The 112,915-nt window shown below is 65.1% G+C and carries 105 protein-coding genes, 4 tRNA genes and 1 pseudogene (2 of these 110 only partly in view); 51 read left to right on the plus strand and 59 right to left on the minus strand.

All coding sequences use genetic code 11. The annotated features are described in order from the left end of the window. From AvAM_RS08550 to AvAM_RS25620, 10 genes are all read left to right on the plus strand, one after another. Window positions 1-221, plus strand: the final stretch of a protein-coding gene (locus tag AvAM_RS08550) for an amidohydrolase family protein (protein ID WP_137746664.1). Its footprint begins 1,099 nt before the window's first position; 221 of the gene's 1,320 nt are visible here — the last part of the coding sequence; its start codon lies beyond the left edge, outside the window; its stop codon occupies window positions 219-221. Beyond that, entirely contained in the window at window positions 218-682 is a 465-nt protein-coding gene (locus tag AvAM_RS08555; protein WP_137746665.1) for a RidA family protein, read from the plus strand. Before AvAM_RS08550 ends, AvAM_RS08555 begins: the two co-directional genes overlap by 4 nt. Window positions 683-713: 31 nt before the next feature. After that, window positions 714-1,577 (plus strand): creatininase family protein, encoded by an 864-nt coding sequence (locus tag AvAM_RS08560; RefSeq protein WP_137746666.1) that lies wholly within the window; start codon window positions 714-716, stop codon window positions 1,575-1,577. Between the two features lie 85 nt (window positions 1,578-1,662). Further along, the gene (locus tag AvAM_RS08565; RefSeq protein WP_137746667.1) at window positions 1,663-2,661 is read left to right on the plus strand and encodes an ABC transporter substrate-binding protein; all 999 of its coding nucleotides are present in this window, start codon (window positions 1,663-1,665) and stop codon (window positions 2,659-2,661) included. A 72-nt stretch (window positions 2,662-2,733) separates the two neighbouring features. Then, window positions 2,734-3,576, plus strand: coding sequence for an ABC transporter ATP-binding protein (locus tag AvAM_RS08570; protein WP_249368019.1), 843 nt, complete (start codon window positions 2,734-2,736; stop codon window positions 3,574-3,576). A gap of 131 nt (window positions 3,577-3,707) precedes the next feature. Next, complete coding sequence (locus AvAM_RS08575; protein WP_121944136.1) at window positions 3,708-4,493, plus strand: ABC transporter permease; 786 nt, start codon at window positions 3,708-3,710, stop codon at window positions 4,491-4,493. Between the two features lie 101 nt (window positions 4,494-4,594). Beyond that, on the plus strand, window positions 4,595-5,980 hold the full coding sequence (locus AvAM_RS08580; RefSeq protein WP_137746668.1) for an FAD-binding oxidoreductase: 1,386 nt from the start codon (window positions 4,595-4,597) through the stop codon (window positions 5,978-5,980). A gap of 241 nt (window positions 5,981-6,221) precedes the next feature. After that, window positions 6,222-7,064 carry an urease accessory protein UreD gene (locus AvAM_RS08585; protein WP_137746669.1) on the plus strand — a complete coding sequence of 281 codons (843 nt, stop codon included), beginning with the start codon at window positions 6,222-6,224 and terminating at the stop codon, window positions 7,062-7,064. Window positions 7,065-7,106: 42 nt separating this feature from the next. Then, on the plus strand, window positions 7,107-7,982 hold the full coding sequence (locus AvAM_RS08590; protein ID WP_137746670.1) for a hypothetical protein: 876 nt from the start codon (window positions 7,107-7,109) through the stop codon (window positions 7,980-7,982). Window positions 7,983-7,986: 4 nt separating this feature from the next. Further along, window positions 7,987-8,154 (plus strand): hypothetical protein, encoded by a 168-nt coding sequence (locus AvAM_RS25620; protein WP_171012175.1) that lies wholly within the window; start codon window positions 7,987-7,989, stop codon window positions 8,152-8,154. 7 nt (window positions 8,155-8,161) lie between these two features. Here the strand turns inward: AvAM_RS25620 and alaC are convergent, their stop codons facing one another. From alaC to AvAM_RS08620, 6 genes are all read right to left on the minus strand, one after another. Continuing rightward, entirely contained in the window at window positions 8,162-9,388 is a 1,227-nt protein-coding gene (alaC, locus tag AvAM_RS08595; protein WP_137746671.1) for an alanine transaminase, read from the minus strand. Between the two features lie 134 nt (window positions 9,389-9,522). Continuing rightward, a complete protein-coding gene (locus AvAM_RS08600) occupies window positions 9,523-10,743 on the minus strand; it encodes an MFS transporter (RefSeq protein ID WP_137746672.1) in 1,221 nt (406 codons plus the stop codon). Between the two features lie 333 nt (window positions 10,744-11,076). Continuing rightward, a complete protein-coding gene (locus tag AvAM_RS08605; RefSeq protein ID WP_137746673.1) occupies window positions 11,077-12,159 on the minus strand; it encodes an adenylate/guanylate cyclase domain-containing protein in 1,083 nt (360 codons plus the stop codon). Between the two features lie 311 nt (window positions 12,160-12,470). Further along, window positions 12,471-13,514 carry a fumarylacetoacetate hydrolase family protein gene (locus tag AvAM_RS08610; protein WP_137746674.1) on the minus strand — a complete coding sequence of 348 codons (1,044 nt, stop codon included), beginning with the start codon at window positions 13,512-13,514 and terminating at the stop codon, window positions 12,471-12,473. Beyond that, window positions 13,511-14,344: a cyclase family protein gene (locus tag AvAM_RS08615; RefSeq protein ID WP_249368021.1), complete on the minus strand. Its 834-nt coding sequence runs from the start codon at window positions 14,342-14,344 to the stop codon at window positions 13,511-13,513. The genes AvAM_RS08610 and AvAM_RS08615 overlap by 4 nt, the downstream gene beginning before the upstream one ends. A 34-nt stretch (window positions 14,345-14,378) precedes the next feature. Next, a complete protein-coding gene (locus AvAM_RS08620; RefSeq protein WP_137746675.1) occupies window positions 14,379-15,371 on the minus strand; it encodes a tripartite tricarboxylate transporter substrate-binding protein in 993 nt (330 codons plus the stop codon). 169 nt (window positions 15,372-15,540) lie between these two features. On the opposite strand from AvAM_RS08620, the gene AvAM_RS08625 reads away from it, so the two are divergent. After that, complete coding sequence (locus tag AvAM_RS08625; RefSeq protein WP_249368023.1) at window positions 15,541-16,290, plus strand: TetR/AcrR family transcriptional regulator; 750 nt, start codon at window positions 15,541-15,543, stop codon at window positions 16,288-16,290. Between the two features lie 348 nt (window positions 16,291-16,638). Continuing rightward, window positions 16,639-17,823, plus strand: a pseudogene (locus AvAM_RS08630) (porin). An 80-nt stretch (window positions 17,824-17,903) separates the two neighbouring features. Here the strand turns inward: AvAM_RS08630 and AvAM_RS08635 are convergent. Next, window positions 17,904-18,698 (minus strand): metallophosphoesterase, encoded by a 795-nt coding sequence (locus AvAM_RS08635; protein ID WP_137746676.1) that lies wholly within the window; start codon window positions 18,696-18,698, stop codon window positions 17,904-17,906. A 12-nt stretch (window positions 18,699-18,710) separates the two neighbouring features. Further along, the gene (locus AvAM_RS08640) at window positions 18,711-19,778 is read right to left on the minus strand and encodes a diacylglycerol kinase family protein (RefSeq protein ID WP_137746677.1); all 1,068 of its coding nucleotides are present in this window, start codon (window positions 19,776-19,778) and stop codon (window positions 18,711-18,713) included. A 283-nt stretch (window positions 19,779-20,061) separates the two neighbouring features. Here AvAM_RS08640 and AvAM_RS08645 point away from each other — a divergent pair, with 283 nt between their 5' ends. Further along, the gene (locus tag AvAM_RS08645) at window positions 20,062-20,922 is read left to right on the plus strand and encodes a phosphatase PAP2 family protein (protein WP_137747077.1); all 861 of its coding nucleotides are present in this window, start codon (window positions 20,062-20,064) and stop codon (window positions 20,920-20,922) included. 16 nt (window positions 20,923-20,938) lie between these two features. Here the strand turns inward: AvAM_RS08645 and urtE are convergent, their stop codons facing one another. The 5 genes from urtE to urtA all read right to left on the minus strand — a co-directional run bounded on the left by urtE (window position 20,939) and on the right by urtA (window position 27,537). Further along, window positions 20,939-21,631, minus strand: coding sequence for an urea ABC transporter ATP-binding subunit UrtE (urtE, locus tag AvAM_RS08650; protein WP_137746678.1), 693 nt, complete (start codon window positions 21,629-21,631; stop codon window positions 20,939-20,941). A 945-nt stretch (window positions 21,632-22,576) separates the two neighbouring features. Then, window positions 22,577-23,452 (minus strand): urea ABC transporter ATP-binding protein UrtD, encoded by an 876-nt coding sequence (gene urtD / locus AvAM_RS08655; protein WP_137746679.1) that lies wholly within the window; start codon window positions 23,450-23,452, stop codon window positions 22,577-22,579. Further along, the gene (urtC, locus tag AvAM_RS08660; RefSeq protein ID WP_137746680.1) at window positions 23,449-24,585 is read right to left on the minus strand and encodes an urea ABC transporter permease subunit UrtC; all 1,137 of its coding nucleotides are present in this window, start codon (window positions 24,583-24,585) and stop codon (window positions 23,449-23,451) included. The genes urtD and urtC overlap by 4 nt, the downstream gene beginning before the upstream one ends. A gap of 20 nt (window positions 24,586-24,605) precedes the next feature. Then, entirely contained in the window at window positions 24,606-26,180 is a 1,575-nt protein-coding gene (gene urtB, locus AvAM_RS08665; protein WP_137746681.1) for an urea ABC transporter permease subunit UrtB, read from the minus strand. A gap of 94 nt (window positions 26,181-26,274) precedes the next feature. Then, complete coding sequence (urtA, locus tag AvAM_RS08670; protein ID WP_137746682.1) at window positions 26,275-27,537, minus strand: urea ABC transporter substrate-binding protein; 1,263 nt, start codon at window positions 27,535-27,537, stop codon at window positions 26,275-26,277. A gap of 362 nt (window positions 27,538-27,899) precedes the next feature. Here urtA and AvAM_RS08675 point away from each other — a divergent pair, with 362 nt between their 5' ends. Both AvAM_RS08675 and AvAM_RS08680 read left to right on the plus strand, forming a co-directional pair. After that, the gene (locus tag AvAM_RS08675) at window positions 27,900-30,170 is read left to right on the plus strand and encodes a xanthine dehydrogenase family protein molybdopterin-binding subunit (RefSeq protein ID WP_137746683.1); all 2,271 of its coding nucleotides are present in this window, start codon (window positions 27,900-27,902) and stop codon (window positions 30,168-30,170) included. Window positions 30,171-30,198: 28 nt separating this feature from the next. Next, window positions 30,199-30,663 carry a (2Fe-2S)-binding protein gene (locus tag AvAM_RS08680; RefSeq protein ID WP_137746684.1) on the plus strand — a complete coding sequence of 155 codons (465 nt, stop codon included), beginning with the start codon at window positions 30,199-30,201 and terminating at the stop codon, window positions 30,661-30,663. Between the two features lie 9 nt (window positions 30,664-30,672). On the opposite strand, the gene AvAM_RS08685 is transcribed toward AvAM_RS08680, so the two are convergent. Both AvAM_RS08685 and AvAM_RS08690 read right to left on the minus strand, forming a co-directional pair. Then, entirely contained in the window at window positions 30,673-31,713 is a 1,041-nt protein-coding gene (locus AvAM_RS08685) for a sensor domain-containing diguanylate cyclase (RefSeq protein ID WP_137746685.1), read from the minus strand. 77 nt (window positions 31,714-31,790) lie between these two features. Beyond that, window positions 31,791-32,975 (minus strand): DUF917 family protein, encoded by a 1,185-nt coding sequence (locus AvAM_RS08690; RefSeq protein ID WP_137746686.1) that lies wholly within the window; start codon window positions 32,973-32,975, stop codon window positions 31,791-31,793. Between the two features lie 193 nt (window positions 32,976-33,168). Here AvAM_RS08690 and AvAM_RS08695 point away from each other — a divergent pair, with 193 nt between their 5' ends. After that, window positions 33,169-33,855, plus strand: a complete 687-nt coding sequence (locus tag AvAM_RS08695; protein WP_137746687.1) for a DUF3334 family protein — start codon at window positions 33,169-33,171, stop codon at window positions 33,853-33,855. Between the two features lie 54 nt (window positions 33,856-33,909). Here the strand turns inward: AvAM_RS08695 and AvAM_RS08700 are convergent, their stop codons facing one another. The 3 genes from AvAM_RS08700 to AvAM_RS08710 are packed head-to-tail and all read right to left on the minus strand — an operon-like array spanning window position 33,910 to window position 38,801. After that, entirely contained in the window at window positions 33,910-34,104 is a 195-nt protein-coding gene (locus tag AvAM_RS08700; RefSeq protein ID WP_137746688.1) for a hypothetical protein, read from the minus strand. A gap of 6 nt (window positions 34,105-34,110) precedes the next feature. Then, window positions 34,111-35,178, minus strand: coding sequence for a response regulator (locus AvAM_RS08705; protein WP_137747078.1), 1,068 nt, complete (start codon window positions 35,176-35,178; stop codon window positions 34,111-34,113). Between the two features lie 14 nt (window positions 35,179-35,192). Beyond that, complete coding sequence (locus AvAM_RS08710) at window positions 35,193-38,801, minus strand: ATP-binding protein (RefSeq protein WP_137746689.1); 3,609 nt, start codon at window positions 38,799-38,801, stop codon at window positions 35,193-35,195. 147 nt (window positions 38,802-38,948) lie between these two features. On the opposite strand from AvAM_RS08710, the gene AvAM_RS08715 reads away from it, so the two are divergent. From AvAM_RS08715 to AvAM_RS08755, 9 genes are all read left to right on the plus strand, one after another. Further along, window positions 38,949-39,251 (plus strand): urease subunit gamma, encoded by a 303-nt coding sequence (locus AvAM_RS08715; RefSeq protein ID WP_044397060.1) that lies wholly within the window; start codon window positions 38,949-38,951, stop codon window positions 39,249-39,251. A 30-nt stretch (window positions 39,252-39,281) separates the two neighbouring features. Continuing rightward, window positions 39,282-39,899 carry a HupE/UreJ family protein gene (locus tag AvAM_RS08720; protein WP_137746690.1) on the plus strand — a complete coding sequence of 206 codons (618 nt, stop codon included), beginning with the start codon at window positions 39,282-39,284 and terminating at the stop codon, window positions 39,897-39,899. A gap of 100 nt (window positions 39,900-39,999) precedes the next feature. Continuing rightward, window positions 40,000-40,305 (plus strand): urease subunit beta, encoded by a 306-nt coding sequence (locus tag AvAM_RS08725; RefSeq protein ID WP_137746691.1) that lies wholly within the window; start codon window positions 40,000-40,002, stop codon window positions 40,303-40,305. Between the two features lie 98 nt (window positions 40,306-40,403). Beyond that, window positions 40,404-42,122, plus strand: a complete 1,719-nt coding sequence (gene ureC / locus AvAM_RS08730; RefSeq protein WP_137746692.1) for an urease subunit alpha — start codon at window positions 40,404-40,406, stop codon at window positions 42,120-42,122. Window positions 42,123-42,129: 7 nt separating this feature from the next. Beyond that, window positions 42,130-42,618, plus strand: coding sequence for a GNAT family N-acetyltransferase (locus tag AvAM_RS08735; RefSeq protein WP_137746693.1), 489 nt, complete (start codon window positions 42,130-42,132; stop codon window positions 42,616-42,618). 72 nt (window positions 42,619-42,690) lie between these two features. Then, window positions 42,691-43,359: an urease accessory protein UreE gene (gene ureE / locus AvAM_RS08740; RefSeq protein ID WP_137746694.1), complete on the plus strand. Its 669-nt coding sequence runs from the start codon at window positions 42,691-42,693 to the stop codon at window positions 43,357-43,359. Window positions 43,360-43,369: 10 nt separating this feature from the next. Next, entirely contained in the window at window positions 43,370-44,080 is a 711-nt protein-coding gene (locus AvAM_RS08745) for an urease accessory protein UreF (protein ID WP_137746695.1), read from the plus strand. After that, entirely contained in the window at window positions 44,077-44,757 is a 681-nt protein-coding gene (gene ureG / locus AvAM_RS08750; protein WP_137746696.1) for an urease accessory protein UreG, read from the plus strand. Before AvAM_RS08745 ends, ureG begins: the two co-directional genes overlap by 4 nt. Window positions 44,758-44,776: 19 nt before the next feature. Next, window positions 44,777-44,864 (plus strand) — tRNA-Ser (locus AvAM_RS08755). A gap of 114 nt (window positions 44,865-44,978) precedes the next feature. Here AvAM_RS08755 and AvAM_RS08760 read toward each other — a convergent pair. Continuing rightward, window positions 44,979-45,167, minus strand: a complete 189-nt coding sequence (locus AvAM_RS08760; RefSeq protein ID WP_137746697.1) for a hypothetical protein — start codon at window positions 45,165-45,167, stop codon at window positions 44,979-44,981. A 329-nt stretch (window positions 45,168-45,496) separates the two neighbouring features. Next, window positions 45,497-47,233, minus strand: coding sequence for a diguanylate cyclase domain-containing protein (locus tag AvAM_RS08765; RefSeq protein ID WP_137746698.1), 1,737 nt, complete (start codon window positions 47,231-47,233; stop codon window positions 45,497-45,499). A 282-nt stretch (window positions 47,234-47,515) separates the two neighbouring features. Between AvAM_RS08765 and AvAM_RS08770 the strand changes: the two genes are divergently transcribed. Beyond that, a complete protein-coding gene (locus tag AvAM_RS08770; RefSeq protein ID WP_137746699.1) occupies window positions 47,516-47,854 on the plus strand; it encodes an I78 family peptidase inhibitor in 339 nt (112 codons plus the stop codon). A 136-nt stretch (window positions 47,855-47,990) separates the two neighbouring features. Here the strand turns inward: AvAM_RS08770 and hemW are convergent, their stop codons facing one another. The 5 genes from hemW to AvAM_RS08795 form a co-directional block, all read right to left on the minus strand. Further along, entirely contained in the window at window positions 47,991-49,238 is a 1,248-nt protein-coding gene (gene hemW / locus AvAM_RS08775) for a radical SAM family heme chaperone HemW (protein ID WP_137746700.1), read from the minus strand. Between the two features lie 171 nt (window positions 49,239-49,409). Then, window positions 49,410-50,012, minus strand: a complete 603-nt coding sequence (rdgB, locus tag AvAM_RS08780; protein WP_137746701.1) for an RdgB/HAM1 family non-canonical purine NTP pyrophosphatase — start codon at window positions 50,010-50,012, stop codon at window positions 49,410-49,412. Between the two features lie 49 nt (window positions 50,013-50,061). After that, window positions 50,062-50,796, minus strand: a complete 735-nt coding sequence (gene rph / locus AvAM_RS08785) for a ribonuclease PH (protein ID WP_137746702.1) — start codon at window positions 50,794-50,796, stop codon at window positions 50,062-50,064. A gap of 125 nt (window positions 50,797-50,921) precedes the next feature. Continuing rightward, the gene (locus tag AvAM_RS08790) at window positions 50,922-51,824 is read right to left on the minus strand and encodes a PP2C family serine/threonine-protein phosphatase (protein ID WP_137746703.1); all 903 of its coding nucleotides are present in this window, start codon (window positions 51,822-51,824) and stop codon (window positions 50,922-50,924) included. A gap of 171 nt (window positions 51,825-51,995) precedes the next feature. After that, window positions 51,996-53,012, minus strand: coding sequence for a serine/threonine-protein kinase (locus AvAM_RS08795; RefSeq protein ID WP_063463038.1), 1,017 nt, complete (start codon window positions 53,010-53,012; stop codon window positions 51,996-51,998). Between the two features lie 90 nt (window positions 53,013-53,102). On the opposite strand from AvAM_RS08795, the gene AvAM_RS08800 reads away from it, so the two are divergent. The 4 genes from AvAM_RS08800 (at window position 53,103) to AvAM_RS08815 (ending at window position 57,258) form a co-directional block, all read left to right on the plus strand. Then, entirely contained in the window at window positions 53,103-54,005 is a 903-nt protein-coding gene (locus AvAM_RS08800; protein WP_283202038.1) for a YicC/YloC family endoribonuclease, read from the plus strand. Window positions 54,006-54,041: 36 nt separating this feature from the next. After that, complete coding sequence (gene gmk, locus AvAM_RS08805; protein ID WP_137746705.1) at window positions 54,042-54,662, plus strand: guanylate kinase; 621 nt, start codon at window positions 54,042-54,044, stop codon at window positions 54,660-54,662. 16 nt (window positions 54,663-54,678) lie between these two features. Further along, the gene (gene rpoZ, locus AvAM_RS08810) at window positions 54,679-54,882 is read left to right on the plus strand and encodes a DNA-directed RNA polymerase subunit omega (RefSeq protein ID WP_005794722.1); all 204 of its coding nucleotides are present in this window, start codon (window positions 54,679-54,681) and stop codon (window positions 54,880-54,882) included. Window positions 54,883-54,978: 96 nt separating this feature from the next. Beyond that, window positions 54,979-57,258, plus strand: a complete 2,280-nt coding sequence (locus AvAM_RS08815; RefSeq protein ID WP_137746706.1) for a bifunctional (p)ppGpp synthetase/guanosine-3',5'-bis(diphosphate) 3'-pyrophosphohydrolase — start codon at window positions 54,979-54,981, stop codon at window positions 57,256-57,258. A gap of 69 nt (window positions 57,259-57,327) precedes the next feature. On the opposite strand, the gene greB is transcribed toward AvAM_RS08815, so the two are convergent. The 4 genes from greB to hrcA all read right to left on the minus strand — a co-directional run bounded on the left by greB (window position 57,328) and on the right by hrcA (window position 59,381). Then, window positions 57,328-57,888 carry a transcription elongation factor GreB gene (gene greB, locus AvAM_RS08820; protein ID WP_171012176.1) on the minus strand — a complete coding sequence of 187 codons (561 nt, stop codon included), beginning with the start codon at window positions 57,886-57,888 and terminating at the stop codon, window positions 57,328-57,330. 79 nt (window positions 57,889-57,967) lie between these two features. Beyond that, window positions 57,968-58,044: transfer RNA gene (locus AvAM_RS08825), tRNA-Arg, on the minus strand. A gap of 205 nt (window positions 58,045-58,249) precedes the next feature. Next, window positions 58,250-58,326 (minus strand) — tRNA-Ile (locus AvAM_RS08830). 50 nt (window positions 58,327-58,376) lie between these two features. Beyond that, window positions 58,377-59,381 carry a heat-inducible transcriptional repressor HrcA gene (hrcA, locus tag AvAM_RS08835; protein WP_137746708.1) on the minus strand — a complete coding sequence of 335 codons (1,005 nt, stop codon included), beginning with the start codon at window positions 59,379-59,381 and terminating at the stop codon, window positions 58,377-58,379. A gap of 28 nt (window positions 59,382-59,409) precedes the next feature. Between hrcA and AvAM_RS08840 the strand changes: the two genes are divergently transcribed. Genes AvAM_RS08840 through rapZ form a run of 3 tightly spaced genes read left to right on the plus strand, consistent with a single transcriptional unit; the run spans window position 59,410 to window position 62,845 of the window. Beyond that, window positions 59,410-60,309 (plus strand): NAD kinase, encoded by a 900-nt coding sequence (locus tag AvAM_RS08840; RefSeq protein WP_137746709.1) that lies wholly within the window; start codon window positions 59,410-59,412, stop codon window positions 60,307-60,309. A 2-nt stretch (window positions 60,310-60,311) separates the two neighbouring features. Then, window positions 60,312-61,982: a DNA repair protein RecN gene (recN, locus tag AvAM_RS08845; protein ID WP_137746710.1), complete on the plus strand. Its 1,671-nt coding sequence runs from the start codon at window positions 60,312-60,314 to the stop codon at window positions 61,980-61,982. Then, complete coding sequence (gene rapZ / locus AvAM_RS08850; RefSeq protein WP_137746711.1) at window positions 61,982-62,845, plus strand: RNase adapter RapZ; 864 nt, start codon at window positions 61,982-61,984, stop codon at window positions 62,843-62,845. The genes recN and rapZ overlap by 1 nt, the downstream gene beginning before the upstream one ends. A gap of 30 nt (window positions 62,846-62,875) precedes the next feature. On the opposite strand, the gene mutY is transcribed toward rapZ, so the two are convergent. The 3 genes from mutY to mutM all read right to left on the minus strand — a co-directional run bounded on the left by mutY (window position 62,876) and on the right by mutM (window position 66,869). Continuing rightward, window positions 62,876-63,949, minus strand: a complete 1,074-nt coding sequence (gene mutY / locus AvAM_RS08855) for an A/G-specific adenine glycosylase (protein ID WP_137746712.1) — start codon at window positions 63,947-63,949, stop codon at window positions 62,876-62,878. Further along, window positions 63,946-65,907, minus strand: a complete 1,962-nt coding sequence (locus AvAM_RS08860; RefSeq protein ID WP_137746713.1) for a dynamin family protein — start codon at window positions 65,905-65,907, stop codon at window positions 63,946-63,948. The genes mutY and AvAM_RS08860 overlap by 4 nt, the downstream gene beginning before the upstream one ends. Before the next feature lie 146 nt (window positions 65,908-66,053). Next, window positions 66,054-66,869: a bifunctional DNA-formamidopyrimidine glycosylase/DNA-(apurinic or apyrimidinic site) lyase gene (gene mutM, locus AvAM_RS08865; protein WP_137746714.1), complete on the minus strand. Its 816-nt coding sequence runs from the start codon at window positions 66,867-66,869 to the stop codon at window positions 66,054-66,056. Between the two features lie 29 nt (window positions 66,870-66,898). Here mutM and AvAM_RS08870 point away from each other — a divergent pair, with 29 nt between their 5' ends. The 7 genes from AvAM_RS08870 to pth all read left to right on the plus strand — a co-directional run bounded on the left by AvAM_RS08870 (window position 66,899) and on the right by pth (window position 72,865). Further along, a complete protein-coding gene (locus AvAM_RS08870; RefSeq protein WP_137746715.1) occupies window positions 66,899-68,677 on the plus strand; it encodes a tetratricopeptide repeat protein in 1,779 nt (592 codons plus the stop codon). Window positions 68,678-68,715: 38 nt separating this feature from the next. Further along, window positions 68,716-69,207 (plus strand): lipoprotein insertase outer membrane protein LolB, encoded by a 492-nt coding sequence (locus tag AvAM_RS08875; protein WP_249368025.1) that lies wholly within the window; start codon window positions 68,716-68,718, stop codon window positions 69,205-69,207. 48 nt (window positions 69,208-69,255) lie between these two features. Then, on the plus strand, window positions 69,256-70,113 hold the full coding sequence (gene ispE / locus AvAM_RS08880) for a 4-(cytidine 5'-diphospho)-2-C-methyl-D-erythritol kinase (protein WP_137746716.1): 858 nt from the start codon (window positions 69,256-69,258) through the stop codon (window positions 70,111-70,113). A gap of 30 nt (window positions 70,114-70,143) precedes the next feature. Further along, window positions 70,144-70,220: transfer RNA gene (locus tag AvAM_RS08885), tRNA-Gln, on the plus strand. A gap of 47 nt (window positions 70,221-70,267) precedes the next feature. Continuing rightward, window positions 70,268-71,242 (plus strand): ribose-phosphate pyrophosphokinase, encoded by a 975-nt coding sequence (locus AvAM_RS08890; RefSeq protein WP_094286710.1) that lies wholly within the window; start codon window positions 70,268-70,270, stop codon window positions 71,240-71,242. A gap of 160 nt (window positions 71,243-71,402) precedes the next feature. Then, window positions 71,403-72,038, plus strand: a complete 636-nt coding sequence (locus tag AvAM_RS08895; protein ID WP_137746717.1) for a 50S ribosomal protein L25/general stress protein Ctc — start codon at window positions 71,403-71,405, stop codon at window positions 72,036-72,038. A 218-nt stretch (window positions 72,039-72,256) separates the two neighbouring features. After that, window positions 72,257-72,865 carry an aminoacyl-tRNA hydrolase gene (gene pth, locus AvAM_RS08900; protein WP_137746718.1) on the plus strand — a complete coding sequence of 203 codons (609 nt, stop codon included), beginning with the start codon at window positions 72,257-72,259 and terminating at the stop codon, window positions 72,863-72,865. A gap of 89 nt (window positions 72,866-72,954) precedes the next feature. Here the strand turns inward: pth and AvAM_RS08905 are convergent, their stop codons facing one another. After that, a complete protein-coding gene (locus AvAM_RS08905; protein ID WP_137746719.1) occupies window positions 72,955-73,212 on the minus strand; it encodes a YfhL family 4Fe-4S dicluster ferredoxin in 258 nt (85 codons plus the stop codon). 204 nt (window positions 73,213-73,416) lie between these two features. Between AvAM_RS08905 and AvAM_RS08910 the strand changes: the two genes are divergently transcribed. The 9 genes from AvAM_RS08910 (at window position 73,417) to AvAM_RS08950 (ending at window position 83,316) form a co-directional block, all read left to right on the plus strand. Then, window positions 73,417-74,379 carry an ABC transporter permease gene (locus tag AvAM_RS08910; RefSeq protein ID WP_137746720.1) on the plus strand — a complete coding sequence of 321 codons (963 nt, stop codon included), beginning with the start codon at window positions 73,417-73,419 and terminating at the stop codon, window positions 74,377-74,379. A gap of 5 nt (window positions 74,380-74,384) precedes the next feature. Then, window positions 74,385-75,257 carry an ABC transporter permease gene (locus AvAM_RS08915; RefSeq protein WP_137746721.1) on the plus strand — a complete coding sequence of 291 codons (873 nt, stop codon included), beginning with the start codon at window positions 74,385-74,387 and terminating at the stop codon, window positions 75,255-75,257. A 35-nt stretch (window positions 75,258-75,292) separates the two neighbouring features. Continuing rightward, on the plus strand, window positions 75,293-76,324 hold the full coding sequence (locus AvAM_RS08920; protein ID WP_137746722.1) for an ABC transporter ATP-binding protein: 1,032 nt from the start codon (window positions 75,293-75,295) through the stop codon (window positions 76,322-76,324). Next, window positions 76,321-77,223, plus strand: a complete 903-nt coding sequence (locus AvAM_RS08925; protein WP_137746723.1) for an ATP-binding cassette domain-containing protein — start codon at window positions 76,321-76,323, stop codon at window positions 77,221-77,223. The genes AvAM_RS08920 and AvAM_RS08925 overlap by 4 nt, the downstream gene beginning before the upstream one ends. A 105-nt stretch (window positions 77,224-77,328) precedes the next feature. Next, window positions 77,329-78,819 (plus strand): ABC transporter substrate-binding protein, encoded by a 1,491-nt coding sequence (locus tag AvAM_RS08930; RefSeq protein ID WP_137746724.1) that lies wholly within the window; start codon window positions 77,329-77,331, stop codon window positions 78,817-78,819. A 259-nt stretch (window positions 78,820-79,078) separates the two neighbouring features. Continuing rightward, window positions 79,079-80,482, plus strand: a complete 1,404-nt coding sequence (locus AvAM_RS08935; RefSeq protein ID WP_137746725.1) for an amidase — start codon at window positions 79,079-79,081, stop codon at window positions 80,480-80,482. Window positions 80,483-80,640: 158 nt separating this feature from the next. Beyond that, window positions 80,641-81,249: a hypothetical protein gene (locus AvAM_RS08940; RefSeq protein WP_137746726.1), complete on the plus strand. Its 609-nt coding sequence runs from the start codon at window positions 80,641-80,643 to the stop codon at window positions 81,247-81,249. A 20-nt stretch (window positions 81,250-81,269) separates the two neighbouring features. After that, a complete protein-coding gene (locus AvAM_RS08945) occupies window positions 81,270-82,637 on the plus strand; it encodes a tetratricopeptide repeat protein (RefSeq protein WP_137746727.1) in 1,368 nt (455 codons plus the stop codon). Continuing rightward, the gene (locus tag AvAM_RS08950; protein ID WP_137746728.1) at window positions 82,630-83,316 is read left to right on the plus strand and encodes a HEAT repeat domain-containing protein; all 687 of its coding nucleotides are present in this window, start codon (window positions 82,630-82,632) and stop codon (window positions 83,314-83,316) included. The genes AvAM_RS08945 and AvAM_RS08950 overlap by 8 nt, the downstream gene beginning before the upstream one ends. 81 nt (window positions 83,317-83,397) lie before the next feature. Here the strand turns inward: AvAM_RS08950 and AvAM_RS08955 are convergent, their stop codons facing one another. The 8 genes from AvAM_RS08955 to AvAM_RS08990 form a co-directional block, all read right to left on the minus strand. Further along, window positions 83,398-84,069 (minus strand): histidine phosphatase family protein, encoded by a 672-nt coding sequence (locus tag AvAM_RS08955; RefSeq protein ID WP_137746729.1) that lies wholly within the window; start codon window positions 84,067-84,069, stop codon window positions 83,398-83,400. 272 nt (window positions 84,070-84,341) lie between these two features. Then, entirely contained in the window at window positions 84,342-84,572 is a 231-nt protein-coding gene (locus AvAM_RS08960; RefSeq protein ID WP_137746730.1) for a hypothetical protein, read from the minus strand. 83 nt (window positions 84,573-84,655) lie between these two features. Further along, window positions 84,656-85,510: a DUF429 domain-containing protein gene (locus AvAM_RS08965; RefSeq protein WP_137746731.1), complete on the minus strand. Its 855-nt coding sequence runs from the start codon at window positions 85,508-85,510 to the stop codon at window positions 84,656-84,658. Beyond that, entirely contained in the window at window positions 85,507-86,388 is an 882-nt protein-coding gene (locus AvAM_RS08970; RefSeq protein ID WP_137746732.1) for a DMT family transporter, read from the minus strand. The genes AvAM_RS08965 and AvAM_RS08970 overlap by 4 nt, the downstream gene beginning before the upstream one ends. 206 nt (window positions 86,389-86,594) lie before the next feature. Further along, window positions 86,595-87,017 (minus strand): BLUF domain-containing protein, encoded by a 423-nt coding sequence (locus AvAM_RS08975; RefSeq protein ID WP_063459884.1) that lies wholly within the window; start codon window positions 87,015-87,017, stop codon window positions 86,595-86,597. A gap of 3 nt (window positions 87,018-87,020) precedes the next feature. Then, window positions 87,021-87,749 (minus strand): GTP cyclohydrolase I, encoded by a 729-nt coding sequence (gene folE / locus AvAM_RS08980; RefSeq protein WP_137746733.1) that lies wholly within the window; start codon window positions 87,747-87,749, stop codon window positions 87,021-87,023. 215 nt (window positions 87,750-87,964) lie between these two features. Then, window positions 87,965-89,203, minus strand: coding sequence for a cardiolipin synthase ClsB (gene clsB / locus AvAM_RS08985; RefSeq protein WP_171012178.1), 1,239 nt, complete (start codon window positions 89,201-89,203; stop codon window positions 87,965-87,967). Between the two features lie 4 nt (window positions 89,204-89,207). Next, window positions 89,208-89,945 carry an endonuclease/exonuclease/phosphatase family protein gene (locus AvAM_RS08990; RefSeq protein WP_137746734.1) on the minus strand — a complete coding sequence of 246 codons (738 nt, stop codon included), beginning with the start codon at window positions 89,943-89,945 and terminating at the stop codon, window positions 89,208-89,210. 354 nt (window positions 89,946-90,299) lie between these two features. Between AvAM_RS08990 and AvAM_RS08995 the strand changes: the two genes are divergently transcribed. After that, window positions 90,300-92,078 (plus strand): response regulator, encoded by a 1,779-nt coding sequence (locus AvAM_RS08995; RefSeq protein ID WP_137746735.1) that lies wholly within the window; start codon window positions 90,300-90,302, stop codon window positions 92,076-92,078. Window positions 92,079-92,121: 43 nt separating this feature from the next. Here the strand turns inward: AvAM_RS08995 and hpaH are convergent, their stop codons facing one another. The 5 genes from hpaH to AvAM_RS09020 all read right to left on the minus strand — a co-directional run bounded on the left by hpaH (window position 92,122) and on the right by AvAM_RS09020 (window position 97,466). Beyond that, on the minus strand, window positions 92,122-92,937 hold the full coding sequence (hpaH, locus tag AvAM_RS09000) for a 2-oxo-hept-4-ene-1,7-dioate hydratase (protein ID WP_137746736.1): 816 nt from the start codon (window positions 92,935-92,937) through the stop codon (window positions 92,122-92,124). 148 nt (window positions 92,938-93,085) lie between these two features. After that, the gene (locus tag AvAM_RS09005) at window positions 93,086-94,084 is read right to left on the minus strand and encodes a Bug family tripartite tricarboxylate transporter substrate binding protein (protein WP_137746737.1); all 999 of its coding nucleotides are present in this window, start codon (window positions 94,082-94,084) and stop codon (window positions 93,086-93,088) included. 32 nt (window positions 94,085-94,116) lie between these two features. Then, entirely contained in the window at window positions 94,117-95,064 is a 948-nt protein-coding gene (locus tag AvAM_RS09010; protein ID WP_137746738.1) for a fumarylacetoacetate hydrolase family protein, read from the minus strand. Further along, complete coding sequence (locus tag AvAM_RS09015; RefSeq protein WP_137746739.1) at window positions 95,061-95,960, minus strand: extradiol ring-cleavage dioxygenase; 900 nt, start codon at window positions 95,958-95,960, stop codon at window positions 95,061-95,063. The genes AvAM_RS09010 and AvAM_RS09015 overlap by 4 nt, the downstream gene beginning before the upstream one ends. Window positions 95,961-95,990: 30 nt before the next feature. Beyond that, complete coding sequence (locus AvAM_RS09020; protein WP_137746740.1) at window positions 95,991-97,466, minus strand: aldehyde dehydrogenase family protein; 1,476 nt, start codon at window positions 97,464-97,466, stop codon at window positions 95,991-95,993. A gap of 150 nt (window positions 97,467-97,616) precedes the next feature. Here AvAM_RS09020 and AvAM_RS09025 point away from each other — a divergent pair, with 150 nt between their 5' ends. Beyond that, window positions 97,617-98,522 carry a LysR family transcriptional regulator gene (locus tag AvAM_RS09025; RefSeq protein ID WP_137747081.1) on the plus strand — a complete coding sequence of 302 codons (906 nt, stop codon included), beginning with the start codon at window positions 97,617-97,619 and terminating at the stop codon, window positions 98,520-98,522. Between the two features lie 40 nt (window positions 98,523-98,562). On the opposite strand, the gene nudB is transcribed toward AvAM_RS09025, so the two are convergent. The 13 genes from nudB to AvAM_RS09090 all read right to left on the minus strand — a co-directional run. Continuing rightward, window positions 98,563-99,021 carry a dihydroneopterin triphosphate diphosphatase gene (gene nudB / locus AvAM_RS09030; protein WP_137746741.1) on the minus strand — a complete coding sequence of 153 codons (459 nt, stop codon included), beginning with the start codon at window positions 99,019-99,021 and terminating at the stop codon, window positions 98,563-98,565. Window positions 99,022-99,036: 15 nt separating this feature from the next. Next, entirely contained in the window at window positions 99,037-99,846 is an 810-nt protein-coding gene (locus AvAM_RS09035) for a CsgG/HfaB family protein (RefSeq protein WP_137746742.1), read from the minus strand. 134 nt (window positions 99,847-99,980) lie between these two features. Then, entirely contained in the window at window positions 99,981-101,783 is a 1,803-nt protein-coding gene (gene aspS, locus AvAM_RS09040) for an aspartate--tRNA ligase (RefSeq protein WP_137746743.1), read from the minus strand. A 41-nt stretch (window positions 101,784-101,824) separates the two neighbouring features. After that, window positions 101,825-102,448, minus strand: a complete 624-nt coding sequence (locus AvAM_RS09045) for a DUF502 domain-containing protein (RefSeq protein WP_137746744.1) — start codon at window positions 102,446-102,448, stop codon at window positions 101,825-101,827. An 8-nt stretch (window positions 102,449-102,456) separates the two neighbouring features. Further along, entirely contained in the window at window positions 102,457-102,795 is a 339-nt protein-coding gene (locus AvAM_RS09050) for an FmdB family zinc ribbon protein (RefSeq protein ID WP_137746745.1), read from the minus strand. A gap of 91 nt (window positions 102,796-102,886) precedes the next feature. After that, a complete protein-coding gene (locus tag AvAM_RS09055; protein WP_137746746.1) occupies window positions 102,887-104,338 on the minus strand; it encodes a sodium:solute symporter family protein in 1,452 nt (483 codons plus the stop codon). A gap of 158 nt (window positions 104,339-104,496) precedes the next feature. Beyond that, a complete protein-coding gene (gene ubiB, locus AvAM_RS09060; RefSeq protein ID WP_137746747.1) occupies window positions 104,497-106,062 on the minus strand; it encodes a ubiquinone biosynthesis regulatory protein kinase UbiB in 1,566 nt (521 codons plus the stop codon). After that, entirely contained in the window at window positions 106,059-106,670 is a 612-nt protein-coding gene (locus AvAM_RS09065; RefSeq protein WP_137746748.1) for a hypothetical protein, read from the minus strand. The genes ubiB and AvAM_RS09065 overlap by 4 nt, the downstream gene beginning before the upstream one ends. Before the next feature lie 57 nt (window positions 106,671-106,727). Beyond that, window positions 106,728-107,774, minus strand: coding sequence for a Tim44 domain-containing protein (locus tag AvAM_RS09070; protein ID WP_137746749.1), 1,047 nt, complete (start codon window positions 107,772-107,774; stop codon window positions 106,728-106,730). A 36-nt stretch (window positions 107,775-107,810) separates the two neighbouring features. Next, window positions 107,811-108,542: a bifunctional demethylmenaquinone methyltransferase/2-methoxy-6-polyprenyl-1,4-benzoquinol methylase UbiE gene (gene ubiE / locus AvAM_RS09075; RefSeq protein ID WP_137746750.1), complete on the minus strand. Its 732-nt coding sequence runs from the start codon at window positions 108,540-108,542 to the stop codon at window positions 107,811-107,813. A gap of 182 nt (window positions 108,543-108,724) precedes the next feature. Then, window positions 108,725-109,147 carry a gamma-butyrobetaine hydroxylase-like domain-containing protein gene (locus tag AvAM_RS09080; RefSeq protein ID WP_137746751.1) on the minus strand — a complete coding sequence of 141 codons (423 nt, stop codon included), beginning with the start codon at window positions 109,145-109,147 and terminating at the stop codon, window positions 108,725-108,727. 97 nt (window positions 109,148-109,244) lie between these two features. Further along, window positions 109,245-109,676, minus strand: coding sequence for an HIT family protein (locus AvAM_RS09085; protein WP_137746752.1), 432 nt, complete (start codon window positions 109,674-109,676; stop codon window positions 109,245-109,247). Window positions 109,677-109,684: 8 nt separating this feature from the next. Next, window positions 109,685-112,915, minus strand: partial view of an FAD/FMN-binding oxidoreductase gene (locus AvAM_RS09090; RefSeq protein WP_137746753.1) — the 3' portion only. It continues 687 nt past the right edge of the window; 3,231 of the gene's 3,918 nt are visible here — the last part of the coding sequence; its start codon lies off the right edge, out of view — the gene reads right to left on this strand; the stop codon is at window positions 109,685-109,687.

Consider the following 112,915-nt stretch of genomic DNA (forward strand, 5'->3'; position numbering starts at 1 on the left):
GCCGCGCCGACTGGCTGCACACCGGCCGCACTGGCACCACGGCGCTGCCCCTGCAGCCCGGTGCGGTGGCCGACCTGCTGGTCTTCACCCAGGCCGACCACTGGGGCTTTCCATCGCGCGCACAAAGCCGTGTGGTGCTGCGCCAGGGCCGCGTCGCCAGCGGCCATGCGCCCGCTGCCTGGCATGTGCCCACCACCCAATCCGCAAGGAGCCTCGCATGAGCCCCACATCTGCACCGGGTATCGCCCAGCCCCTGGCCCGCTACGCCGCATGGCGCCGCGCAGGCGACTTCATCTACCTGAGCGGGATCATCGCCGTGGACCCCGCCGCCAGCCGCATAGTTCGCGGCTATGCCGACATCCCTGATGAAGCGGCCACGCTGATTGGCCGCACGGGCGAGTTCAGCAGCGACATCAAGGAGGGTCCCATCCTCGCACAGAGCTGGTACGTGCTCGACCGCATCCGCCAGACCATCGAGGCCGCGGGCGGCCAGATGTCCGACGTGTTCAAGCTGGTGCAGTACTTCAAGAACCTGGACCACTTCCCGCAGTACAGCCGCGTGCGCAAGCTGTTCTTCCCCGGCGAGCCCCCCGCATCCACAGTGGTGGAAGTGAGCGGCATGTTGCCCACGCCCGACATCCTCATCGAGGTCGAAGCGACCGCCTACCTGCCCCAGCGCTGAGCCACCCCCAACACCCTCACGAAAGTCTTTCATGCTGCACGGCTACACCCCACCCCACCGCTACCTGCCCTACCTGAGCTGGACCGAGATCGCCGACCTGCCCGACAAGGAGAACACCGTCATCGTGCTGCCCACGGGCGCCACCGAGCAGCACGGCCCGCACCTGCCCTGTGCGGTGGACACCGTCATCAGCGCAGGCGTGGTGGGCCATGCGCTGGCGCGCCTGCCCGCTGAAGTGCCTGCGTTTGCGATGGCGCCCATCACCTACGGCAAGTCCGAAGAGCACCTGCACTTCCCAGGCACCGTCACGCTGAGCGGCGAGACCCTGCTGGCCACCATGAACGAGGTGGGCGAGTCGGTGTACCGCGCGGGCTTTCGCAAGCTGCTGTTTGTCAACGGCCACGGCGGCCAGCCGCAGGTGATGGAGATGTGCGCCCGCGAGCTGCGCCTGCGCCATGGCGACTTCATCGTGGTGCCCAGCTTCACCTGGCGGGTGCCGCATGTGGCGGGCAAGTTCCTCTCCGACAAGGAAAAACGCCTGGCCATGCATGCGGGCCACGGCGAAACCGCACTGATGCTGGCACTGGCCCCCGACACCGTGCACATGGAGCGCGCGGTGGTCAACTACCCGCCCGTTTTTGACTCGCCCCTGCTCTCGCCCGACGGCCGCCCTGCCTGCGCCTGGAGTGCGCGCGACTTCGGCCCCAGCGGAATCATTGGCGACCCGCTGCCCGCCACGGCCGAACAGGGCCACGCCATCCTCGACTCACTGGCCGTGAGTTGGGCCGCCGCCATTACCGAGCTGCATCGACTGCAGTGGGCACCGCGCACTGAGCCCACCTGGGGCCGCGCCCATCACACCGGGCACATCGAGCACCCGTCCGCACTGGCCTGAAACCTGCGAACGCAATCACCAATCCTTTTCGCTTTTCGCTTCGTTGTCCCTTCGTTCCACCTCCATCCCCTACCGGAGTACCACCATGATGAAAACCGCCTCCCGCCTTTCCAAACTTGGTGCAGCCGCGCTGCTCGCTGTTGGTGCCGTCGGCACCATGCAGGCCCACGCGCAGGAAAAGTTCACCTACCTGACCAACTGGTACGCGCAGGCCGAGCATGGCGGCTTCTACCAGGCGGTGGCCACGGGCCTGTACAAAAAGTACGGGCTGGATGTGACCATCAAGATGGGCGGCCCACAGGTCAACATCGTGCAGATGATGGCCGCTGGTCAGGCCGAATGCGTGATGGGATCGAGCGACCTGCAGATGATCCAGATGCGTGAAGGCGGCGTGCCGGTGGTCAACGTGGCAGCGGTGTTCCAGAAGGACCCGCAGGTGCTCATCGCACACGAGGACGTGAAGAAGTTCGAAGACCTCAAGGGCAAGACCATCCTGATTGCCTCGTCGGCCCAGCGCGGCTACTGGCCCTGGCTCAAGGCCAAGTACGGCTTCACCGATTCGCAGACCCGCCCCTACACCTTCAACATCCAGCCCTTCGTTGCCGACAAGAACACCGCCCAGCAGGGCTACCTGACCTCCGAGCCGTTTGCGATTGCCAAGGCAGGCGTCAAGGCGAATACGCTGATGTTCAGCGACCAGGGCTACCCCGCCTACGCCACCACCGTCTCGTGCATGGAAAAGACGGTGAAGGACCGCAGCGCCGCCGTGGCCTCGTTCGTGAAGGCGTCGATGGAAGGCTGGAAGAGCTACCTGGCCGACCCAGCCCCCGCCAATGCGCTCATCAAGAAGGACAACCCCAACATGACCGACGAGCAGCTCGCCTACAGCGTGGCCAAGCTCAAGGAAATGGGCATGGCCACCGGGGGCGATGCCACCACCATGGGCATCGGCATCATGACCGACGCGCGCGCCAAGGCCAGCTACGACTTCCTGGTGGACGCCAAGCTCATCGACCCCGCCAAGGTCAAGCTGACCGAGACCTACACCACCGCCTTCGTCAAAGACCTCAAGGTTCTGCCCTGAGCCCTGACAGCCCTGAAACAGCGGCCAGTGCGCAGCCCTCCCACGCCCGGCCGCATCCATCGAAAGGCGACCATGACATCCCCCGCTGAATCTCCACCGCTGGCACACGCCCAGGCACCGCTGCCCCATCCCACGCCCGCCGTGGAGGTGCTCTCCGCCGAAAAAACCTACCCCAACGGCACCCAGGCCCTGTTGCCGGTGGACCTGACCATTGAGGAAGGCGAATTCGTCACCCTGCTCGGCCCATCGGGCTGCGGCAAGAGCACGCTGCTGAAAATGGTGGCGGGCCTGCTGGAGCCTACCGACGGCCGCCTGCACCTGTGGCGCAAGCCCGTGGCGCAGCTGGAAGAAAGCGGCAAGAAGATGGCGTTTGTCTTTCAGTCGCCCACGCTCATGCCCTGGGCCAGTGTGCAGACCAACGTGCGCCTGCCGCTGGACCTGGCGGGCGTGCCGCGTGCCGAGGCCGATGCGCGCGTGACCGAAGCGCTGGCGCTGGTGGGCTTGTCCAAGTTTGCCAACGCCCTGCCCCGCGCGCTGTCGGGCGGCATGCAGATGCGCGTATCGATTGCGCGTGGCCTGGTCACCCAGCCCGACCTGCTGTTGATGGACGAGCCCTTTGGCGCGCTGGATGAAATCACGCGCCACAAGCTCGACGCTGACCTGCTCGACTTGTGGCGCAAGAAGAAGCTCACCGTGATCTTTGTGACGCACTCGATCCACGAGGCGGTGTTCCTCTCCAGCCGCGTGGTCATGATGGCCGCGCGCCCCGGTCGCGTGGTCGAAGAGTTCCGCATCGACGCGCCCTACCCGCGCACGGCGGACTTCATGGTGTCGCCCGAATTCAGCCGCTACGCCAAGCTGCTGCAGGACAGCCTGCTGCGCGCCAGCGTGGACACCGAGGAGACCGTGGCATGAGCACCCCTTTTCCTTCCGCACCGATGGCGTCGCCCGTGGTCACCGCCCATCCCGCAGCCGCCCAGCGCTCGACGCCTGCACTGATCGCTGCCAAACCTGCCACCAAGACAACGCCCAAACGCCCGCCACTCATGGCCCAGCCCCGTGTACAGCGCGTGGTGTACCCCGTGCTCGTCGGCCTGGTGCTGATCGCGCTATGGCAGGGGCTGGTCACAGCCATGGAGCTGCCGCCCTACCTGGTGCCTTCGCCCATCCTGATGATGAAGACGCTGTTCACCGACTGGGCGGCCCTGGGCGGCTCGCTGTGGGTCACCGTCAAGATCACGGTACTGGCTTTTGTGGTGGCCACGGTGGCGGGCGTGCTGATCTCGTTCCTTTTTGTGCAGAGCAAACGCATCGAGACCGCGCTCTTTCCCTACGCTGTGCTGTTGCAGGTCACGCCCATCGTGGCCGTGGCGCCGCTGATCATCATCTGGGTGAAGGACCCGATGGCATCGATGGTGATCTGCGCCGCATTGGTCGCCCTGTTCCCCATCATCAGCAACACGACGCTAGGCCTGCGCAGTGTGGAGCCTGACCTGCAAAGCTACTTCCAGCTCAACCGCGCCACGCGGCTGCAGACGCTGCTGCGCCTGCGTATCCCGAGCGCACTGCCCTACTTCTTTGGCGGGCTGCGCATCTCCAGCGGCCTCGCGCTCATCGGCGCTGTGGTGGCGGAGTTTGTAGCCGGAACCGGGGGCCAGGGTGCAGGGCTGGCGTACCAGATCCTGCAGGCAGGCTTTCAGCTCAACATCCCGCGCATGTTTGCTGCGCTGCTGCTGATCTCGCTCACCGGCGTCGCGCTCTTCGTGCTGATGGCATGGCTCACGCGCGTCGCCCTGGGCGGCTGGCACGCCAGCGAAACGTCGCACGACTAGACCTTTCAACCCCATCGCCAACACACCGCGCGCAGCCACTGGCGCGCGGCACGGGCTTCCTTTTGCCCCAAACGGCCAACAGCGGCCAAGGAGATACCGACATGACCACCACCGCCCAACAGCTCCCCGACCTGCTGCCCGACCTGGACTGGATCGCCGACCCGCTGCGCGTGGGCCGCCTCTCGCAGGACTTTGCCTGGTTCAGCCCCGTGCTCAAGCGCGACCTGGCGGGCAAGCGCGGCGACATCGCCGTGCGCCCGCGCACTGAAGCAGAAATCCGCCAGGTGGTAGCCGCATGCGCCAGCGCGGGCATCCCTCTCACCGTGCGCGGCAGCGGCACCGGCAACTATGGTCAGAGCACGCCACTGCACGGCGGCGTGATCCTGGACCTGTCGGGCTACAACGCCTTTGGCTGGGTGCGCGGCGGCGTGGGCCGCGCGCAGTCGGGCATCCGGCTGGCAGACTTTGACGCGCAGGCCAAGCCCCACGGGCAAGAACTGCGCTGGCTGCCCAGCACCTACCGCAGCGCCACGCTGGGCGGGCTGTTTGGCGGCGGCTTTGGCGGTGCGGGCTCCATCAACCACGGCCCGCTGGCCGCGCCCGGCAATGTGCTGGCCGTGCGCGCCATGACGGTAGAGCCGGAGCCCCAAGTCATCGAACTGCGCGGCCCCGAGGCCATGCTGCTGCACCACACCTACGGCACCAACGGCATCGTGCTGGAGCTGGAAGTGGCCCTGACCCCTGCCGTGGACTGGACCGAATGCATCGCCACCTTCGAACAGTTCGACGCCGCGCTGGAGTTTGCCGACCGCTTTGGCAGCGCACCCGGGCTGGAGAAAAAAGAGGTGTGTTTTGTGGCCGCCCCCATCCCGCAGTACTTCACCAGCCTGGCCGAGCACCTGCCCGCCAACCAGCACGCGGTGCTGCTGCTGGTGGCCCCGCACTCCGAGGCGGGCATGCGCGACATGGCGGCGCAGCACGGCGGCCAGGTCACCTACCGCAAGACCGCCGACGAAGTGGCCAGCAGCCACAAAACCTTGCTCGAATACACCTGGAACCACACCACCCTGCACGCCCTGAAGGTGGACAAAGGCCTGACCTACATCCAGAGTGGCTTCAACCCCATGCACCGCCTCAAGCAGGTGAAGGCGCTGGAGGCCGCGTTGAAGGGCGAGGTGATGATGCACCTGGAGTTCTTGCGCACCAAGGAAGGCGCCTTCAACTGCAGCGGCCTGCAGATCATCCGCTACACCACCGAAGAGCGCCTGAACCAGATCATGCAGATCTACCGCGACCACGGCGTGCAAATCAACAACCCGCACGTGTACATCGTGGAAGACGGCAAGCAGAACAACCTGGACCCCGCCGTGGTGGGCATGAAGCGCCGCTTTGACCCGCAAGGCCTGCTCAACCCCGGCAAGCTGCGCAGCTGGTATGCGGCCGAACCCCAGGTTGCAGCCCCTGCCCCCGCGCTCCAGACCGCCTGACCCGCCACAGCCACATCTCCACGCGCCCTCGGGTTTCCTCCCTCTCCCCTCGCGGGAGAGGGCCGGGGAGAGGGGGCAGCGCCCCCAAGTAGCGCACAACCCCCTCTCCCCCACCCTCTCCCACCAGGGGAGAGGGAGCCGCAAACCGGTCCCGCCCAGCGCAAACATCTGGTCAAAAATGCCCCTTGCGCTTATCCACAGGGCATAATCAGCTACTCATTTAATAGCAAAACTCCGCACCATGCCCTGGCACGCCCGCCTGCAGCTCGACTACACGGCCGAAAGCAACAACAACGCCCGCACCGTCGCCCGCTACGAGCACAACGGCCCGTTACGCATTCTGCAAAGCCTGTACCCCGAGGGCGACGCCATCTGCCACAACGTGCTGGTGCACCCCCCCGGCGGCCTGGTGGGCGGCGACACGCTGGACATCACCACCACCGTGGGCCCCGGCGCCCACGGCCTGGTCACCACGCCCGGCGCTACGCGCTTTTACCGCTCCACCGGCCCGCTGGCTCTGCAGCGCAGCCACCTCACCTTGGCCGGAGGCGCGCGCCTGGAATGGCTGCCGCTGGAAGCCCTGTGCTACAGCGCCTGCCACGCCGAAAACCACCTCACGCTGAACCTGGCCCCCGGCGCGGAATGCATCGCCTGGGACGTGACCGCGTTGGGCCTGCCGCACGCGGGCCAGCCATTCGAGCAAGGCCGCTTCACCCAGCATCTGGAAGTGCCTGGCCTGTGGCTGGAGCGCGGCGTCATCGACGCCGCCGATGACCGGCTGCTGAGCAGTCCCTTGGGTTTGGCAGGCCACCGCTGCATGGCCAGCATGTTTTTTGCCGCAGGCACGCCCCTGGACCGCACCCGCCGCGACGCCGCCTTGGACGCGGCCCGTGCGGTGATGGATCAACACCCCCAGGTCAAAGCCACCGCAGGCGCCACCAGCCCCAATGACCGCATGGTGGTGGTGCGCGTGCTGGCGCCGCAGGTGGAGCCAGCGATGAAACTGCTCAAAGCCGTGCGGGTGGCTTGGCGGGAGGTTCTGTGGGGGTTGGAGGGGGAAGCGCCTAGGATTTGGGCGATGTAGCTCCACCGGTGCACTCTCACAAAGTCAATTTACATTCCGAGAATGGACACTGGCAAAGCTTCAACGCACAGTTTTCGGGTCAATCACATTGCCATCATCGAATCCCTGCCGTCCCGAGAATTTCAAACTGGCAGAGAACTGGCGGGCTACCTCAACGGCCAGCTTGAAGATTTACAGACGCCAATTACCGTGTCGCATGTTGACATTGCGACGCCTTATGAATTCCGAGCTGTCATAGCAAATCTAGCGACACAGGCCGATCAGGAAGGCCTGCGCCCGATCGTCCACATTGAGGCTCACGGAGAAGACGATTTCGGGCTTCACTTCCGGGGCGGAAAAATCCACTGGCGGGAGATATGCGATGCTCTGATTCCGTTAAACCGAGCCAGCGGATTCAACCTGCTCCTATCTGTCTCTGCGTGCTTTGGTGTGAGCTGTATCTCAGGAGTTTCATTGCGCAGAGGAGCCCCTTGTTACGCATTGCTCGGCCCCTCAAAAGACCTATCACCGAGCGATCTACTGAACAGATTCAGGAGCTTTTATCGCGAAGTCATTCACTCGCAGGACTTGGACCTGGCCTTGGCCGCAATGAACAAAGACAAGCTTGAACGTGGACAAATGGTGTTCGTTTCTGCGGAAGGGTGGTTCGAGGAATTGATGTTGGAGTATTTGATAAACGCAGCGCATCCAAAGGAGCTGAAAGCAGCGGCTATGCGCATCTTCCGCAAGTCAAGAAGTGAGGGCGCAACATTGACCCTCGGGGAGACAAAAAGGCAGCTCGTTAAGAACCGGCCGCAGATTGCACAAGGCTATTTCGCTGAGTTTTTTATGGTTCACCACATTCCCGAGAATGCACAGCGTTTTGGGGCGTTGCTCAGGGCTATGGAGACCACAATCAAGCAAACCACTCCGAGCTAGCACGATGAACTCACAGGACAACCTAGCTGCAGAAACGTTGGCACAAAGCCGATTAGCCACTGAGACAAAGGCATCACAAAAGGCGGATCACCACTACAAACACCAGCAAGCCCCAACGAATTTCGCAGAGCTTTTTCTAGCAGCAATGATCCACCCGTGGCTCGATGTGTGATCCCCGTTCAGGAAGCGGCTGCTGCAGGCACCTTGAGTAGCCCATCCCCCTTAAACATCCCCCGAATCCCCCGCACCGCCTGCCGAATCCGCGCCTCATTCTCAATCAGCGCAAACCTCACATATTCATCCCCTTGGTCGCCAAAGCCGATGCCCGGCGACACGCACACCTTGGCTTTCTCCAGTAACTGCCGGGCAAATTCCAGCGAGCCCAGCGCGCGGTAGGGCTCGGGGATGCGGGCCCAGATGTACATGCTGGCCTTGGGGCAGTCCACGGCCCAGCCGGCTTCGGTGAGGCCCTTGTAGAGCACATCGCGGCGGCGCTGGTACTGGGCGGCGATGTCTTTCACGCACTGCTGGTCGCCCTCCAGCGCGGCAATGGCAGCCACCTGCAGGGGCGTGAAGGTGCCGTAGTCGTGGTAGCTCTTGATGCGGGCGAGCGCGGCCACCAGGTCGGGGTTGCCCACCATGAAGCCCACGCGCCAGCCGGCCATGTTGTAGCTTTTGCTCAGGGTGAAAAACTCCACCGCCACGTCCTTGGCGCCGGGCACTTCCATGATGCTGGGGGCGCGGTAGCCGTCGTACACGATGTCGGCATAGGCCAGGTCGTGCACCACCAAAATGTCGTGCTTCTTGGCCAGGGCGATCACGCGCTCGAAGAAACCCAGGTCCACGCACTGCGCGGTGGGGTTACTGGGAAAGCCGAAGATCATCATCTTGGGCTTGGGGTAGCTGCCGCGAATGGCCTTTTCGAGCTCGGCAAAAAAGTCCACGTCGGGCGCCACGGGCACGCTGCGGATATCCGCGCCCGCAATCACCGCGCCGTAGATGTGGATGGGGTAGCTCGGGTCGGGCACCAGCACGGTGTCGCCCCGGTCGAGCGTGGCTAGCATCAGGTGGGCCAGGCCTTCCTTGGAGCCGATGGTGACGATGGCCTCGGTGTCGGGGTTGATGTCCACCGCGTAGCGGTCTTTGTACCAATGGCTGATGGCGCGGCGCAGGCGCGGGATGCCTTTGCTGGCGCTGTAGCCGTGGGTGTCGGGCCGCTGGGCCACTTCGGTGAGCTTGGCGACGATGTGCGGTGGCGTGGCCCCGTCGGGGTTGCCCATGCTCATGTCGATGATGTCTTCGCCCCGGCGGCGGGCGGCCAACTTAAGTTCGGCCGTGATGTTGAAGACGTAGGGAGGGAGGCGATCGATGCGCGCAAAACGGCGCTTGCCCTGCGATGCAGACATGCGGTGTGACTTTCACGTAAGCGCCCGGAACCGTCCGAGCGACGTGGCTGGCAGAAAGGCCAGCCCGCGTTCAATGTAGCGCAGAACGCGGTGTTCTTTTCCCCCGCTGCGGCTGTGTCGCGCCGCCGCTACGGTCACACCATGGCGGGTTTCGTGCTCCGTTCGCTCGCCATGGACCACGCAAAGATCCCGACACCACCGAGGCCCAGCACCACCCCCACCCACCCGGTGGACGTCCAGCCCATGCCCGCCGAAATGGCCACGCCGCCCAGCCATGCGCCCAATGCGTTGGCGGCGTTGAAGGCCGAGTGGTTGAGTGCAGCGGCCAGGGTCTGCGCGTCGCCCGCCACGTCCATCAGGCGGATCTGCAGCGCGGGGCCGATGGCGACCACGGTGCCCAACAGGAACGTGGCCAGCGCGGCGCTGGCGGGGTGGTGCGCGGCGGGCACAAACAGCGCCATCACCACGATGGACCACAACAGCACCTTGCCGATGGCGGGCATGAGCGCCTTGTCGGCCATGCGCGAGCCCACCAGGTTGCCCGCCACCATGCCCAGGCCAAACAGCGACAGCACAAAGGGCATGAGCGCAGGCGGCATGCCTGCCACCTCCAGCAAGGTGGGCTTGATGTAGCTGAACACCGCAAACATGCCGCCAAACCCGATGGCGCCAATGCCCAGCGTGAACCACACCTGCTTGCGCGCCAGCGCGCCCAGCTCGCGCAGCGGGCTGGCGCCGTGCGATGCGGGCATGGCGGGCACCCACAGGCGCACCATGATGACAGCAGCCACGGCGATCAGGCCCACAAAAACAAACGCGGCGCGCCAGCCAAAGTGTTCTCCCAGGGCAGCCGCAATAGGCACCCCGACCAGCGTGGCCGTGGTCAGCCCCAGCATGACCCAGCCCACGGCGCGCGCGCGGCGGCCGGGCGGGGCCAGTGCAGCCGCCACCAACGCGGCCACGCCAAAGTAGGTGCCGTGGGGCAGGCCGGTGAACAGCCGCATGGCGGTGAGTGATCCATAGCCCGGCGCCAGTGCCGATGCGAAGTTGCCCAGCGCATACACCACCATCAGCGCCATCAGCAGCGCGCGCCGCCCCCAGTGGGCGCACAACACGGCCAGCACGGGCGCGCCCACCACCACGCCCAGGGCATAGGCGCTGATGACGTGGCCCGCCTGCGGAATGCTCACGCCAATGTCGCGCGCCACCTCGGGCAGCAAGCCCATGATGACGAACTCGCCCGTGCCGATGGAAAAACCGCCCACCCCCAGCGCCAGCACGGCGCGCACGAGGGTGCGGTCGTCGGTGGGGGTGATGTCGTTGGTGGGCAATGTGGAGGGCAAGGGCGCAGTCATGGCAACAACGGAGGGCGCAGCACCAGCAGGCGACGGTGCCGCAACCAAAGAGATCGGTGGGGTGGGGAAAGAGCTGCAACACAGCCGCCGGGCGGTTGCATTGTTACGCAGTTACGGGGGTAAACCCGAATTTTGTAACCATATCATGCCCGGCGGACCTCTGCTGGGCCGGGGGCATACCCCCGCCGGGGCGATGGCCCCAGCGGCGCCGCGCGGGTGCAAGCGCTGCCGGTATTCGCTACGTGCTAGTTGCTGCGCCTGATTGCTTGTGCCACCGCGCCATGGGCGTGCCCGACAGCTGGGCTATCTATCTGCAGCAGGATATGCGCAGGATCAGTGCGCCACCAACAGCTGCACAAACATCTGCACCTTGGCGTGGCATTCGGCGCTGATGGAGGTGAACTCCAGCCCGGCCACCCATTCGTCGCCCTCCTGCTTGAGGGTGATGACGCGCGCATACACATCGGCCACGCGGTAGTCCACCAGCGGCAGTTCAAACTCCAGCTTGATCTCGCTGTGCGGTTCCAGCGGCTCGATCAGCTCCACCAGCAGGCCGTGGTAGCCAATGTCGCGGATGGCGCCGTGCACGATGTGGGGTACGACGATCTTGTCCTGCATGCGCTGGCACAGGCAGGGCAGGCGCGCATCCACGCGGTGGCTGCGGCGGAACTCCTGGCGCGGCACCTTGAGTTTTTGCGAGGGGATGGCGATCAGCTCGCGCAGGCTGACGGGTTGCGTGCGGCCCTTGACATAGACCTGCATGGGCGCCGATGCCGACACCAGGCCCCAGCAGCGCTGGTAGGTCGTGTCGCTGATCAGCACCTGACCGCGCAGGCTCAGCGCCTCGATGCGCGAGGCCAGGTTGACCGCCTCGCCAATCACCGTGTATTCGGAATACACGTCCGAACCAAAGCGCCCGGCCATCACCGTGCCGGTGTTCACGCCAATTCCCAGAAACACCTCGGGCAGCCGCTCCCGCAGGTGCTCCAGGTTCAGCTCGCGCATGGCCATCTGCATCTCCACGGCGCAGAGCAGCGCGCGGTCCACATCGTCCTCGCGCGCCACGGGGGCGCCAAACAGCACCATGATCGAGTCGCCCATGAACTTGTCGATGCTGCCCTGGTACTTGAACACCACTTCAGACAGCCGCGCCAGGCAGCGGTTGAGCGCCGCAATCACCACCGACGCCGGTTGCGAGCCCGACAGCGCGGTGAACCCGCGCAGGTCGGCCAGCAAGATGGTGACCTCACGCGGCACCACGGCCAGGCCGTCGCTGGCGCCGCCATCGGGGCTCTGCATGCCATGCAGGATGGCGGCCATCTCGGTCTGCGCCGCTTCGGACAGGGGCGTGCCAGTCTCGCGCTCGATCAGCGCCTGCAGACGGCGCACGGCATCGTGGTGGAATTCTTTGTGCATGGGCGCGAGGGAAGTGGGGCGGTTTGTTGGTATGGGGGCATTGCCGGCCCCTGCCAGCCAGAATAGGCGCCGCCCAACGGCTGGTCAACCGGTGAAAACACTCCGGGCCGGGGGACAGCAGGCGGCGCCGGGCCCCAGAGCGACCGCCCCCTCTCCCCAACCCTCTCCCCAACCCTCTCCCCAACCCTCTCCCACAGGGGAGAGGGAGAAAGACGCAGCGCTGTGGGGCGTAGAAGCAGAGGCGGCCAACCCAAGGCCGGATGGACTGGAGTGAAAAATTCAAAGCTTTTTTGGCTACTACCGCGCGACCATCATGCCCTAACAGCTATCAAATTTGTAGCATCCACAGTATTCACCCGCTCCTGGCCCACCGCGCCGCCCTGCACCACCATCTGGTCAATCACGCCAAACGGCGCGGGCTGGCCCTGGTCGTCCAGCGCCACCATCTGCACGCGCTCGCCAAAACGCAAAAACGGCGTGCGCGGCGCACCGTCTGCCAGCGCCTCGACCATGCGGCGCTCGGCAATGCACGACGAACCCACGCCCGCATCCGCGTTCGACACGGTGCCCGAGCCAATGATGGTGCCCCCAGACAGCTTGCGCGTGCGCGCCGCGTGGGCGATCAGCTGGCCGAAGTGAAAGTGCATGGCACCGCCGTGCGGGTGGCCAAACCATTCGCCATTGCGCTGCGTCTGCAGCCGCAGGTGCACGCGCCCGCTATTCCACGCCGCGCCCAGTTCGTCGGGCGTGACGGCGATGGGGGCAAAAGCCGTGGAAGGCTTGGCCTGCAAAAAGCCGAAGCCGCTCTTGGCCTCGCGCGGGCCAAAGGCGCGCAGGCTCCAGTCGTTAATCAACACGACGAGACGCACGTACTGCAGCGCTTGCTCGGCGGTGACGCCCATGGGTGTTTCGCTGAGCACCACGCCAAACTCGCCCTCGAAGTCGATCTGGTCGTCCTCGGTCGGCAGCCGCACATCGTCGTGCGGTCCCAGAAAGTCGTCGGCTGCGCCCTGGTACATGAGCGGGATGGTGTCGAAGTCCGCCACAGGCGGCACCTTGAAGGCGCGCTCCATGAGGTGGCCGTGGTTCAAGAACGCCGAGCCATCGAGCCACTGCCAAGTGCGCGGCAGCGGGGCCAGGCACTGGCGCGCATCGAAGGGCATGGTGCCCAGGGCGGCGGGTGCATTCACGGTGCGGGACAGGTCTTGCAGTGCGGGCTCCACCACCTTCCAACGCTCCAACGCATCAAGCAGCGTGGGGGCCACGGGGCAGGCGTCGATGCAGCGGCGCGCATCGGCCGACACGACCACCAGGCGGCCATCGCGCTGGCCGTTGCGCAGGGTGGCGAGTTTCATGGCGCCACCCCGGCCGCAGGTTGCAGCGGCAGCACCGGGTCGAAGATCGCCACGGCCCGTGTCCAGCCTGCCGAGGCGCCGCGCACCTTGACGGGGAAGCACGAGATATAGAAGCCGCTGGCGGGCAGCGCCTCCAGGTTGTGCAGCTTCTCCAGGTGACAGTAACCGATGTCGCGCCCAGCCTTGTGCCCCTCCCAGATCAGCGATGCGTCTCCGCTCTCGGCATAGCGCTGCGCGGTGTAGGCAAAGGGCGCATCCCAGCTCCAGGCGTCGGTGCCCGTCAGGCGCACACCGCGCTCCAGCAGGTACATGGTGGCTTCGTAACCCATGCCGCAGCCCGCACGGGTGTAGCCGGGGGTGCCATAGGCGCTGCCAGCGCGGGTGTTGACCACCACGATTTGAAGCGGCTGCAGCGTGTGGCCGATGCGTGCCAGCTCAGCCTCCACGTCGGCAGCCTGCACCACATAACCGTCGGGCAGGTGACGAAAGTCCAGCTTCACGCCGGGCTGGAAGCACCAGTTCAGATCCACCTCGTCGATGGACAGCGCGCGCTGGCCGCCGTCCATGGTGGAGGCGAAGTGGTACGGCGCATCCAGGTGCGTGCCGTTGTGGGTGTTGAGCTGCACCTCCTCCACCGCCCACGACTCGCCGTCAGGCAGGTCTTCCTTCTGAAGGCCCGGGAAGAACTGCGCCAGGTCCGCAAAGCTCATCTGGTGGTCGATGTAGTTGATGCGCGGGCCCAGGCCTGGGGGGTCGGAGACAACATCGTTTTCAAGGTGCATCGAGATATCGACGATGCGGCGCGCAGGTGTGGCGGACGTGGCGGTCATGGGTGGGCTCAGGTGAAGGTTTGAAACGGGGCGATCAGGACTCGGCCGTGAAACCGGTCTGCTTGATGAGGCCGCGCCACTGGTCGGCATCGGACTTGAGCATCTGCCCCAGTTGCGCGGCAGTGGAGGGCTTGACCTCCAGGCCGTACTGCTTGCCGTACTCCACCACCTCGGGGTGGTGCAACGCAGCCTGCAGGGCATCGGATGCGCGCTTGATGGTCTCGGACGAGGCCTTCCCGGGCAGGAAGAAGCCGTACCACTCGCTGACCTTGAGCGGGTAGCCCAGCTCCGTCAGCGTGGGCACCTGCGGCAGGAAGGGCGAGCGCTTGGCTCCCGCAATGGCCAGCACGCGCAGCTTGCCGCCCTTGCCATGCTGCAGATAGTCGCCAATGGGTCCCCAGAACGCAGGGATCTGCCCGCCCAGCAGGTCTTGCATGCCCGGCACCGTGCCCCGGTAGGCAATATGGCGCATGTCGATCTTGCTGAATTGCCCCAGCAGCACCCCCACCATGTGTGGCATGGAGCCCGCACCGGGACTGCCGTAGTTGGCGCTGCCGGGGTTGGCGCGCAGCCACGCCAGAAAGTCGGCCAGCGTACGCACGCTGTCGGGCGTGCCCGGGCCCACGGCCAGGCCGTGGTCGAACATGGCGCCCAGCGACACGGGCGCCACGTCGTCGAGCGTGTAGCGCAGCTTGGGGTAGGTGTAGGGGTAGATGGACAACATGGACGACGGCGTGATGAGCAGGCTGGTGCCATCGGCCGGGCTGTCGCGCAGGTTGAGGATGCCGATTTGCCCGCCCGCACCCGGCTTGTTGTCCACCATGACGGCACCGGCGTACTGTCCGCGCATGCGGTCCCCCACACGGCGGGCCAGCGCGTCGGCCGTCCCCCCGGCAGGAAAGCCCGAGATGATGCGCGCCATGTCGGGCATGGCGTCCTTGCCGGCCTGCGCCCAGGCAGCGGGAGCAACGCCCAGGGTGGGCAACAGGGCGGCAGAGAGCTGGGTGAAGCGGCGGCGGGTGATCATGTTGTCTGTCTCCAGTAGGTGTGGGTGGGCATGCAGCACAAGCCCCACAAGCCCTGTGCGACAGGGCCTGCAGCGGGCGGCATGAAAAAATTATACGAACGTACAAATTCAAAATGACTGGGGTTTGTACGAGTGTTCAACAAATTTATACAACCGTATAAACCAGCCTATGCCCAAATCCACCCCCACCAAAAAAGCAGCGGCTGCAGCGCCCACAGCCTTGGCGGCCAAAGCCCCGGCACCGGCCCGCAAGCGCGCTATTGCTCGCAGCGCCACCAGCGAAGAAGAACTGGCCCCCAACCGCCAGGCCAACATCCTGCAGGCGGCCGAGCGGCTGTTTGCCACGCGCGGCTTTCACGGCGTGTCGATCCGCGACATTGCCGACGAGGCTGGCGTGCCGCTGGCACTGGTGGGCTATTACTACGGCCCCAAGCTGTCGCTGTACCACGCCATCTTCCGCGCGCATGCGGGCTACATCGACGTGCGGCTCAAGTCGCTGGCCGATGCCCAGCAGAAGGCACCGCCCGGCCAGTTGCTGGAAGAGATCGTGAAAGCCTTTGTGCTGCCCGTGCTGGAGGTGGCCAGCCAGCCCGCAGGCCACCACTTTCTGCGCCTGCTGTCGCGCGGCATGAACGACCACCTGGAAGAAGACGAGCCCATCATCCGCGAGCTGTTCGACCCGCTGGCCCATGCGTTCATCGACGCCATTGCTGCCGCCCTGCCCCAGGCCACGCGCAGCCAGGCCGCGTGGTGCTACCAGTTTGCGCTGGGCGCGCTGCTGCACCACGTGAACGACCAGCGCATCGAGCGCCTGTCGTACGGCCAGAACCAGCCCGGCGACGAGGCCACGGCCGGGCCGTTGCTGGTACGTTTTATTGCGCAAGGCATGCGCGGCGCCTGTGAAGGCGCGGTGCACTGATGCGCTACCGCTGACGCGCCCACCACCACTCGCACTCCCATCCACAGCACTGCCGCGCGAGCGCCGCATGCACAGCACAGCCACGTCCATTTTTCTCGCCCCCGCCCACCGTAATCCCCGGTGGCTGGGGCCCTGCGCCGCCGCTCCACCCAGGGCATTGGTGCGGCAGACCGGCGCACCCTGAGCGCCGCGCCCCCGGCGCCACCAGCGCTCTCAGCACGCACAACGCGCAAAACGCCCACGGCGCGCTGACAACCGCCCCCCGTTGAACTGGTTTTTCGGAACAGCCCTGGCTGCGCCGTGGGCCGGTTCGTCCCTAGCCCACCCTTCCATCCATTGAAAGACACCATGAAACACCGCACCTCCCAAGCCTCCCCATCCACCCCGACACGGGCGCGCCAGCGCTGGTCCCGCACCTGGGGCACTGCCGTCGCCCTGTCGGCCGCCACACTCGCCGCACAAGCCCAACCCACCGCAGGCCCCGGCCTGCAGCTGTACGGCCTGGTCGATGCCGCCGTGGGCCGCTTTGCCGCCCCCGCCACGGGCATCAACGCACAAGACCGCGCCATCACCAAGCTGGAGGGCGGCGGCATGTCCACCAGCCACTGGGGCGTGCGCGGCACCGAGGACCTGGGCGGTGGGCTGTCGGCGCAGTTCGAGCTGTCGTCCTTTGTGCGCAACGACTCCGGCGCCACCGGCCGCAGCGACGCGCTGCCCGCGCCGGTGAATGTGGCGGCCGACCCCGTGTTCTCGCGCGCCGCCTGAGTGGGGGTGTCGCACCGCGACTGGGGCCGCGTGCGGCTGGGCAATGTCACCTCGCTGCTGTTCCTGAACTCCATCACCTCCAACGCATTCGGCGACTCCACCGTGCTGGGGCCGCTGAACCTGGTCACCTTCATCGGCAGCCCACTCACGGGCGGTACCGGCTGGGCCAATTCGGTGGTGTATGACAGCCCCAACATCGCGGGCTTCAGCGCCTCGGTGGCGCATGCCATCTCCGAAGGCCAGGGCGGCGGCAACAGTGCTGCGCGACTGGCTTACGCCCAAGGCCCCTGGGCTGCATCTCTGGCCTGGCAAAGCGTGAAGAAAAACCCGAGCACCTTTGCCGACGGCACCTCCCCCAACGACACCCGCGCCTGGCAACTGGCGGCGTCGTACGACTTCGAGGTGGTCAAGCTGTTTGCCCACCTGGGCCGCATCGACAACCGGGGCACGGCCGCTGCGCCGCTCAACGTGGCATACCGCGTGTGGGATGTGAGCGCTTCGGTGCCCGTGGGCACAGGCCGGGTGCTGGCAGGCTACGCGGTGCGCCGCACCAACGACACCGTGGGCCCGGTGCCAGCCACGGTGGCAGGCGGCAATGTGGAACGCAAGGTGTTCACCCTGGGATACGACTATTTCCTGTCCAAACGCACCGACCTCTATGCCATGGTGATGCGCGACAGTACCCAGACCCGCACCCTGCCCGCGCCGCCCTCAGTGGTCAGCGCCCAAGGCACCAGCTTTGCAGTGGGGGTGCGCCACCGGTTCTAAGCCCGATCACAACGGTTGTCTCCAAGCTTCAGGGCGCCTTAGGGTGCCCTTTTTTGGGAACCACAGAACTGAAGACCGCTTCAACCGGACACCACAGGCTGGCGCAGCACACAGGCAAATTCACCACTGGCGCGGTCATAGTCCCAGCGCTCGGCCACCCGCATGCGCTGGCTGGTCGCAGCCCCCGAGGCTTCTTCGCGCAGCACGCCCAGGCTGTTGGGGCTGCCGTGCCGCAGGCGGTGCGACACCGCCGTGCCAGCGCGGCTGGCCCACAGGCCGGGCAGCGGCTGCAGCACACCGGGCTCGTGCACATGGCCCGACAGCAGCATCTGCGCACCAGCCGTGCGCCAGCGCTGCAAGGCTTCGTCGGCGCGGTGGGGGCGGTGGGCGCGGTCCGTCGCATCGCGCCCCACCAAGGGGTGGTGGCTGGCCACGATGCGCCAGGCGTCGGGCGGGGCCCGCGCCAGCAGCACGGCCACATGCTCGATCTGCGCAGACGACAGGCTCCCACGCTCGTGCCGCCAGGCGCGGGTGGTGTTCACGCCCACCACATAGAAGGGGCCCATCTGCCGCACAGGTTCCTGGTCCAACCCAAACTGCTCGGCAAACCGCTCGTACGCACGGCCCCAGCGCAGCCACCAGGCAAACAGGGGCAGATCGTGGTTGCCCGCCAGCACCAGGGTGCTGCGCGCATGCAGGCCCTGCACAAACCGCGCGGCCTGCGCAAACTGGCTGGCGGTGGCGCGCTGGGTGAGGTCGCCAGACACCACCGCCAGGGCCACGCCCAGGCGCTGTGCCAGGCGCTGGGCAGCGGCACACACCTCGGGGTCGTGCGCCCCAAAGTGCAGGTCGGACAGGTGCATCAAGGCGGGCATGGCGGCGGGTTGTCAGGCAGGTATCAGCCCAGGGGCGGGCGGTGCACCCGTCTCGGCCGCTGCTGCCGCCGGTGCAGGCTGCTGTGCCGCATCATCGCGCACCAGCGGCGACGGCGCCACCAGCCACAGCGGGCGTGTTCCGACGCGAAAGTGCAGCGGCGGGGCCATCCATTCGCGCTCGCCATCAAACGCCACCTTGACCTGCGGCGGGCGCCAGCTGGCCGGGGCCACGGTCAGCTCGGTGCAGGCAATGCTGGTCACGGCGCCGTCCTTGTCCAGCTGGCCGGTGGCGGCGTTCCACACGGTGCGGGCCGTGGCCCAGCGGCTCTGGGGCTTGAGCATGACCACCGCCAGGTGCCCGCCATCAGCCACCTGCTGCGCCTGCGGCAGCCCCATGCGGTCCAGCTGCAGCGGGTTGTTGCCCACAAACAGGGTGGTGACCAGGTGCTCCTCGTGCCGCACTTCGGCGCCATGGTGGGTGCTCATCACCACGCGCCAGCGCCTGCCAGCGGCGGGCCGGAACAGGCTCCACACCGCCGATGCCACGGCCACCCAGCGTTTGCGGCCAAACCGCTGGGAGGCCCGCTCGCGCTCGGCCAGCAGCTTGGGGTACAGGCCCACGCTGGCGTTGACGATGAACATGCGGCGGTTGACATGGCCCACCTGCACGGGGCGCATGTCCCCCGCGTGCAGGGCCTGCAGCAGGTCTTGCACGGCCTGCTCCGGGTCAAGCGCCAGGCCGTGCTCGCGGCTGAAGTAGTTGAAGGTGCCCATGGGCACCACCCCCATGGGCACGCCCGCATGCAGCGCGGCTGCCGCCACGGCGTTGATGGTGCCGTCGCCACCGGCGGCCACCACCAGGCCGCCATCGGTGCGCGCAGCTTCGGCGGCATCGCGCGCCAGTTGCACGATGTCGCCGCGCTGGTGGGGCACGTGCCACACCACGTCGTGCGCCTGCAGCGCCGCCACGCCTTCGAGCTTGGCGCGCAGCAGGTCCAGGTCGGCGCCCGGCCGCTTGGGCACCACCAAGTGGATGGGGCCACGGGGCGTTGGGGGGTGGGGGTGGTCGGAAGAGGTCATGCAAAAACTCTGCAACAAACAGGGGTAGCCCCACGCCATGGAGGGGAAGCGCAGGCAAGGCGCCATGGTGGCAGCCCCTGGCCACCCGAGCAGCCGGTCGCTGCGCTCTTGCCGTGTCAGCCGGCGCCGACACCGGCGGCCTGCACCCCCACCAATACACCCACCGCTGCGCGGGATGCTGGGAACTTCGGTACAACCCGTGGCTTCTGTCTGTTGACAGGTGCGGAGCCAATGGCTGCGCGCCCCCCCATCCACAAGGAAAGGCTCACTCCAGACCATGACAATGACCGCCCCTGCCACCCCATCCACTGCATCCGCCGCATCCGAGCTGGGCGCCCTGTTGGCGCAGCACCCCGTGGGCTGGTGGCTCGTTGGCATGGCCGCCCTGGCACTGCTGGGCGCCGCCGCACTGGCAGGTCTGCGTTCCCTGCGCCACCACGCAGGCCCGCCGCTGAACCGATTCTTCCCAGCGCAGGCCCCCACCCTCATGCTGGTGGCCATGGCTGCATCGGCCTGTGTGCTGGTGCTGGCGGGCGCCACGATGGCCGAACTGGCCGATAGCGGACGCACTCAGGGCCCCTGGGGCGTGCTGGATGACACGATCGCAGCGGGCCTGCGGGCCCAGGCCGACGCCGCCGTGCTGCAGGTGTTTGCCACCCTCACCCACCTGGGCGACACCTGGGTGCTGACGGCCCTGGCGCTGTGCGTGACGGCGGCACTGTGGCTGCGCCAGCAACGTCTGCTGGCCATCGGCTGGCTGGTGGCCATGGCGGGCAATGGCGCGCTGACCAAGGTGCTGAAGAACATTTTTGAGCGCGTGCGGCCCGAGCACACACACGGCATTGCCGAGGCCAGCGGCTACAGCTTTCCCAGCGGGCACAGCAGCGCATCGATGGTGGCCTACGCCATGCTGGCCTACCTGGCCACGCGGTTGCTGCCGCGTGTGTGGCACCTGCCAGCCGCGATGGTGGCGGGTGTGCTGATCTTCACCACCGGCTGGAGCCGCGTGGTGCTGCAGGTGCACTACGCCAGCGACGTGCTGGCGGGCTGGCTGCTGGGCGGCACCTGGTTGGTATGCACGGTGCTGATCATGGAAAGCGTGTCGCGCTGGCGCAGCCCGGCCCTCGCTACTGCGGCCCAGTGACCGCCTTTTTCAACATTCAGATCGCCACGAGGTTGCGAATGCCTTTGGCTTCCATCTCGCTGCCCGGTCCACGCGCGATGACCTCGCCGCGCTCCATCACCAGGTACTCGTCGGCCAGCTCCTGCGCAAAGTCGTAGTACTGCTCGCACAGCAGGATGGCCATCTCCCCTTTGTCGGCCAGCATGCGGATCACGCGGCCGATGTCTTTGATGATGCTGGGCTGGATGCCTTCGGTGGGCTCGTCCAGGATGAGCAAACGCGGGCCGGGGGCCAGCGCACGCGCGATGGCCAGCTGCTGCTGTTGACCTCCCGACAGGTCCCCCCCCCGGCGCTTGAGCATCTGCTTGAGCACGGGAAACAGCTCGTACAGGTGCGGGGGCACGGGCGTGGAGCCGCTTTTGTAGGCCAGGCCCATGCGCAGGTTTTCTTCCACGGTGAGGCGGCCGAAGATTTCGCGGCCTTGCGGCACGAAGCCAATGCCTGCGCGGGCGCGGTCGTAGGGGGTGGCTTTGTCGATGGGTTTGCCGTCGAAGCTGATGCTGCCGCTTTTGATGGGTACGAGGCCCATGAGGCTTTTGAGCAGCGTCGTTTTGCCCACGCCGTTGCGGCCGAGCAGGACGGTGACTTTGCCGGGGGTGGCGGTGAGGCTCACGTCGCGCAGGATGTGGGAGCCGCCGTAGTACTGGTTGATGTTTTGGACGGTGAGCATGGTGTTTTTTGAGTGTTTTGGCTGCTTGCGCCTGTTCAGAAAGCGCTTTTAGCTATTGTTTTTATAGTTTCTGTGTTGAGTCCAAACGGATGGGATGAGCTTGTTTGAGCCTGGGCTTGTGCGCTGGTTGGGGCGGTGTGCTTTTGCTGAGGGCGGAGGCCGGGGTGTGCGCCCGGCGGCGCAGTGGCTTTCTTTTGCTTCGCCAAAAGAAAGTCACCAAAGAAAAGGCGACCCTACAGGCTGCGTCCCTTCGCTTCGCTGCGGGCAACCTGCGGTGCTCGCGTCCAGCGGGGTCTCGCTCGAACTCGCTCCACTGCGTTGCGCTCAGACAATCGCGAGCCCTGATCCGCTGGCCGCTGCGCTCCTCGGCACATCCTGAAGGGAACCCAAAGGGATCGGACATCCACACGGGCCATTGCTCCGCTGCGCTGCGCTCGGCCCCCTCTTGCGGGCGCAAGCGCCACGCGCTGCGCAACCGGGGCCGAGCGAAGCGATGGCCCGTGTGGCTGTTCGGCTGCCCAACCCCCTGCTGGCTGCGCCTGCGGCGGGGCGGTTGTGGGGTGGCATGGGCGTCGAAGCGCCCATGCTTCGTGCTCTGACTCGTCGTGGCTGTCCGAGCGTCGCGCGCAGCGCAAAGCGAGTTCCACGGCGCACCCCGCAACCGACACGACGCAGGTTTACCCCGGAGCGAAGCGCAGGGGTCGCAGACTGGGGGTCGCCTTTTCTTTGGTGACTTTCTTTTGGCGAAGCAAAAGAAAGTTACTCGCACGCCGGGCGACTCCCGGCCTCCGACCCCAACACGAGCACGCCCTCCAAACCCGCAAGCAACAGCTTCGACAAGCTCAGCCCGAACGGCACTGATATAGCGCCCAGGCTTCGACAAGCCCAGCCCGAACGGATCGCTGACGCTCGCGATTTCATAAGAGCCAGGGCCAAAAACCACCATCACCGCCCCAGATAAACCTCAATCACCCGCTCATCCGCCTGCACCTGGTCGAGCGTGCCCTCCGCCAACACCGAGCCATCGCACAACACCGTCACCTTCTCAGAAATCGTGCGGATAAACCCCATGTCATGCTCCACCACCATCAGCGAATGCTTTCCCTTCAAAGTCAGGAACAGCTCCGCCGTACGGGCAGTTTCTTCATCCGTCATGCCCGCCACCGGCTCGTCCAGCAACAGCAGCTTCGGGTCCTGCATCAGCAACATCCCAATCTCCAGCCACTGCTTTTGCCCATGGCTCAGATTGCCGGATTGCCGCGTGACGCTGTCGGCCAAATGAATGGTGTGCAGGATCTCCGCCAGCCTGTCCGACTGCGCGGAGTCGAGCCGGAAGAACATGCTCGACTTCACGCCCTTGTGCGTCTTGAGGGCCAGCTCCAGGTTCTCGAACACGCTGAGCTGCTCGAACACCGTGGGCTTCTGGAACTTGCGGCCGATGCCCAAGCTCGCGATCTCGGGCTCGTTGTGGCGCAGCAGGTCAATCGTGGAGCCGAAGAACACCGTGCCTTTGTCGGGCCGCGTCTTGCCCGTGATGATGTCCATCATCGTCGTCTTGCCCGCGCCATTGGGGCCGATGATGCAGCGCAGCTCGCCGGGCGCGATATCCAGGCTCAGGCCGTTGATGGCCTTGAAGCCATCAAAACTCACATGCACGTCTTCCAGGTACAGGATGCGGCCGTGGGTCACATCCACCTCGCCGGGCACGGCGATGCGCGAAAAACCGGCAGCGCGTCCGCCCGATTCGGTCTGGCCCAGTGCGGCAGGCGCCAGCGTCTTCTGCAAACGCCGCGCGCCTTCTTCCATCAGGTCAGGCGTCATTGCGCGGCTCCCTTTTTGTTGTTGCCATCTTTCAACTTCTTGACCAATCCCACCACCCCGTTGGGCAAGAACAGCGTGACGGCGATGAACAGCGCACCGAGGAAGTACAGCCAGAACTCCGGCGCCGTCACCGTGAGCCAGCTCTTGGCCCCGTTGACGATGAACGCCCCCACGATGGGCCCGATGAGCGTGGCGCGCCCGCCCACCGCTGCCCACACGGCGATCTCGATGGAGTTGGCGGCACTCATCTCGCCCGGGTTGATGATGCCGACCTGCGGCACGTACAAAGCGCCCGCCACGCCGCACATCATGGCGCTGATGGTCCAGATGGTGAGCTTGTAAGGCAGCGGCGAGTAGCCCGAGAACATGACGCGGCTCTCGGCATCGCGCACGGCCTGCAGCACGCGGCCGAACTTGCTGCGCACCAGCCAGCGCGCGAGCAGGAAGAAGCCCAGCAGTGCCAGCCCCGTCAGCACAAAGAGCAGCATGCGCATGTTCTGTGTGGCAATCGGCGTACCCAGAATGCGCTTGAAGTCGGTGAACCCGTTGTTGCCGCCAAAACCGGTTTCGTTGCGGAAGAACAGCAGCATGGCTGCATAGGTCATGGCCTGCGTGATGATGGAGAAGTACACGCCCTTGATGCGTGAGCGGAAGGCAAAGTAGCCGAACACAAACGCAATCACGCCGGGCACCGCCACGATGAGGATCAGCGTGGCAACGAAGCTGTCGGACAGCGCCCAGTGCCAGGGCAGCTCCTTCCAGTCGAGGAACACCATGAAGTCCGGCAGGTCGCTTTTGTAGTTGCCGTCGCGGCCAATCTGGCGCATGAGGTACATGCCCATCACGTAGCCGCCCAGCGCAAAGAACAGGCCGTGGCCCAGGCTCAGGATGCCGGTGTAGCCCCAGATCAGGTCCATGGCCAGCGCGCAGATGGCGTAGCACATGATCTTGCCAAGCAGCGCCACGGCGTAGTCCGACAGGTGGAACACGCTGCCTGCTGGCACCCACAGGTTGAGCACGGGAGCGACGGCGCACACCACGATGAGCGCCACGATGAAGGCCGACCAACCGCCGCGCGTGAGCAGCGGCGCGGGTGCGGGCAGTTGGATGTTGGGAGAGGTTGGCGTAGTCATGATCTGTCGTCTCTGGTGCTTCAATCGGCCGTACGCCCTTTGACCGCGAAGATGCCCTGGGGCCGCTTCTGGATGAAGATGATGATGAACACCAGCACCGCAATCTTGGCCAGCACCGCGCCCGCCCAGCCTTCGAGGAACTTGTTCAAAATGCCCAGGCCCAGCGCGGCATACACCGTGCCCGCCAGCTGGCCCACGCCGCCCAGCACCACGACCATGAAGGCATCCACGATGTAGCTCTGGCCCAGGTCTGGCCCCACATTGCCCACCTGGCTCAGCGCGCAACCGGCCAGGCCCGCAATGCCCGAGCCCAGCGCAAACGCCATGGTGTCAATGCGCGCGGTGTTCACGCCCATGCAAGAGGCAATGGGGCGGTTTTGCGTCACGCCACGCACGAACAAGCCCAGGCGCGTGCGCGCAATCAGGTAGCCCATGCCCAGCAGCACCGCAATGGCAAAGCCGATGATGACAAGGCGGTTGTAGGGCAGCGTGAGGTTGGAGAGCACCTGAACACCACCGCTCATCCACGCAGGGTTTTCCACGCCCACGTTCTGCGCGCCAAATATCGTGCGCACCAGCTGCATCAGCACCAGGCTGATGCCCCAGGTGGCGAGCAGTGTCTCCAGCGGGCGGCCATACAAGAAGCGCAGCACGCCGCGCTCCAGCACCGCGCCCACGGCGGCCGATGCGCCAAACGCCAGCGGCAGCGCTGCGACCAAATACCAGTCGAACGCGCCCGGGAAATACTTTTGGAAGATGCCCTGCACCACATAGGTGGCGTAGGCGCCGATCATCATCAGCTCGCCGTGGGCCATGTTGATCACGCCCATCAGGCCGTAGGTGATGGCCAGGCCCAGGGCGACGAGCAGCAGGATGGAGCCCAGGCTGATGCCCGAGAACGCAGCCCCCAGGCGCTCGCCCCAGGCCAGTTGGCCTTCCATGGCGCGCAGGGCGGCCTGCAGCGCAGCCTTGACCTTGGGGTCTTCTTCGACCGTCACGCGTTCGTTGAGCAGCAGCCGCGTATCAGGTGTGGCGCTGAGCGACAGTGCCTGCGCCGCAGCAATGCGCTGCGCGGCATCATCGCTGCCCAGCAAGGTGGCGGCGCGCGCCAGCTGCAGCTGGGTCTTGATCTTGTCGCTGGTTTCCTGCGCCAAAGCCTTGTCGAGCAGGGGCAGACGGCCTGCATCGGGCTCCTTGGTCAGCGCCTTGGCAGCGGCCATGCGTTGGGCTTCGTCCTTGCCAAACAGCGCCAGGCCCGCCAGGGCCGTGTCGATCTCGCCGCGCATGCGGTTGTTGTTGATGATGTCTTCGGCATCCGCAGGCAGCGACACCTCGGTGCCGGTGACGGGGTCGATGCCCTTGTCGTCCCGCACGATCAGGGCCTTGCCCCCGGCGACCTTCACCGCGTCATCGGCCAGCGCCTGCAGGAAGGCGGCCGTGCGCTCGCTGGGCTCCACCACGGCTTGCTGCACAGCGGCCACACGGTCGTCGGTGTCGCCAGCGGCCATGGCCAGGGCCTGCTCGGCGGTGAGTGCATGGGCGCTACCGGCCATCAGCAGCAGGCTGGCACCCAAGGCCAGTAAACATCGCAACATAGAAGCATCCAATGGGCCCGCAGCGGTTTGCGGGCAGATCACACAAAGAAAAAGGAGGGCACGCGCCCTCCTTTCTCGGGCACTGCAAGAGTGCTTACTTCTTCTCGGGTTCGTCTTTTTTCTTGTCGTTGCCTTCGATGTACGGGCTCCATGGCTTGGCCTTCACAGGACCAGGGGTCTTCCACACCACGTTGAACTGGCCATCGGCCTTGATCTCGCCGATGAACACGCTCTTGTGCAGGTGGTGGTTCTTCTCGTCCATCTTGCTCACGATGCCCGAGGGCGCCTTGAAGGTCTGGCCGGCCATGGCGGCGATCACCTTGTCCACGTCGGTGCTCTTGGCCTTTTCAACCGCTTGCTTCCACATGTTGATGCCGATGTAGGTAGCTTCCATCGGGTCGTTGGTGAGCGGCTTGTCTTTGTGGCCGGCAATGCCCTTGGCCTTGGCGTAGTCGCTCCACTTCTTGATGAAGGCGGTGTTGTCGGGGCTCTTGATGGACTGGAAGTAGTTCCATGCGGCCAGGTGGCCCACCAGCGGCTTGGTGTCCACGCCGCGCAGTTCCTCTTCGCCCACGCTGAATGCGACCACGGGCACGTCCTTGGCCTTCAGGCCCGCGTTGCCCAGTTCCTTGTAGAAGGGCACGTTGGAGTCACCGTTGATGGTGGACACCACGGCCGTCTTGCCGCCCTGGCTGAACTTCTTGATGTCGGCCACGATGGTCTGGTAGTCAGAGTGACCAAACGGCGTGTACTTCTCGTCGATGTCGGAATCCTTCACGCCCTTGCTCTTGAGGTAGGCGCGCAGGATCTTGTTGGTGGTGCGGGGGTAGACGTAGTCGGTGCCCAGCAGCACCCAGCGCTTGGCGCTGCCGCCGTCCTTGCTCATCAGGTAGTCCACCGCAGGGATGGCTTGCTGGTTGGGCGCGGCGCCGGTGTAGAACACGTTCTTGGACAGCTCTTCACCTTCGTACTGCACGGGGTAGAACAGCAGGCCGTTCATTTCTTCCACGACGGGCAGCACCGACTTGCGGCTCACGCTGGTCCAGCAGCCGAAGATGACCGAGACCTTGTCCTGGCCCAGCAGCTGCTTGGTCTTTTCAGCGAACAGGGGCCAGTTGGAGGCCGGGTCCACCACCACGGGTTCGAGCTTCTTGCCCAGCACGCCGCCCTTGGCATTGATCTCGTCGATCGCCATGAGCACGGTGTCTTTCAGCACGGTCTCAGAGATGGCCATGGTGCCCGACAGGCTGTGCAGGATGCCGACCTTGATGGTCTCCTGCGCGTGGGCTGGCAGTGCAGACAGGCCAGCGAGCGTAGCGACGGCCGCGAGGGCCTTGAGGGAATAACGACGTTGCATGTGTGCTTCTCCGGTGGTGGTTTCAATCAGGGAATCAATCAAACCGCTTCGCCCGGCAGGCCCCGGTGTGGAGCCGCATTGGATCGGGCGATGGAATGGATTCTGGAGAGCGGGGCCCGTTGGCGAAATACGCCGGGTGGCGTACACGGGGGCAGCGCCGTTGCAGGGTGCGGGCCGCCGCGGCCGCCTGTGTCGGGTAGGCGAAACGCTATGCATTTAATAGCTATTAGGGCATACCCAATGCGCGGAAACGGCCAAAAATAGTCAAAATCTTCGGCAACCACAGAGCCCTGCGGGAAATGCCCGGCCCCTCTACGATGGCGACCACAGCCACCCCCGCTCAGCCACAAAGGATCGAACCCATGGTGAAACGACGCACAGTGCTGCTTGGCGGCGCCGCAACAGCCGGCGCGCTGGTCATTGGCTGGGGGGTGATGCCGCCACGCCAGCGCCTGCACCCCGCAGACCCCGTGCCCGCCGCGCCGGGCCAGGCCTCGCTCAATGGCTGGCTGAAGGTGGGCACCGACAACACCGTGACGGTGATGATGGCCAAGTCCGAAATGGGCCAGGGCACCCACACCGGCCTGGCCGCCATCCTGGCCGAAGAGCTGGACGCCGACTGGGCCCAGGTGCGGCTGGAGATGGCGCCCATCGACGACATCTACAACAACCTGGCCACCGTGGTGGACGGCCTGCCCTTCCACCCCGACAACGACGGATCGATGAAGGCCGTGGCGGGCTGGCTCACGGCCAAGACCATGCGCGAGGTGGGCGTGATGATGACGGGCGGATCGAGCAGCATCAAGGACCTGTGGCTGCCCATGCGCGAAGCCGGGGCCCATGCGCGCGCCATGTTGATCCGCGCCGCCGCCGCGCAGTGGAAGGTGCAGGCCGCAGAGTGCACGGCCAACGCAGGCTGGGTGGAGCATGCCGCAGGCCAGCGTGCCAAGTTTGGCGAACTGGCCGCGCTGGCGGCACAACAGCCCATGCCGGGCAAGGTGGCGCTGAAGGAGCCCGCGCAGTTCAAGCTGATCGGCAAACCCCTCACGCGCATCGAGGCAGCCAGCAAGCTCGACGGCAGCGCCGTGTTCGGCATCGACGCCAACCCGCCCGGCCTGCTGCACGCCAGTGTGGTGATGTGCCCCACGCGTGGCGGCAAGGTGGCCCGGTTTGATGCGGCTGCCGCGCAGAAGCTGCCTGGCGTGAAACACGTGCTGGCCGTGGCGCCCTACCACGGCGGCACCGGCGGTGTGGCCGTGATTGCCGACACGCCCTGGCACGCCAAGAAGGCAGCGGCCGCCGTCTCCGTGGAATGGGACCACGGCCCCGCCGCCACGCTGTCGAGCGAGGCCGTGATGACGCGGCTGGCCCAGGCGCTGGACGAAGCCAAGGGCTTTGGCTACCACAGCGCGGGCGATGTGGACCAGGCCATGCAGGGCGCGGCCAGCAACATCACTGCCGACTACCGCGCGCCCTATCTGGCGCACGCGGCGCTGGAGCCCATCAACTGCACAGTGCAGGTCAAGGACGGCGCAGCCCAGGTGTGGACATCGACCCAGGTGCCGGGCTTGGCGCGCATGGCGGCGGCCAAGGCGCTGGGCATCGATGAAGAAAAAGTGACCGTGCACCAGCTGTTGCTGGGGGGCGGCTTTGGGCGGCGGCTGGAGGTGGACTATGTGGCTCAGGCTGCTGCCATTGCCCAGGCCGCAGGCGGTGCGCCCGTGCAGACGCTGTGGAGCCGCGAGCAGGACACGCAGCACGACTTCTATCGCCCGGCCTGCATGGCGCGCTTCAAGGCGGGGTTTGACGCCCAGGGGCAGCTGCTGGCGTGGCACAACCTGTCGGTGGGCCAGGCCATCGTGCCGCAGGTGCTGGCCCGCACCTTCGGGCTACCCGGCGCGGGGCCGGACAAGACAGCATCGGAGGGCGCCTTCGACCAGCCCTATGAATGGCCCCATGCGCGCATCGCGCACGAGATCATCGACCTGCCGCTGCCCGTGGGCTTCTGGCGCTCGGTGGGGCATTCACACCAGGCGTTCTTCAAAGAGAGTTTTGTGGACGAAGCAGCGCATGCGGCCAAGAAGGACCCCGTGGCCTTCCGCGCCGCGCTGCTGCAAAAGCACCCGCGCCACCTCAAGGTGCTGCAAAAGGCAGCCGAGCTGGCGGGCTGGGGCCAGCCCTTGCAGCCTGATGCGTCGGGCATTCAACGGGCGCGCGGCGTAGCGCTGCACCAGTCATTTGGCTCCATCGTGGCGCAGGTGGCCGAGGTGTCGGTGGGGGCGGACAAGGCCATCCGCGTGCACCGCGTGGTGTGTGTGATCGACTGCGGCGCGGCCATCAACCCCAACCTGATCGTGCAGCAGATGGAAAGTGCGGTGGTGTTCGGCCTCACGGCGGCACTCTATGGCGAGGTCACGCTGAAAGACGGGCAGGTGCAGCAAAGCAATTTTCACGACCTGCCACTGCTGCGCATGGCCGACTGCCCGAAGGTGGAGGCCCACATCATCGACAGCGCCGAGCCCCCCGAAGGCGTGGGCGAGCCCGGCGTGCCGCCGATAGCCCCGGCGGTGGCCAATGCCCTGTTTGCCCTGACCGGCCAGCGCCTGCGCGCCCTGCCGCTGAAGCTGGCCTGAGAACCCGTTTGCGAATCAAGGAACGACGATGACCACCACCCTGCGCATCAACGGCAAAGCCGTCTCCGTCACCGCCGAGCCCGACACCCCGCTGCTGTGGGTGCTGCGTGGCGAGCTGCACATGAACGGCACCAAGTTTGGCTGCGGCATGGCGCTGTGCGGTGCCTGCACCGTGCACCTGAACGGCGAGCCCGTGCGCGCCTGCATCACGCCGCTGGCGGCTGTGGGCACTGCCGATGTGACCACCATCGAAGGCCTGCAGGGCCCCGAGGCCACGGCCCTGCGCGCCGCATGGACGGCGGTGGATGTGGCCCAGTGCGGCTACTGCCAGAGCGGGCAACTGATGTCGGCCTGCGCACTGCTCAAGAAAACCCCCAAGCCCAGCGATGCCGACATTGACGCGGCGATGGGTGGCAACGCGTGCCGCTGCGGCACGTACCCGCGCATCCGGGCGGCCATCCACCAGGCCGCCCAGGCACCGCGCCAGGGCTAGAAATCTGTCCTAGATTCCCTCGCCCAGGTCCAGCTGCGTAGGTACAGCCATGCTGCCGTCATCGGTCTGCGCATCAGCGACGTACACGGCGTTGCGCCCTGTGCCCTTGGCCTGGTAAAGGGCCTTGTCGGCACGGTTCACGAGTTCTTCAAAGTCGAGCCCCGAGCCCTTGTGCAGGGTGGCCACCCCGATGCTGACGGTGACTGCCACGTCCTGCCCCGCATCGCCTACCGCCACCCGCAGCGCCTCAACGTCCTGGCGCAGCGTTTCGGCCACGCGCAGCGCGCTCGGGCCGTCGGTTTCGGGCAGCACGATGACAAACTCCTCGCCGCCAAACCGCGCCACGATGTCCACACCACTGCGCTTGCGCGCCCCGCAGGCCTGGGCCACGGCGCAGATCACGCGGTCTCCCGCGAGGTGGCCGAAGGCGTCGTTGACGGACTTGAACAGGTCGATGTCCACCACCAGCAGCGACAGCGGGTGGCCAAAACGCTCGGTGCGCTTGTACTCCTTGGCGCCCAGCTCCATCAGCGTGCGGCGGTTCGACAGGCCGGTGAGCGAGTCGTTGGCGGCCAGCCGCTCCAGCGCGGTGTTGAGCTGCTGCAGCAGGCGGTTCTGTTCGGTGAGCTGCTGGTTGATGTGCGCGATCTCGGTCTCGCGGCACTTGCGGTCGTGAATGTTGAAGGTGACGCCGATCAAGCGCTTGCCCGGCGTGTCGCTGTGGCCATCCATGATGCGGCCGTAGTTGGCAAACCAGACCCACTCGCCGCTCTTGGAGCGCAGCCGGAACTCGCAGCGGTACTGCGGCGTGACACCCGTCAGGTGGTCGGCCACGGCCTGGCGCACGGTGTCGATGTCGTCGGGGTGGAACAGGCCATAGATGTCCTGCACGCCCGAGACGATTTCCTCCTCGGTGAACCCCAGCTCCTCGAAGGTCTTGGTGGCCTTGCGCGTGACGTTCCCGGTGATGAGATCGTTCTCCCACAGGTCCAGCCCGGCAGCCTCCAGGGCCAGTTCCAGCCGCTCCTTGTTCAGGTCTACTTCACCCATACCCGTGGCCATTTTTCACAGCGTTCCGTTTCTCTCAGGTGTCTTGCGCCAGGTGCCGGGCTTCCATCTTCCAACACTCAGGCCGGGGGCATGCCGCCCGCGTAGCCGATGTTGCGCAGCAGCGCGGCAAACGATGCCACCACGCCGGGGGTCTTGTAGAGCTGAGGCGCCGTCTGCACGGCAATCACGCTCACATGGTTGCCAGTGCTGCGGCCGGTGGCGGCATCGAAATACTGGGCCAGGTCGTCGCTCGCGTTCGAGAACCCGCGCCCGGTGCTCTCGGAGTAGTAGCAGATCGAGTCGGGCGCAATGATGTCGGGGGTGGTGCTCGCCGCCGAATACATGATCAGGTTCTCGTTGAGGTTGTAGAGGTAGTGCGTTTCGGTGCTCTGGGCGGGGTCCGGCGCATTGTCCAGCCGGATGATGCCCGAGTCCAGCGACGCACTCGACGTGGACTGGGTGACCGAGGTGATGTAGAAGTTGGTGAGCACGGCACGCGCGGCACGGCCGGTGATCTCCTGTATGGATGCTGCCACCGCCGAGGTGCCGAGCGGCGTGACGGCCTGCAGCATCTGCAGGCCCAGCTGGCGCGCCTGCTCCAGCGTGCCGGGGATGTAGCTGCCCGACAACGCGAACTGGTTGCTGGCGTTCGAGGGCCACATCGCAATGCCCGAATACCCGCCAAAACCGCCCACCACCCCGCCCGCCAGAGACTCGATGCCCGACGCCGTGGCGGAGCCCAGCACCGCATATTCCGCCGCCACGAGCGTGGGCGCATCGCTGGCCAGCGCGGCGGGGCTGGGCGCCGGCCCTGACGGGGCGGTGAAAGTGGTCTGGGGCAGCTCAGGCACGGCGCGGCCCGCGCCATCGCCGTTCACCACCCAGATGCTGCCGCCTGACATGGCGGCGCCGATCAGCGGCACCAGCGAATTGATGGGCCCGATCTCCACCGGAATGAAGGCGCCCGGCGCCATGCCCGTGTAAGCCTGCATCACGGCCACGGTGTTGCTGATGGAGTTCTGCACCGCCGTGAGGGTGAGGTTGTCAGCCGCGTCGGGCGAGCCCATGATGGCCAGCACACAGGCGTTGGTGGCACCGTCGTAGTCCTGCACCTGCACCGAGCCGGTGAAGCCTTGGTCTGCCAGCTGCTGCACGATGGCGCAGGCGTCGTGGTAGCTGCCGCCACCACCGCTGGCCAGCACGGCCGCCCCGGTGGCAATCGCCTGGAAATCAGTCAACCCATAGAAATAGACATTGCCCATGAGGCGCCCTCTCTCTTCATATTGTTGGTGGGAGCACGATACGCAAGCCGGGTCGAAAGTCAATTGGCGTTGTACTGGTCCACCGAACCGGGTGGCGGCGCACGCCACGGCAGGGCCAACACTCTGGTTTCCGGGGGCGTCATCGCCTATGCTGTGCACCAAGTCGTTTTCTGGCCGACAGCCACACCACACCATGAGCATTCCCGAAAAATCCTCCGTCTACGGCACCGAAGACCTCTTGATCAGCCTGTGCAACTCCGTCACCCGCGTGCTGGGCGTGGCCACCCACAGCCAGATCCACTACTCCGGCATGGTGCAGCGCATCAGCAAAACCTGCCTGCGGCCCGAAATCGGCTGTTTTGTGCTGTTCGATGGCGGTTTCTCGGGCCTGGTGATCATCAACTTCAGCGGCCAGGCGGCCATGGAGCTGTATGCCAACTACCTGCTGAACATGGGCATGTCCAAGGATGACCTGGTCAGTTCCTACACCTCGGACGAGGTCAGCAACGTGATGGGCGAGCTGATGAACCAGGTGGTGGGCGACTTCACCGGCAAGGTGCGGCGCGAGCTGCAGACCCACATCACCCAGAACCAGCCCAAGATGCTGGTGCTGAACAAGCAGGTGCAGCTGAGCGTGGATGCCAACCTCGACAAGCCCGAGGCCCGGCGCGTGACCTTCTACACCGCCAACAACAATATCTTCTACCTGGAGCTGGCGATTGACCGCACCGAATTCATCAAGCTCTACGACTTCGAGGCCCAGGAAGCACCAGACCCCGACGCCCTGATGGCCCAGTCGCAGGAAGGCCCTGCCGTGCCCGCTCCCCCACCCGCCGGGCAGGACGACACCGACGCGCTGTTGAAGTCGCTGGGGATGTAAGGGGGTGGCCGCGCCAGGGGCGCTGCCTATTCAAAAAAGATAGCTAAAAACCCTTTACCAGCGCGCGCAGACGGCCAAAAAGCCCTCAAAACCGCAGAAGGTGCGAATGAATTCGGCGTGCCCGAGCAGGCCGCCAAAATGCGCCCGATCTAGGCGCAAAGCGCAGCCATAGCGCGGGCTATGGCGAGCATTGGCAACGACGAGCAGGTGTGTTTTGGCGGGATGAGCGGGCATGGCGGGTTCGTTCACACCTTCTCAGCCCTCAAACTGCGGGTGCAGCTGGCGGATGCGGTTCATGGCCATGCCCGCCGCCGCCGTGCGTGTTTCCACGCCCAGCTTGGCGAAGACGCGCTCCAGATGTTTCTTCACCGTGGCAGGGCTGGCTCCCAGGATGTCGCCGATGTCGCGGTTGATCTTGCCCTTGACCACCCAGTACAGCACCTCAGCCTCGCGCGCGGTCAGCTTGAACGACAGGCTCATGGATTCGATGATCTTCGCGTCCGACACCTCGCGCATCACGATGAGCCAGTCGCCCCCGCCTGCGCTGTCACCCGCCTGCTGGTGCAGGCGGAAAGTGAGGCGGCGCGCGCCCTGCTCCACCGCCAGACGCGGTGGTTCAGCCAGCGACGCGGCCAGCAGTTCTGCGGCGTTGTCGGCCAGCACATGGCGGCGCAGCCAGGCCTGCACCGGCTCGGGTGCCCACTGGCCGAAGGCGGTGGGTGCGCCGTCCGGCCCCACCTCTCCAAAGTAGCTCTGCAGCAGCTCGCGCGCGAGCGGGGTCTGCCACACGATGCGGCCATCCACCGCGCGCACGGTGATGCTGGCATAGCCGAAGGCATCGAGCGCGTTGCGTGCCTCGCGGGCCTGGCGCGCGTCCTGCCGGGCCTTGCGGGCCGCGCCCAGGTGCACGCCCATGCGGGCCATCACCTCGCGCGGCTTGATGGGCTTGGTGACGTAGTCCACGCCGCCCGCCTCCAGCGCGGCCACCAGGTGTTCGGTCTCGGTCAGGCCCGTCATGAAGATGATGGGGATGTGCGCCGTGGCGGGCGACGCCTTGAGGCGCCGCGCGACCTCGAAGCCGTCCATGCCGGGCATCATGGCGTCGAGCAGCACGATGTCGGGCAGCGCCTGTGCGGCGCGCTGCAGCGCGGCTTCGCCGTGCATGGCGACCAGCACGGTGTAGCCTGATTCGTCGAGCGCGTCGTGCAGCACGGCCAGGTTGTCAGGCACGTCGTCCACGATCAGCACCACGTCGCTGTCGCTGCGGTCCAGTGCGGCCAGCGCGGGGGTTGCTGCGTTGGAGGGTGGCAAGGTCGCGGTCATGGGGTTGGTGGTCGTCACGAGGGGGCCCGCTCCAGGATCTGGCCCATGGCGTCGAACTGGAACTCACGCGCCATCTGCCGCATGGTGTGCACAAACGCCTGGTGGGCGGGCTGGCTGCGTTCAATCTCGTCCAGGGTGTTGAGGATGCCCCGGTAGTAGCCCAGCGCCACAGCCTGGGCCAGTGCGGCCAGGGCGGCGGCGTCGGGGTAGCTGAACGGGGCTGCTGCGGTGTTTGATGGTTTCGGGGGCGGTGGTGCCTCAGTCTGCGCCAACCCATCGCCTTCATACCACCACTGCAGCCCCAGGCGGCGTTCCAGCCAGTCCAGCAGCTCAGTGTGGCGCACGGGCTTGACGATGAAGTCGTCGGGGCGGATGTCCACATCGTTGTCCAGCGCCTTGTCAAAGGCATTGGCAGACACCACGGCACAACGCAGCCCCACAAGCTCCATCTGCCGCACCCGCCGCAAGGTCTCCCAGCCGTCGATGCCCGGCATGGCCAGGTCCATGAAGATCGCATGCGGGCGGTAGCCGGTGGCCAGCAGGTCCAGCGCGTCGTGGCCGCTGGCGGCCTGGCGTAGCTCGAAACCCAGGGGTTCCAGCAGCTGCACCAGCAGCTCGCGGTCGGGCTCTTCGTTGTCCACCACCAGGATGCGGCGGCGCTCACCGATATAGCCCTTGCGGGCGCGCCGGGCCTGCGCGGCCACGGGTGCTGCGGCCTTGCCCAGCGCCTCGGCATGCACCTCGGGCAGAAACAGCTTGACCTGGAACACCGAGCCCACGCCGGGCGTGCTGCTCACCGTGAGCTCGCCGCCCATGAGCGCGGTGAGCATCTTGGCGATGGTCAGCCCCAGCCCGGCACCCGGGGTCGAAGGCGCACCGGCCGAGCCACCGCGCGCAAAGGGTTCAAAGATGCGCTCGATCTCGCCCGGCGTGAGGCCCGGCCCGGTGTCCTGCACCTCGATGCGCGCCATCTCGCGCGCATAACGCACGCGCAGGGTGACGGTGCCCTGCGCGGTGAACTTGACGGCGTTGCCCAGCAGGTTGATGAGGATCTGGCGCAGGCGCTTGTCGTCGGCGCGCACCACCTCGGGAATCACACCCTGCACGTCGAACACAAACGCCAGGCCCTTGGCAGCAGCCTGCAGCTCGAACAGCGCGGCCATCTCGTGCAGCCCGTCGGCAAAACGCATGGGCGCCACGTCGAGCGTGAGCTTGCCCGACTCGATGCGCGCGATGTCGAGCGTGCCCTCAATCAGCGACAGCAAATGCTCACCGCCCCGGCGGATCACATGCACCGCCTGCTTGCGGTGTGGCGGCACGCCCGCGTCCTCGCCCATGAGCTGCGCGTAGCCCAGGATGGAGTTGAGCGGCGTGCGGATCTCGTGGCTGATGGCGCTGATGTAGCGGCTCTTGGCCTGGTTGGCCTGGTCGGCGCGCAAGCGGGCTTCCTCGGCCTGCTGCTGGGCGGCCTCGGCCACGCTGCGCGCCGTCTGCAACGCTTCGTCGGTCTGGCGGTGCAGCTCGATCTCGCGCACCAGCAGGCCCGTCTGGCGGTTGGATTCTTCCTGCGCCACCTGGCGGCTCTTGTGCGCCAGCACCAGCCACCAGGCCACGATGCCGGAGATGACGAGCAGCGCGAGATACGCCTTGAGCAGGCCCGAGCGCAGCGCCACTTCGGGGGCCGCCATCACCTCGGTGTCGGTGGCGGCCTGGGCAATGGTGTTCAGCTCCTGGTGGTACAGCAGCCCCATCACCGACGCCAGCAGCGGCGCAATCACCAGCATCAGCAGCAGGAAGTGGCCCAGACCCGTGTCCAGGTAGCGCCAGATGGCACGCGGCAGCACCCAGCGCAGCGCGGCAGACCACTGCACCGCCATGCTCGCGTGCGGCTTGCACAGGTCGCCGCAGCGCGCATCCAGCGTGCAGCACAGCGAGCAGATGGCGCCCCGGTAGGCGGGGCACTGGGCCATGTCGGGCGCTTCGTATTCGCGCTCGCAGATCACGCAGCGTTGCACGGTGAAGCGCTGGTAACTGCCCATATCGGAAGCCCGCGCGCCGGGCACAGGTCCCGCCACAGGCACAGCCACCGGCTCGCTCTGCCGCGCGATGTAGTACTTGCCGCGCGTGGCCCAGGCGATCAACGGCGCCGTCACAAAGGCCACGGCCATCGCAATGACGGCCGAGAACGCCTGCGGCAGCGGGCCGAACAAGCCCAGGTGCGCACTGATGGACAGCACCGACGCCAGCGCCATTGATCCCACGCCCACGGGGTTGATGTCGTACAGGTGCGCGCGCTTGAACTCGATGCCCTTGGGCGACAGGCCCAGCGGCTTGTTGATGACGAGGTCCGCCACCACCGACATGATCCAGGCGATGGCAATGTTGGAATACAGCCCCAGCACCTCGCCCATGGCGCGGAACACGTTCATCTCCATAAGCATGAAGGCGATCAGCGTGTTGAACACCACCCACACCACCCGCCCCGGGTGGCTGTGCGTGAGGCGCGAAAAGAAGTTGGACCACGCGAGCGACCCCGCATAGGCGTTGGTCACGTTGATCTTCATCTGCGAGACCACCACAAACAGCGCCGTGGCCGCCACCGCCCAGCCGTAGTGCGGGAAGACGTACTCATACGCCACCAGGTACATCTGGTTCGGGTCCACCGCACGCTCGGTGGGCACCATGTGCTTGAGGGCCAGCCAGGCCAGCAGCGCGCCGCCCAGCATCTTGAGCACGCCCAGCACCACCCAGCCCGGCCCGCCCACCAGCACGCCCAGCCACCAGCGCCCGCGTGTGGTGGCAGTGCGGGCGGGCATGAAGCGCAGGTAGTCCGCCTGCTCCCCCATCTGGGTAATGAGCGCAATGCCCACGGTGAGCGCCGCACCAAACAAGGGCAATTGAAACGTAGCGCCGCGCATCGATTCACCACCGTAGTGCATCACCCCAGAAAACGCACCAGAATCGCGCATCAGCACATACACAAACGGCACCACCAGCATCACCAGCCACAGCGGCTGCGTCCACACCTGCAGGCGGCTGATGGCCGACACACCGTGTGTGACCAGCGGAATCACCACAATGGCGCAGATCAGGTAGCCCCAGGTGGGCGGGATGTCGAGCGCCAGCTCCAGCGCGTAGGCCATCACGGCGGCTTCGAGCGCAAAGAAGATGAAGGTGAAGCTGGCGTAGATCAGCGAGGTGAGCGTGGAGCCGATGTAGCCAAAGCCCGCGCCGCGCGTGAGCAGGTCCATGTCCACCCCGTAGCGCGCCGCATACACGCTGATGGGCAGGCCCGCCAGAAAGATGATGAGCCCCGTGGCGACGATGGCCCAGAAGGCGTTGATGAAGCCGTACTGCACCAGCAGCGTGGCACCCACCGCCTCCAGGATCAGGAACGAGGCGGCGCCGAACGCGGTGTTGGCCACCCGCCATTCGGACCACTTGCGAAAACGCTGCGGCGTGTAGCGCAGCGCGTAGTCCTCCATGGTCTCGGTGGCCACCCAGCTGTTGTAGTCGCGCCGGACCTTGACGACCTGCTGCGGCGCCTGCGCGTCTGCGTCCGGCCCCAGTGCGGGGGTCGAGGCCGCGTCGGGCGCTGCAAGGGAGGCGGTGGAGGGGGGCATGGGCAAACAGGATGGAAGCCCTTGCAAGTGCAGTTTCCATGCCACGGGTTGCCTTCGTATGCGGAGCATCTTCGCCCTCTGGCGTATGGCGGGCACGGGGCTTGCTGCCTATGATGGGCTCGCTTCCACCCAATCGCCCGGTACACCATGGAACTCACCCCTAGAGAAAAAGACAAGCTCCTGATCTTTACCGCCGCCCTGCTGGCCGAGCGCCGCAAGGCCCGGGGGCTGAAGCTCAACTACCCCGAGGCCGTGGCCCTGATCAGTGCCGCCGTGATGGAAGGCGCACGCGACGGCAAGACCGTGGCGCAGCTCATGAGCGAAGGCCGCACCGTGCTGACCCGCGCCGATGTGATGGAGGGCATCGCCGAGATGATTCCGGACATCCAGGTCGAGGCCACGTTCCCCGACGGCACCAAGCTCGTCACCGTGCACCAGCCCATCGTCTGACCCCTTTTCTCTCTTCTCCGTGGAGCCCCCATGCGCATCGCCCTCTCACACCGCCACACAGCCGCTCTTCTTTTCATAGCTGCCAGCGCCATCAGCACTGGCGCCAGCGCCCATACGGGCGCTGAATCCCATATCCACAACAGCTTTCTGAGCGGCTTTGCCCACCCCCTGTTCGGCCTGGACCACCTGGCCGCCATGGTGGCCGTGGGCCTGTGGAGCGCGCTGGCCGCACGCAGTGCCGGGCGCGATCTGCTGTGGGGCCCCCTGGGCTTTGCGGCCATGCTGCTGGCGGGCGCGGTGCTGGGCCTGCAGGGCACGGCGCTGCCAGCGGTGGAGTCGATGATCGCCGCGTCGCTGCTGGTCACGGGCCTTCTCGTCGTGTCGCGCCTGCGTGTGCCCGGGCTGGTGGCGGCGCTGGGGGTGGGCGTGTTTGCCGTCTTCCACGGCGTGGCCCACGGTTACGAACTGGCAGGTAGCGACAACGCCTGGTTGACCCTGGCGGGCATGCTGACCGCCACCGTGCTGCTGCACGGCGCAGGTATGGCGGCGGGCTGGGCGCTGCGCAGCCGGCAGGTGTGGCTGGCACGCGCGGCCGGTGCGAGCGTGGCGGCATTCGGCGGTGCGCTGCTGCTTCAGCAGCTGGCGTGATGGCACAAATGCACTCTGCGTTTGCCAAGCACACAAGCCCCTCTCCCCGGCCCTCTCCCGCAAGGGGAGAGGGAGTAACCCCCACCCAGGATGACCGACCATGATCCCAGGCGAACTCTTCACCGAACCCGGCGAACACCCGCTCAACACCGGCCGCCGCACGCTCACCATCGTCGTGCGCAACACCGGCGACCGCCCCATCCAGGTCGGCTCGCACTACCACTTTGCCGAGACCAACAACGCCCTGGGCTTTGACCGCACCGCCGCACGCGGCATGCGGCTGAACATTGCGTCGGGCACCGCCGTGCGCTTCGAGCCCGGCCAGGAGCGCACCGTGGAGCTGGTGGACTACGCGGGCGAGCGCCGTGTGTTCGGCTTTCAGGGCCTGACGCAGGGTGCGCTCTAGAAAAAAGACAAGCAAAAACAGCCCTCTGCGCTCAACCCATAAGCGCAAGCAGCTATCAAAAATATAGTAATTACCCGTTCTCGCGGAGCACCCACACCATGGCAACCATTGGACGACGCGCCTACGCCGAAATGTTCGGCCCCACGGTGGGCGACCGCCTGCGCCTGGCCGACACCGAACTCCTCCTGGAAGTCGAGGCCGACTACACGCTCCGCGCGGGCAGCTACGGCGAAGAAGTGAAGTTTGGCGGCGGCAAGACCATCCGCGACGGCATGGCGCAATCGCAGCGCAGCAATGCCCAGGGCGCTGTGGATACCGTGCTGACCAATGCGCTCGTCGTCGATCACACCGGCATCTTCAAGGCCGACATCGGCCTGCGCGCGGGCCGCATCGCCGCCATCGGCAAGGCGGGCAACCCCGACACGCAACCCGGCGTGGACATCATCATCGGCCCCGGCACCGAGGTCATCAGCTGCGAGGGCAACATCGTCACCGCCGGCGGCATCGACAGCCACATCCACTTCATCTGCCCACAGCAGATCGAAGAAGCCCTGGCCAGCGGCGTGACCACCATGTTGGGCGGCGGCACCGGCCCCGCCACGGGCACGCTGGCCACCACCTGCACCTCTGGCCCCTTCAACATGGAACGCATGCTGCAAGCGGCCGACGCCTTCCCCATGAACCTGGGCTTCCTCGGCAAGGGCAACGCCAGCCTGCCCGATGCGCTGCACGAGCAGATCAGCGCGGGCGCCATCGGCCTGAAGCTGCACGAAGACTGGGGCACCACGCCATCGGCCATCAGTAACTGCCTGGATGTGGCCGAGGAGACCGACACGCAGGTCGCCATCCACAGCGACACGCTCAACGAATCTGGTTTTGTGGAGAACACCATCGCCGCCGTGGCCGGGCGCGGCATCTGCGCCTTCCACACCGAAGGCGCGGGGGGCGGCCATGCGCCCGACATCCTGCGGGTGGTGGGCGAAGACAACTTTCTGCCCAGCTCCACCAACCCCACCATGCCCTACACGCACAACACGCTGGACGAGCATGTGGACATGCTCATGGTGTGCCACCACCTGGATGCCGGCATCGCCGAGGACCTGGCGTTTGCCGAAAGCCGCATCCGCAAGGAGACCATCGCTGCCGAAGACATCCTGCACGACCTGGGCGCCATCAGCATGATGTCGAGCGACAGCCAGGCCATGGGCCGCGTGGGCGAAGTCATCCTGCGCACCTGGCAGACCGCGCACAAGATGAAGGTACAGCGCGGCAGCCTGGCTGGCGACACGGCCCGCAACGACAACACGCGCATCAAGCGCTACGTGGCCAAGTACACCATCAACCCCGCCATCGCCCACGGCATCAGCCACGAGGTGGGCTCTCTCGAAGTCGGCAAATGGGCCGACATCGTGATCTGGAAGCCCGCTTTCTTCGGCGTGAAACCCGCACTCATCCTGAAAGGCGGCCTGATCGCCATGGCCGCGATGGGCGACCCCAATGCCTCCATCCCCACGCCCCAGCCCGTGCACTACCGGCCCATGTTCGGCGCGTTTGGCGGGGCGATTGCCAAGACCTCACTCACCTTTGTGTCGCAAGCGGGCCTGAATGCGGGCATCGGCGAGCGCTTCGGCCTGCACAAGCAGCTCAGCGCCGTGCGCAACATCCGTGGCGTGCGCAAGCAGCACATGGTGCACAACAGCTACACGCCCAAGATGGAGGTGGACGCGCAGACCTATACCGTGCGCGCCGACGGCCAGCTGCTCACCTGCGAACCCGCCACCATGCTGCCGATGGCGCAGCGCTACTTCCTTTTCTGAGCAGTACATGACCGCACTCCCGACCCCGCTGCAGATCCGTCTGGACGACCTGAGCGACCCACGCATCGAAGCCTTCATGCAGGAGCATCTGCAGGACATGTATGCGGTGTCGCCGGCCGAAAGCGTGCACGCGCTGGACATGGACCAGCTGCGCCAGCCCGATATCGCGTTTTGGTCTGCGTGGCTGCCCGGAGCCGATGGCGACCTGCTGGTGGGCACGGGCGCACTCAAGCGGCTGGATGCAGGCCATGCCGAACTCAAGTCCATGCGCACCAGCGCCCGCCACCGGGGGCAAGGCATCGCGCGCCAGGTGCTGGCCCATCTGCTGCAAGAGGCTCGCGCACGCGGCTTCAGCCGGGTGAGCCTGGAGACAGGGCCCCAACCCTTTTTTGAACCCGCGCGCCAGCTGTATTTTCAGCACGATTTCATCGAATGCGTGCCCTTTGCCGACTACGGCCCGGACCCGTACAGCTTCTTCATGACACGCCCCGTATGACCGGTGCCAGCGCGCCATGCGCCCCGGGCCCACAATGCGCGTTCTGTTGATTGCCCATTGGACCGAAACCCCATGCTCCAAGCCTCCAAACTCCTCCCCCAGGGCCAAGGCCTGGCCCCCGTGCTGCTCAAGCGCGCCACCACGGTCGAACTCGACTGGGACGTGCGCCAGAAAAGCCGTTTTGCCGCCACCGACTCCGCCGGGCGCGAGCTGGGCATCTTCCTGCCGCGCGGCACGCTGGTGCGCGGCGGCGATGTGCTGGTGGCCGAAGACGGCTCCATGGTCCGCGTGATCGCCGCGCCCCAGCCCGTGCTGGTCATCACCCACTGCCAAAGCCATGGCACGCCGTTTGACCTGACCCGCGCTGCCTACCACCTGGGCAACCGCCATGTGCCCATCGAACTGCAACCCGACCACCTCAAGATCGAACCCGACCATGTGCTGGCCGACATGCTGCGCGCCATGCACCTGATCGTGACCGAGCAGAACCTGGCGTTTGAGCCCGAAGGGGGCGCCTATGCGGCAGGACATGGCGGCGGGCACCACCACGGTGGGCATGGACATGGGGACGACCATCACCATGATCACCACCATTCCCACGATCATGGGCATGGTCACGATCACAGCCATGCAGCCGCCCCCGCTGCCACCGCCGCAGCCCCGGCCCGTGGGCGCACCGTGTCCATCCCCGTGGTCGCCCAGGGGCATGTGCACGGCCCCGACTGCAACCACGACCACTGACCCTCGCTCCATGCGCCTGGACCGCCCCGCGCCCCTGCCCGCCGCCAGCTTCCTGCAGCTGATGTGGCTGGCCTCCCCCGCGCTGCCCGTGGGCGGGTTCTCGTACTCCGAGGGGCTGGAAAGCGCCATTGAAAACGCGGGCTTGGCCAGCGAAACCGCCGTGGGCGACTGGCTGCTCGACCAGCTCCACATCACCCAGGCGCGCGGCGACATGGCCCTCATCGCCAAGGCCGTGGGCGCCTGGCGCCGGGGCGACCTGGGGCATGTGAAAGAACTCAACGACTGGGTGCTCCACACCCGCGAAACCAGCGAATTGCGCCTGCAAACCGAACAGATGGGCCGGTCCATGGCCGACTGGCTGCGCAACCAATACCAGGGCGGCGAGGCCCTGATGCCCGCCGTACGCCACCTGGCCGCCCTGCCCCCCACCTACCCCGTGGCCTTTGCACTGGCTGCCTCCATCACCCAGGCTCCCGTTCGGGATGTGCTGCTGGCCTACGCCTTTGGCTGGGCCGAAAACATGGTGCAGGCCGCACTCAAATCCATGCAACTGGGCCAGAGCGCAGGCCAGCGCATCCTGGCGCGCCTGGCCGACGCCATCCCTGCTGCCGCTGACCATGCCGCAAGCCTCATGGACAGCGAACGCCAGGCCTTCTCGCCCATGCTCGCCATCCTGTCTGCGCAGCATGAAACCCAATACTCCCGCCTCTTCCGATCATGACCACCTGCACCCTGCACCACATCCCGAACCGCACCAAGCCACTGCCCCCCCTGCGGGTGGGTATCGGCGGCCCCGTCGGTTCCGGCAAGACCACCTTGCTGGAGATGCTGTGCAAGGCCATGCGCGATGACTACGACCTGATCGCCATCACCAACGACATCTACACCAAGGAAGACCAGCGCCTGCTCACCGTGAGCGGCGCCCTGCCTGCCGAGCGCATCCTGGGTGTGGAAACCGGCGGCTGCCCCCACACCGCCATCCGCGAAGACTGCTCCATCAACCTCGAAGCCATCGACCGCATGCTGGGCGAGTTCCCCAACGCCGACATCGTGTTTGTGGAAAGCGGCGGCGACAACCTGGCCGCCACCTTCAGCCCCGAGCTGAGCGACCTCACCATCTACGTCATCGACGTGGCCGCAGGCGAAAAAATCCCCCGCAAGGGTGGCCCCGGCATCACCAAGAGCGACCTCTTCGTCATCAACAAGACCGACCTGGCCCCCCACGTGGGCGCCAACCTCGACGTGATGCACGCCGACACCACCCGCATGCGCACCAACGCACAGGGTCTCAAGCCGTTTGTGATGACCAATCTGAAGAACCTGAGCGGGCTCAACGAGGTGATCGGCTTCATCGAGACGCGGGGCATGCTGAAAAAATCAGCACCCACAGTCGGCTAGAATTCGCGCCTTCCCTCCCGGAGACTTGGGTGAGTGGTTTAAACCAGCAGTCTTGAAAACTGCCGACGGGCAACCGTCCGTGAGTTCGAATCTCACAGTCTCCGCCAGAACACAAAAAAAACGGGCCCATGCGGCCCGTTTTGTTTTCCTCCCACCCTCGCCTCCTGATTGAGGCGCCGCATACACGGCACCGGGCAATGCGGGGGAATCAGCCGTTCACATCAAGTGCGACCTGCGCTTTCCGCCAGGTTCGATCCCTGCGGTGCAATTGGCGTCAGGTCTTCGGGCCGGCACACGTCTTCGCTGTGGGCCAGGCGGATCCACAGGCCGGTGCGGCGGATGATGATGTAGTCCACGGTGACCCGTCGGCCTTTGTAGATGAAAGGGGTGCCGGGTTTGTACAGGATCATTCTTGTTTTGTAGCGAGCGGCCGTTGCCTCGCCGTGACACCCAGGCTGGCAACCGATGATGGACCGATGGTGCCGCCACTTCATGCGGCTTGCATGGAGCAGGGTCAAAAGACCCAGGGATAGGCTGACTTTTTTGCGAGCAAGCCCGCGATGTGCCAGGCAAAAAAAAGCCCGCAGGGTGCGGGCTGAACACTTGCTTGGAGCAAGCGGGAGGGATGTCGAAGGGGTATCGACGGACCGATCGTAAAACGCACCAGAACCCACGGGTGTAGGACAGCGCCGATTGTGGTGCGCCCGTGCGGCCACACACTCTCCGCAGCGCCCCACCATCACATGCCGTAGATGCGCGCGCAGCCACGGCCGGAGGCCTTGGCCAGGTACATGGCGGAGTCGGCCTTGCGCAGGAGTTCTTCGGCATCGGCCGCGTCGGCGGGGGCCATGACGATGCCCACCGAGGCGCCGATCTGGATGAAGTGGGATTCGATTTCGGTAGGCTGGCCGATGGCCTGCACCAGCCGCTCGGCCAGGCGGTAGGCACTGTCGGGGTCAGAGACGCCGCGCTGCAGCAGTGCAAATTCATCGCCACCCAGGCGGGCCACCACGTCGTCGCCGCGTGCCACCTGTGTCAGTTGCTGGGCCACCCAGATGAGCAGCTGGTCTCCCACCGCATGGCCAAACCGGTCGTTGATGGGCTTGAAGCCGTCGAGGTCCACATACAGCACGGCAAAACCCCGTGCGGGGCGCCGCGCATCGGCCACGGCGGCCTGCAGGGTGTGCAGGAAGGCCGTGCGGTTGAGCAGCGTGGTGAGCCCGTCGTGCTCGGCCACATGGCGGATGCGCAACTCGGCCTCCTTGCGCTGGGTGACGTCGGTGAAGGTGCGCAGCGCGCCGCCACCTTTGATGGGCACGGTATGGACTTCCAGGACACGCCCGTCGGGCCGGGGGCGGTCATACACCTGCTGCTGCTCTACACCTCCGTTGCTGTGCAGCAACAGGTCCTGGATCTCCTTCGAGGCACCGTCGAATTCGCCGCGTGCACGCAGGTAGGCCAGCACATTCACAAGGGACGGTTTGGCGGCCATCAGTTCTGCGGGCAGGTCCAGCAGCTCCAGCGCGCGGCGATTGCACAGCTCCACGATGCCAGTGGCGCTGATCTTGGCCACGCCCTGGTCCATGTGCTCCAGCGTGGCCTCCAGCAGGATGGATTTTTCGCGCAACTGCGCTTCGCTGTCCCGTGCGCTGCGTTCGGCCTGGGCCAGCAGATGCTGCTGGCGCTTGAAGTCGGTAATGTCCACATGCGCATGGAACACGGTGCCGTCTGCACCCTGCTTGGCGATCACGCGGCTCCAGCGGTTGCGCGGCAGGGGCACTTCGAAGGGCGCGCCTGCAAAACGCATGTTCTCCTGCAGGATCGAGAGGCCGTCATAAAACGGCGCCATGTCGCCCGGCCCGTCGGCGGCCCAGGCGTGACGGTAGGCTTCAGCAAACGTGAGGCCGGTGGCCGCCGCCCGGTCGGTGAGGCTGTACATCTGCATGAAGGGCTCGTTGACCCACTGAATGCGCTGATCCTCGCCACAGATCATCAGGCCGTCGGGGATGCGGTCGAACAGCTCGGTGCTTTCGAACAGGGGACCGCGCAGGTAACCAGGCTCCTGGATGTTGGGGGCATCTGCCGCACCGGGCGTGTCGCGCAGGGCCAGGGCGCGCCACACGCGCACGCGGCCCACGCCTGCAATGGGCTGCGACGCCACCTGCACGCGCAGGCCCCGGTGCTCAAAGCTGTAGGGGCGCGTCTGGGCCCGGTGGCGGTCCACGCCGGCGGCGATGTAACGCTCAATGTTGGGCAGCTCCTGCGCATCGAGCCGCCCGGTGTAGAACCGGCGAAGGTTGGCGTGGTAGGGCTCGCCCGCGTACACGTGGCCCTCGTGCTCGGGGAAGAACTTGAAGAAGGTCCGGTTCCAGGCGATGGTGCAGTCGCCTTCGTCAAAGGCACACAGGGCCACATCCAGTCCATCCAGGGTGTCGCTCAGGGCGTGGATGAGGCGGAGAGTCGGGTCGTCGGACATGGCGGGCAGGGCTGCGGCAAGAACACGGAAACCAGAGGCCCGCGCGGCGCGCAGATTCGGGCACTGCCGATTCTGCCGGGTGCGCCTTACGCCAACCCATCACCGGCCGGGGCATGCGCCGGCGGGCCCGCACTGCGTTGCGCGCCACCCACAATGTCTTGACCGGCATCAAGCCCTGACCGAAACCAAGGGGCTGCACACGGCACGCCGGTTACGCAGAGACACCCCTTTGGCGCGCGCCTTCCGGTATGGTCAGGCCCTGTTTTTGATGGAGATGGTTTCATGACAAACACCGCTTTGGCCGCTGTGGCCAGCCTGGGTATGGCCGCCCTGATGGTGGGTTGTGCCAGCCACGGGCCGGCCCCGGCGGCGGCCCCCTCGCCCACCCAGTCACAGGCGCAGGCGCCCGCACCAGACATGCTGTGCAATGCGCAACCAGCCCAGGCGGCGGTGGGGCAGAGCAGCACAGCGTCGGTGGTCGAATCGGCACGGGCCCGGTCGGGCGCGCGGATGGTGCGCATCCTGCGACCGGGCCAGATGGTCACCAAGGAGTTCGACACCCAGCGGCTGAACCTGGAGGTGGATGCCAACGGGCACATCCTGGCGGTGCGCTGCGGCTGATCGGGGCCCAGGCCGGGCATCTGAACCCGGCGCCCCGTGCAACAGCAATCAATAGCTATTATTTTTATAGCTACCAACGCTTACCCATCGCGCGCAGACGGCCTTTTTTCCTTGAAATGCAGGCGCTTCACCCGGCTCAATCGGCCAGGAACAGCTCCTGCAGGTCGCTCAGGAAGTCAAAGCCCCGCTCGGTGGGGCGCACATGGGACAGGTCACGCTCGATCAGGCCCTTGCTCTCGGCCTCCTTCAGCCCCTTGGCAATCGCGGTGAGGGGCAGGCCCGTGCGGGCCATGAAGTCCTGCAGCGCAAAACCGTCGCGCAGGCGCAGGGCATTGAGCATGTATTCAAACGGCAGATCAGCACGACGCACCTCGTCGTCCTGCGCCACGGCGCGGCCGGCCAGGGCGTTGTCCATGTAGCGGGTCGGGTCCCGAAAGCGCACCTGCCGCACCACGCGGTGCGCAAAGCTGAGCTTGCTGTGCGCACCCGCGCCGATGCCCAGGTAGTCGCCAAACTGCCAATAATTGGTGTTGTGGAAACACTGGTGGCCCGGTTGCGCGTAGGCCGAGATTTCGTAGCGCGCCATGCCCGCCTGGCCCGTCAGCTCGGTGATGCGGTCGAGCATGGCGTAGGCCTGGTCGTCCTCGGGGATGGCCGGGGGGAACTTGGCGAAGTAGGTGTTGGGCTCGATGGTGAGGTGGTAGATGGAGATGTGCGGCGGCTTGAAGGCCAGCGCCGTGCGCAGATCCTGCTCCAGCTCTTGCTGCGTCTGGCCCGGCAGCGCATACATGATGTCGAGGTTGAAGGTGTCGAAGGACGCAGCGGCCTCCTCCACCGCTGCCATCGCCTGGGCACGGTCGTGCACGCGGCCCAGCGCCTTGAGGTGCTGGTCGTTGAAGCTCTGCACACCCACCGACAGGCGGGTGACGCCCGCTGCACGGAAGGCGCGGAAGCGGTCTTTCTCGAAGGTGCCGGGGTTGGCCTCCAGCGTGATCTCGCAGTCGGACTCCAGCCGCAAACGGGCGCGGATGTCGCCGATCAGCCGGTCGATGGCCGCTGGCGAAAACAGGCTGGGCGTGCCGCCGCCGATGAAGATGCTGTGCACCGTGCGGCCCCAGACCAGGGGCAGCGCGGCCTCCAGGTCGGCCATCAGCGCGTCGATGTAGCGCTGCTCGGGCACCCCGTTGTCACCCGCCCCGTCGCCACGGGCCTCGTGCGAGTTGAAGTCGCAGTACGGGCATTTCTTGAGGCACCAGGGCAGGTGCACGTACAGCGACAACGGCGGCAGGCTGGGCAATTGCAGCAGGCCGGGGCGCATGTAGTGCTGGATGTCGCGCACGACGGCGGGCGCATCGTCAGCAGCAGGGATGATAGGAATAGCCATTGCAAGCATCAAAGGTTCATAGCGCTCGCGCCACAGTAGCCGATTGCAGCGTGAGCGGTCGCGCGCACGACCGCCGTGCAAGGGCAGCCCGAGCGGCACAGCAGCGTTTCACTTGCGTGCGCTGGCGGTGTCCCCCTTGGGGGGAAGGCGCGAAGCGACTCAGGGGGGATTTCATGCCAACCAGCGTTCACGCATCAGTGCCAGCATCTGCGCGGCAGAGCGGCCCCGGTGGCTGTGGGCGTTTTTCACCTCCACGGGCAGCTCCGCAAAGGTTTTGCCGAACTCGGGGATGAACATCACGGGGTCGAAGCCAAAGCCGTTGCTGCCCCGGGGTTCGGTGGTGATCTCGCCCACCACGCGGCCCACGGCGATCAGCGGCTCGGGGTCTTGGGGGCTGCGCACGGCGACCAGGGTGCTGACCATGGCAGCGCGGCGGTTGGCCACGCCTTGCAGTTGCTCCAGCAGGGCACGCACGTTGTTGTCGTCGCTTTTCTCGTAGCCGAACTGGGTGCAGTAGTACGCGGTGTCCACCCCCGGCAGGCCACCAAAGGCATCGACGCACATGCCGGCGTCGTCGGCCAGTGCGGGCAGGCCGGTGTGTTCCGACGCAAACCGCGCCTTGGCCAGGGCGTTTTCGACAAAGGTGCGGAAGGGCTCCTCGGCCTCGCCCACGCCCAGGTCGGCCTGGCGCACCAGCTCCACGCCCAGCGGGGCGAACATGGCCTGCAGCTCGGCCAGCTTGCCACGGTTGTTGGATGCAAGAACAATTTTCATAGTCAAAATGGCCTCTACCGCGCGACCAGCATGCCTGAGCAGCTATTAATTAGTGAGTATTCTGAAGGGCCTGCTGCTGCAGCTGCACCAGCTCAGCGATGCCTTTTTCAGCCAGGCCCAGCAGCTGGTCCATCTCTGCTCGGCTAAAGGCCACGCCCTCGGCCGTGCCCTGCACCTCCACATAGTGGCCCGCACCGGTCATCACCACGTTCATGTCGGTGTCGCAATCCACGTCTTCCACATATTCCAGGTCCAGCAGCGGCGCGCCCTGCACGATACCCACCGAGATCGCCGCCACGGGCTGCAGCAGCGGCGACTGGGTGATCTTGCCGCTGGCCAGCAGCTGGTGGACCGCGTCCTGCGCGGCCACCCAGGCACCGGTGATGGCGGCGGTGCGCGTGCCGCCGTCGGCCTGGATCACGTCGCAGTCGAGCTGGATGGTGCGCTCGCCCAGCAGCTTGAGGTCGAACACGGCGCGCAGGCTGCGGCCGATGAGGCGCTGGATCTCTTGCGTGCGGCCAGTCTGCTTGCCGCGCGCGGCCTCGCGGTCGCTGCGCGTGTGGGTGGCGCGCGGCAGCATGCCGTATTCGGCCGTGACCCAGCCTTCGCCACTGCCGCGCTTGTGCGGCGGCACGCGTTCTTCGACCGAGGCGGTGCACAGCACCTTGGTGTTGCCGAACTCGATCAGCACCGAGCCTTCGGCGTGCATGGTGTAGTGGCGGGTGATGCGCACGGGGCGCAGTTGGTCGGCGGCGCGGCCGCCGGTGCGAATGAATGTGGTCATGGTCGTTGGGTGTCCAGAAAATGCCTTCCGTGCGCCGCCCAAGGCGCGCGCCAGAAAACGAAACGGGTCAGACAGCAGGCCTCAGCCCGCCGCACGAGGCTGTGCAGCCCGGGCAAATCAGTCTGTCAGGCTTTTCGAGCAGCGGAGCGGCGGATCGCCTCGTTGATTTCGGCAATCGAGCGCTCGATGGCCGCGTCGTCCAGGTCGTCCACCAGCCCGTCGAGCGGGCCCGCCTGGATGGTGGATGCAAACACGTCTTCGCTGATGCTGTCGGTGGACACGCCCTGGGTGGACTCGAACGCGTCGGGCGTCTCCCATTCCAGAGCCACCACGGTCACGTTGTCGCTGCTGTCGCCCGCCTTGCGCAGGGCATCTTCGACCAGGTCGGGCACGGCATGCGACACCGCGTTGCGCGAGAGCTGCTTGGCGATCTCGTCGTCGCTGAGCGTTCCCCACAGACCGTCGGAGCACAGCAGGATGCGGTCGCCCTGCTCCAGGTACACGGGCCCGGTGATGTCGTAGATGGGCTTGGTGGGCGAGCCCAGGCAGGTGAACAGCACGTTGCGGTTGATGCGCTCCAGCCCGGGCGGCGGGTTGTTGCGCAGCTCCATGTACGAGTGGTCGCGCGTGCGGGTCAGCAGGTCGCCATCACGCACCATGTACAGGCGCGAGTCACCGCAGTGGATCCAGGTGGCCGTGCCGGCCTGCAGCACGGCCGCCACGAGCGTGGTGCGCGGCGTGTCGAGCATGCCCTTGTCGGTGGCGTAGCGCAGGATCTGGTGGTGCGCGGCCAGCAAGGCGCCGGACAGGAACTCCTGCACGTCCTTGAGCTGGGGCTTGGCCTCGCGCTGGAACAGTGCCGAGATGGTCTGCAGCGCGATCTGCGCCGCCACTTCGCCCTCAGGGTGCCCCCCCATGCCGTCGGCCAGCACAAACAGGCCCGATTCGCGCGTGTAGCAATAGCCCATGCGGTCTTCGTTCTTCTCGCGGCCACCGCGGCGGCTGATCTGGAATACGGAGAATTTCATTTCAGTTGCTCCACCACGCCATTTGCCACCCGCAGCGCACAAAACCGGCGCGCCCCAAGCGCGGGCAGCCGCGCAAGGGCCGCCCCGCCGCGCTGGCTACGTCCCCCTGCCCGCATTGCGAAGCAAGGCGAGAGCGGGGGGAAGCCGCGCAGCGGCTCAGGGGGGTGTGCTTCATTTGGGTTTGGCTCCGATGCCGGTGGCTTCACCCACCTTCTGCACATTTTTCTTGGTGTCGGACACCAGGGTGTCGAGCTGCAGGCGCATCTTCTCGGCCACCGAGAGCTTGGTGTAGCGGCGCTCGCCTTCGCGGCTCAGTTCCTTTTGCAGCGCAAACACCGACTGCGGGCGCGAGAGCGGGTCGAGCGCCATGCACCACTCCACCACCTCGATGAGGTTGTCGGAATACACACCACGCAGCTTGGTCAGCGCGAGGGAGAGGCGGTCCTTGTCGATGCGCTGCGGGGCCTCGTTGGGCGGAAAACCCTGCATGCAGGCGTAGATGCAGGCACCGATGGCATAGATGTCGGTCCACGGCCCCATGGACGAGTCGCGCCGGTACATCTCGGGCGCAGCAAAGCCAGGGGTGTACATGGGGCGGATGAAGTTGCCTTCTTTGCTCAGCACCTCGCGCGCGGCGCCAAAGTCGATCATCACGGCCTTGTTGTCGTCGGTGATGAAGATGTTGGCCGGCTTGATGTCCAGGTGCAGCATCTTGTGCTGGTGCACGATGCGCAAACCGCGCAGCACCTCGTCGAACAGCGAGCGAATGGTGGATTCGCGGAAGACCTTCTGGGTCTTCAAGTCGCGCGCGGTGATGATGAAATCCTGCAGGGTCGCGCCCTCCAGGTAGTTCATCACCATATAAACGGTTTCGTTCTCGCGGAAGAAGTTGAGCACGCTCACCACCGAGGCGTGCGAGATCTGCGCGAGCGCGCGGCCTTCTTCAAAGAAGCTTTTGAGGCCGAGGCGGTAGAGAGAGAGCTTTTCGGAAGGAACCTTGGGCAGCAGCTCTCCGGGCGCACGCGTGGCCAGGGACGAGGGCAGGTATTCCTTGATGGCCACTTGCTGGCCTTCAGCATCCAGGGCCAGATAGACCACCCCAAAACCACCGGAAGACAACCGGCGCACCACGCGGTAGCCGCCAATTGCGGTATCGGGCGGCAAGGGTGCCGGCTTGATTTTTGACATATTTTGCGAAGATGACTCGGGGGTAGAGCGGAACCCGGATAATCGCCGGATCGCAAGCAACCATCAAAAAGTCCAATGCCAGTTTACAGCATGACCGGATACGCCAGCGCACAGCATGGCGCATCTGCCGCCGGCGCTGAAACCGACGCCCGCGCACCCCAATCGCGCCGGCTGGGGCTGGAAATTCGCTCGGTCAACAGCCGCTTTCTGGACCTCTCGTTCCGCTTGCCCGACGAACTGCGCGCTCTGGAGCCCACGCTGCGCAGCCTGCTGACGGCCCACCTCAAACGCGGCAAGGTCGAGGTGCGTGCCGCCCTGGACACCGACGACAGCAACACACTGCAGGACCCACCCGCGCGGCTGCTGCAGCGGCTCAACTCCCTGCAAGACTCGGTGCGGGCCTGGCTGCCCAGCGCGGCCCCCCTCACGGTGGCCGACGCCCTGCGCCTGTGCGCCAACGCCCATTCCGGCACGGAAGACTGGAGCGAAGCCGTCCCCGCGTTGGCCGAAGAAGCGCTCACCGCCCTGCTGGCGGCCCGGGAGCGCGAAGGCAAGCGCCTGGCCACCATGCTGCTGGACCGCGTCAAACAACTGCGCGCCCTGGCCCAGCAAGCCGTGCCCATGGTGCCCTTGTTGGTCGAACAGCAAAGGCTGCGCTTCATGGAACGCTGGAAAGAGGCCATGGCCCTGACCGATGGCGCCACGCTGCCCGAGGCCGCCCGTGACCGCGCCCTGACCGAGGCCACAGCCTTCGCCATTCGCATCGACGTGGCCGAGGAAATCACCCGGCTGGATTCGCACCTGGACGAAATCGAGCGCCTGCTCAAAAAGGGGGGCGAAGTAGGCAAACGCCTGGATTTCCTGATCCAGGAACTGCACCGCGAGGCCAACACGCTGGGCTCCAAATCGGCAGCACTCGACCTGACACGCATCAGCGTGGACATGAAGGTGCTGATCGAGCAGATGCGCGAGCAAGTGCAGAATATCGAATAAAACTCATTTTTTGATAGCGCATAGCGCACATCAACTATGGACTATCCCGGAAATCTCATCGTAGTAGCGGCGCCCAGCGGCGCAGGCAAATCCAGCCTTGTCAAGGCGCTGCTGGAACTGGACTCGCACGTTCACCTCTCGGTCTCCCACACCACCCGCGCCCCACGCGGCCAGGAAAAGCACGGCCGCGACTACTACTTTGCGTCGCAATCCGAGTTCGACGCCATGGTGCAAAGCAATGCCTTTGTGGAATGGGCACATGTGCACGGCAACCGCTACGGCACCTCCAAGAAGGCGATCGAGGAGCGCATTACCCAGGGGTCGGATGTGATCCTGGAAATCGACTTCCAGGGCGCTCTGCAAATCAAGGAGGCCTTTGCCAACGCGGTACTGGTCTTCATCCTGCCCCCCAGCTGGGAAGAGTTGCGCTCCCGCCTGGAGCGGCGCGGGGAAGACACGGCAGAGGTGATTGAAGTCCGCCTCAAGAATGCGGCCGAAGAGATGGCCCAGGTCAGCAAATTCGACTTCGTTATAATTAACGAATTGTTTGAGCGCGCGCTTTTCGACCTGAAAGCCGTCGTTCACGCCCAGCGACTCAAGTACGTCGCCCAGCGCCGCGCACGTGCTGACACCTTCCAGTCGCTCAATATCACCTGAATCCCGGAGTAAAACGATGGCACGCATCACTGTAGAAGACTGTCTGGAAAAGATCCCCAACCGCTTCCAGCTCGTGTTGGCCGCCACGTACCGTGCCCGCATGCTGAGCCAGGGCCACGCGCCCCGCATCGAAAGCCGCAACAAGCCTGCCGTGACCGCCCTGCGCGAAATCGCCGAAGGCAAGGTGGGCCTGGAGATGCTCAAGAAGGTTCCTGGTTGAGCCATTTCCTGGGCGCAGCCCCGAAAGAGCACCGCGACAGCGGTGCTTTTTTTTTCCCGCAAATCGTCTGATGCGCTCCCGCGCTACATTAAAGGCATGAACGCGGTGCTCAACTCACCTTCTGCAACGCAGCCCCGGCCTGGCGATCCGCCCACGGCAGGCGGTCTTTCTGCAGCCGCAGCAGCGGCCAATGCGGCAGCGGCCAGCTTTGCCGCGCTGACAGACAGCCTCGACTACCTGGATGCCTCCAGCATCGAACAGGTGCGCCAGGCATACCGCTTTGCCGACGAGGCGCACCTGGGCCAGTTGCGCAACAGTGGTGAGCCCTACATCACCCATCCGATCGCCGTGGCGGCCCAATGCGCCACCTGGAAGCTCGACGCCCAAGCCCTGATGGCAGCCTTGCTGCATGACGCCATGGAAGACTGTGGCGTCACCAAGGCCGACCTGATCGACCGTTTTGGCGCCCCCGTGGCCGAACTGGTGGATGGCCTCACCAAGCTGGACAAGCTGCAGTTCAACACCCGTGAAGAGAACCAGGCGGAGTCCTTCCGCAAGATGCTGCTGGCCATGGCGCGCGACGTGCGTGTCATCCTCATCAAGCTGGCCGACCGCACGCACAACATGCGCACGCTGTCGGACATGCCGCGCAGCAAGTGGGGCCGCATCTCCTCGGAAACGCTGGAGATCTATGCGCCCATCGCTCACCGCCTGGGCCTGAACCAGACCTACCGCGAGCTGCAGGACCTGGCTTTCCGGCATCTGCATCCCTGGCGCTATGCCACGCTGTCGAAGGCCGTCAACAAGTCACGCAACCGCCGCCGCGATCTGGTGCAGAAGGTGCAGACCGAGGTGGACACCGCCTTCTCCAAGATCGGCATGAAGGTGCGCCTGGCAGGCCGAGAAAAAACCTTGTACGCCATCTACCAGAAGATGGACCTCAAGCACCTGAGCTTCGCGCAAGTGACGGACATCTACGGCTTCCGGGTGATCGTGCCCACGGTGACAGACTGCTACACGGCACTCGGGGTGTTGCACCAGATGTACAAGCCCGTGCCCGGCAAGTTCAAGGACCACATCGCCATTGCCAAGCTCAACGGTTACCAGTCGCTGCATACCACCCTCGTGGGGCCGTCGGGTGTAAACATCGAGTTCCAGATGCGCACCGACGAAATGCACGTCATTGCCGAGGCCGGCGTGGCCGCGCACTGGCTGTACAAGGCCCAGGATGGCGATGGCACCTCTGCCGAACGCCTGGGCACCAAGTGGTTGCAGTCCCTGCTCGATATCCAGAACGAAACGCGCGACGCCGCCGAATTCTGGGACCACGTGAAGGTGGACCTGTTCCCCGACGCGGTCTATGTGTTTACCCCCAAGAGCCAGATCATGGCTCTGCCACGCGGCGCCACCGTGGTGGATTTCGCCTATGCGATCCACAGCAATGTCGGTGACCGCACCACCGCAGCCAAGATCAACAACGAGCAGGTGCCACTGCGCACCGAACTCAAGAACGGCGATGTGGTCGAGATCATCACGGATCCCGTCTCCACCCCCAACCCGGCATGGCTGGGGTTTGTGCGAACCGGGCGCGCGCGCTCGAAAATTCGCCACTACCTCAAGACCCTGGCGCAGACAGAATCAGAAGGCCTGGGCGAAAAACTCCTGACCCAGGCGATCCGTGCCGAGGGACTGGAACAGCTGCCCCCGCTCAACACAGACACCCAACCGATGTGGGACAAGCTGCTGCGCTTCACAGGCAACCGCAGCCGCAGCGAACTCATGACCGACCTCGGCCTGGGGAAACGCATCGCCAGCATCGTGGCCAAGCGACTCATGGTGCTGATGTCGGAGCACGGCCACCGCCCCGACGCTCTGCTCATGACCCGCGAGCGTTACACGTCACACGAGACCCTGTCGCAGGGCGCGGTCACGCTCGACGGCAGCGAGAATGCCTCGGTGCAGTACGCGTCCTGTTGCCGCCCCGTGCCCGGTGACAGCATCGTTGGCTATCTGGGCCGTGGCGAGGGCCTAGTTGTCCACAACGTGCACTGCAGTGTCGCCAAGCGACTGCAACACAAGGACAGCGAGCGCTTTATCGCCGTGGACTGGTCGGACGAGCCTACGCGCATGTTTGAAACCGGCGTGGTGGTCACCGTCACCAACGGCAAAGGCGTACTGGCACGCGTGGCTGCAGAATTGGCGAACTCCGAGGCGGATATCACCCATGTCGATATGGACGACGAGGCAGCGCTGGACACTACGGACCTGCGCTTCATCGTTGCCGTGCGTGACCAGGCACATCTGGAGCTGGCACTGCGCAACCTGCGCCGCACCCAGGCCGTCCTTCGCGCGGCCCGGATAACACCCCAGGCCTGAAAGCGGCCCCGAGGCCCCAAACAGGACATCCCGCGAGGCCAACGCTGAACCTGTGGCCGCAGCGCACCACTAGGTGGGATGTGGCAGCGGATAACGGACCTCGACCACCTCCAGGTGGCGTACGCCCCCTGGGGTGGGCAGCTGGACTTCGTCTCCCACCCGGGCTTTGAGCAGCGCACGCGCCACGGGTGCAATCCAGCTGACCTGTGATTCGCGGGTGTCGGCTTCATCAATGCCCATGATGGTGATGGTGCGCTCAACCCCCTCATCATCCAGATAGGTCACCGTTGCTCCGAAAAAGACTTGGTCGCTTCCAGCATGCTGGCTGGGATCGACCACTTCGGCGATCTCCAATCGCTTGGTCAGGAAGCGGATGCGCCGATCAATTTCACGCAAACGCTTCTTGCCGTACAGATAGTCACCGTTCTCAGAGCGGTCGCCGTTGCTCGCAGCCCAATGCACCACATCCACAATCTTGGGGCGTTCGTTGTCGATCAAGTCGAGCAACTCATCCCGCAGACGCGCATACCCGCCAGGCGTGATGTAGTTCTTGCCCCCAGCAGGCAGTGGCGGCAACGCCAACTCATCGTCGTCAGCCCCATCGGTTTCTTTGGTAAAAGCCTTGCTCATCGCCAGATATCCCCGGTCAACGCCAAGCGCGCGGACAAATGAAAAAGCCTGCAATCTTGCGATTGCAGGCTTTAAACATTGGTGCGGCTGGCAGGAATCGAACCCACGACCCCTTGGTTCGTAGCCAAGTACTCTATCCAGCTGAGCTACAGCCGCTAAGCTTTGAATTATAGCATGATTTCTTGGCGACCCTTGAAATCTTGCTTTTTATTTGCATCCTCTTGAGAGACTTGCTGCAAACAAAAGCTAACTCAGCGCAAGCCACAATTGTAATGCACTCCAAAGCGTCCCAAAGAGAAACGGGGCACATTGCTGAAGAAAAATGGCTTTGATCGTGATGATCACCCATGCGAGTGACGGGTGGTAGGGCGTGTTGGACTTGAACCAACGACCAAAGGATTATGAGTCCTCTGCTCTAACCAACTGAGCTAACGCCCCAAGCCATGCTCCAGCGCTATACAACGGGGCAAGCGCCGTATTGTAGAGGCTTACTTGCGGTGGCTGAGCGCGTTGGAAACAAGCTTGGAGGTGATGTCCACAATCTGGATCATCCTGTCGTAGGGCATGCGTGTGGGGCCGATCACACCCAGCGTGCCCACCACCGTTCCATCGACTTCGTAGGGTGCACTGACGATAGATAACTCTTCAAAAGGAACGACTTGGCTCTCGCCTCCAATGTAGATGCGAACACCCGCTGCCTGGCTGGAGATGTCGAGCAGACGCAGGATTTGGGTCTTTTGCTCAAAGAGGTCAAAGGCGCGCCTCAAATTGCCCATGTCGCTGGAAAAGTCACTGACCGCCAACAGGTTGCGTTCACCAGAAATGACCACTGCGTCTTGTGCCTCTGATAGCACTTCGGATCCGACATTCACGGCTGCCTGCATGAGTGACGCGATCTCGCCACGCAGCACATCCACCTCGGACTTCAGACGCTCGCGCACCTGCTCCATCGCAAGCCCCGCATAGTGCGCATTCAGGAAGTTGGATGCTTCGATCAGCTGCGACTGCGAATAGTCGGCCTCCGTGAAGATCACCCGGTTCTGCACATCGCCCTCAGGCGAGACAATGATGACCAGAAAGCGCCGCTCGGAGAGTCTCAGGAACTCGATGTGACGAAACACCGAAGTGCGCCGTGGAGCCATCACCACGCCGACAAACTGCGACAGGTTCGACAACAACTGCGCCGCATTGGCAATCACCTTCTGCGGCTGCTCTGGGGCAAGCTGGGGGGGCGTCAGCGGGTCCCGTTGCACGGTCAGCATGGTGTCTACAAACAATCTGTAGCCCCGTGCCGTGGGGATTCGACCTGCCGAAGTGTGGGGACTTGCGATCAGCCCCAACTCCTCTAGGTCCGCCATGACATTGCGGATGGTGGCAGGTGACAAATCCAGGCCGGACGCCCTGGACAGGGTGCGAGACCCCACTGGCTGCCCGTCGGCGATGTAGCGCTCGACCAGGGCTTTGAGCAACAACTTGGCACGGTCATCGAGCATGGAATGATTTTAATGATGTAATTTCGCGATGACGTCCAATTTCCGCCGTGTCGCACTCATAGGCAAGTATCAAGCTTCATCTGCGGGCTCCATGGGCGACAGTTCTCGCCAGGCACTGGAAGACATCGCTCACTTTCTGGAACGCCAGGGATGCGAGGTTGCGCTGGAAGCTGAGACCGCCAGCAACACGGGGTTGACGCATGATTACCCTTCGCTGAATGTAGACGACATCGGAGCCCGATGTGATCTGGGCTTGGTGGTTGGTGGCGACGGTACGATGCTGGGCATCGGCCGCAGACTTGCCCGGTTTGGCACACCGCTGATTGGCATCAACCAGGGGCGACTGGGTTTCATCACTGACATTCCGTTCGACACCTATCAGACAACCCTCTCGCCCATGCTGAAAGGGGCTTACGAAGAGGATCTCAGACCCTTGATGCACGCCACCGTTGTGCGCGATGAGCGGGTGGTGTTTGAAGCCCTTGCCATGAATGACGTGGTCGTGAACCGCGGAGCAACCTCTGGCATGGTGGAGTTGCGGGTCGAAGTCGGTGGACGGCTAGTGGCCAATCAGCGTGCCGACGGGCTCATCATCGCCTCCCCCACGGGCTCGACGGCCTACTCGCTGTCAGCAGGAGGGCCCATGCTGCACCCATCCATTCCAGGCTGGGTTCTGGTGCCCATTGCGCCACACACCTTGTCCAATCGCCCCATTGTGTTGTCAGACGCCACGGAAGTGGCAGTGGAGGTCGTGAGCGGGCGCGATGTCAGTGCCAACTTTGACATGCAGTCGCTGGCCTCACTGCTCCATGGCGACCGCATTCTGGTCAAACGATCGGAGCACTGTGTGCGGTTCCTTCATCCACAGGGTTGGAACTACTTTGCAACGCTGCGCAAAAAACTGCGCTGGAACGAGGGAGGCTCCTGACCATGGCACTCCGGCGAATCACGCTGCGTGACTTTGTGATTGTTCAGGCGCTGGAGCTTGAACTCCAATCTGGATTTACCGTGCTGACCGGCGAAACCGGGGCGGGTAAATCCATTCTGATCGATGCATTGCAACTGGCCCTGGGGGCGCGCTCAGACGCTGGGGTTGTGCGTGAAGGCTGCCCTCGAACAGATATTTGCGCAGAATTCGATTGCCCAGAGCATGTTCGACCGTGGCTGGAAGAAGCAGGGTTTGATTCAGAGGACATGCTTTTGCTGCGCCGCACGGTAGACGCGCAGGGTAAAAGCCGCGCATGGATCAATGGGACCCCAGCCACGGCAGCGCAGTTGCGCGCACTAGGCGACATGCTGCTCGACATTCACGGTCAACATGCTTGGCAAAGCCTCACCCGTCCCGAGTCGGTACGTGGGTTGCTCGATGCGTTTGCGGGCATCAGCACTGCGGACACCCTGGCCCGATGGTCGCAATGGCGTGCGGACCAAAAAACCCTGCAGCAGGCACGCCAGGCCCAGGCCACATTGCAGCAGGAGCGTGAGCGCCTCCAATGGCAAATCAGCGAAGTAGAAAGACTGGCACCTGCTCGCGATGAATGGGATGAGCTGGATGCGCAACACAAGCGCCTGTCGCATGCGCAAGCGCTTCTGGATGCCGCCGACGGCGCCATTCAGACCTTGCAAGCAGATGAGGCTGGTGCACTCAGTGCACTGACGCAGGCCCAAGCGCTCCTTCAGGCCCAGGAGCACATCGAACCCGAATTTGCCAACCTGGCCGACATCCTGGCGTCAAGCCTTGCTCAGGCCAATGACGTGGTCCATTCGCTGCATTCATACCTGCGACATGCAGACATTGATCCACAGCGGCTTGCCCAGCTGGATACCCGCATGGCTCAATGGATGGCCCTGGCCCGCAGGTACAAACGGCCACCCGCTGAGCTGCCCGCACTTCTGGAGGACTGGAAGGCCGAGATGCGCCACCTCGACTCCGCCACCGACATAGAACGGTTGCAAGCCGCCGAGACGGCCAGCGCCAAAGCCTATCAGGCTGCAGCTCGGACGCTTTCCCAGGCGCGCGCCAAGGCAGCACCCAAGCTGTCTATCGCCATCACCCAGGCCATGCAAGGCCTCGGTATGGAAGGAGGAAGGTTCGAAGCGTCCGTGACACGCGTCCAGGAGCCCGCAGCCCACGGGCTGGATGAGATAGCGTTCTTGGTCTCCGGCCACCCTGGCATGAGCCCCAAGCCGATCGGCAAGGTCGCCTCCGGCGGTGAGCTGTCGCGCATCTCTCTCGCCATCTCGGTCACTACGAGCGAACTGGGCATGGCGCCTACACTCATCTTCGACGAAGTGGACTCCGGTGTTGGCGGCGCTGTTGCAGAAACTGTGGGCCGGCTGATGCAACAGCTGGGCAGCGATCGCCAAGTGCTGGCCGTGACCCACCTCCCCCAGGTCGCGGCCTGCGCGCACCATCACCTCAAGGTGGCCAAACGCAAGAACCCGACAGGAACTACCAGTACCGTGCAGGCGATCCAGGAGGAACAGCGTGTAGCTGAAATTGCGCGCATGCTGGGTGGCGAACGCTCTACAGCCACAACCTTGGCCCATGCCAGGGAAATGCTGAACCATGTGGCAACAACCCTGGAAGTGGATGACTGATGGCGCTTGAGATTGTTCTGATCACGGGAATGTCGGGTTCAGGCAAGTCTGTGGCCCTGCATGCCCTGGAGGATGCAGGGTACTACTGCGTGGACAACCTCCCCCCCGAGCTACTGCCCGCTTTTGTGGCGCTGGAGCATCGCCACCATGGGAACCGCGTCGCCATCGCCATGGACGTGCGCAGCGCGACATCTCTGCATCAGGTTCCCCAGGAGCTGAACCGCCTGCGCAGCCAGGGCGTAGCTGTCCAGTCGATTTTTCTCGATGCGACCATCGACACGCTGGTGCGGAGGTTCTCCGAAACGCGCCGCCGCCACCCCCTGTCCCATGACGATCTGCAGCAAGGACGGCGGGCTTTGGTGCAAATCATTGAACTCGAACGTGAGTTGCTGGCCGACCTGCGCGAGCAATCACACGTCATCGATACCAGCACGATACGGGCGTCCCAACTGCAAAGCTATGTCAAGGGCCTGATGTCCACCGCACAAGGGCAATTGACCTTGGTGTTTCAGTCCTTTGCATTCAAACGTGGCATCCCCATGGATGCAGACTATGTATTTGATGTGCGAATGCTGCCCAACCCCCACTATGAGTCGGCACTGCGCGACTTGACCGGACTAGACCAGCCCGTCGCTGACTTTTTGCACCACCAGCCCGACGTGAGTCTCATGCGCGCACACATCGAGCAGTTCCTGGCACATTGGCTGGACATGCTGGACAGAAACCACCGCAGCTATGTCACGGTTGCGATTGGCTGCACTGGCGGGCAGCACCGCTCTGTTTACCTAGTGGAGAGGCTCGCGGAGGCTTTCAGCGACCGCTGGACTGCCCTGAAGCGCCACCGGGAACTCGACGGTCGCTGAGGGATGTCAGTGGAGACCAGCTCTGGCTACTTACCATAGCCGGGCCTGCGTTGCGTCCAGCAACTTGCGAATGGGGGCGGGCAACCCCACCGACGGCCATTGATCCTGCCCCAGCCACTCGCCCTCCCCCAAGGCGTCGCCCCCAACATCGCCGCTGATCAGCACCGGATGAAGATGCAGGTCCCTGTGCGTGAGTACATGCACAAAAGGAGGCAACTCTTCCAACACACGCTGCGACGGGTCACCAAGTCCTGCCACGAAAGCAGCGCAGGCAGCATCTTCAGAAAAGACCGGCACACAATGCATGCCTGCCCAGATGCCCGTTGGAGGGCGTCGCTGCAGCCAGACACGGCCCCGCTCATCACGAACAATTGCCAAGTGCCAGGACTCGGCCCTGCGGGTCAGCTTGCGTGTTCTGACGGGGTAGCGCTCAGCGTCGCCATCTTTCATAGCCCGGCAGGACTCCATCAAAGGACAGGCGGAACAGCGAGGGGCGCGCGGAGTGCAAATCGAAGCACCCAGGTCCATGAGCCCCTGGGTATAGCGGGGCATCGCGTAGCCCAGGTCCTGCGACGGCAGCAGCGACTCGGCAAGCCCCCACAACAAACGCTCGTTGGCCGCCGATGCCATGTCTTTGTCAAAACCCAGCAAGCGCGTCAGCACCCGCCGCACATTGGCATCCAGAATCGGGACCCGCTCTGAGAAACAGAATGCGGCAATGGCCCCTGCCGTGGATCGGCCAATGCCCGGCAGGGTCGCCAATACCTCCGCCGTACGAGGAAACGCCCCCCCATATTCTGCCACAACCTGCTGGGCACACCGATGCAGATTGCGCGCCCGACTGTAGTAGCCCAGGCCGCTCCAAAGCCCCATGACTTCATCTTGCGGGGCATTTGCCAACGCAGTGACGTCGGGGAACCGCGCCAGAAACCGCCCGTAGTAATCGAGCACGGTACTGACCTGGGTCTGCTGCAGCATGATCTCTGACAGCCATACCCGATAAGGGTCTCGGGTCTGCTGCCATGGCAGGTGGTTGCGGCCATGGCGTGCCTGCCATGCCACCACACGCTCGGCGATGCGTGCTTCCTCTGCGAACACACTCATGCCGACACAAGATGTGCGTCGGAAGCGGAAGGCTCCAGGCCCGGCAAGGCGATGAGCTGGGATGTAAGTTCCTGCAGTCGGCGCTCCAACTGGCTCAGCGCCTCTTCACCAATTTCGATCTCCGAGATACGCTCCACCAGCCCGCTGGCCGCTTGCTGTATGCGGTCCACCGCTTCGATGCGGCGCGCAAAACTGCGGCGGCGCTCGCGCAATTGCGCATCCAGCTGCGCCGTTGCCGACTTGCTCCACAGCTCAAGGTCGTTGGCAGCGGATTCATACACCGTGCGCAATCGCATGGCCAAGGCCCGCACGAGCCGCTCGGCAAACTCCGGCTGCGCCAGCTTCAGCGCGTTGCCCACGCCCAGGTACTGCAAGTGGCTTTGTTCGATCTGATTCAGATCATGTGTGAAGTGCTCCAGCTGCGGAGGTGTGGGCACCTGGAGAGAGAACCCAAACTCGGCATTGAGCTGCCGGAAGGTGCCTCCCAGCATGGCCTGAATTTCTGTACCGGAAGCCTGTGCCTTGTCCAGCGTGCCGCGCAGCTTGTCGAAAGTCTGAACATAAATTTTCTTGACGCCCAGCTTGAGACCCTTTTGCTGCAGCGTCTGCGCCAGCTCTGCAAGCTCGGCCTTGAGCGCTTTCGCGCCCAGTTGCTGGAACACGTCCCGCAGCAGCTTGAGGTGCACGGCGCGCACAGCCTGAATCTTGGCGGTGCTCAGGTCGAATTCGCGCTGCTCCTGCTCGATGCGATGGCGCATCGACTCAATCACCGAGGCATTCTTGCCTCGCAAGCTGCGCAACTCGGCCATCTGGTCGTCCAGGTCGCGGCGGCGGATGTTGATGACCCGAGCGGTCTCCGTACGCAGGCTGGCCACCCCAGTGGAAACCGCCGCCCGCAGAATGGAACGGCGGCGCCCCATGATGCCTTTAGCAAGGGCCTCTTCCAGCACTGGCAATCCACTGGTTTCCAGCAAGACGTCGTCCGCCGTGATCTTGGCAACCAGCCCCTTCTGGGCCGAAACAGGCACCACCCTGTCCAGCGGCACGCCAAGCATTTCAGCAGAGGTGCTGCACTGGCGCTCCATCTGTGCCTGCACCTGCTCGGCGCTGTTCAACGTGTCCCACAGCGTGTCGATTTTGTTCAGCACGACGAGACGCGCATCCATGCCGTCTGACGAGATCGCGAGATGCTCGCGCCAGATGGACAGGTCAGAACGGGTGACCCCGGTATCAGCACTCAGGATAAAAACCACCGCATGCGCTTGCGGAATCAGGTTCACGGTCAACTCAGGCTCTGCGCCCACAGCATTCAAACCCGGCGTGTCCAGAATCACCAGCCCCTGCTTGAGCAAGGGGTGCGGAATATTGATGATGGCGTGCCGCCACATGGGCACTTCCACCAGACCCTGTGCGTCGGGCACAGGATTTTCATCGGTTAACTCATCGTGCCAGAAGCCCAGCGCGCGGGCATTGTCCAGACTGACCTTGCGGACCTCGGCCACCTTCTCCAGCGCCTTGGCAATCTGGTCAGCATTGCTGACATCCAGAGGAATTTCAGTCCAGCGGTCGGTCTTCATCCGCCACTCGGCCAACCCCTGCATCTGCAGACGCGTCTCGATCGGCAACAACCTCAAGCTGGGCGCAACCGCAGCGTCATACCCTAGCTCCGTCGGGCACATGGTGGTTCGACCAGCGCTCGCAGGCATGATGCGGCGCCCATAGTCCGCAAAAAAGATCGCATTGATCAGCTCGGACTTGCCACGGGAAAACTCCGCCACAAAGGCCACCATGACCTTGTCGCTACGGACCTGCTCCTCCAAGCGGTGCAGCCTCTCCTGCACGGCGGCATCCATGAGGTCGTGCGAGGACATCCACTCGGCCAGCCGCTTGAGCTGCTGGGCGAACTCCCGCCGCCAGGCGCCATGCTGGTCGAACTGTTCGTTGAATGAAGGTCCCACTTTGCTCCCACAGATCTATGAATGGCCTACAGGGTAGACATACACAAAATATAGCATCGACCGCACGCGGGCTGTCGCTGGCCCAGGATTGAGGCCTTTGCAAGCCTAAAGCCTACCGCTGCACTATTCACCGCGCAGCCTATCCCCTATGGTCTCTGACATCGGGGGCAGAAGTAGCTGCTCCTCTGCCCTTGACGCAAAAGCCGTATCGTCGTGCCACAGGCATGGCATGGAGCGCCTTCCCGCCCGTACACATTGGCAGCGGTCTGAAAATGCCCCGCCATACCCTCCGCATTTGAAAAGTCACGCAATGTGCTGCCCCCCATATCCACAGCACGCGCCAGCACCACACGAATGGCCTCGTACAGACGACGCACCCGCGCAGCCCCGATGCGGTAAGACGCCGCAGTGGGCCGGATCCCTGCCATGAAAAGCACTTCAGACGCATAGATATTGCCCACCCCCACCACCAGATGCCCTGCCAGCAGCAGCTGTTTGATGGGCATACGGCTTTTTCTCAGGCCTTCCTGAAAATGCGGAAGCGAGAACGCGTCAGACAACGGTTCCATTCCAAGCGCCCCCAGCAGCTTCACGGCCACTGGCGCGTCTTCACCGGCGGCAAACACCACTGCACCAAAGCGACGCGGATCGTGCAAGCGCAAGGTTCCCCTGTCGGTTACCAGCTCAAAATGATCATGCGGGCCGCCCGGCGGCAAACCGTGCGCAAAACGCAAACTGCCCGACATGCCAAGGTGAACCAGCAAGAGCCCTCCACTCAGGTCGGCCAGCAGGTACTTGCCCCGGCGGCGCAACCCCAACACCTGTTGCCCCACAAGAGACAGAGGATCACAACCCAAGGGCCAACGCAACGGCTTGCCCAGAACCACGGCTTGAATTTTTGCCCCCGCGATTGCATCGGCAAAACTGCGGCGGGTCACTTCCACTTCGGGCAACTCAGGCATACAAAATGCCGGACAACGGCTTCACAGGCATGGATTATTATGACCCGATGGTGCTTTTTCACAGCTTTCGAACCGCCGCACTCGCTACCGTAGTGGCGGTGACTGCCCAGTCCGCATGGGCCCAGCAAGTTGGCAATGACAGCCGTGCCGCGGCCAGCAGGCCACCTGCGACCGCCAACCCAGCCCTGGATGCCGAGCTGTTCTATGAAATCTTTCTGGGCGAAATCAGCGCACGCACAGGTGACCCTGGCGCGGGCTATGCATTCATGCTTGAGGCTGCTCGCCGCAGTGCTGACGGCCAGCTCTACCAACGGGCGGCCGATATCGCCTTGCAGGCGCGCTCGGGCGAATACGCGCTGGCCGCAGCCAAGGCCTGGAAAGAGGCCCTACCCCAATCCCGTGAAGCCAACCGCTATGTGCTGCAGATCCTGGTGGCACTCAACCGAATCGGAGAAACCCCCGACCTGCTGCGCCAGGAACTCGCACAGTCCCCACCTCGTGCCAAGGCAGCCACGCTGTCCGCCCTGCCCCAGATGTACGGGCGCGCCAGCGACAAGGCGCTGGCAGCCAAGGTGGTAGAACAGGCCCTTGTGGACGAGTTGGCCAACCCCGCCACAGGCCCTGCCGCCTGGGTGGCCCTGGGACGCCTGCGCCTGGCTGCTGGCGACAAAGGCGGTGCACTGAATGCCGCGCGCAAGGCGCAGGAACTGGACAACGCCAGCGAGGACGCCGCGCGGCTGGCACTCGAACTGCTGGACGAAAACATCCCGGAAGCCGAAGCCATAGTGATTCAGGCGCTGGCCAAACAGCCCATCCCCGAGTTGCGAATGGCCTATGCGCGCGTGTTGTTGGGGCTGCAACGCTATCCAGATGCCAGCCGCCAGTTGGAAGCCGTGACCAAAGAAAAGCCGGATCTGGCAGAAGCCTGGCTCGTGGTTGCCACGCTGCAGCTTCAGGACAACCGCTTGCCCGCTGCAGAGGCCTCGCTGCAGCGCCTTCTCGATCTGGCCTCGGCCTCGGCCGATGCAGAAGTGCGACAAAAAAGCCTGACCCAGGCATATTTGCTGTACGCACAAATTGCAGAGAAAAGGAAAGACTTTGCGGCCGCAGAGGCCTGGCTGGGCCGTATTGACAACGCGGAAGAAGTGTTTGGCGCACAGATTCGCCGAGCCTCTTTGTTGGCACGCCAAGGCAAACTCGCCCAGGCGCGTGCGTTGCTGCGCAGCCTGCCCGGAACCTCCGCAGAAAGCCAGCGCATGAAGCTGTCGGCCGAAGTGCAGCTGCTGCGCGAGCAGCGCCTCTTCAAGGAAGCCTACCAAGTACAGGTTGAAATGGTGGCACTGGCGCCGGACGATGCGGAACTGGTTTATGACCAGGCAATGCTGGCGGAAAAAATGGGCAGCCCAGACACCATGGAGCAACTGCTGCGACAGGTGATTGCGCGCCAACCGCAGTACCACCACGCCTACAACGCGCTCGGCTATTCACTTGCAGACCGGGGGCTTCGACTGGCCGAGGCCAAGCAACTGATCATGAAAGCGTTGGAATTTGCGCCAAACGATCCCTTCATCATGGACAGTCTTGGCTGGGTGGAGTTTCGCCTGGGCAACAAGGCCGATGCCAAACGCCTTCTGGAAACCGCCTTCGAGGCGCGCCCTGATGTCGAAATCGCTGCCCACCTGGGCGAGGTGCTGTGGAGCCTGGGCGACAAGGAAGGCGCCTCCAGAGTCTGGAAGGAAGGGCAGCGCATCAGCCCAGACAACGACATCCTCAAAGAAACACTCAAGCGGCTTGGAGCAGGGCTCTGATGCAGGCCCACGGCGAAAGCCTCCAGCCAGGATCTGGCGTGGCCTTTCAACGCCGCTGGATGGTGTTGTGGATCACGTTCTGCGTACTGTGGATTTCGGGTTGCGCCCAACCGACACGAAGCCCCCCCCCTGACGACGGCAGTTGGCGCGGAAGAATCGCACTGCAGGTCGAGGGGCAAGCCGCCCAGTCGTTCTCGGCCACGTTTGAGCTGCATGGCAATCCTGAAAATGGCGGCCTGGTGCTGCTGAGCCCCTTTGGCAACCGCATTGCCCAGCTGGATTGGAACGATGGCCAAGCCCAGTTGCAGAGCGGACAAGAAACACGCACTTCAGACTCCCTGGAAACGCTGCTGCTGGATGTGACAGGCACCCGCATTCCCGTTGCAGCCCTGTTCAGCTGGCTCAACGGCATTCAGGCCACGGCGCCTGGCTGGCAGGCGGACCTTTCGGGCATGCCCGACGGGCGCCTCACCGCCCTGCGCAACCACCCCGCTCCACAAGCCACTTTGCGCATCCTGTTGACCCGCTGAGGCGATCGCCCCAGCCACCTCAGCCCGCGCCACTTTTCCCACTCTGCGATGCAAGCGCTGTACGACGTGCCGGCTCCGGCCAAGCTCAATCTTTTTCTGCACATCACCGGGCGGCGTGCTGACGGTTACCACCTGCTCCAGTCCGTCTTCATGCTGGTGGATTGGTGCGACACCTTGCATTTCGAGCGCCGCAGTGATGGCGTCATCTCCCGGGAAGATTTGGGCCCACCCTTGCCGGATATGGACCTGACGCTGCGAGCTGCACAGGCCCTGCAATCCGCCACGGGCTGCACACTCGGCGCGCACATTGGTGTTCTCAAGAGCATTCCTGCGCAGGCTGGCATGGGCGGAGGCTCGTCCGACGCGGCCTCGGCACTGCTCGCCTTGAACCGACTCTGGGGCTTGGGCCTGTCACGCGCGGCACTGGAATCGATCGGTTTGCAGCTCGGCGCAGATATTCCGTTTTTTTTACGCGGTCACAACGCTTGGGTGGAGGGAATTGGTGAGACAATCACGCCGCTTGAGAAAGCACACCAACTGCCGCAAGCGCGCTTTGCCATAGTGAAGCCCGCAGCAGGTTTGGAGACAAAATTAATTTTTTCGTCACCAAGTTTGAAACGCGATTCAGATAGTGCTACAATCTTAGGCTTTGCTGCAGCACACTTTCACTTCGGTAGAAATGACTTGCAGCCAGTTGCTCAGGCACTTTGCCCGGACGTCACCAAGGCCATCGAATGGCTCAGGAGTCGCGGATTGCAAGCCCGAATGACAGGCTCTGGAAGTGCAGTGTTTGCGCAAATCTCAGACGCTGTGGACTTAAGCGGAGCCCCCGAAGGCTGGCAAGTCAAAGCGTGTGAAAATCTGATGATTCATCCTCTGGCAGGGTGGGCATCAGACGAGAATTAAGGTTGGCTGCTTTCGGCAGTTGACCTGTGTAGGGGAGTCGCCAAGCTGGTTAAGGCACCGGATTTTGATTCCGGCATGCGAAGGTTCGAATCCTTCTTCCCCTGCCAAATATTTTCTCGCGTACGGGCTTTTTTTTCAGATTGCTGGGACTCTCATGCAAGCCAATCACCCCGACTTCATGGTTTTCACTGGCAATGCCAATCCTGGCATGGCAGCTGAAATTGCCCAGCACCTCGGCACCACCTTGGGTGCAGCCGACGTAGGTCGCTTCTCTGACGGTGAGGTCACCGTCGAAATCAAGCAAAACGTGCGTGCGCGCGATGTTTTCGTGGTGCAGTCCACCTGCGCACCCACCAACGAAAACCTGATGGAACTGCTGATCATGGTGGATGCGCTCAAGCGTGCATCGGCCGAGCGTATCAGCGCTGTGATCCCCTACTTTGGTTACGCCCGCCAGGACCGCCGCCCTCGTTCCACCCGTGTGCCAATCACGGCCAAGGTCGTGGCTAACATGCTGCAAGCCGTGGGTGTGGCGCGCGTTCTGACCATGGACCTGCACGCGGACCAGATCCAGGGTTTCTTCGACATTCCCGTGGACAACATCTACGCCTCTCCGGTTCTGCTGGGCGACCTGCGCCAGAAGAACTACGAGGACCTGATCGTGGTGTCCCCCGACGTGGGTGGTGTGGTGCGTGCGCGTGCCCTGGCCAAGCAGTTGGGCTGCGACCTTGCCATCATCGACAAGCGCCGCCCCAAGGCCAACGTGTCGGAAGTCATGCACGTGATCGGCGAAATCGAAGGCCGCAACTGCGTGATCATGGACGACATGATCGACACCGCTGGCACGCTGGTGAAGGCCGCAGAAGTGCTCAAGGAGCGTGGTGCCAAGAGCGTGTACGCGTATTGCACCCACCCCATTTTCTCGGGTCCCGCCATCGAACGCATCGCCAAGGGCACGGCCCTCGATGAAGTGGTCGTGACCAACACCATCCCCCTGAGCGACAACGCCAAGGGATGCACCAAGATTCGCCAACTCTCCGTGGCTCCGCTGATCGCCGAGACGATCCAGCGCATTGCCAAGGGTGAGTCGGTGATGAGCCTGTTCTCGGACCAGGACAACCTGTTCTGACCCGCTCCCGCCGGGAGCGCTGCAGACCGGTTGCACACAAGCCTCCCTCGGGAGGCTTGTTGTCTGTTCGGGGACACCAAGTGGCGGGCGGCAACAATGCCGCAAGCCTTTTTAAAACAGAGGATGACTGGTCGCGGTCGCCTCTTTCCAGGAGCTAACTATGAACTTCGTCGCTTTTGAGCGCGCCAAGCAAGGTACGGGTGCGAGCCGCCGTCTGCGCAATTCGGGCAAGACGCCTGGCATCGTGTACGGCGGTGCCACCGAACCCCAACTGATCGAGATCGACCACAACGCTCTGTGGCACGCCCTCAAGAAGGAAGCTTTCCACTCCAGCGTGCTGGACATGGAAGTGGCCGGCGCAACCTCCAAGGTCGTGCTGCGTGACGTGCAATACCACCCCTACAAGCAACTGGTGCTGCACATCGACTTCCAACGCGTGGACGACAAGACCAAGCTGCACCTGAAGGTGCCACTGCACTACAGCGGTGCTGAAGAGTCCAACGCCGTCAAGGTGGACAAGTGCATGGTCAACCCGATCGTGAACGAACTGGACGTGACCTGCATGCCTTCGGATCTGCCCGAATTCATCGCTGTGGACCTGTCCAAGCTGGAAAAGGGTGCTTCCCTGCACCTGAAGGACATCAAGCTGCCCAAGGGCGTGGTGGCCAAGGTCCGTGGCGGCCAGAACAACAACCCCGTGCTGGTGTCCGTTGTGCCTCCAGTCGTGGTCGTTGAGACCCCTGCTGACGCCGCTCCTGCTGCTGACGCCAAGGGCAAGGGCAAGGGCAAGAAGTAATCGGCCGCTCGCTGATTCACTCGCCTTACCAAGCAGGCCAACCCGTCTCGGCGGGTTTGGCCTCCCAACGGCCCACCTCGGTGGGCCGTTTGTTTTTGTAGCCTGGCCTGCGTGGCCGCCACACGGCACTGACCCCATAGCGGCCAACCACCAACGAGCACCAGGCACCGCACCACCCAGCGCGCGGCAATCCACCTTCGCACACGGATAATCCACAGATGATCAAGCTGTTTGTAGGCCTTGGAAACCCGGGGCCCGACTACGAAGCGACCCGCCACAACGCCGGGTTCTGGTGGATTGACGCTCTGGCACGCGACCTCAAGGCCACGCTGGTGCCCGAGCGCAGCTACCACGGGCTGGTGGCGCGCACCACGGTGCACGGCCAAAGCGTGTGGCTGCTGCAGCCTCAGACCTTCATGAATCTCTCGGGCAAATCCGTGGCCTCGCTCGCCCGGTTCTTCAAGATCCAGCCCGAGGAAATCCTGGTGGTGCACGATGAGCTGGACATCCCCCCCGGCCAGGTCAAGCTCAAGCGCGGCGGCAGCCACGCCGGGCACAACGGCCTGCGCGACATCCACGGCCAGCTGGGTTCGCCGGACTACTGGCGCCTGCGCATCGGCATCGGCCACCCCGGCGTGAAGAGCGAAGTCGCCAACTGGGTGCTGAAAAAGCCGTCGCCCGACCAGCGCACGCTGATCGAGGACTGCATCATCCATTCGCTGAAAGCCTACCCCGCCATGCTGGCGGGCGAGATGGACAAGGCCACCTTGCTCATCCACACCACCAAGCCACCCCGCCCCAAGCCTGTGCGCCCGGTGGAGGACTGATCAGCGGTTGTGTCAATAACCAATTGCTATATTTTTAATAGCTTAAAACGTTTGGTGGTCGCGCGCAGACGGCCAAAAAAGCTTAAGGATCAGCCTGCCGCCGGCGCCTGCAGGCGCTGGAACTTCTGCCACAGCGTCTCGCGGTTTTCCACATGCTGCGGGTTCACGGGGATGCAGGCCACGGGGCAGACCTGCACACACTGGGGCTCGTCAAAATGCCCCACACATTCCGTGCACTTGTGCGGGTCGATCTCGTAGATCTCCTGCCCCAGGTAGATCGCCTGATTGGGGCACTCGGGCTCGCACACATCGCAGTTGATGCACTCGTCGGTGATCATCAGCGCCATACGGCCTCCCTGGGCGCAGGGCCAGACACAGGGGCAACGGGGTACATGGCGCAGTTCATGCTCCGTATTATCCCGCGCGGTGGCATGTGCCTTGCGTGCCACACTGCAACCCACCACCGCTGACGGGGATGTTTTTACCGTTATGCTGTGTATACACATTAATTTTTACGCGCTCGCGTCCCACCCTCCTCCACCGCCTGCTCCATGGGTCTGTTTTTCCTCAAACGGTTTGCCACCCTCCTGGCCACGCTGATCGGCGCATCCATCGTTGTGTTTCTGGTGCTGGAGATCCTGCCAGGCAATGCCGCGCAGATTCTGATGGGCCCCGATGCCTCTCCCGATGCCGTGGCCGCTCTGGCCACCAAGCTGGGGCTGGACCAGCCCGCCAGCCTGCGCTACTGGCAATGGGTGAGCGGCCTGGTGGTGGGCAACATGGGCGACAGCTACGCCTACAGCTCGCCCGTGCTCGACCTGGTGCTGGAGCGCCTGGCCCTGACCGTGCCACTGGCCCTGATGGCCATGGTGATCACCACGGTGCTGGCCCTGGCCGCTGGCGTGTATGCCGCCTCCCGCCACAACAAGTTGGGCGACGTGGGCGTGATGGGCCTGGCACAGATCGGCATTGCCATCCCCAACTTCTGGTTCGCCATCCTGCTGATCCTGCTGTTCTCGGTGAAGCTGCAGTGGTTCTCGGCCGGGGGCTTTCCGGGCTGGACGGAAGACGCTGGCGGCAGCCCGCTCGAAGCCCTCAAGGCCCTGCTGCTGCCTGCCATTGCGCTGGCCGTGGTGCAGGCAGCCATCCTGGCGCGCATCACCCGCTCGGCTGTGCTGGAGGTGCTGCGTGAAGACTTTGTGCGCACGGCGCGTGCCAAGGGCTTGACGCAGCGCGCAGCGCTGTGGGGTCATGTGCTGCGCAACGCGATGATCCCGGTGGTCACGGTGATGGGGCTTCAGTTTGCCAACCTGCTGGCGGGCACCATCGTGGTGGAAAACGTGTTCTACCTGCCGGGCCTCGGGCGCCTGATCTTCCAGTCCATCTCCAACCGCGATCTGATCGTGGTGCGCAACTGCGTGATGTTGCTCGCCGCCATGGTGGTCATCGTGAACTTCGTCGTGGACATTCTTTACGCCGTGATCGACCCGCGCGTCAAAGCCTCTGACATCTGATCCCCATGAGCGCTGCCATTCCTTCTTCAACGCCTTCCTCCGCCCCTGGCTGGCTGCACCGCGCGTTGCGCCACCGCAGCTTTGTCATTGGCGCCGTGCTATCGCTTCTGCTGATCCTTGCGGCGACACTGTCGCTGGTCTGGACGCCCTGGTCTCCTTACGAAATGGACCTGGCGTCCAAACTGCAACCGCCCACAGGCACGCACTGGCTGGGCACCGATGCCTTCGGGCGCGATGTGGCCTCGCTGCTGCTGGTTGGGGCGCGCAACTCCATTCTGGTCGGCGTCATTGCGGTGGGCATTGGCCTCACCATCGGCACGGCGCTGGGCCTGCTGGCGGCTGCCAAACGCGGCTGGGTGGAAGAACTCATCATGCGGCTGGCGGACTTCACATTTGCCTTTCCCGCCATCCTTTCGGCCATCATGATGACGGCGGTGTTTGGTGCGGGCATCGTCAACTCCATCATCGCCATCGGCATCTTCAACATCCCGACGTTTGCACGCGTGACCCGAGCCTCGGCCAACGCCGTGTGGTCGCGCGAATACATCATGGCCTCGCGCGCCTGCGGCAAAGGCAGCTGGCGCATCACGCTGGAGCATGTGCTGCCCAACATCCTGTCGGTGCTCATCGTGCAAGCCACCATCCAGTTCGCCATCGCCATCCTGGCCGAGGCCGCCCTGTCGTACCTGGGCCTGGGCACCCAGCCGCCCCAGCCCTCCTGGGGCCGCATGCTCAGCGAGGCACAGACCTTGATGTTCCAGGCCCCGCTGCTGGCCGTGTGGCCCGGCGTGGCCATCGCCATGGCGGTGCTGGGCCTGAATCTCCTGGGCGACGGCCTGCGCGATTTGCTGGATCCCCGCCTTTCCCGCAAGCGCTGAACGGCCACATAAAAACGATACGCCAAGAGCCCACGATGTCCCTGTTAGAAGTCTCCAACCTCCGCATCCGCCTGCAGACGCACCGGGGCCCAGCCGATGCCGTGCGCGGCGTGAGCTTTTCGCTGGCGCGCGGTGAAACCCTGGGCCTGATTGGCGAATCGGGCTGTGGCAAATCCATCACCGCCATGTCGCTCATGGGCCTGCTGCCCGACAGCGCTCAGGTCACGGGCAGCATCCGTTTTGACGGGCAAGAGCTGGTGGGCCGCACCGATGCGCAGATGTGCAAGATGCGCGGCAACCGCATTGGCATGGTGTTCCAGGAGCCCATGACGGCCCTCAACCCCGTGCACACCATTGGCCGCCAGGTGGCCGAGCCCCTGCGCCTGCACCGGGGCATGGACGCCGCCAGCGCCCGCAAGGAGGCCATCGCGCTGCTGGACCGCGTGGGCATTCCCAACGCGGCGCAGCGCATCGACGCCTATCCACACCAGTTCTCGGGCGGACAACGCCAGCGCATCACCATCGCCATGGCGCTGGCCTGCAGTCCCGACCTGCTGATTGCCGACGAGCCCACCACGGCGCTGGATGTGACCATCCAGCAGCAGATCCTGGACCTCATCAGCGACCTGGTGGCCGAGCGCAATATGGCCATGATCCTGATCTCGCACGACCTGGGCGTGATCTCGCAGAACGTGGACCGCATGATGGTGATGTACGGCGGCAGCGTGGTCGAAAGCGGCTCTACCGCGTCCGTCTTCTCGGCCATGGCGCACCCCTACACGCGGGGCCTGTTTGCGGCGCGCCCTCACCTGGGCGCCGTGCATGCGCCCGGCCAGCGCCCGCGCCTGTCCACCATCCCCGGCACCGTGCCCGAACTGGTGGACCTGCCCGCAGGCTGCCCCTTTGCGGGCCGCTGTAGCTACACCATCGACGCCTGCCACCACGAACCCCCGCCGACCATCGTGGTGGCTACCGATGCCGATGGCGACCACGCCGTGCGCTGCCTGCGCCGCGAAGCCATTGCAGAAGCGCACGGCGCGCTACAGGGCGCGGAGGTGGCGGCATGAGCGGCACTATCACTACGAAAAACAACGCCAACAACAACAACAGCCCCCTGCTGCAGGTGAAAGACCTGGTGCGCGAATACACGCTGCCGCGCGAGCACCTGTTCCGCCCGCCAGGCACGGTGCAGGCCCTCAATGGCGTGAGCTTTTCCATCGCCGCCGGGCGCAGCCTGGGCGTGGTGGGCGAATCGGGCTCGGGCAAATCCACCCTGGCACGCCTGGTGATGGCGCTGGATGCGCCCACCACCGGCACGGTGGAGCTGCTGGGCCGCAACCTGCACCAGCTGCCCGCCGAGCAACTGCGCCAGGCGCGGCGCGACTTCCAGATGGTGTTCCAGGACCCCTATGGGTCGCTGGACCCGCGCCAGACGGTGGAGCGCATCGTGACCGAGCCGCTGCAGGCGCAGGGCCAGACCACCCGCGCCGAGCAGCGCGAGCAGGCGGCCCAGGTGCTGTCGCAGGTGGGCCTGCGCACCAATGACCTGGGTAAGTACCCGCACGAATTTTCGGGCGGCCAGCGCCAGCGCATTGCGATTGCACGCGCCCTCATCACCCGGCCTCGCCTCATCGTGGCCGACGAACCCGTGAGCGCGCTCGACGTGTCGGTGCAGGCCCAGGTGCTCAACCTGATGCAGGACCTGCAGCAGCAGTTCGGCATCACCTACATGCTCATCAGCCACGACCTCGCGGTGGTCAACCACCTGTGCGACGAGGTGGTGGTGCTGTACCAGGGCCGCATCGTGGAGCGCGGCTCGCCCGCCGAGCTGTTCCGCAATGCGCAGCACCCTTACACGCAATCATTGGTGGGCGCCGTGCCTCAGGTGTTGCCGGGCCGCGCCAGGGCGCGCCGTGCGGCCGCCGCTGCGGCTGCAGCTTCTGCCGCAACGGCGAAAACCGCATAACCACATGCAGGTGTGATGGTGTAAAAAGCTTCTTTCCTCCCCGGTAACAAATTGCACCGGGGTCTTTATGGTTGTTGTCTGGTTTTTTGTCTGGAGAGTCCGAACATGCTGAACCGCCGTACCGTCCTTGCCACTGGCGCGATTGCCGCCGTGCCCCTGTCCACCCCGCTCAGCGCCCTGGCGCAGGGCCGCAAAGATGCGGTGACGCTGGCGATGACGCTGGAGCCCCCAGGCCTGGACCCAACCGCCGGTGCGGCCTCGGCCATCGCCGAGATCGTTCAGTACAACATCTTCGAGACGCTCACCAAAATCAACCCCGACGGCAGCGTGTCGCCCCTGCTGGCCGAAAGCTGGGAGGTCTCGCCCGACCTCAAGACCTACACCTTCAAGCTGCGCCGTGGCGTGAAGTTCCAGAACGGTGAGCCTTTCACCGCCGCGTCGGTGAAGTTCTCGTACGACCGCGCCGGTGGCGAGAAGAGCACCAACAAGGACAAGCGCACCTTTGCTGGCATCACCACCCAGGTGGTGGACGACTACACCGTGGTGCTGCTCAACAAAGAGATCGACCCCGACCTGCTGTTCGTGCTGGGCCAGGCCACCTCCATCATCGTGGAGCCCAAGAGCGCCGACACCAACGCCAACAAGCCTGTGGGCACCGGCCCCTACCAACTGCAGGCATGGAACAAGGGCTCGTCCGTGGTGCTGACCGCCTGGGCCGACTACCGCGACGCCAAGGCCATCAAGATCAAGCGCGCTACCTTCCGCTTCATCTCCGACCCCGCTGCTCAGGTGGCCGCCCTGCTGGCCGGCGACGTGGACGCCTTCCCCCGCGTCACACCGCGCAGCGTGGCGCAGTTCAAGGCCAACCCCAAGTTCCAGGTGGTGGTCAGCGGCTCACGTGCCAAAACCATTCTGGCCATCAACAACGGCAAGAAGCCGCTCGATGACGTGCGCGTGCGCCGCGCCATTGCTGCAGCGGTGGACCGCAAGGCCGTGATCGAAGGCGCAGGCGATGGCTACGGCGCGCCCATTGGCAGCCACTATGTGCCCGGCGCCTTTGGCTATGTGGACACGACCGGCGTGAACCCCTACGACCCCGAGAAGGCCAAGAAGCTGCTGGCCGAGGCCGGCATCAAGACGCCGCTGGAGCTGACCCTGACGCTGCCGCCCACCCCCTACGCCCGCCAGGGTGGCGAGGTGGTGGCCGCCCAGCTGGCCAAGGTCGGCATCATCGCCAAGATCCAGAACGTGGAATGGGCGCAGTGGCTCAGCGGCACCTACGGCAGCAAGAACTACGACCTGACCATCATCAGCCACGTAGAGCCCTTTGACCTGGGCAACTTTGCCAAGCCCGACTACTACTGGGCCTACAACTCGCCCAAGTTCAACGACCTGTTCAACCAGATCAAGAACGCCGCCCGCCCTGCAGACCGCGCCAAGCTGCTGGGCGATGCGCAGCGCCTGCTGGCCGAGGACTCGGTGCACGCCTTCCTGTACTCCAACCAGTGGATCACGGTAGCCAACAAGAACCTCAAGGGCCTGTGGAAAGACATGCCTGTGTTCGTGAACGACATCTCGTCGCTGTCCTGGAGTTGATGGGACACCCCCCTGAGGCCCTACGGGCCTTCCCCCCGCTCTCGCATTGCTGCGCAATGCGGGCAGGGGGACGCAGCCCTCGCTGCGGGGCGGCCCTTGCTCGGCTGCCCGCGCCTGGGCTGCGTCAGTCTCAGGGGCTGCGCGTTCCGCACAGAGCGCTGGAAAACGGAAACACGCGGAAGCCAGATTGCTACCAAAACAATAGCTACCAGCTCTTTACCAATAGGCGGTAGCAGCCTTTTTTACTTTTACCCCCGACATGACTGCCCTGCACGACCTGCCCGCCCACGAACTCCTGGCTGCCTACCGCCAGCGCACGCTGTCCCCCGTGGAGGTCACGCAGGCCGTGCTGGCGCACATCGAGCGCTGGGAGCCCCACATAAAGGCCACCTACCTGCTGCGCCCCGATGCCGCGCTGGAGCAGGCGCGTGCGTCGGAGGCCCGCTGGCTGCGGGGTGAACCCAAGGGGCCGCTGGACGGCGTGCCCAGCACCATCAAGGAGAACATCTCCACGGAAGGCGACCCCACGCCGTTGGGCACCGCCGCTGTCGAGCTGGTGCCTGCCGCAGCCGACGCACCACCCGCCGCCCGCATGCGCGAGGCGGGTGCCGTCATCGTCGCCAAGACCACCATGCCCGACTACGGCATGTTGTCCTCGGGCCTGTCCACCTTCCACCCGCTGTCGCGCAACCCGTGGGATGTGAGCAAGGGCCCCGGCGGCTCCAGCGCTGGTGGTGGCGCGGCGGCCGCAGCGGGCTACGGCCCGCTGCACATCGGCACCGACATCGGTGGCTCGCTGCGCCTGCCCGCCAGCTGGTGCGGCATCTTCAGCCTGAAACCCAGCCTGGGCCGCATTCCGATCGACCCAGCCTACACCGGCCGCGCTGCGGGCCCCATGACCCGCACTGTGGCCGACGCCGCGCTGATGATGCAGGTGCTGAGCCAGCCCGACGCGCGCGACAGCATGAGCCTGCCCGCGCAGGACATCGCCTGGAGCCAGTTCAACAAGGGCGCCGAACGCCTGCGCGGTCTGCGCATTGGCCTGCTGCTGGATGCCGGTTGCGGCCTGAGCGTGGAGCCCGAGGTGAAAGCCGCCGTCGAACACGCCGCCCGCCTGATGGAACGCGCAGGCGCCACCATCGTGCCCATGGCACCGTTCATGACGCAGGCCATGCTCGACGGCATGGACCACTTCTGGCGCATGCGTTCGCACATCGACCTGCAGGCCCTGCCCGCCGCGCGGCGCGACAAGGTGCTGCCCTATATCCGCACCTGGGCCGAGAGCGCTGCGGGCATGAGCGGTACTGAAGTCTTCAACGCCAGCCACCAGTTCCACCTGACCCGGGTGAACACGGTCAAGGCCTGCAGCGCGTTCGACTACGTGATCTCGCCCGTGGCACCCAACGTGGCCTTCCAGGCCGAGCTGCCATCGCCCACCAACGACCCGCTGCGCCCGCTGGAGCACATCGGCTTCACCGTGCCGTTCAACATGTCCGAGCAGCCTGCCGCCTCGGTCAACTGCGGCTACACCCGCGCGGGCTTGCCCATTGGCCTGCAGATTGCAGGCGCCCGTTTTGACGACCTGGGGGTGCTGCAGGTGGCGCACGCCTTCGAGCTGATCCGCGAGCCCCAGCGGGCATGGCCCCAGCCGCCTGCGGCTTGAGGGTGTAAGTAAATCCGCCAACCCGCGAGGTCGAGAAAGCCTGCAAGGAGGTTGTTGGTAACCTTGGGGTTTTGTTGGCAGCCGCAGCCCCTTGGGGAGCGCGGCGCAGCCAGCCCCGCCACAGACCGACAACCCCTGCACACCAGCAGCCCCACCGCATGGACATCCTCATCCTGGCGATCCTGATCGCCTCTGGCACCTACATGCTCAACGCCAAGGAGCAGCGCAAACGCATCGCGCTCCTGGGCAGCCACCTGGCCAACTACCAGATCGAAAAGCTCATGGAAGCCCTGACCGACGGCTACCTGCGCGCCCTGGGCGAAAGCACCGACGAGCGCCGCCAGCAGATCTGGAGCCTGCTGAGCACCACCGAATCGCAGCTCACCGAACAGTTCAGCCGCTTTGCCGCCGACTTCGCGCAAATCAACGAAGCCGACGCGCGGGTCAGCCGCCTCTCCATCGCCCTGCCCTTTGCCGAAAAGCTGCTGCCCGCCGCCACCTTCGACATGCGCAAGGCCCTGGCCGTGCACGCGCGTGGCATTGCGCACGTGGTGCAGAACACCGGCCACCTGGCCCCCAAGGACCGCGCCTACATGATGACCGCCGAGCTGTTCCTCATGCAGCACACCTGCCACTGGTTCTGCAAATCCAAGACCATTGCCACCGCCCGCATGCTGGCCCGGCACCAGACGCCACACGAACAGCTGGTGGCCTCGGTGTCGCCTGAAACCCGCAAGGCCTATATGGCCCTCATCCAGGGCGGCTGACCCCGCCCCCATAAAGCCCCATGCCATCCTCCACGCACACCCGCACGACCGATAGCCTGGGCAACCCCCTCACGCTGCACGACCCGGCCAGCGCGGCCGCCGTGAATGACTTTGTGGAAGGTTTCATCGCCTGCGAAGCCCGCGCGGTGAATGTGCTGAACGCAGCGGCAGACACCAGCCCCATCGTCCAGGCCAGCTGCGCGGCGCTGCACATGTTTGCCGAGTCGGCCGATGCCCCGCGCAACGCCCGCCCCTTCATCGACCAGGCCCTCGCCCACGCCGCAGAGGCGACGGAGCGCGAACAACGTTTTGTGGCCGCCGTCGCCGCCTGGGTAGATGGCGACCTGCCCCGCGCCATTGCGCTGCACGAAGAGCAAGCCCGCCTGCACCCGCGCGACCTCGCCTCCCTCAAGCTCGGCCAATACCATTTGTTCAACCAGGGCGACTCGCCCGGCATGCTGCGCCTGGCGCTGCAGGCCCTGCCCGCAGCGGCCGAGGTGCCCTACCTGCACGGCATGCTCGCCTTTGGCTGGGAGCAATGCCACCGCCTGCCAGAGGCCGAAAGTGCTGCACGCTACGCCATCACCCTGTGCCGCAAAGAGCCCTGGGCCCACCACGCCCTGGCACACGTCATGCTGACCCAGGGCCGCATCCGCGAAGGCGCCGACTTCATGGCCAGCGTGAGCGACACCTGGACAGACCTGAACTCCTTCATGGTCACGCACAACTGGTGGCACCAGGCGCTGTTCCTGCTGGAACAAGACCGGCACGCCGAGGTGCTGGCGCTCTACGACCAGCAGGTGTGGGGCGTGGTCAAGGAATACACCCAGGACCAGATCAACGCCGTGTCCCTGCTCTCCCGGCTGGAGCTGGCAGGCGTGGATGTCGGCGACCGCTGGACCGACGTGGCCGACCACCTGGCGCCGCGCCTAGCCGACCATGTGCTGCCCTTCCTGGACCTGCAATACCTCTACGGCCTGGCCCGCGCCGGGCGCATGGAGGCCGCACGCACGCTGCACAACAACATCGCAGCCCACGCCGCCACCCGCACCGAGTCGCATGAACGCACCGTGTGGCAACAGGTCTGCGTACCCGCCGCTCAGGGGCTGATGGCACACGCGCAGGGCGACTGGGCGGCGGCAGTGGAGAAGCTGGGCGTGGCCCTGCCTCGGCTGGTGGAGATTGGCGGCAGCCATGCGCAACGGGATTTGTTTCACCAGATCTGGCTGGATGCGCTGCAGCGAAACGGGCAGTGGGCGGCGGTGCAGAACGTGTTGCAGCCGATGGTGAATGGGCAGCCGGAGTCGGTGAGGCTAGCGCGGCAGGTGGGGGTGGTGAATAGGGTTTTGGAGTTGTCCGCTGAGCAGCAGGGTGCTGTGTGTGACTGAAGTGCCACAACAAAGCGCTGGCACCCAGCCTCCAACGCCAAGCGATGAACCTGCAATCCGCAGTGAGGTCGCAAAATTTCGTGCATGGGCAGAGCGTTATCCCACGGAGGATCGCTACGGTGAGTGGGAATGCGACTACCCTGGGTGGCCCGAACTCCACTCCGCCTTCATTGACTACATGGATGCAACGCCTACAGCCGAGCTTCAAAGCGAGGTGGTCGCAGACCTTATCTACGCTATCGCCCGGGACAACGAAATCAGCTACCTAGCGTCGCAGTTAGGACAGCGACCAGTACATTTACTCCGACTGCTGCCTCACGTTCTGATCAGCGAGGAGCCCGATGCCCGTTGGCAGATTGCAGCCCAACTCGGCAAGCGTGCGCTCCCAATAGAAACTGCTGAACCCGCCTTGATAAAGCTGGTGGCAGACCAAGATGAGTACGTACGCCGCATCGCACTACAAGCACTGGGGGGCATCGACTCACCGCACACAGAGCACTTCTGTGGTCAGGCATGGGAATCCGGGCACGAGTACCAGCGGATCATGGCGCTATGCGTGCTCCATACCATTGGCTCACGCCAACTTGACCGCTACCTAGCGCTGGCGAGGGACGATGGCCGAGAGTACCTGCGTATGAACGTGGACCGTATCGAGAGAGAGAGCCAAAGGCCCGACTGAGTGACTGCGCAAGCTCCATGGCACGCCAGTACCGCACCAGGGGAGTAAAGCCAGGCTCGCAAGTTCAGTGCGCGCGCCGATTCACCGCACCACCAACTTCGTCTGGTCATACACCGGCTGCTCCGGCAAATCCGCCAGGTGCCGCACATCGGCCCAGTCCAGCACTTCCACCGCCTCGCCACTCACCCGCACCCGGTTGAGCCCTGCGTTGGGGATGTCGCTCTGGCGCGGGCCGTCCAGCCCGGTGCCGCGTGCAGTGCGCCAGATCATGTCGAGTACGCCGCCGTGGGTGACGACCATCACGGTCTGGCCGCTGTGCTGCTGGGCGATGCGGTAGACGGCGTCCATCACGCGGGTGTGGAACTGGCGGGTGGTCTCGCCGCCAGGCATGCCGTAGTCGGCTTCAAAGCGCAGCCACTGGTTCCATGCGTCAGCGTGGTCCTGCTTGACGTCGTCCACGCGCTTGCCGTCTACCACGCCAAAGTTTTGCTCGCGCAGGGCACTGTCGGTGAGGGTGTCGATGCGGGCCTGGGGGAAGAGCACCTGCAGGCTGGGCGTGGCGGTCTGCTGGGTGCGGATGAGGTCGCTGCAGATGAGGTGGTGCACCACGGGGCGCTCTGCGGCCAGGCGCTCGGCCAGGCGGCGGGCCTGTTCGTGGCCAGTGGCATTCAAGGGCACATCCACGTGGCCCTGGAAGCGCAGCTCGCGGTTCCAGTCGGTCTCGCCGTGGCGGATCAGGATGAGTTCGGTCATGCGTGCCATTATCGAATGTACACACACGATTGCAAGGTTTTTTGGCCGCTACCGCGCGTCCAGCAAGCTTTAATAGCTATTGTTTTTATAACAAAACAACGTAGGGACCCTCTGCACGAATCGAGCGGCACGTGTGCACTGCGGATCGGGATGGGCTGCAAGGCGCAAAACGCAGCAATGGCCGTCGCTATTGCGAGTATTTGCAACGCGGCAGGCCGCCCGAGCCCGCAGGTGCACACGGCGCGGTGATTCGTGCAGAGGACCCCTATGCACTACCGCATGGGCACGATGAGCACCTTGCGGCGAGGCTGGCAGCCGGGGCCTTCGTGGGGGGCGCTGTCTTGCTCCCAGCCCGGGCCGGGCGAGGTTTGTGCGCACACACGCTGGCCATCGACCAGGCTGCGCCAGTAGTACCAGGGCGCGGGGGCGGCCTGCACCAGCAGCGGGGCCAGCAAGACAACCAGCGCAAACAGCGCGCACGAAAGGCGGGGGGCGAAAGGCATGGGCAAACAAAGCATCAACGTGTCCCGCCCATGCTATGCCGCCTGCGGTGGGCCGATGCCCGGAAAAGCAGCGGGATCGTCGGTCAGGGCTTGTCCGCCGTGACGATCCAGCCTTCCAGCGGGTCGAGCCCTGGCGGCAGGCCATAGAGTGCGTTGCCCTCAGCGTGGCGCTGCTCGGCCCAGGCGGCTTGCAGCAGGCACAGCACGGCGTCCAGGCTGTCGCCGCTGGCGTCCTGCACCAGCGCGTCGCGCTGGGCGTGGCTGAGCTTGAGGCGCAGGCCCAGGCGGGTCTGACCCAGCTCCAGCGCGTTGACCAGGTCTTTGCGGGCGATGAGGCGGTCGGGCGTTTGCTTGGCGCGGTCATCGCTTTTGTAGCTGCGGCGCTGCAGCACCTCGCGCGCGAGCAGACCGGGGTAGGCCTCCAGCGCCACGCGGCGGGGGTCGCCTGCGTGCAGGCCAGGCAGGTGCACGCCCGCGTCCAGCAGCAGCGGCAGGCCCGCGTGCAGCATGTAGGCCACGGGCGGGTTCACCCATTTCATCGACGGGCTGGAGCCTGCGGGCCCGTCGGTGGCGCGGTGGGCAAACTTGCCGCCCACGGGGCGCGCATCGCAGAACGCCGCAAACTGCGCGCGGATCTGCTCGCGGCTCAGGCTGCGGTAGTGCTGCATGCAGGCATGCCAGTCGGTAGGCCAGCCCAACGCCTGCACCAGCTCGCGCGGCAGGCCAAAGGGCAGGTCAAAGCCGCCCACCCAGTCTCCGGGCTCCGCCAGCCACTGGCCGAATACGGCCAGGGTGTCGAACGGCTGCAGCGCGGTGAGCACCACGCGCGCGCCCTGGCGCTGGCCCAGCGCCAGCACGATGGGTTTGCGCCGCGTGGGGCTGCTGGAGAAATCGCAGCCCAGTAGCTGGAAAGGGGATTGGGGTGCCATGGTGGTCATCCCAAGGCCAGGGCCGTAACGCCCGCCGCAATGCACAGCGCGCCACAGATGCGCGCCACGCGGTCACCCTCGCCCAGCAGGTGCCCGCCGATCAACGCTGCAAACAGCATGGACACCTCGCGCGCGGGAGCCACGTGCGACAGGGGCGCCTGCTGCATGGCGTAAAGCACCAGCACATAGGCCACCGGGCTCACCACCGCCACGGCCAGGGCAAAACGCCACTGGGCCAGCCACAGCGTGCGGGCGGTGGGCAAATCGCGCAGCACCACCGGCGCCAGCAGGCCCACGCGCACAAAGTTGCCCATGTAGTCCACCAGGATGGGCGACATCAGCAAAAACTTGACCGCGTAGCCATCGACCACCGTGTAGCTGGCGATGAACGCACCCGTGAGCAAGCCATACAACATGCCTTTGTGCACCCGCGCCCGCGCGGCAGGGTCGTGCGCGGCGCGAAGCAGGCCCGGGCCGCCCGCGATCAGAAACACGCCCCCGACCACGCCCACGATGCCCAGGGCACCCAGCCCAGAGATCTGCTCGCCCAGCAGCGTGATGGCCACCAGCGACGACAAGAGCGGCCCCGAGCCGCGCGCCAGCGGGTAGACCACCGTGAGGTCCGCCACACGATAGCCGCGCAGCAGGATGACGAAATAAGCCACATGCAGCAGCCCGCTGGCTACGACAAAGCCCCACTCCACCGCACCCCACAGCGGCACCGCGTCGCGCCCCAGGTACCAGCCCAGCGGCGCCCAGACGACCATCATGATCACCGAGGTGAAGAACGCAAACCGCGAGTCCCCCCCAGCCTTCTTGGCCACGATGTTCCAGCACGCATGGATGAGGCCGGCGAGGATGATGAGGGCGAAGGCGGTGAAGGTCACGGGTCAGAAAGAGAGAGGGCTTGAATGCAAAAAGCCGCAGCCCCTGTGGGCTGCGGCTGCGATGACGAGTTCAGGACAACGACGAAAAGTGGGGTGATTGGCGTAGCGAGCGGCCTCAGCCCGGGTGGAGGAACGCAGCCGCACTCCCGTGCGGCGAGTACCGCAGGCCCGGGATCAGGCCGCGCAGTAGCCAAGCGCCCCGCTTTTCAGGCTCTTCCGATGATGGAGGCCGTGGCCATCAGCTCTTCGAGCAGCGCATACGACACCTTGCCCGACACGGCATACGGGTCCAGCTCGGGCTTCTCGGAATACTTGAGCAGGATGGAATGGTTGATCTTGGAGAGGTTCACCTGCCCCATGGTCCAGCCACCAAAGCGGCGCTCGGAGATTTCCTCATAGTGCAGCAGCTCCACGTTCTTGTGGCGCGGGTCTTTCTGGATGTGGCCGTACAGGTCGCTCACGGCGGAGCGGCCGCCTTCGATGGCCTGCAAAAACACGCCGCCGCCATAGCACAGCACCCCGGTGATGCCACAGCCCGGGTTGTGCTGGCGCGACTGCGTCAGGATGGCTTCGATGGCGGCAGGAGAGGTGTCCACCGCGCGGCTGGCATAAAGCAGGCGTACCAACATGGCTTAGTTCTTTCCGGGGATGAGGGACAAAAATTCGCGGCGCAGGGCGCTGTCCTTGAGGAACACGCCGCGCATGACCGAGTTGATCATGCGGCTGTCGTTGTCGCGCACACCGCGCCAGGACATGCAGAAGTGGCTGGCCTCCATGACGATGGCCAGGCCGTCGGGCTGGGTCTTTTCCATGATCAGGTCGGCCAGCTGCACCACAGCTTCTTCCTGGATCTGGGGTCGGCCCATGATCCAGTCCACCAGGCGCGCGTACTTGCTCAAGCCGATCACGTTGGTGTGCTCGTTGGGCATCACGCCGATCCAGATCTTGCCGATCACGGGGCAGAAATGGTGGCTGCAGGCACTGCGCACGGTGAGCGGGCCCACGATCATCAGCTCGTTCAAGTGCTCGGCGTTGGGGAACTCGGTGATGGGCGGCTGCGCGACATAGCGCCCCCTGAACACCTCGTTGAGGTACATCTTGGCCACGCGGCGCGCGGTGTTGTTGGTGTTGTGGTCGCCCTCGGTGTTGATCACCATGCTGTCGAGCACGCCCTGCATCTTGACCTCGACCTCGTCGAGCAGCTTCTCCAGCTCGCCGGGCTCGATGAACTCGGCGATGTTGTCGTTGGCGTGAAAACGCTTGCGGGCGGCGGCCAAGCGTTCGCGGATCTTCACAGAAACGGGCGTGCCTTCATCTTCCGGCGGGGTGGGCGTCATATCGGCGGCAGGTTGGCTGGACATGGCTGGGATCGTAACAGCGAACCACTCTCTGCAGATTTCAAGGGTTTTAGGCCCTCTCCGCCTGCTGCATATACCTTGATAGCTATATTTTTTATAGCATTATCAGGATGCAGGGCGCTGCGCACCATACATGGCCCAGTCGGCGGGCGCGGCCCAGGCCAGGGCCACCGACCAAGGGCCACACCCGCAGCAAGGCTGCTCACGGGGTGTCTTCATCAATACCGGTTGCCAGTCACCCACAGCGCCAGCCGCATCAGGCCGAACGCGATGCGGTCAAGCACGCGCTGGCGCAGCGGGCGGCCTGCGTAGCGTGCCGGGTCCATGCGACGGCCCGCGTGCTGCATGGCGTGCACCAGGCGCTGGCGCAGGTCGGTGGCAAAGGCACCGTCTTCCACCACCACATTGGCCTCGCGCGCCAGCAGCAGACTCAGGGGGTCGAGGTTGGACGAGCCCACCGTGGCCCAGGGCCGCTCGCCTTGCGCGTCGATCACGGCCACCTTGGCGTGCAGGAAGCTGGGCGCGTATTCATAGATCTCGACCCCCGCCGCCAGCAGCGCGCCATACACCGGCCGCGCCGCGTGGTACTGCATGAAATACTCATAGCGCCCCTGCAGCAGCAGGCGCACGCGCACGCCCCGGCGCGCGGCCATCACCAGCGCACGGCGCAGCTTGCCGCCGGGCATGAAGTAGGCGTTGGCAATGATGATCTCGTGCCGTGCGTTGCCAATGGCGCGGCGGTAGGCTTTCTCGATGCGGCTGCGGTTGCGCACGTTGTCGCGCAGCACCAGCGCAGCGCGCATGGGCGGACCCGCGTTGCCATCGAGCCGCGCCGCGTGGCTGGCAGCGCTGGCAGCACGCAATGCCTGCAACGCCTCGGGCAGACGGCGCAGGCGCGCATCGCGCACGGCCTGCATGCGCCACCAGAGCTGGTCCATGGTGTCGCTGGCGGCCTCCACCAGGCTGCCCGTGGCACGCACCGCAAAGTCAAAACGGGGAGCATCGAGCGTGCCGTGGTTGGGGTCGTGAAAATCGTCCAGCACATTGATGCCGCCGCAAAACAGCAGGCGGCCATCGACCACACACAGCTTGCGGTGCAGGCGCCGCCAGCGGTGCGGCAGCAGCAGGCCCAGGGGCCCGAGCGGCGAATACACGCTGTATTGCACCCCGGCGGCCAGCAGCCGCGCTGCCCAGGCCTCGGGCAGTGCCCCGGTGCCCACACCGTCCACCACCAGCTGGGTGCGCACACCCCGCTGCGCTGCACGCATCAGTGCCTCGGCCACGGCCGCACCCGAGCCGGTGAAATCGAAGATGTAGGTCTCGAACTGGATGTCCGACAGCGCGGCGTCCATGGCCTCGGTCAGGGCCGGGAACAGTTCCTCGGCCCCCTGCAGCAGGCGCACCCGGTGGTCGTCGGAAAACTCCGCGCCACGGACCAGAGGTGGTTTTTTCTTCACGCGTTCACAGCCGGAACTCGGCGATCAGCGGCAGGTGGTCGGACATGCGCCACCAGATGCGGCCGCGCGGCACATGCAGCGACAGGGGCGTGAGGCCCCGCGCATACACATGGTCCAGCTGGGTCAGGGGCAGCCGCGCGGGGTAGGTGAAGGCGCGTGGTTCCTCGAACTCGTAGAGCGAAAACCCGGCCAGCATGCGCTTGAGCTGCTGCCCCCAGTCGTTGAAGTCGCCCGCCACCACCAGCGGCGCGCCAGGCGGCACCTCGCGGTCGATGAAGCCCTGCAGGCGCTCGATCTGCCGCACACGGCTGCCGGGGATGAGCCCCAGGTGAACCACGATCACGTGCACATTGCGGCCATGGGCGTTGACCTCGACATGCAGCAGGCCGCGCTGCTCGAAGCGGTGGTCGGAGATGTCCTCGTGCTGGTGCCCGATCACGGGCCAGCGCGTGAGCAACGCGTTGCCGTGCTCGCCATGTTTGGTGATGGCGTTGGTGCGGTACACAGCCTCATAGCCTTCGGGCGCCAGGAACTCGGCCTGCGGCACGTCGGGCCAGCGCTGGAAGTAGGCCGCCTCGCGCCGGTGCAGCTTGCGCACCTCCTGCAGGCAGACGATGTCGGCATCGAGCTGCTCGACCGCCAGGCCGAGGTTGTGGATCTCCAGCCGCCGCGCGGGGCCGATGCCTTGCACACCCTTGTGGATGTTGTAGGTGGCTACCCGCAGGATGTCGTCGTGTTGCATGGTCCTAGAAACGGTAGTTGAACGCACTCACCAGTGCCGTGATCGGCGCGCCAGGCAAGGCGCGAGGACGCAGCGGGCCCATGCCCGCAAGGAGGAGCAACGCTGCATGGCGCGGCGAGCGCGGTGCTGGCGAGTGTGTAGCGTGCCCACTCGACAGGCGAACGTCAACGAAGCAGCGAAAGTCAGTATCCATCGGGCTCTCTTGAAAATGGCAAGCGGTCAACTGCCGTTTCTAGGACTTGGGATTGTGTCGCAAGCTAGATTGGCAGCGGGTTTGCCCGACGCCCGCTGGGTACCATGGGCCAGTACACTGGGGCCGTCTCATTCACACCACACACAGGCCAGCTCAGCCCCATGGCCACCGAGAACCGACAACCCGTTCCCCCGCAGGTTCAGGCCCTGATTGTGGACAGCAATGCCACTTCACGCAGCATCCTGGTGGGGCAATTGCGCGAGTACGGCGTGTCCCGCATCGTGCAGTGCTCGCGTGTGCAGGACGCACGCAGTAGGCTGGAGCACACGGTGTTCGACTATGTGCTGTGCGACCAGTTTTTTGGCGATGCCAATTACTCGGGCCAGACCCTGCTGGACGACCTGCGGCGTGCCCAGCTGCTGCCGTTTTCCACCGTGTTTTTCATGGTCACGGCCGAGGCCTCGTATGCCGCCGTGGCCGAGGCGGCCGAATCGGCGCTGGATGGCTACCTGCTCAAACCCTTCACACCCAGCGCGCTGTTCGAGCGCCTGAGTCTGGCGCGCCTGCGCAAGGTGCACCTCAAGCCCATCTTTGACGCCATCGAGGCCGAGGACTTCGAGCAGGCCGCTGCGCTGTGCGTGGAACGCTTTGAAGCGCGCAAGCCCTATTGGCTGTATGCCGCGCGCATTGGCTCGGAGCTGCTGCTGCGCCTGGGCCGACACGACGAGGCACGCACGCTGTTCGAGGCCGTGATCGCTGCACGCGCCCTGCCCTGGGCCAAGCTGGGCGTGGCCCGTGCGCAGATCGAGTCGGGCCAGGCAGCGCGCGCCATCACCACCTTGCAGGAGCTGATCGGCGAAGACGCCTCGTTTGCCGATGCCTACGACGTGCTCGGCCGCGCGCAGGTGGAGCTGGGCAACTTCGCGCAGGCCATCGAAACCTACCGAACCGCCAGCACCCTCACGCCCGACTCGGTGGTGCGGCTGCAGAAACTGGGGATGATGTCGTACTACATGGGCGACCGCGAGACTGCCACCAAGGTGCTGGCCCGGGCCGTGATCCTGGGGATCGACTCCAAGCTGTTCGACTACCAGTCGCTGGTGCTGCTGACCTTTGCCTACTACGCCGACAACGACCGCAAGGGCATCGAGCGCTGCATGGCCGACTTTGTCCGCATCATGGAGCGCCACTCTGACAGCGCACGCATCCGCCGTTTTTCCGAGGTAGCGCGGGCGCTGCAACTGATACAGCAGCGGCAGTTTTCGCAGGCGGTGGAGTCGGTGCGCGCCATGGCGCGCGAGATCGGCACCGCCAGCTTTGACTTCGAAGCGGCCTGTAACCTGGGCAGCCTGCTTGCGGTGCTGGCCGTCACGTCCATCGAATTGTCCGAAGGCGAAAGCTGGGTGCGCGCCCTGGGCATGCGCTACGCCAACACACGCGGGCTGACCGAACTGATGGCCAACGCCTGCAGCCTGCACGAGCCCTACGGCGTGCTGGTGCGCGACTGCCTGCAGCAGGTCAACAAGGCCGCCGAAGTCGCCATGGCACAGAGTCTGGCGGGCGACCCCGCAGGCGCCGTGCAGAACCTGCTGCAGCAGGCCAACACCAGTCTGAACTCCAAGCTGTTGGACCTGTCGCAGCAGGTGCTGTTGCGGCACGGCGCACGCATCGCATCGCCCGAACCGCTGCAGGAGGCCATTGATGCACTGCGCCTGCGCATTGGCAACGCCCCGGCGCGCGCCATCTTGGGGCAGGACAACGAGCGGCGCCCCGGGGGGGTGGTCATCCGCTCACGCAATGCCGTGGAAGGCACCTCTGCGGCCGCTGCCGCACCTGCCGCGCCTGCCACAGACGACAGTGCCAACGGCAGTGATGGCGCAGGGGAGCCCGATGGCGCCGGGCCCGAAAGCGCGGCGGACAAGCTCCGGCTGCGCCCCTGAGCACACACCGATCTCCGCGTGCGGCGCACGCAGACCATTCCAGTCACACAAACCGGAACGCGATGTTGCCGAGCGGCCCGTAGTCCGCATGGAAGGTGTCGCCCGCAACCGCCGCCACGGGCCGCGTGAACGAGCCCCCCAGCACCACCTCGCCTGCTGCCAGGCCCTCGCCATACGGAGCGAGCTTGTTGGCCAGCCAGGCCACGCCCGTGGCCGGGTGGTTGAGCACGGCGGCCGCCAGGCCCGACTCCTCGATCACGCCATTCTTGTAGAGCAGTGCGCCGCACCAGCGCAGGTCCACCGCATCGGGCCGCACGGGGCGCCCGCCGGTGACGATGCCGGCATTGGCCGCGTTGTCCGAGATGGTGTCGAAAACCTTGCGCATCACGCCCGTGTGGCGGTCGTGCTGCTCGATGCGCGCGTCGATGATCTCGATGGCGGGCACCACGTACTCGGTGGCGGCCAGCACGTCGAAAATGTTCACCGGCGGGCGCCCCGGATCGCCGCGCAGCGGCTTGTTGAGCACAAAGGCCAGCTCCACCTCCACGCGCGGCAGGATGAAACGCTGCATGGGAATGTCGCCGCCCTCGGCGAAGAACATGTCGTCGAGCAGGGTGCCGAAGTCGGGCTCGGTGATCTGGCTGGCCACCTGCATGGCGCGCGAGGTCAGGCCGATCTTGTGGCCACGCACAGTGCGGCCCTCAGCGATCTTCATCGCCACCCAGGCGCGCGAGATGGCATAGCCGTCCTGCACGGTCATGCCGGGGTGGCGCTTGGAGAAATGCTCCACCTGCACACGGGTCTTTTCGGCCTGGTGCAGCTCGCTGGCGAGTTGCTGGATCAGTGCGTCATCAAACATCTGTTGTTCTCTCTTCAAGGTTGTGCACCGTGGCAACCGCGCGAAGACTGGCGCGACCGAGGCCAGTGGCCGCCGCGCAAGGGCCGCCCTGCCGCGCTGGCCGCGTCCCCCTTGAGGGGGAAGGCGCGAAGCGACTCAGGGGGTGTCTTCAAGACTCTGCGGTAAAGCCAATGGCCTTCACGATGGGACCCCACTTGTCCCCATCGGCCTTGAGCAGCGCCGCCAGCTCGGCCGGTGTGGACGAACGCGCCTCCAGCCCCATGGCCGCCAGCCCGGCGACCACGTCCTTGTCGGCCAGCGCCGTGCGGATGGCGGCGTTGGCCTTTTGCACCACCTCGGCCGGGGCCTTGCCCGGAAGGAAAAAACCGAACCACTCGCCATAGACCATGTCCTGCAAACCCTGTTCGACCAGAGTGCTGACGCCCGGCACGAACTTGTTGCGCGTGGCACCTGAGGTGGCGAGCACACGCAGCTTGCCGCCAGACAGGTGGGGCAAGAACTCGCCCACCGGGGCCGACACGGCCGCGATCTGCCCACCCAGCAGGTCCAGGATGGCGGGCTGCGAGCCACGGAAGCCCACATGGCGCATGTCCACCTTGCCCGCGCGGCTGATCAACTCGCCCACAAAGTGCGGCACCGAGCCCGGCGCAGGCGAGCCAAAGTTGGCGCCCGTGGGGTGGGCCTTGCACCACTCCAGAAACTCGGGCACGGTCTTCACCGATGCCGGCACCTGCGGGCCCACCGCAAAGCCCATGTCGAACACCACGCCCAGCGAGACAGGGGTCACGTCAGCCACGGGGTCGTAGGGCAGCTTCTTGTAGGTGTGGGGGTAGATGCCCAGCATGGACATGGGCGTGACCAGCCAGGTGGCGCCGTCTGCGGGCACGCCCTTGAGCGTGGTGATGGCGATCTGCCCGCCCGCGCCGGTCTTGTTCTCGACCACGGCGGACTTGGCATAGCCGCCCGTGATCTGGGTCGCCACGCGCCGCGCCAGCGTGTCCACCGTGCCACCCGCAGCAAAGCCCGCCAGGATCTTCACGGTATCCAGCGCCTGGGCCTGGGCCATGAAGGGCATGCTGCTGGCCGTTCCGGCCAGGGCCCATTGCAGGATGTCGCGGCGAGAGAGGGTGAGGGAAGGCTTGGTCATGGGATGTCTCCTGTGCTGGTTGTTGATCACTGTCACTGCTTCTTCGCGGCCTGCCGGTAGTTGGCCTTGAGGTGCTCGGGCACGCGCTCGTCAAAGCCGCAGGCCACGCGCCGCACCTCGGGGCTGTCGGTGGGCTGGTGGCCCACGCCCAGGGCCGAGGCGCGAGGTGCGTCGATCGCAACCACCGTGCCGGCCAGACGGCCCAGGCCGGTGATCTCGCACTCCACCCGATCGCCCGGGTCCACCGAGCGGGAGTGGCAGGGCGTGCCCATGAGGATCACATCGCCCGGCACCAGGGTGATGTGGCGTGCGATGTCGGCCACCACGTAGTGCGGGCCCCAGATGGTCTCGTCGCCGATGTGCGCCTCCTGCACCACCAGGCCGTTGCGGTAGGTGCGAAGCGTCTGCGCGAACAGGTTGACGCCGCGCACGATACCCGGGCCGATGGGCAAGAGCGTGTCCGCCCCCTTCACGCGCAGCATGCTGCCCTGGTCGGTGTCGCGGTAGTTCTGCAGGCCCATGTCGAGTGCCGGGCAAAAGCCCTCGATGTAGTCCCAGGCCTCGTCGGGCAGCACGTTGCGGCAGGTCTTGCCGATCACCACGGCGTACTCGCCCTCGTAGTTCAGGTACTGGCTGTCGGCGGGCTTGTGGATCTCGCAGCCATGGCCGTTGACCGAAGTCGGCGGCTTGGTGAAGTAGGTCGGCGTCTCGGTGGGCTTGGGCTGGTTGCGTGTCTCGAAGCTGCGCGAGCTGTACGAGATGTGCACAGCGATGACCTTGCTGGGCGAGACCGGCGGCAGGTGCTGCACCGTGGCCGGGTCGAGCACGCGGCCATCGTCCAGGCGCAACTGCCCCTGCTGCGCGCCTTCTTCCACCAGGGTGCCCCAACAGGCGCTGCCGCCCACCAGCACGCGGCGGCGCTCCACGCGCGGGCCGCGCATCACGGCGGGCAACTCGGTGATCGGGAATTCGAAGTTCATGCCGCCACCTCTGCCTTGTGGGCCGCTTCTTCGCCATCGAACCACATGTGCACATTGCCCGTGCCGCGGGCGTTCTCGTAGGCCGACAGGGCCACGCCGCGCGCACGGCAGTCGGCCCCGCCCATGGCACCCAGCATCTGCAGGTAGTGGGCGCCGAAGGCCTCCCAAGGCATCTTGCGGTACTCGTCCTGCCAGCGGTCGAGCACCATATCGTGCCGGCCCTGCTCCATGAGGGCGATGGCGCCCTTGTCGCTCACGATGTTCTCGGGGCGCGAGACATTGCTCTCGTGGAAGATGCGCGGGTGGTTGGGCTTCCAGTCGATGGGGTTGAACTTGTGGCTCAACGCACCCGAGGCCAGCAGCAGCACGCGCAGGTCGCTGCGGCGCACGGCCTCGGCAATCGCTTCGCCCGATTTCAGGAAGTGGCGCCAGTCGCAGTTCTGGCACGAGCTCACGGTGACCACCGGCGTATCGCTGCGCTCCAGGCGCAGGTGCTTGACCAGGTTGATGGTGGCGTACTGCTTGCCCAGGTCGGGGTGGTTGATGACGCGGTTGTAGCCCTTCTGCTCGCGCGATGCGGCCTCGATGGCCAGGGCCAGATCAGGGTGGCCCCGGTAGTCGTAAGGCACGCCATGCAGGTACCAGGGCATTTCATCCGAGATGTAGGTCCCCTCATAGCGCGCAGCGCCGTCCACCAAGTGGTAGCCGGTGGTGAACCAGTGCGAGTCGAAGATGATGGCCACGTCGGGCCGGGCCGCGGCGATCTTCTCGCGCAGGCGGGCGTAGCCGGGGATAAGGTCCGAGTCGGCCCCCGCGCCCTGCAGCACGCGGAACTCCTCGCACTGCATCAGGCCGGGGTGGTGCGAGACGATGGCGGCGCCAACGATGCTTCCCATGGTGTGTGTCTCCTGTGTACTTGGTGGCGTTCAGCGGTGGCTGAAGCTCGCGCGGAAGGGCTTCTTGGGAACGACGACATCCTTGATGTCGCAGAAGAACTCGAAGCTCCAGTCCCCGCCCTCGCGGCCCACGCCGCTGCGCTTGATGCCACCGAACGGCGCGGCCAGATCGCGGATGCCGAAGCTGTTGACCCAGATGAAGCCGGTGCGCACCTGCTGCGCCACGGCGCTGGCATGCTCCGTGGCGCCGTAGCACACACCGCCCAGGCCGTAGTCCGTGCCGTTGGCCAGGGCGATGGCTTCCTCGTCGCTGTCGAAGCTTTGCAGTGTGAGCACCGGGCCGAAGACCTCGTTCTGCACGATCTCGCTGTCCTGGCGCAGATCGGTGAGCATCGTGGGCTGGTAGTACTGCGCGCCGAAGGCGTGCGGCGCGCCGCCCCAGAGCAGCGTGGCGCCGTCGGCCACAGCGCGCTGCACGAAGCCCTGCACGCGCTCGAGCTGGCGCGGGTGGATGATGGGGCCGACCTCGGTGACCTCGTCGCGCGGATCGCCTACGGTGAGCTTTTCCACATAGCCGCGCAGCGCGGCGACGAATGCATCGTGCACCTTGCGGTGGACCAGAAAGCGCGTGCCCGCCAGGCATACCTGGCCGGCATTGCGGTACATGAGCGCACCGGTGGCGGCGGCGTTGTCGATGTCGGCGTCTTCCAGCACGATGAAGGCCGACTTGCCGCCCAGTTCCAGGCTGCAGGGAACGAGGTTGGCGCCGGCAGACTGTGCGATCCACTTGGCCGTGGGCACCGAGCCAGTGAACGAGATGCGCGCCAGGCGCGGGTCGCTGACCAGGCGCGCGCCGGTGCTGGCGCCCGCGCCCTGCACGATGTTGAACACCCCGGGCGGCAGCCCGGCCGCGTGCGCGCAGTCGGCCAACAGGCTGCTGGTGAGCGGCGCCCACTCTGGCGGCTTGACGATGACGCAGTTGCCTGCGGCCAGCGCCGGGCCCAGCTTCCAGGTGGCCAGCATCAGCGGCGCATTCCAGGGCGTGATGATGGCCACCACGCCGGCAGGGTCGTGGCGCACGATGTGAGTGGCCTGCTCGGTCTCGATAGTGCGGTCCTGCAGGCTCAGCGCATGCTCGGCGAACCAGGTGATGTTCAGCATGGCGCGCGGCACCACGCCGTGCTTCATGCGCGAGAGCAGCACGCCCGCGTCGTTGGATTCGAGCGTACCGAAGTCATTGGCACGCTTGCCGATCTCGGCAGCGAAGCGGTCGAGGTACGGCTTGCGCTCGGCGGCCGTGAGCGCGCTCCACGCCGGAAAGGCGCGTGCGGCTGCGGTGACGGCTGCGTCCACATGCGCGGGCGACCCCTCGCTGATGCGCCCCAGCAGCGCCTGGTCGATGGGCGAGTGCAGGTCAAAGCGCATGTCCGACGCCTCGCGCTGGCCGTCAATGTAGTGGTGGGGCGATACGGCAATGCCGGCGACGTTCAGCGTGTCGGTGCTCAAGGGAATTCTCCGGTCAGACAACAAACGGGGTCAGGCAACCTTGACCAACCGTCGCGGAGTATCTGCAGCCGGTTTCTTGACCACAATCAATGCTTTCTTACAGATTGTGAAGATGATCTAATGAATGGCATCACTGCCATCCGTGTGCCTATGTCCCTGCCCCATTTCACGCTGCGCCAACTGGAGGCTTTCGTCACCGTCGCCGAGATGCGCAGCTTCACGGCCGCTGCCGACCGGCTGGCGCTCACGCCTTCGGCCGTGAGCCAGTTGGTGGGCGAACTGGAGGATGTGCTGAACTTCAAGCTGTTCGAGCGCAGCACCCGCCGGGTGGGCATCACCAGCGCGGGGCGCGAGTTTTTGGCCTCGGCCGAATCGGTGCTCAAGCACCTGCGCATGGCCCAGACGGCTGCGAGCGATGTGCGCAACCGTGCAGCCGGGGTCGTGCGCATTGCCGCCCCACTGGTGGTGGCCAGCGTCATCCTGCCCCGGGCCATCAAGGCCTACCAACAAACGCGGCCCAAGGTGCGCATCCATATCCGCGACGCACCGGTGGAAAAACTGGTCGATGCCGTGGCCAGCGGCGACGCTGACCTGGCCCTCGGACCGGACCGCGCCTGCGGAGAGGACATTGCACGCACCCCGTTGTTTGAAAGCCCCTGGGTGCTGTGGTGCGCCCCCACCCACCCGCTGGCGCGCCAGCGCAGCGTGACCTGGGCCCAGTTGCACGCCCACTCCCTGGTGGCAGCAGGGCGCGACCATGAGCGCAGCGTGGCCCAGATGCACACGGGTCTGCCCACGGAGCAGCGCGTGAAGCCGGTGGAGATCGTGGACAACATTTCCACTGCACTGGGCCTGGCCGCTGCCGACGTGAGCGCCACGCTCGCCCCCGACTACGTCGGCGCATTGGCCAAGCCGTTGGGACTGGTGCGGCGGCGCATTCTGCAGCCCGAAGCCATGCGCTACGTGTGCCTCTACAGCCCCACGCAACGCGCCACCTCACCCGCCGCCGAGGGGTTTGCCGAGCATTTGGTCAAGCTGCTGGCCAGGCCGCAGTAAACCGGGGCTTCACGGCCTGCCCACGGCCGACTTCAGCGCCTCAAACGAAACGCGGCAGCAGAAGACAGGCCTCGGCATTCGAGGCCGAGAAACAGCGGTCGGCCGCCTCGCGCCAGGGCAGCCATTCGAAGGCCACATGCTCGCGCGGACTGAGCACCACCGGCGTACCGGCTGGAACGCACAGGCCGAATACCCGTTCGCGGTTGAACACCACGCCAGGCGCATAGCGGTGGCGCCACTGCGGCCAGATGTCGTAGACGTTCTCCAGCAGCCAGTCGCTCAGCACACAGCCGGGGGCGTACACGTCGATGCCCGTTTCTTCCCGCACCTCGCGCGCCGCTGTGGTTTCCCAAAGTTCATGGGGATGGTCCTTGCTGCCGGTGACACATTGCCAATGCGCCCCGCCGTCCGCGCGGTGCATCAGCAGCACATCCAGTGCCGGGGTGTGGATCACCACCAGCACAGACTCGGGGATCTTGAAGGGCCGCTGCTGCTCCATCGCCGCCGCCGGGGGTCAGGGCTTGGTTTTGGTCGCCACCGGGGGCGGCAGCTCCTTGGCCTGCAGCGCACGCACTTGCACCACCAGCTGGTTGTGCGCATCCAGGAAGGCGGCTGCGATCACCTTGCCCTCGTTGGTATTGCTCCAGCCTGCACCGGCTGCGCCGCCGAGCTTGCCGAACACCAGGCCTCCGACCCCCAGGTCGGTGGTGCGGGCAGCGCCCGTGGCCGCAGCCACCTGCTCGGTGGTTTCGTTGTCGGACAGCAGCAATGCCGTCTGCGCCTCTTTGAACTTGACCTGTTCCACCATCCCAGCAAGGCCGGCAATGTCGCGCAGCACCGGAATCATGGCGATCACCCCGGCCAGGCCCCGGCCTGCATCCTGCTCGCTGAACGTGAGGCTGGGCGTGAGCGTGTACTGCGCCTCATAGCCCTTGCCTTTGGCCACTGTGGAGTTGTTCTTGCGCAGGATGCCTGCGTCCTTCAGCTCCTGCTCCTGTATCGTGCCTTTCAGGCCCGCCGCCCGGTCCACCACCCGGAAACACCCGCTTTGCTGGGCCAGCAGCTTGACCAGGGGCACCGGCGATGCCGGCAGTTGGTAGCCCGACCCCATGATGTAGCCATTGGGGTTTTCGGCCAGTGCCAGCGTGGCCACCGGGGCGTCGCAGCGCACCAGTTCCTTGGCGGCGTTCTGCGCGCCTTGAGGGCCTGCCGAGCCGGTGACGACCGCCCCCCCCTGCCCCAGCTCGGTCTTCTTTTCGCCGCAGCCCGCCAGGGCCAGCAACGCCGTGGCACAGGCTACCGCCTGCATCGTCTGAAAACGCATTGAGAACTTCCTTTGTGCGCCAGCGGGGGCCGGCCAGTAAAAAAGCGGCCCGGGCTTGAAGCCCGTGCCGCTTAGTGGTGCGATGCCCCGAAAGCGCATCTGCAGCGATCCATGGAATCGAGAAACGCCCCGGATCAGGCAGCCTTGATGGCGTCCGGGTTGCGCAGGCGGATGTGCAGCTCGCGCAGCTGCTTCTCGTCCACCGGCGATGGCGCCTGCGTGAGCAGATCCTGGGCGCGCTGGGTCTTGGGGAAGGCGATCACGTCGCGGATCGACTCGGCGCCGGTCATCAGCGTGATCAGGCGGTCCAGGCCGAAGGCCAGGCCACCGTGCGGGGGCGCGCCGTACTGCAGTGCATCCAGCAGGTAGCCGAATTTGGCCTGCGCATCCTCGGCCGAAATCTTGAGGGCGGTGAACACCTTACTCTGCACGTCGGCGCGGTGGATACGGACCGAACCGCCACCCAGTTCCCAGCCGTTCAGCACCATGTCGTAGGCCTTGGCCAGGCACTTGGCCGGGTCGGTGTCCATCAGATCCTCGTGGCCGTCCTTCGGGCTGGTGAAGGGGTGGTGCACGGCGGTCCAGCGGTCTTCTTCCTCGTCGTGTTCGAACATGGGGAAGTCCACCACCCACAGGGGTGCCCAGCGGCTCTCGAACAGGCCACTCTTCTTGCCGAATTCGCTGTGGCCGATCTTCAGGCGCAGCGCGCCGATGGAGTCGTTGACGATCTTTTCCTTGTCGGCGCCAAAGAACAGCAGGTCGCCGTCTTGCGCACCGGTGCGCTTCAGAATCTCGGCTATGGCGGCGTCGTGCAGGTTCTTCACGATGGGCGACTGCAGGCCGTCACGGCCATTGGCCACTTCGTTGACCTTGATCCAGGCCAGGCCCTTGGCGCCGTAGATCTTGACGAACTCGGTGTAGGCGTCAATCTCGCCGCGCGAAATCTGCGAGCCACCGGGCACGCGCAGGGCCACCACGCGGCCACCCTTGGTGGTGGCGGGGGCGGAGAACACCTTGAAGTCCACGTCCTTCATCACTTCGGTCAGCTCGGTGAATTCGAGCTTCACGCGCAGGTCGGGCTTGTCGGAGCCGAAGCGGAAGGCCGCCTCCTGGTAGGTCATGATGGGGAATTCGCCCAGGTCCACACCCAACTGGGTCTGGAACACTTCGGTGATCATGCGCTGGAAGATGGCGCGGATTTCTTCCTCGTTCAGGAACGAGGTTTCGCAGTCGATCTGCGTGAACTCGGGCTGACGGTCAGCGCGCAGGTCTTCGTCGCGGAAGCACTTGGTGATCTGGTAGTAGCGGTCGTAGCCGGCCACCATCAGCATCTGCTTGTAGAGCTGGGGCGACTGGGGCAGCGCAAAAAACTGGCCGTCGTGCACACGGCTGGGCACGAGGTAGTCGCGCGCGCCTTCGGGCGTGCTCTTGCCCAGCATGGGCGTTTCGATGTCGATGAAGCCTTCCTTGTCCAGGAAGTTGCGCACCTGGATAGCGGTCTTGTAGCGCAGCATCATGTTGCGCTGCATGTGCGGGCGGCGCAGGTCCATCACGCGGTGGGTAAGACGGGTGGTTTCCGACAGGTTCTCGTCGTCCATCTGGAATGGAGGCGTGACGGACGGGTTGAGCACGGTCAGCTCGTGGCACAGCACTTCGATCTGGCCGCTCTTGAGCTTGTCGTTGGTCGTGCCAGCAGGGCGCGCGCGCACCAGGCCCTTGACCTGCACGCAAAACTCGTTGCGCACGTCTTCGGCAGTCTTGAACATCTCAGCGCGGTCGGGGTCGCACACCACCTGCACGTAGCCTTCGCGGTCGCGCAGGTCGATGAAGATCACGCCACCATGGTCGCGGCGGCGGTTCACCCAGCCCGACAGGGTGACGGTTTGGCCCATCAGGGCTTCGGTCACAAGACCGCAATAGTGGGAACGCATGGCCATGGCAAAAACTTCCGGCGCCCGAGGGGCGCGTTAAAAGGGATTCACTTACTGGGGGAAACGAGCGTGGGGTCTGCAGGAGCGACCACGCCCATCGAAACAATGTATTTGAGGGCGGCGTCCACGCTCATGTCGAGTTCAACGCAGTCGCTCTTGCGCACCATCACGAAGTACCCGCCCGTGGGGTTGGGCGTGGTGGGCACGTACACACTCACGAATTCGTCGCGCAGGTAGGCCGCTACTTCGCCGTTGGGCGCGCCGGTGACAAAGGCCACCGTCCAGACGCCCTCACGGGGCCACTGCACCAGCACTGCTGTGCGAAAAGCGTTGCCGCTTTCGGAAAACAGCGTGTCGGACACCTGCTTGACGCTGGAGTAGATGGAGCGCACCACCGGGATACGGTGCACCAGGGCATCGCCCCACTGCACCAGCTTGCGGCCTGCAAAGTTGCTGGCAACGGCGCCCACCACGAGCAGGATCAGCAGGGTGAGCACCACACCAAAGCCGGGCACATGGACACCCAGCAGTTTGTCGGGATGCCATGCGACGGGCAGGATCTGCAGGGTCTGGTCGAGCGTGCTCACAATCCAGTTGAGCACCCATGCCGTGATGACACCGGGAACGATGACCAGAAGACCCGTCAACAGCCATTTGCGCAAGGCAGCCATGCAGATCCTCAGCTCGAAGAAACAGGAGCAGAACTGCCACTGGCGCCTGATGCGCTTGGGCTAGCAGCTTCCTTTTTAGGAGCATCACCCGTGCTGGCAGGGGCTGCCGCCTCGGTGGAAGCGCCCGATTTGGCTTCCGTCGCCGGTGCGGAGTTGCCACCGCTGCCACCCCGGAAATCAGTCACATACCAGCCCGAGCCCTTGAGCTGGAAGCCTGCCGCCGTGACCTGCTTGGAGAAGGCCTCGGCCCCACAGGCGGGGCACACCGTGAGGGGCGCGTCAGAGATTTTTTGCAGCACATCCTTGGCATGGCCGCAGGAGCCGCATTTGTAGGCGTAAATAGGCATGTCAGTGTGTTGAGGGAAAGTGCAAAACCCTCAATTATAGGCGGCATGCCTGCCCCTCAAGCCCCGCGCCATGGGCACAGAGGCCAAGCACTCAGCGGGCGCTGCCTTCGTAGTGGGTGACATGGCCCTTGTGGTCATCAATCCACTGCGGCGCCAGAGAACCCCCGATCATGCCCACCAGCGCGGCCAGCACACCAGCGAGCTGCTGCGGGAACGCCTCCGACAGCATGGGGCTGGCCACAAACAGTAGCCACACACCCAGACCCATCGCCACGGCCAGCAGCGCCCCTTGGGTCGTGGCACGTTTCCAGTACAGGCCAAAAACCAGAGGCACAAAGGCACCTACCAAAGGCACCTGGTAGGCACCGGACACCAGTTCATAGATCGAGGTGCCTTGCATGGTGATGGCATAGGTCAGCACACAGGCAGTGAACACCAGCACCGAGATCCGCATGGCCTTGAGTGTCTGCTGGTCGGTCATGCCGGGGCGCAGGTTGTGCAGTATGTTCTCCACAAACGTCGTCGAGGGCGCCAGCAGGGTGGCGGACGCCGTGGACATGATGGCCGACAGCAATGCGCCAAAAAAGGCCACTTGCAGCATGATGGGCATACGCTCCATCACGAGGGTCGGCAGCACCTTCTGCGGATCTTCATTGAGCAGCGTCTGCGCCGTTTCGGGCATCACCAGCACAGCGGCCGTCACCACAAACATGGGGATAAAGGCAAACAGCAGGTACAGCACCCCGCCAATCACGGGGCCTTTGCGCGCAGTTTCAGGGCTGTTGGAGGACATCACGCGCTGGAACACATCCTGCTGCGGGATGGAGCCCAACATCATGGTGATGGCGGCGGCAATGAAGAATGTCCACTCCTTGAGCCCTCCGCTCGGGAAAAACTGGAATTTGCCCTCACGCGCCGCGTATTCCACCACCTTGCCAGCGCCCCCCGCTAGGTCGGCAGCAAACCAGGCAATGGCCAGCAGGCCCACGCCGATCACAATCATCTGCACGAAGTCGGTCATGGCCACAGACCACATGCCGCCATACAGCGTGTAGACCAGTACCACCAGCGTCCCGATGACCATGCCCAAAGTGACCGACACGGCTCCCTGCGTGAGGAGGTTGAAGACCAGGCCCAAGGCGGTAATCTGCGCCGCCACCCAGCCCAGGTAGCTGAACATGATGATGGCCGAGCAGGCCACCTCGATCACCCGCCCATAGCGCTGACGATAGTAATCACCCAGCGTGATCAGGTTCTTCTGGTAGAGCTTGTAGGCAAAAAAGAGGCCCACCAGCACCAGACACATAGAGGCGCCGAAGGGGTCCTCGACCACAGCGCCCAGGTTTCCACTGACGAAGCGGGCCGAGACCCCCAGCACGGTCTCCGACCCAAACCAGGTCGCAAACGTGGTGGCGATCACCACGGCCAAAGGCAGGCTGCGCCCTGCCACTGCATAGTCTGCCGTGTTGTGCACGCGGGTCGCCGCATACAGACCCACACCAATCGAAATCAGCAGATACAGAACAATGAATGACAACAGCATGGGCCGCTCCGAAGCTCCAAGGGGGTTGCGAAAAAACAGGACGCGCAGCGGGCACCTCGTGCGTCCGCGCTACTGCACCGGGAAGACCAAGAGGCTCTGGCCCCTTTTCCAAATTCGTAACAAAAGTCGCTGCGGATTATGAAGGCAACTTTTGTGCCTCAGAACACCCGGATCCGCATGAAGAGCTGCATGGCCAGCAAGCCCAGCACAAATCCAACACCGCCATAGATGATGGACTGCAGCAGCCGGTTGGTGCGTTTCTGGGTCTCCAGCAATTCCTTGAGCAGATGTTGCTGGTCGGCAGGCCGCTGCCGCAGCGCGTCGTAGAGCAGGCGTGGCAGCTCCGGCACCAGCTTGGCGTAGTGCGGCGCCTCGGCGCGCAACTCGCGCCACAGGCGCTGGGGACCCATCTGCTCCAGCATCCACTTTTCGAGGAAGGGCTTGGCGGTGCTCCACAGGTCCAGGTCCGGGTCCAGCTCGCGGCCCAGGCCTTCGATGTTGAGCAAGGTCTTTTGCAGCAGCACCAGCTGCGGCTGGATCTCGACATGAAAGCGCCGCGAGGTCTGGAACAGGCGCATCAGCACCATGCCGAGCGAGATTTCCTTGAGAGGGCGGTCGAAATACGGCTCGCACACCGCACGGATGGCCGATTCGAGGTCATTCACCCGGGTCTCGGGCGGCACCCAGCCACTTTCGATGTGCAGCTCGGCCACCCGTTTGTAGTCGCGGCGGAAGAAGGCCACGAAGTTCTGGGCGAGATATTCCTTGTCCGATTCGGTGAGCGTGCCCACGATGCCGAAATCGAGCGAGATATAGCGGCCGAAGGTGGCCGGGTCCAGACTGACCTGGATGTTGCCCGGGTGCATGTCCGCATGGAAGAACCCATCACGGAACACCTGGGTGAAAAAGATGGTCACGCCGTCGCGCGCCAGTTTGGGAATGTCCACGCCCGCTTCGCGGAGGCGGTCGATTTGGCTGATGGGCACGCCGTTCATGCGCTGCATCACCATGACCTCGGCATGGCAAAAGTCCCAGAAAATTTCTGGGATCAGCACCAGGTCCAGCCCCTGCATGTTGCGGCGCAGCTGCGCGGCGTTGGCGGCCTCGCGCACCAGATCCAGCTCGTCATGCAAGTAGTTGTCGAACTCGGCCACCACCTCTCGGGGCTTGAGGCGCTTGCCGTCGGCCGACAGGCTCTCCACCCACCCGGCCATCATGCGCATCAGGCTCAGGTCCTTCTCGATCACCGGCAGCATGCCGGGGCGCAACACCTTGACTGCTACCTCGCGCTCCACCCCCTGGCGGTCGCGCAGCGTGGCAAAGTGGACCTGGGCGATCGAGGCGCTGGCCACGGGTGTGCGGTCGAACGAGACAAACACCTCGCCCACCGGCCTGCGGAAGGCACGCTCGATGGTGGCAATGGCCACATCCGGATCGAAAGGCGGGACGCGGTCCTGCAGGCGCGCCAGTTCGTCGGCGATATCGGGGGGCAACAGGTCGCGGCGCGTGGAGAGCACCTGGCCGAACTTCACGAAAATGGGCCCCAGGCTCTCCAGCGCCTCACGCAGCCGCTGGCCGCGCGGTGCGTCCAGATTGCGCCCGACCGACAGGATGCGCGAAATCATCCGCAGCCAGGGCTTCTGGAAACTGTCGAGCACCAGGCCATCCAGGCCATATCGGAACACCACCCAGAGGATGGCCACCCCCCGCAAAAAGCGCTTCATGCGTCGGCCCGGTCGTTGCCTGCGTGGGGCGACAAGGGCGCGGCCGGGGCCAGCGGGGCGGACGCGGGCGATGCGCCTGCCCCAGCCATGCGCGTCCCCACAAACTGGCGCAGTGCCTGGGCGCCACGGCTGGCCACCTGGGCCACGGTGTGGGCCGGTGCGTCACCAATCACGCGGGCCAGGTCTTCCTCGACATCCCAGCGTACATGGTCCACCAGCCAGTTGATCTCGGCCGCCAGCTGCACATCGCCTTCGATGCGGATGGCGGGCTTGTCGCCGCGCAATGCGCCCTGGGCCAGGGTGAAGGGGGAGGTTTCGGTGACGTGCAGCTGCAGATCCGGCACAGCCGTCTCGGGGGCCAGGTTGAACAGGCCCGCAGGCGTGATGACAAGCGCCAGCGAATACACCCGCCACTGCACACGGGCAACGCGGCCCTTTTGCCGCACCAGGCGGTCCATGGCCTCTTTTTCCTGCATCAGCACATGGTTCAGGAACAGCACCAGACGCTGCTGCACCTCATGCACAAGCCATTGCGGGGGTTGCGGACCGGCGGCCACGCGCTCGAAAAGGCCGTCCAGAAAAGAAAAAGGGGACTGTGGTGTTGCCATAGTCCCCGATTATTCCCTGAACTGGAAAGCCCCTTGCACAGGGGCTTGCGTCTTTCTTTACTGGAGGGCCTGCACGCCTGCCACCAGCCAGCCGCTGCTACCCGCCTTGGGCTTGGTCATGTTCCACACCTCGCGGAACGGGCTCGGGCCGGCCGAGGGCTCCTCGCGGATCATGCCGGAGAACTCCACGCTGGCCATGTAGCCGTCGCCCAGGTCTTCGATGCCCAGCAGCTGGGCTTCGATCATGACCACGTCCGTGTGGTTGGGCTGGGCGCCCCGGTGGGCTTCACGCTCGGTCAGCTGCGTGCGGATTTCGTCCAGCATGCCGTCCGTCATCATGGAGCGCAGGGTGCTGATGTCCGAGCGGTCCCACGCAGCCTGCAGCGTGACGAAGTTGCGCTTGGCGGCCGACAGGAAACCTTCGGTATCGAAGTCGGCCGGGACACCCCAATTCTGTGCACCCGACAGGCCCGAACCAATCACCACACCCGCACCCACGCCGCCACCCTGCGCGCCGCGCGAGGCATCAAAGGCCATGCTGTTGCGCTCCCAGGGGCGCGCCGAGGCATCATTGCCCACGTTGTTGGGGCTGTACTGCGGAGGCACTTGCGCCGCCGCAGGCGTTGCGGCACCTGCACCGGCGCCTGCGCCCTGGAAGGCAAACGGTGATCCGCCAGCCGCTGCGCCACCGCCATTGCCCGCCCCACTGCGCGCGCGCATCACCAGCTTGAAGACCACAAACGCTGCCACGGCCAGCAGCACGATCATCAGGATGTTGCCAAAACCTGCACCCAGCCCCAACGAGCTGGCCAGCCAGGCCAGACCGAGGCCCGCTGCCAGGCCGCCCAGCATGGCGCCCCAGGGCTTCTTGGCCGGTGCTGCGGGCGTGGCCGCAGGTGCAGCCGCCGGTTTGGGCGCTGCAGCACTGTTGACATTCTGGGCAGGGGCGCCGGGCGCGGCGGGCGGCTGCGTGGCCGACTCGCGCTGCGTCACGTTGCTCGACTGCTTGCCCGTCGATTTGCCACCACCCAGCCGCCGGGCGTCAGCATCTGCGTGTGCCAACGCCAGCATCGCGACCAACACCACAGACCACAGTTTCATCATGACTTCTCCGTCTCCGTTAATCACCGAGCAACATGCTCAGCACTTGATTCCAACATGCAGGGCCACAATGCCCCCCGTCATGTTGTGATAGTCCACATGCCCAAAGCCATTTTTTTGCATGAGGCTTTTGAGTTCTTCCTGCCCGGGGTGCATGCGGATCGATTCGGCCAGATAGCGGTAGCTGGAATCGTCGCCCGCCACCAGCTTGCCCAGCTGGGGCAGCACCTTGAACGAATACCAGTCGTAGGCCTTCGAAAGCGGCTTGGCCACTTTCGAGAACTCCAGCACCAGCAGCTTGCCGCCCGGCTTGAGCACGCGGCACATCTCGGCAATCGCCTGGTCCTTGTGTGTCATGTTGCGCAGGCCAAACGCCACGCTCACCACGTCGAAATGCGCGTCGGGGAACGGCAGCTTCTCTGCATCGCACACCAGGGTGGGCAACACCACGCCCGCGTCGATCAGGCGGTCGCGGCCCACGCGCAGCATGGCTTCGTTGATGTCGGTGTGTACCACCCGGCCGGTGGCGCCCACCTTTTTGACGAAGGCCAGCGACAAGTCGCCCGTGCCCCCCGCGATGTCCAGCACCTGACTGCCTTCGCGTAAGTTGGCCACCATCACGGTGTAGGCCTTCCAGGCACGGTGCAGACCCGCCGACATGAGGTCGTTCATCACGTCGTATTTGGAGGCCACCGAGTCGAACACACCGCGCACATGGCGGGCCTTGTCCTTCTCATCCACCGACTGAAAACCAAAGTGGGTCGTGCTCATAAGTTTCATGCTAGGCGCGCAAGCGCCAGAGGTACAGCGACAACCCCGCACCGAAATGGGGCTTGTGTCGCAATTTGGACAACACCATTCAAAGAAAAAACAGCCGCTACCGCCCGTCTATATTGGCCTTGCAGCTCTTTCTTTAATAGCAAACCAGTCAACAAGGGCTTCTGTGGCCGCGCTCAGTGGCTGCCGCAGCCATGGCCGCCAGCACCACCTTTGGGCAGCATCGGGGCATCGCGCTCGACCCCGGCTGCCGCCAGGCGCTCGGTGTACTGGGCCCACAGGGCTTCCTGCTGCTGACCCAGTTCGTAGAGGTAGTCCCAGGTGAAGATGCCACTGTCGTGCCCGTCAGAGAACGTGGGCTTGACGGCGTAGTTGCCCACGGGCTCCAGGTTCACCAGCGCCACATCGCGCTTGCCCGTCTGCAGCACCTCCTGGCCGGGGCCGTGGCCCTGCACCTCGGCCGAGGGCGAATACACGCGCATCAATTCGAAAGGAATGCGGAAGGTGGCGCCATCGGAAAACCCGACCTCCAGCACCCGCGAGGTCTCGTGCACCGTGAGTGCTTGCGGCGTGGGCGCGCCTGCTTTCAAACCTGCCATGGGACTCCCCTGATAAGAGAAAACTGTGTTGTGGATTGTGGCCGAGCCCCACCATCGCGACCGGCATGGGCCGGGCACCGCGCCGCCAGGGGCTTGATCAAGGCAAGGGCAGCTCTGCCAGCCGCAGCCGCAAGGCCGCCTCCAGCCCAGGCAGCAGCGCACGCACGGCGTCTTCCTGCGCGGCCGGGCTGGGCCGCTGGGCGGGCGCCCATACGGGCGACGGGAAATGGCTGTCCCAGCCGAAGCGGGCAATCACATGCCAGTGCAGGTGAGGCACCATGTTGCCGAGCGCAGCAATGTTGACCTTGGTGGGGGCCAAGTGCTCACGCAGGACCTGCTCCACCACCGTCACCGACTCCATGCAATGGGCGCGTTCGGCGGCCGACAGGTCTGAGAACTCGGCCACATGTGCGTTCCACACCACGCGGTACAAGGCCGGGAAGCCCGCCTCCTGGGCGCGGATCACGCGCAAACGTTCACCGCGCCAAATGAGCGCGCCGCCGTCTTCCGCGCACAGGGGGCACGCCATGTCCGCCATCAGACAAGCACCCGCTCGATGCCGCCGCCGTTGGCGCGCTCCACATACTCCGGCATCCAGTTCTCACCCAGAATCTCGCGCGCCATCTCGACCACGATGTAGTCGGCTTCGAGCAAGCCGTTCTGCAGGTCGTCCTGGTAGCGGTTCAGGCCCTGCAGGCAGCTGGGGCAGCTGGTGAGGATCTTCACGTTGTCCTGGGCGGCCACGGCGCCGCTTTCGCGCAGCTTGGCCTCGCCCTTGCGGATTTCTTCTTCCTTGCGGAAACGCACTTGGGTGGACACGTCGGGCCGGGTCACGCCCAGCGTGCCCGACTCGCCGCAGCAGCGGTCGCTCTTCAAGACCTGCTCGCCCACCAGCGCCTTCACAGTCTTCAGCGAGTCCTGCTGCTTCATGGGGTTGTGGCAGGGTTCGTGGTACAGGTATGCGCCCTTGCCTTGCAGCTGGATGCCCTTTTCGAGCAGGTACTCGTGGATGTCGATGATGCGGCTGCCCGGGAAGATCTTGCCGAATTCGTAGCCCTGCAACTGGTCGTAGCAGGTGCCGCAACTCACAACCACGGTCTTGATGTCCAGGTAGTTGAGCGTGTTGGCCACACGGTGGAAGAGCACACGGTTGTCCGTGATCATCTTCTCAGCCTTGTCGAACTGGCCGCTGCCGCGCTGCGGGTAGCCGCAGCACAGGTAACCCGGTGGCAGCACCGTCTGCACGCCCGCGTGCCAGAGCATGGCCTGGGTCGCGAGACCGACCTGCGAGAACAACCGCTCCGAGCCGCAGCCGGGGAAATAGAACACCGCCTCCGTCTCGGCCGTGGTGGTGGCCGGGTTGCGGATGATGGGCACGTAGTCCTTGTTCTCGATGTCGAGCAGCGCGCGCGCCGTCTTCTTGGGCAGGCCGCCGGGCAGCTTCTTGTTGATGAAGTGGATCACCTGCTCCTTGACGGGCGCGGTGCCCACCGTCGCAGGCGGTTTGCCGGTCTGCTTGCGGGCCACCTTGCGCAGCAGGTCCACCGCGACACGCTGGGCCTTGAAGCCCACGTCCACCATGGCGCTGCGCATGAACTTGATGGTGTCCGGGTTGGTGGCGTTGAGCATGGTCATCGCCAGCGCGTTGCCGGGGCGGAAGGTCTTCTTGCCCATCTTGCGCAGCAGGTTGCGCATGTTCATGGTGACGTCGCCAAAGTCGATCTTCACCGGGCAAGGGCTCTCGCACTTGTGGCACACCGTGCAGTGGTCGGCCACGTCTTCAAATTCCTGCCAGTGCTTGATGCTCACGCCACGGCGCGTCTGCTCTTCGTACAGGAAAGCCTCGACCAGCAGCGAGGTGGCCAGGATCTTGTTGCGCGGGCTGTACAGCAGGTTGGCGCGTGGCACGTGTGTGGAGCACACGGGCTTGCACTTGCCGCAGCGCAGGCAGTCCTTGACCGAATCGGCAATGGCGCCGATGTCGCTCTGCTGCATGATCAGCGACTCGTGGCCCATGAGGCCGAAGCTCGGGGTGTAGGCGTTGGTCAGATCCGCGTGCATCACGCCAGAATTCGAAGCTAAATTCGCCCCTGCCGCGCTTCCATCATGGCTTGATAGCTCCTGATTTCGGAGCAACTTACCCTTGTTGAAGCGGCCTTCCGGGTCCACCTTCTGCTTGTACTGCGCGAACGGGCGCAGTTCGTCGTCGGTCAGGAATTCGAGCTTGGTGATGCCAATGCCATGCTCGCCCGAGATCACACCATCCAGGCTGCGCGCCAGCACCATGATGCGCGCCACGGCCTCGTGCGCCGTCTGCAGCATCTCGTAATCGTCGCTGTTGACGGGGATGTTGGTGTGCACATTGCCGTCGCCCGCATGCATGTGCAGCGCCACCCATACGCGGCCCTTGAGCACGCGCTTGTGGATGGCCACGGCCTCGTCCAGGATGGGCTTGAAGGCCGCACCGGTGAAGACGGCCTGCAGCGGGGCACGCAACTGGGTCTTCCAGCTCGCACGCAGCGTGTGGTCCTGCAGCTGGGGGAACAGCGTTTCCACATCGTGCAGCCAGCCCTGCCACAGGGCGCGCACCTCTTCGACCAGGGCGATGGCTTGGGCCACGCGGTCTTGCAGCAGCTCGGGCGAGGGCACTTCATCGTCGGCGTCGTGCTTGCCCAGCGGCAGGTTGCCGCGTTCGAAGAACTCGGTCAGCGCGTCGCACAGCTTGAGCTTGTTGCGCAGGCTCAGTTCGATGTTGATGCGCTCGATGCCGTCGGTGTACTCGGCCATGCGGGGCAGCGGGATCACCACGTCTTCATTGATCTTGAAGGCGTTGGTGTGGCGGCTGATGGCCGCCGTCTTCTTGCGGTCAGCCCAGAACTTCTTGCGCGCATCGGCCGTGATGGCCACAAAGCCTTCGCCGCTGCGGGTGTTGGCCAGGCGCACGACCTCGCTGGTGACGCGGGCCACGTCGTCAGCGTTGTCGCCGGCAATGTCGCCAATCAGCACCATCTTGGGCAGGCCGCCGTTGCCCTTCTTGCTCTTGGTGGCGTAGCCCACAGCCTTCAGGTAGCGGTCATCCAGATGCTCCAGGCCCGCCAGCAGCACGCCACTGCGCTTTTGCTCGGCAAACATGAAGTCCTTGATTTCCACAATCGAAGGCACGGCGTCCTTGGCGTTGCCGAAGAACTCCAGGCACACGGTGCGCGTGTGCTCGGGCATGCGGTGCACCACCCAGCGCGCGCTGGTGATGAGGCCGTCGCAGCCCTCCTTCTGGATGCCGGGCAGGCCCGACAGGAACTTGTCCGTCACGTCCTTGCCCAGGCCTTCCTTGCGGAAGGTGCGGCCCGGAATTTCAAGACGCTCGGTGCGCACGGGCGTCTTGCCATCGGCCTCGAAATACTGCAGCTCGAAGGTGGCCACTTCCACGTCATGGATCTTGCCCATGTTGTGGTCCAGGCGCGTCACCTCCAGCCACTGGGCGTCAGGCGTGACCATGCGCCAGCTGGCCAGGTTATCGAGCGCGGTGCCCCACAGCACGGCCTTTTTGCCGCCTGCGTTCATGGCAATGTTGCCGCCGATGCAACTGGCCTCGGCACTGGTCGGGTCCACGGCGAACACAAAACCTGCGCGCTCGGCCGCATCGGCCACGCGCTGGGTGACCACACCGGCCTCGGTCCACACCGTGCCCACCTCGCGGTCCAGGCCCGGCAGGCGGCGCATCTCCACCTCGGTCATGGCTTCGAGCTTTTCGGTGTTGATGACCACGCT

The organism is Acidovorax sp. NB1 (genome assembly GCF_005405905.1).
GTDB lineage: Bacteria > Pseudomonadota > Gammaproteobacteria > Burkholderiales > Burkholderiaceae_C > Acidovorax.

What these genes read in the sequence shown, in the direction of transcription:
- AvAM_RS08940 (WP_137746726.1), top strand. Translation starts at nt 80,641, where the DNA reads ATGGACATCCTCATCCTGGCGATCCTGATCGCCTCTGGCACCTACATG.
- nudB (WP_137746741.1), bottom strand. Translation starts at nt 99,021, where the DNA reads ATGGAGCAGCAGCGGCCCTTCAAGATCCCCGAGTCTGTGCTGGTGGTG.
- AvAM_RS09010 (WP_137746738.1), bottom strand. Translation starts at nt 95,064, where the DNA reads ATGAACTTCGAATTCCCGATCACCGAGTTGCCCGCCGTGATGCGCGGC.
- AvAM_RS08975 (WP_063459884.1), bottom strand. Translation starts at nt 87,017, where the DNA reads ATGTTGGTACGCCTGCTTTATGCCAGCCGCGCGGTGGACACCTCTCCT.
- AvAM_RS09005 (WP_137746737.1), bottom strand. Translation starts at nt 94,084, where the DNA reads ATGACCAAGCCTTCCCTCACCCTCTCTCGCCGCGACATCCTGCAATGG.
- AvAM_RS08915 (WP_137746721.1), top strand. Translation starts at nt 74,385, where the DNA reads ATGAGCGCTGCCATTCCTTCTTCAACGCCTTCCTCCGCCCCTGGCTGG.
- greB (WP_171012176.1), bottom strand. Translation starts at nt 57,888, where the DNA reads ATGAGCAAGGCTTTTACCAAAGAAACCGATGGGGCTGACGACGATGAG.
- rdgB (WP_137746701.1), bottom strand. Translation starts at nt 50,012, where the DNA reads ATGAAAATTGTTCTTGCATCCAACAACCGTGGCAAGCTGGCCGAGCTG.
- urtC (WP_137746680.1), bottom strand. Translation starts at nt 24,585, where the DNA reads ATGACTACGCCAACCTCTCCCAACATCCAACTGCCCGCACCCGCGCCG.
- ubiB (WP_137746747.1), bottom strand. Translation starts at nt 106,062, where the DNA reads ATGAAGCGCTTTTTGCGGGGGGTGGCCATCCTCTGGGTGGTGTTCCGA.
- aspS (WP_137746743.1), bottom strand. Translation starts at nt 101,783, where the DNA reads ATGGCCATGCGTTCCCACTATTGCGGTCTTGTGACCGAAGCCCTGATG.
- AvAM_RS09080 (WP_137746751.1), bottom strand. Translation starts at nt 109,147, where the DNA reads ATGGCAGGTTTGAAAGCAGGCGCGCCCACGCCGCAAGCACTCACGGTG.
- AvAM_RS08930 (WP_137746724.1), top strand. Translation starts at nt 77,329, where the DNA reads ATGCTGAACCGCCGTACCGTCCTTGCCACTGGCGCGATTGCCGCCGTG.
- hpaH (WP_137746736.1), bottom strand. Translation starts at nt 92,937, where the DNA reads ATGTTTGATGACGCACTGATCCAGCAACTCGCCAGCGAGCTGCACCAG.
- alaC (WP_137746671.1), bottom strand. Translation starts at nt 9,388, where the DNA reads ATGTCTGCATCGCAGGGCAAGCGCCGTTTTGCGCGCATCGATCGCCTC.
- AvAM_RS08770 (WP_137746699.1), top strand. Translation starts at nt 47,516, where the DNA reads ATGACAAACACCGCTTTGGCCGCTGTGGCCAGCCTGGGTATGGCCGCC.
- urtE (WP_137746678.1), bottom strand. Translation starts at nt 21,631, where the DNA reads ATGCTCACCGTCCAAAACATCAACCAGTACTACGGCGGCTCCCACATC.
- AvAM_RS08735 (WP_137746693.1), top strand. Translation starts at nt 42,130, where the DNA reads ATGACCGCACTCCCGACCCCGCTGCAGATCCGTCTGGACGACCTGAGC.
- ureE (WP_137746694.1), top strand. Translation starts at nt 42,691, where the DNA reads ATGCTCCAAGCCTCCAAACTCCTCCCCCAGGGCCAAGGCCTGGCCCCC.
- AvAM_RS08725 (WP_137746691.1), top strand. Translation starts at nt 40,000, where the DNA reads ATGATCCCAGGCGAACTCTTCACCGAACCCGGCGAACACCCGCTCAAC.
- AvAM_RS08870 (WP_137746715.1), top strand. Translation starts at nt 66,899, where the DNA reads ATGGATTATTATGACCCGATGGTGCTTTTTCACAGCTTTCGAACCGCC.
- AvAM_RS09085 (WP_137746752.1), bottom strand. Translation starts at nt 109,676, where the DNA reads ATGGCGTGCCCCCTGTGCGCGGAAGACGGCGGCGCGCTCATTTGGCGC.
- AvAM_RS08890 (WP_094286710.1), top strand. Translation starts at nt 70,268, where the DNA reads ATGCAAGCCAATCACCCCGACTTCATGGTTTTCACTGGCAATGCCAAT.
- AvAM_RS08675 (WP_137746683.1), top strand. Translation starts at nt 27,900, where the DNA reads ATGGTGAAACGACGCACAGTGCTGCTTGGCGGCGCCGCAACAGCCGGC.
- ureG (WP_137746696.1), top strand. Translation starts at nt 44,077, where the DNA reads ATGACCACCTGCACCCTGCACCACATCCCGAACCGCACCAAGCCACTG.
- AvAM_RS08965 (WP_137746731.1), bottom strand. Translation starts at nt 85,510, where the DNA reads ATGACCACCATGGCACCCCAATCCCCTTTCCAGCTACTGGGCTGCGAT.
- AvAM_RS08640 (WP_137746677.1), bottom strand. Translation starts at nt 19,778, where the DNA reads ATGACCTCTTCCGACCACCCCCACCCCCCAACGCCCCGTGGCCCCATC.
- AvAM_RS09045 (WP_137746744.1), bottom strand. Translation starts at nt 102,448, where the DNA reads ATGGCTGCCTTGCGCAAATGGCTGTTGACGGGTCTTCTGGTCATCGTT.
- AvAM_RS08790 (WP_137746703.1), bottom strand. Translation starts at nt 51,824, where the DNA reads ATGAAATTCTCCGTATTCCAGATCAGCCGCCGCGGTGGCCGCGAGAAG.
- recN (WP_137746710.1), top strand. Translation starts at nt 60,312, where the DNA reads ATGGCACTCCGGCGAATCACGCTGCGTGACTTTGTGATTGTTCAGGCG.
- AvAM_RS08580 (WP_137746668.1), top strand. Translation starts at nt 4,595, where the DNA reads ATGACCACCACCGCCCAACAGCTCCCCGACCTGCTGCCCGACCTGGAC.
- AvAM_RS08620 (WP_137746675.1), bottom strand. Translation starts at nt 15,371, where the DNA reads ATGATCACCCGCCGCCGCTTCACCCAGCTCTCTGCCGCCCTGTTGCCC.
- AvAM_RS08995 (WP_137746735.1), top strand. Translation starts at nt 90,300, where the DNA reads ATGGCCACCGAGAACCGACAACCCGTTCCCCCGCAGGTTCAGGCCCTG.
- ispE (WP_137746716.1), top strand. Translation starts at nt 69,256, where the DNA reads ATGCAAGCGCTGTACGACGTGCCGGCTCCGGCCAAGCTCAATCTTTTT.
- rapZ (WP_137746711.1), top strand. Translation starts at nt 61,982, where the DNA reads ATGGCGCTTGAGATTGTTCTGATCACGGGAATGTCGGGTTCAGGCAAG.
- gmk (WP_137746705.1), top strand. Translation starts at nt 54,042, where the DNA reads ATGGACTATCCCGGAAATCTCATCGTAGTAGCGGCGCCCAGCGGCGCA.
- AvAM_RS08715 (WP_044397060.1), top strand. Translation starts at nt 38,949, where the DNA reads ATGGAACTCACCCCTAGAGAAAAAGACAAGCTCCTGATCTTTACCGCC.
- AvAM_RS08555 (WP_137746665.1), top strand. Translation starts at nt 218, where the DNA reads ATGAGCCCCACATCTGCACCGGGTATCGCCCAGCCCCTGGCCCGCTAC.
- AvAM_RS08645 (WP_137747077.1), top strand. Translation starts at nt 20,062, where the DNA reads ATGACCGCCCCTGCCACCCCATCCACTGCATCCGCCGCATCCGAGCTG.
- AvAM_RS09065 (WP_137746748.1), bottom strand. Translation starts at nt 106,670, where the DNA reads ATGGCAACACCACAGTCCCCTTTTTCTTTTCTGGACGGCCTTTTCGAG.
- AvAM_RS08800 (WP_283202038.1), top strand. Translation starts at nt 53,103, where the DNA reads ATGACCGGATACGCCAGCGCACAGCATGGCGCATCTGCCGCCGGCGCT.
- AvAM_RS09055 (WP_137746746.1), bottom strand. Translation starts at nt 104,338, where the DNA reads ATGCTGTTGTCATTCATTGTTCTGTATCTGCTGATTTCGATTGGTGTG.
- urtA (WP_137746682.1), bottom strand. Translation starts at nt 27,537, where the DNA reads ATGCAACGTCGTTATTCCCTCAAGGCCCTCGCGGCCGTCGCTACGCTC.
- AvAM_RS08590 (WP_137746670.1), top strand. Translation starts at nt 7,107, where the DNA reads ATGGACACTGGCAAAGCTTCAACGCACAGTTTTCGGGTCAATCACATT.
- AvAM_RS08955 (WP_137746729.1), bottom strand. Translation starts at nt 84,069, where the DNA reads ATGACCGAACTCATCCTGATCCGCCACGGCGAGACCGACTGGAACCGC.
- AvAM_RS08990 (WP_137746734.1), bottom strand. Translation starts at nt 89,945, where the DNA reads ATGCAACACGACGACATCCTGCGGGTAGCCACCTACAACATCCACAAG.
- AvAM_RS08960 (WP_137746730.1), bottom strand. Translation starts at nt 84,572, where the DNA reads ATGCCTTTCGCCCCCCGCCTTTCGTGCGCGCTGTTTGCGCTGGTTGTC.
- AvAM_RS08635 (WP_137746676.1), bottom strand. Translation starts at nt 18,698, where the DNA reads ATGCCCGCCTTGATGCACCTGTCCGACCTGCACTTTGGGGCGCACGAC.
- AvAM_RS08720 (WP_137746690.1), top strand. Translation starts at nt 39,282, where the DNA reads ATGCGCATCGCCCTCTCACACCGCCACACAGCCGCTCTTCTTTTCATA.
- AvAM_RS08710 (WP_137746689.1), bottom strand. Translation starts at nt 38,801, where the DNA reads ATGCCCCCCTCCACCGCCTCCCTTGCAGCGCCCGACGCGGCCTCGACC.
- AvAM_RS08705 (WP_137747078.1), bottom strand. Translation starts at nt 35,178, where the DNA reads ATGACCGCGACCTTGCCACCCTCCAACGCAGCAACCCCCGCGCTGGCC.
- AvAM_RS08895 (WP_137746717.1), top strand. Translation starts at nt 71,403, where the DNA reads ATGAACTTCGTCGCTTTTGAGCGCGCCAAGCAAGGTACGGGTGCGAGC.
- AvAM_RS08685 (WP_137746685.1), bottom strand. Translation starts at nt 31,713, where the DNA reads ATGGGTGAAGTAGACCTGAACAAGGAGCGGCTGGAACTGGCCCTGGAG.
- mutY (WP_137746712.1), bottom strand. Translation starts at nt 63,949, where the DNA reads ATGAGTGTGTTCGCAGAGGAAGCACGCATCGCCGAGCGTGTGGTGGCA.
- AvAM_RS08745 (WP_137746695.1), top strand. Translation starts at nt 43,370, where the DNA reads ATGCGCCTGGACCGCCCCGCGCCCCTGCCCGCCGCCAGCTTCCTGCAG.
- AvAM_RS08765 (WP_137746698.1), bottom strand. Translation starts at nt 47,233, where the DNA reads ATGTCCGACGACCCGACTCTCCGCCTCATCCACGCCCTGAGCGACACC.
- AvAM_RS08910 (WP_137746720.1), top strand. Translation starts at nt 73,417, where the DNA reads ATGGGTCTGTTTTTCCTCAAACGGTTTGCCACCCTCCTGGCCACGCTG.
- AvAM_RS09070 (WP_137746749.1), bottom strand. Translation starts at nt 107,774, where the DNA reads ATGATGAAACTGTGGTCTGTGGTGTTGGTCGCGATGCTGGCGTTGGCA.
- pth (WP_137746718.1), top strand. Translation starts at nt 72,257, where the DNA reads ATGATCAAGCTGTTTGTAGGCCTTGGAAACCCGGGGCCCGACTACGAA.
- AvAM_RS08925 (WP_137746723.1), top strand. Translation starts at nt 76,321, where the DNA reads ATGAGCGGCACTATCACTACGAAAAACAACGCCAACAACAACAACAGC.
- hrcA (WP_137746708.1), bottom strand. Translation starts at nt 59,381, where the DNA reads ATGCTCGATGACCGTGCCAAGTTGTTGCTCAAAGCCCTGGTCGAGCGC.
- AvAM_RS25620 (WP_171012175.1), top strand. Translation starts at nt 7,987, where the DNA reads ATGAACTCACAGGACAACCTAGCTGCAGAAACGTTGGCACAAAGCCGA.
- AvAM_RS08815 (WP_137746706.1), top strand. Translation starts at nt 54,979, where the DNA reads ATGAACGCGGTGCTCAACTCACCTTCTGCAACGCAGCCCCGGCCTGGC.
- AvAM_RS08840 (WP_137746709.1), top strand. Translation starts at nt 59,410, where the DNA reads ATGACGTCCAATTTCCGCCGTGTCGCACTCATAGGCAAGTATCAAGCT.
- AvAM_RS08585 (WP_137746669.1), top strand. Translation starts at nt 6,222, where the DNA reads ATGCCCTGGCACGCCCGCCTGCAGCTCGACTACACGGCCGAAAGCAAC.
- AvAM_RS09050 (WP_137746745.1), bottom strand. Translation starts at nt 102,795, where the DNA reads ATGCCTATTTACGCCTACAAATGCGGCTCCTGCGGCCATGCCAAGGAT.
- folE (WP_137746733.1), bottom strand. Translation starts at nt 87,749, where the DNA reads ATGTCCAGCCAACCTGCCGCCGATATGACGCCCACCCCGCCGGAAGAT.
- AvAM_RS08760 (WP_137746697.1), bottom strand. Translation starts at nt 45,167, where the DNA reads ATGATCCTGTACAAACCCGGCACCCCTTTCATCTACAAAGGCCGACGG.
- ureC (WP_137746692.1), top strand. Translation starts at nt 40,404, where the DNA reads ATGGCAACCATTGGACGACGCGCCTACGCCGAAATGTTCGGCCCCACG.
- AvAM_RS08600 (WP_137746672.1), bottom strand. Translation starts at nt 10,743, where the DNA reads ATGACTGCGCCCTTGCCCTCCACATTGCCCACCAACGACATCACCCCC.
- AvAM_RS08610 (WP_137746674.1), bottom strand. Translation starts at nt 13,514, where the DNA reads ATGAAACTCGCCACCCTGCGCAACGGCCAGCGCGATGGCCGCCTGGTG.
- AvAM_RS08795 (WP_063463038.1), bottom strand. Translation starts at nt 53,012, where the DNA reads ATGTCAAAAATCAAGCCGGCACCCTTGCCGCCCGATACCGCAATTGGC.
- AvAM_RS08945 (WP_137746727.1), top strand. Translation starts at nt 81,270, where the DNA reads ATGCCATCCTCCACGCACACCCGCACGACCGATAGCCTGGGCAACCCC.
- AvAM_RS09025 (WP_137747081.1), top strand. Translation starts at nt 97,617, where the DNA reads ATGTCCCTGCCCCATTTCACGCTGCGCCAACTGGAGGCTTTCGTCACC.
- rph (WP_137746702.1), bottom strand. Translation starts at nt 50,796, where the DNA reads ATGACCACATTCATTCGCACCGGCGGCCGCGCCGCCGACCAACTGCGC.
- AvAM_RS08680 (WP_137746684.1), top strand. Translation starts at nt 30,199, where the DNA reads ATGACCACCACCCTGCGCATCAACGGCAAAGCCGTCTCCGTCACCGCC.
- AvAM_RS08615 (WP_249368021.1), bottom strand. Translation starts at nt 14,344, where the DNA reads ATGACCGCCACGTCCGCCACACCTGCGCGCCGCATCGTCGATATCTCG.
- AvAM_RS08565 (WP_137746667.1), top strand. Translation starts at nt 1,663, where the DNA reads ATGATGAAAACCGCCTCCCGCCTTTCCAAACTTGGTGCAGCCGCGCTG.
- AvAM_RS09035 (WP_137746742.1), bottom strand. Translation starts at nt 99,846, where the DNA reads ATGCGTTTTCAGACGATGCAGGCGGTAGCCTGTGCCACGGCGTTGCTG.
- AvAM_RS08905 (WP_137746719.1), bottom strand. Translation starts at nt 73,212, where the DNA reads ATGGCGCTGATGATCACCGACGAGTGCATCAACTGCGATGTGTGCGAG.
- urtB (WP_137746681.1), bottom strand. Translation starts at nt 26,180, where the DNA reads ATGTTGCGATGTTTACTGGCCTTGGGTGCCAGCCTGCTGCTGATGGCC.
- AvAM_RS09015 (WP_137746739.1), bottom strand. Translation starts at nt 95,960, where the DNA reads ATGGGAAGCATCGTTGGCGCCGCCATCGTCTCGCACCACCCCGGCCTG.
- AvAM_RS08575 (WP_121944136.1), top strand. Translation starts at nt 3,708, where the DNA reads ATGGCCCAGCCCCGTGTACAGCGCGTGGTGTACCCCGTGCTCGTCGGC.
- AvAM_RS08625 (WP_249368023.1), top strand. Translation starts at nt 15,541, where the DNA reads ATGCCCAAATCCACCCCCACCAAAAAAGCAGCGGCTGCAGCGCCCACA.
- AvAM_RS08690 (WP_137746686.1), bottom strand. Translation starts at nt 32,975, where the DNA reads ATGGGCAATGTCTATTTCTATGGGTTGACTGATTTCCAGGCGATTGCC.
- AvAM_RS08605 (WP_137746673.1), bottom strand. Translation starts at nt 12,159, where the DNA reads ATGCACAAAGAATTCCACCACGATGCCGTGCGCCGTCTGCAGGCGCTG.
- mutM (WP_137746714.1), bottom strand. Translation starts at nt 66,869, where the DNA reads ATGCCTGAGTTGCCCGAAGTGGAAGTGACCCGCCGCAGTTTTGCCGAT.
- ubiE (WP_137746750.1), bottom strand. Translation starts at nt 108,542, where the DNA reads ATGAGCACGACCCACTTTGGTTTTCAGTCGGTGGATGAGAAGGACAAG.
- AvAM_RS08695 (WP_137746687.1), top strand. Translation starts at nt 33,169, where the DNA reads ATGAGCATTCCCGAAAAATCCTCCGTCTACGGCACCGAAGACCTCTTG.
- rpoZ (WP_005794722.1), top strand. Translation starts at nt 54,679, where the DNA reads ATGGCACGCATCACTGTAGAAGACTGTCTGGAAAAGATCCCCAACCGC.
- AvAM_RS08920 (WP_137746722.1), top strand. Translation starts at nt 75,293, where the DNA reads ATGTCCCTGTTAGAAGTCTCCAACCTCCGCATCCGCCTGCAGACGCAC.
- hemW (WP_137746700.1), bottom strand. Translation starts at nt 49,238, where the DNA reads ATGGCTATTCCTATCATCCCTGCTGCTGACGATGCGCCCGCCGTCGTG.
- urtD (WP_137746679.1), bottom strand. Translation starts at nt 23,452, where the DNA reads ATGACGCCTGACCTGATGGAAGAAGGCGCGCGGCGTTTGCAGAAGACG.
- AvAM_RS08560 (WP_137746666.1), top strand. Translation starts at nt 714, where the DNA reads ATGCTGCACGGCTACACCCCACCCCACCGCTACCTGCCCTACCTGAGC.
- AvAM_RS08570 (WP_249368019.1), top strand. Translation starts at nt 2,734, where the DNA reads ATGACATCCCCCGCTGAATCTCCACCGCTGGCACACGCCCAGGCACCG.
- AvAM_RS08935 (WP_137746725.1), top strand. Translation starts at nt 79,079, where the DNA reads ATGACTGCCCTGCACGACCTGCCCGCCCACGAACTCCTGGCTGCCTAC.